Origin of the sequence: Paraburkholderia acidisoli, from assembly GCF_009789675.1 — a bacterium.
Lineage (GTDB): Bacteria > Pseudomonadota > Gammaproteobacteria > Burkholderiales > Burkholderiaceae > Paraburkholderia > Paraburkholderia acidisoli.
Genome location: NZ_CP046914.1, coordinates 1,092,588 through 1,207,468, shown reverse-complemented (window position 1 = coordinate 1,207,468; position 114,881 = coordinate 1,092,588). Strand labels below are relative to the sequence as shown.

The following is a 114,881-nucleotide window of genomic DNA, read 5'->3' as shown; positions in this document are numbered from 1 at the left end:
GGGATGGCGCGCGCGACGCACGAACGCCGTGCGGCCGCGATGCGGTAAGTCATCGAGTGTATTTTCAAACCGAGGCACTGCGCAATGCCGGACGAATTAACCGGTTGGCCGGGGCCGCGCGGTGGGCGTGCGTGAAGGCGCGAAGAGGCATGGAAACACCGGGCAACGCGCGTAAACGCGATGAGGCGCGCGAGCGGATCGCGCGCCTCATCGGCAAGACAGCTCAGCTAGAAGGATAGGCAGCGGGGATCAGCGCGGCAGCAGCGGCAGCGGATCGACGGGTTTGCCGTCGCTGCGCACTTCGAACTGCACGCCGCTGTCGCCCATTTCGGCGATGGGCTGGCCTTGCGACACGGCGTCGTCTTCCTGCACGAGCAGCCTGCCGTTATGGCCATAGGCCGTCACGGTCTGGTCGTTGTGCTTGATGATGACGAGCGGACCGTAAGCGGCAATGCCCGTGCCCGCGTACACGACGCGGCCCGCGGCGGCGGCCTTCACCGGCTCGCCGGCCGGACCGCCGATCACGATGCCCGTGGACTTGCCCGCCTGGAAGCGCTGCAGGATCGGACCGCGCACGGGCCACGCGAGCGCGACGGACGTGGCGACCGGCGCGGGCATGGCGACGCCGTTGGCCGCGGGCGCCGAAGACGAAGGCGGCTGCAGCGGCGGCGTGGCCGCGCCGTAGCTCGGCGGCGGCGCGACGCGCAGCACCTGGCCGGGCAGCACCTGGGCATTGGCGCCCGGCAGCTGGTTCCAGCTCGCGATGTCCTGCGGACGTTGACCGTACGCCGAAGCGATACGCGAAAGCGTGTCGCCGGGGTTGACGCGGTAATAGCCCGCGGGCACGCCGGTCGTGGACATGGCAGGCGGCTGCGGCGTGGTTTCCCACGGCGTGTAAGTGCTGGTACAGGCGCTGCAAACGAGCGTGAGCGCGGCCACTGCCGCGTATGCGCCCGGGATTCGCCGTTGTCGATTCATATTGCTGTTCCTCGCTTGGTCCTCGCTGCGTAACTCGAAGTACGCATGTTGGAAGCGCGGCGGGCCGCAGGCGTTCGCTTGCGCCACTCTCCGCAGGAAGCCGGAATTGGCGAACGTCCCCCATTATATCGTCCACACCGCGATGGCCTTTTTTCGACGTCACCGCCGCCCCGCCAACGCTCGCACGGGGCCTCGCCTATACTGAATTTCACGTACTCTGATAATTAAACCGAAAGCCTCTCGCTGCAGTCCACGCCCCTGAGGAACCCGAGGATGAACAAAGCTACCTTCCTTTCCCTGCAACTCAGTGTCGAAGACGTTGCGGCATCGCCTGGCCTCGTCGAATTGTTGAACAACCATCTCGTCTTCGCCGCCGACGTGGCCGAGGCGGCCGATGAGCTGATCCAGCACGCCAGCGTCGCCCGGCTGTCGGGCGGTGTGCGGGCGACCGTGGAAATTCCCGCCGTGGTGATCGAGCGTTTGCGCGATGCGCTCGATACCTTGAGCGGCTATGACGAAACCTGGCTCTTCGCGCTCGAACCCGGACGTGCACTGTTCGACGACATCGCACGCCGCCCTCGCTTGCTCCACTAGGCGAGCCCGGAGCGGACGGCGCGTCGCGCGCCGCGCCCGCCCCGCATTACCCGCCGCCACGACCCCGGCCCGGCGCTTGCGCATACGGGCCGTGTTCATTCTGGCGCGCCATTCTGGGGGAAACGCCGTGAAAACCTTTTTGAACCGCCGTCCCGCCGCGCAAATGAGCGGCACCTCGCGTCTCGTCGCCGTCGTTCGCGGCGCCACCGCCGCGCATGAAGCGCAATCGCAGGACAGCCGCGAACCGCGCGCCGCCGAAGCGCCGGAATCCATCGCCGATTTCGAAGCCCGCGCCGACCATGGCGCGTCTGGCGCGACGGCGGAACCGCGTCCGGCCGCCAGCCCCGTTTCCACGCTGCACGCCGTGCCGGTCATGCCCGCGCATCTCAACGGCCGCCCCGTGCAGATCGCCGAAGGCGCAGCCTTCGAGGCGCTCGACGCCGAAAAGGAACTGGCCACCTTCCGCACCTACCGAAGTTTTGGCTACACCGTGACGATGTACTTCCACGCGCACTCGCTCGGCTTTTTCGTGGCGCTCCATCAGGATGGCGCGCTATGGCGAGCGCTCAAGGCCAACGACATCGACGCGGCCGGTTCGGCGTTTCATCTGCTGCAAGAGCAAGCGACGCGCCTGGCCGACAGCGAGGCGCGCCGCATCCAGCTCGTTGCGCAAAACGCCGAGCTGGCTCGCATGATCGAGGAATCGGAAGCGCAGGCCGAACGGCTGCGCGTGGACCTGCAACGGCACGCACACCAGGAAAACGTGGTTTCGGGTCGACAGCATCAGGTGCGCAAGGAGGTTGCGCAACTGGAGGCGCAGCGCATTGCGGCGCAGGCCCAGCTGAATAAGGCGCATCGCTCGATCCACCAGCTGAAGGTGGCGAGCAACGAAGGCGTCCCGCGTATGTCCGGCCGCTGACGCGGCGCGGATCGCCCGCATCAGCTCACGCAGGCGGCGCAGAAAAAAGTTCGGGCCGGTGAGAACCGGCCCGCACTTGTACTGCCTGCTGCTTGTTGCTGCTTTTTACTGCGTTGCTTCTGCTTCGGTACTGCTGTACTGCAACTGCATGCTGCGGTGACTTCGTGCTGCTTACTACAGACTGCAACTACCAGGGCTGCACCTCTCACTGCGACAGCCAACTGCAACAACTTGCTGCAACTACCTACTGCACCTGCCAACTACACTAACCTGCTGCTTAACTCACTGCGGATTCACTGCTGATACTGCAACTGCCGGTACTTCGACTGCGTGCTGCAACTGCCACTACGAGACTGCGGTACTGCGCACTGCAACTTCGACTACACCAACCACTGCTCTCTGTTCTCTACCACCACTACACGGCACTGCGTGATGCCGCTTCCTCAACTGCCACTGCAACTGCCACAACAACTTCCACTACCTCTCGCTGCAACAACCACTACTACGACAACTGAACTACAGGGGGTTCTTTCGCGAGCGCCCCGCTCGAGCGGCTGGCGCCCGCCATCGGCTTAGTGGCCGAAATACACGGCTTGTTGCGCCGCGGTGTGCGCGGGCTGAACCGCCGCGCCCGACTGCGACGAACCCGTTGCCGGCGAGCCGTAGCCGCTGGTGTTGCCGGCGGCGAGCTGTTCCTGGCTGACGCGCGCTTGCGCGGCTTGCAGTTCTTGCGGGTAGTTCACGTGGTCGGCGCCCGGGTTGTAGCCAGCGGCTTCGAGCTGCACGAGCTGGGCGCGAACCTGCGCGCGGGTCAGGCCCTGGTCGTTCGACTGGGCGAACGAGATTGCCGGAACGGCAAGGGCGGCGGCAACAGCAACGGCGGAAATGAGCTTGTTCATGATCGGACCTCCATCTGTTTTTGTTTCGCCTGGAACACGATGTTCGTCAGCGATTGATGACAAGTGTAGGACGCGAACTCGCCTAGGGAAAACCCTAATTTGAAAAAAGTCTGTTGCAGATTTGGCAATAAAAAAGGCGAACCGTGATGGTTCGCCATTTTTGTCCACAAAGACCGCAATGACGCTGCGGTCTTTTACCTTTCGATTTTCTTACGCGCTTGCGCTCACGCCCATTCGGCGTGGAAGCTGCCCGGCTTGTCGATGCGCTCGAACGTATGCGCGCCGAAGAAGTCGCGCTGTGCCTGCACGAGATTGGCCGGCAGACGCTCGGAGCGATAAGCGTCGAAGTACGCGATCGCCGAAGAGAACGCCGGCACCGGCACGCCCAGGGCCACGGCCTGGATCACCACATCGCGCAGCGCGGCCTGGTAGTTCGCGGCGATGTCGCGGAAATACGGGTCGAGCAGCAGGTTGTCGATCTGCGGGTCCTTCGCGTACGCGTCGGTGATCTTCTGGAGGAAGCGCGCGCGGATGATGCAGCCCGCGCGGAAGATCTTGGCGATCGTGCCGTACTGCAGGTCCCACTTGTACTCGTCGGAGGCGGCGCGCAGTTGCGCGAAACCCTGCGCGTACGAAATCACCTTGCTCAGATACAGCGCGCGACGCACCGACTCGATGAACGCTTCGCGGTCGCCCGAGAACGGCTTGGCGTCCGGACCCGCGAGCACCTTGCTGGCCGCCACGCGCTGCGTCTTGAGCGACGACAGCACGCGCGCGAACACGGCTTCGGTGATGAGCGGCAGCGGCGCGCCGAGATCGAGCGCGTTCTGGCTCGTCCACTTGCCGGTGCCCTTTTGCGCGGCGCGGTCGAGAATCACGTCGACGAGATCCTTGCCGCTTTCCTCGTCTTTCTTGCCGAAGATCTTCGAGGTGATTTCGATCAGGTAGCTGTCCAGCTCGCCCTGATTCCATTCCGTGTAGACCTTGCCGAGCTCTTCGTTCGACAGGCCGAGCACCTGCTTGAGCACCGCGTAGCTTTCGGCGATCAGCTGCATGTCGCCGTACTCGATGCCGTTGTGCACCATCTTCACGTAATGGCCCGCGCCGTCCGGGCCCATGTACGCGACGCACGGCTCGCCGTCCGGCGCTTTCGCGGCGATTTCGGTGAGGATCGGCGCGACCAGATCGTAAGCGTCCTTCTGGCCGCCCGGCATGATCGACGGACCTTTCAGCGCGCCTTCTTCGCCACCCGAAACGCCGGTGCCGATGAAATGCAGACCCGACTTCGCGAGATCCTGGTTACGGCGGATCGTGTCGGTGAAATGCGTGTTGCCGCCGTCGATCAGAATGTCGCCCTTTTCCAGCAGTGGCTTGAGCTGGTTGATGGTGGCGTCGGTGCCTTCGCCGGCCTTCACCATCAGCAAAATGCGGCGCGGCTTTTCGAGCGACTCGACGAATTCTTCGAGCGTGTAAGACGGCACGAGCTTGCGATCGGGGAACTCAGCGATCAGCTCGTCCGTTTTCTCACGGCTGCGGTTGAACACCGAGACCGCATGGCCGCGGCTTTCGATGTTGAGCGCGAGGTTGCGCCCCATCACGGCCAGACCCACCACGCCGATTGCCTGTTTGCTCATGTTGTTTCTCCACTTCAATCAATGACGGCGCCGCGAGGGCGCCAACCGTGCAAGCATAAGGGAAACGCCCGGGCGCTGCGCTTTCGCGCGCACGCGGCGCGCGTCAATCCGCGCGTTCGTCCGCGTTCATCCGCGTTCCTCAGCCGCTCGCGCGCTTTCGAAACACCAGCATGAAATTGTTCGCCGGCATCGCCACGCGCGCCTCGCACGCGAAGCCTTGCGCCGCGGCCAGCGCCTCCACCGCTTCCATGTCGCGCACGCCCCACGACGGGTCGCGCGCGCGCAGATCGGCGTCGAAGGCCGCGTTGCTCGGCGCCGTGTGCGCGCCATCGCGCCGGTACGGGCCGTAGAGCACGAGCGCGCCGCCTTCCGCGACATGCGTGCCCGCGCCCTGCATCAGCGCAATGGCCGCTTCCCACGGTGCGATGTGAATCATGTTGATGCAGACGATCGCCTGAATTTCGCCGATCGGCCAGGGCGTGGCGCGGACGTCGAGATCGAGCGGTTCGCGCAGATTCGGCAATGCGGCATGCTCGCGCCACGCGGCGATCGAGGCGCGGGCGCGCGCGTCGGTGTCGCTGGGTTGCCAGTCGATGCCCGGCAACGCGGCCGCGAAGTGTACGGCATGCTGGCCCGTGCCGCTGGCGATTTCGAGCACGGTGCCGCGCGCGGGCAAGGCCTCGCGCAACACGTCGAGAATGGGCGTGGCGTTGCGCCCGGCGGCGGGCGCGTTCAGACGTTGGGCAAGAGGTTCGGTCATGCGTGAAGGTTCGTGGATATCGTGATGGCGCGCGTCATGCGGGCGATGCCACTGACGCGCGTCATGCCGATGAGGTTTGCGAAGATCAGTACAGCGTGGCCTTGATGCGCTCGGGCAGGTTGGCCTCGTAGCTTTCGGCGTCGAAGGCCTCGCCGTAGTGCTCGGCGTTCACGCGCCGCAGCATCTCGCCCGCGCTCGGCAGCGACTTGCGTTCGACCTGCGCAGCGGCGTCCCAGAGCTTCGAGCGCACGATCGCCTTCGAGCAATGGAAGTACACGCTTTCCACGTCGATCACAAGCACCGAGCGCGGCGGTTTGCCATCGACGGCGAAACTCGCGAGCAGATCGGCTTCCGTGCTCACGCGCGCGCGGCCGTTCACGCGCAGCATTTCGCCCACGCCGGGCACCATGAACAGCAAGCCCACCTGCGGCGCGGCCACCACGTTGCGCAAGCTGTCCACGCGATTGTTGCCGGGCCGGTCGGGCAGCGCGAGCGTGCGCTCGTCGACGATACGCACGAAGCCCGGCGCGTCGCCGCGCGGCGAGCAGTCGAGACCTTCCGGGCCGCCGGTCGCGAGCACCACGAACGGCGAGCTTTCGATGAAGCGCCGGTAGTCGGCGTTCACGTAGTCGATTTCCTTGCGCAGCGCGCGCTCGTGCGGCGTGCCGTAATGCGCTTCGAGGTCGGTCAGCGTGGTCAGCATGGCTTCGGTTCCGGTTGGGTCGAATGTCGATCGAGTCGTGCAACAGTGCGCGCGCTTCGCGACGAAGCGCATGGGCCGGCGCCGTTTCGTGCCGTTTCGTGCCGTTTTGCTCCGCGCCCGCGCGACGTCAGGCGGCGAGCCTTGCGTCGAGCGCGTCGAGGACGGTCGCGCACGGCGCCTCGACCTTGAGCGCGAGCAAGGGGTCGGCGCGGGTCTTGCCCATGTTGATGGCGGCCACGGGTTTGCCGCGCTGCTGCGCCCACGCGCAGAAGCGGTAGCCCGAATAGACCATCAGCGACGACCCGACGACGAGCACGGCATCCGCCTCGTCGAGCGCGTTCGATGCAGCCTCGACACGCGCCTTCGGCACGTTTTCGCCGAAAAACACCACCGACGGCTTGAGCATGCCGCCGCACGCCGCGCACGCGGGAATGTGAAAGGCGTTGGCGCCGTCGAAGTCGAGATGCGCGTCGCCGTCGGCGGCCGGTTCGGCGATGGCATCGGCGAGCGCCGGATTGCGCGCGACGAGTTCGGGCTGGATCGATTCGCGCGAAAACTGCGCGCCGCAATCGAGGCAATGCACGTGCGAGATGCTGCCGTGCAGTTCGATCACGTCGCGGCTGCCCGCGCGCTGATGCAGGCCATCGACATTCTGCGTGACCAGCGTGCGCGCGTAGCCCGCCGCGCCGAGCCGCGCGAGCGCACGATGCGCGGCGTTGGGCTGCGCGAGCCCCACGGTCGGCCAGCCAATCAGGCTGCGCGCCCAATAGCGGCGGCGCGAGGCTTCCGAACCGAGAAATTCCTGCAGCGTGATGGGCGGCGAGCGCTTCCAGGCGCCGTTTTCGTCGCGATAGCCGGGAATGCCCGAGTCCGTGCTGATGCCCGCGCCCGTGAGCACGAACAGACGCGGATGGCGCTCAACGAAGTCTTGCAGCGCGTCGATCGTGGTCGCCGCGCCCAGCGGGATGGCGGCGAGATCGGCGGATGGCGGAACGAAAATGGAATGGGTCATGGCGGCGATAGCGGGCGAAGCGAGACGCGGTGGCTGCGTGGCTGCTGCGTTGCGTGAGACGAATTCCGACAGATGCGGGCGGCGAGGCGAGAACGCAAGTTACGCGGGGCTGCTGGCTGCGCGCGCGGTCGGCGTCGGCGTCGGCGTAATGCTTGATCAACGCATCGATCGTCGGCGGATTAAACCGGCAGTTAGTAGCAAAACTCCGCGCGACGCTTCACTGTGCCGTTGCGCGCGCCTTCGTCACTGCGCCCGCTGCCGCTCTGCCTCGCGCGCTTCCCACGCGGCCAGCGCGGCGCGATACCGATCCATTTCTTCCTGATAGAGATCGAAAATGCACGGATCGCAGCCGCTGCGACAGCAGTCGTCTTCACCCGGACGTTCGGGCGGTTCGGGGCGAGGGTCGGTTGGGGTCAGCGTGGACAAAGACATGGGCGCTCGGGCGTCCTGATGAACAACGCTCAGTATACGGGAGGCGGCTGAAGCGCGTTGGCGGGAGGCGTCTGAGGCGCGCTGGCGGGAGGCGGCTGAGGCGCGCTGGCGGGAGGCGGCTGAGGCGGGCTGGCGCGCCCGCAGCTGGCCTAAAACGCTGCCGTAATCTGGAACCCGACTGTCCATCGCGCGGTCGGGAATCCTTCAGGCTTGTAGATCGGCGTCCCGGCAAACAGGTCATACGAGACGCCGACATATTTCGCCGGCACGCCGCCGCGAATGCCAACTACCGCGCCTGCCAGTTGCGTCCCCGCCAGTGCTGCCGTGTTCGGCCCGAACACGCGCCCGTAGTCGATCCCCGCATACAACGTCTGTCCGGTCTGGAACACCGGCCATTGCAGTTCGTTGCGCCAGTAAAACCCTTTCTCTGCTGCGAGCATCGTTTCGCCGTCGAAGCCGCGCACGGTGTAGCGACTGCCGATGGTCAGGTCGTCGATATAGAAAAGCGTGTCGTTGGTGAACTGGCCGTGGAACGTCGTGACGTACCGGAATGACTGGCTCGCGATGGCGAACGGCACCGACAGGTTCGCGTCGAGCACGGCCATATGGAAGCGGTACGTCGGGCCGTCGATATACGGGTCCGGCGTCGCGCCGAGTCCGCCGATACCCTGACGGTAGGCGAGTGTGCCGTCGAACTGCGCCGTGCCGAAGTAATGCCGGTCGGTCGCGCCGAGTTCCAGAAACGTGTTGTTGCGCGCCTGGGTCGGTATTGTCGTGTCGTCGATGAAACTGTCGCCGAAACGCTTCGATAGCTGAATGTAGCCGCCGAGCACGTCGTTCTGGCCGCGCGAGAGCACGCGCGCGATGCGCAGCGCGGCCGTCTGTGAGTTGCCGCTCGATACGAACGTGTCGTTCACGCCCGCGATGTTCTGGTAGTACGTGCTCGTGTTGCCCGAGAGGGTCGCCGTCCAGTAGCCGAATGGAACGGAGTACGAACCATTGAACCCGTGCGAGCCGAGCGCCTTGTTGCCGAACGATAAATCCTGATTTGCGCCGACCGTGAATACGTCGTTCAGGCCAAGCGGGTTGCCGCCGCTGTTGTTGACGGTATCGCCTTGCACCGTGACACTTGCGCCGCTGATCTGGCCGCTCTGCGTATTGAGGAGCACAGACGTGTCGACGGCAACGTTGCCGTTGCCTGTGATAACGCCGCCGCTGTTCACGGTCTGGCTGCCGCCCTGCACGGTCATGTCGCCCGTGCCGAGATTGCTGACGAGGCCGTTCGTGTTGTCGAGCGCTGCAGCCTGAACGTCGAGCGTGCTGGTGTCGCCAGCCGAGCCCGTGCCCGACTGGATCTGTCCGTTCGTGTTCGTCAGCGTGCCGCCGCTCGCGAGAGCCAGCGACGAGAGCGAGCGAACCGAGCCCTGCGTGTTGTTCAGCTCGCCCGCGATGTTCGCCGCGATCCGGCCTTGCGCGGCGAGCACGCCGTTCGCGTTGTTCAGGCTCACAGCCTGGGCCGCGATCTGGCCCGCCGAAATGATCCGGCCGCCGACGTTCGAGAAGTAGCCCGCGCCATTGCCCGGTGCAATGGTGAGCGTGCCCGTTCCAGCGTCGATGATGGAACCGCCGTCGTTGATGAGCGCGCCGGGTGCGAGCGTCAGGTCGGTGCTGTTGGTCTGGAATGTGCCGCCGTTCGAGTTGTCGAACGTGCCGCTCACATCGAAGCCCGTCGCCAACGCGCCATATTGCGTGATGTTTCCGCCGTGATTCACCAGGTCGATGGCGTTCAGCGCAAGCTGGTTTGCTTCGATATCGCCGCCGCTGTTGTCGAGCGTCGTCGTGGTCGTCAGCGTGAGGTCCGGCGCGACGATTGAGCCACCGCTGTTGGTCAGCGAACCTGTGCGGATGCTCGCGTTCGTACCTGCACCGATCTGGCCGCCGTTGTTGTTGAGCGCGCCGCTGGTGAGGGTGCTGTCCGTGTTCGACAGCAGTTTGCCGTTCGCATTGTTCAGCGCGCCGCCGACCGTCGCCGTCAGGCCGTTCTGCCCGATGATCGAACCCGCCGCGTTATTCAGCGTGCCGCCCTGGATCGAAGCCTGGCCGTTCGTGGCGATCCTGCCGCCGAAGTTCGATACCGAACCCGCGCCGTTGCCCGCATTGATCGACAGCCTGCCGGTCCCGGCGTGCGTGATCGTGCCGCCGTCGTTGTCGAGCGAGGCGGGGGCAATCGTCAGGTCCGTGCTGTTCGTTTGCAGCGTGCCGCCCGCGGAGTTGTCGAGCGTGCCGGTCACGTCGAGCGTCATCGCGCCGGCTCCGGTCTGCGTGATCGTGCCGCCGTGGTTCACGAGATTTGCGGCGTGCAGCGTGAACTGGTTCGCGCTCGCCGCGCCGCCGCTGTTATCGAACGTCGCCGCAGAAAGCACGAGCGAATGCGCCGCACCAAACTGGCCCGCGTTCGTAAGCGTCGACCCGGCCGAAAGCGTCATGTCCGCGTTGGTCGCGAACGTGCCGCCGTTGAAGAGCGTCTGCACGGCGCGCGCAATCAGCGACTGCACCGCCGTAATCGAGCCCGCGTTCGCGATCTGCGCACCTTGCAGCATAAGCGCGCCATTACCGCCAATGGACCCGCCCGCGCCGTTGTTCAGCAGGCCGGTCGTCGTGATGGAAACGCCATCCGCGTTCAGCGACGCAACGTGACCGCCCGAGTTGTCGAGCGATCCACCGGACAAGCCGAGCGCGCCCGCCGCCTGCATCGTGCCGCCCTGGTTGTCCGTCGCGCCGGTAATGTTCGCGGTCAGCGTGTTACCCGAAACGATCTGCCCGCCACGATTGGAGAGCGCACCCGCGGTGATGGTCTGCGCACCGCCCGACGACATCGCGCCGTTGTCGTTCGTGAGCGTGCCCGCCGCCCGTGCGCCGAGCGCGCCACCCGCCGTCGTGGTCGCGCCCGACAGGTTCAGGTCGCCGTTGTTCGCCGCGAGTATGAGCGCGCCGTTCGCGGAATTCGTCGCGCCCGCGAGATTGACCGCCGCGCCGCTCACGCTCGCGTTGCCGCCCGCGACATTGCGGCCGGTCGCAACCACATTGCCGGATGCGTTCACGTTCAGGTCGCCCGTCTGCGCAAGCGAGCCGTCGCCGTTCACGCCCGCCGCGAGCGTGCCAGTCGAATTCACCGAACCGGCGCTTGCGGTTGTGTTCTGCTGCGCGGCAATCATGCCGCTGTTGGCCAGCGCGCCAGACGCGGAAAGGTTGGCGTTCTGCTGCGCGTAGGTCGTGCCGCTGTTGTCGATATCCTGCGCGTTCGCAACGATGTTGCCGCTTGCGTTCGCCTGACCCGCCAGTACCAGCCTGCCCGCCGAGGTCAACACGAGGTCGCCGGATTGTGCGGCTGTGATGCCCTTAAGCGAAATGCCGACGCCGGCTTCCGTGCCAACAAGCACAATGCGGTTCGCGTACATGCCGCCGAGATTGCTGACGTCGATCGAGACACCCGGCGCGGGGCCGTCGCCCGCTATCGGCGTGGCATTGAGCGTGTCGTAGTCGACGCTGTTCGCGCCAGTCACGACGTTCAGGTTCGTCTTCGCGTAGACCGCGGCATTGGCCTGCACGGCGCGCGCGAGCAGATCGACCTGATCCACGCCCGACGCGTTCAAACCCGCACCGCTGATCGCGATATTGCCGCCCGTGACATTGAAGCCCGCGAGCGAGCCGTCTGCCGCATAGTTCGGCGTGCCGGTCGTGAGCGTTGCGCGGCTCGTGTTGATGAACGTGCCGCCGTTGACGGAAATGCCCGAAGGATTCGCCAGGATCACGTTCGCGCGCTGGCCCGCGACTTCGAGCGCGCCGTTGAACTGCGACGCGCTCGAACTGTTGACCTGATTGACGATGACCCGCGCGGCCTGTCCCGGCGCGAAGTTCGGGTTACCGTTGATCATGCCGCCGAGCTGCGACTGCACCATCGTCGGCGAGTTGTTCAGGATCGCGCCGCGCTGCGGCACGTCGAACCGGTTATAGGTGTTGACCGATACGCCCGCGCCGGACGGACGGTTGATGTTCACCTGATCGAGGCCGTTCGGCGTCTGGATGACCGAAGGCGCGTGTGCGCCGCCTGCCACGATCTGCGCAAACGCGAGCATCGGCGCGAGCGCCAGCAATGCAGCAGGGACAAGACACCGCAATGAGCGCCTGACGCCCGACCGTCGCGCCCCGCGTGCCTCCCCGGATTGGCCCGATGCCGTCGCCGTTTCCCCGACAGCCATGAGCATGTTGCGCGAACGGCTATAGACCAGCCGGTAACCCCGATTCATCGAACCCACCCCGCAAGAATTTAGCTCGCGATTCTTGCGGGGGGCCCGAAAAATAGGTGTGGAGGATCGTTAAAGCACGATGCTTTTCGGAAACGTCCGAATAAGGTTATGCGCTATGAATCAAAACGTTGCGTTCAGCCCACGGGGAAGCTTCACGAGTGCGCCTGCGGCGCGATCCAGAAAAACGGCGCGAGTCAACGAGAACCCGGACCGCCTTATCCCCGCCCCACGAACGGCATCTTCGTCGCCATCACCGTCATGAACTGCACGTTCGCGGAAAGCGGCAGTTGCGCCATGTGCAGCAGCGAATCGGCGACCACCTCCACGTCCATCAACGGTTCCGCGGCAATCTCGCCGTTGGCCTGCGGCACGCCGCGCGCCATGCGCTCGGCCATTTCCGTCGCCGCATTGCCGATGTCGATCTGGCCGCACGCGATGTCGTAACGCCGCCCGTCGAGCGACACCGACTTCGTGAGGCCGGTGATCGCGTGCTTGGTCGCCGTGTACGCGATGCTGAACGGCCGCGGCGCGTGCGCCGAAATCGAGCCGTTGTTGACGATGCGGCCACCGCGCGGCGTCTGCTGCTTCATCAGCCCAAATGCAGCGCGCGTGCACAGAAACACGCCGCTGAGATTGGTGTCGACCACGGCACGCCAGTCGTCGACGGAAAGCTCGTCGATATCCACGGCCGGCGCGTTGCGGCCCGCGTTGTTGAACAGCAGATCGAGCCGGCCGTAACGCGTGCGAATGGTATCGAACAGCGCATCGACGGCGGCCGCGTCGGTCACGTCGCACGGCACGGCCAGCGCTTCTTCGCTACGCTCGTGCGCTTCCTGCACGAGCGCTTCGAGCGGCGCCGCGCGGCGCCCCGCGAGCACCACCGTAAAGCCGTTCGCCAGCAGGCGGCGTGCGCACGCGCGGCCGATGCCGCTGCCCGCGCCCGTAACGAGCGCCACCTTGCGTTGAATCGTTTCACTCATCGTTGTCGGTTCCGTTGGGTTGGCGCGCTCAGTCGAGCGGCCGGTCGTTGGGGTTCGCGAACAGCGCTTTCATCTGCGGCGAAAGCGGGTAGTCGAGATTCACGCCCGCGGGCGGAATCGGCGATTCGAACCAGCGATGATAGAGCGCGAGCGCCTCGCCCGAGCGCTGCATGTTCGCGATGGTGGTGTCGGCGAGACGCTTGAACGCCGCGTCGCCGCGCCGGAACATGCAGCCGTAGACCTCGTACGTGGCCGGCGTGCCGACGATCTCGAACTCGCGCGCGTCGCTCACCGCGCGGGCACTCCGTGCGACCGGCTGGCCCGGCGCGTCGCCGGCCACGTAGCCGGTGGCGAGCGCCGCGTGCAGCAGCGGCGCGTCCATCACAAAGGCCACGGCGCGGTCCGCACGCACGGCTTCGAACGAATCGGCGTGCGACCTCGCGGCGAGAATGCGCATGTCCATGCCGCGCTCGACGTTCCAGCGGCGTAATCGACGCTCCTCCGACGTGCCCGCCGTGGTGACCACGGTACGCCCGGCCAGATCGGCGAAATCCTTCACGGGCGAGCCGCGCCGCACGAGCATGCGCACACCGTACTCGAAGATGCTGTCCGAAAACGCGACGTCGTTCTCGCGCTCGCGCGTGTGGCTCGCCGTGCTGCATTCGAGGTCGACCGTGCCGTTCTGCACGAGCGTGATGCGGTTCTGCGCCGTGACGCTGAGTTCGCGCACGCGCAAGGCGGGCAGCTTGAGCGCGTCGCGCACGGTGGCGGCGATGCGTTGCGCAATCTCGTACGAATAGCCCGTGGCGTGCTCGCCGTCCGCGCGATACGAGAACGGCACCGCCGCCTCGCGCACGCCGATCACGATCGTGCCCGTGTCGCGAATCTTGCGCAGCGTAGGGCTGTCGAGTTCGTCGGCATGCGCGCATGCGAGCGCGCCAGCCGACAGAATCGCCGCGACGAGCGCCCGCACGACCGTGGCCGCGCGACCAGCGCATGCATGATTGATTCGACGATGCCCCCGCACCGCGATGCTCAACCGCTTCACTCCGCCCCCTTCGAACGTTTGCTCTCGTACGATTGTACCGGCGAGGCGAAGCGGGCATGCGCAGGTCAAAATTCCGCGTCACGCGCGCCGCGAGCGCGAGAAGCCGCACGAAAAGCGGAACGTGCCGAAGTCGGGCGTCCGTCGAACACCCACGTCGAACGCTTGTTCTGGACGCGGCGATCAAACCCGGAAGTCGGCGGCCATGTCCTCGTCGCCGCGCGCCACGATCTCGCCCTTGCGCGCGGCTTTCACGAATGCTTCGTAGTCGCGCTCGACCTGATCGGCATAGGCGAACGCATAGCTCACGAGCGCTTCGGCGAACTGGTCGCTCTTGCCGATATACGCGCCGATCTCGATCGACGCGTTGCCCGACTTCGCATGCGCGCGCGCCATCGCCCATCCGCACAAGCGCGCATACCCCGCGAGCAGCGTGCTGTCGAGCAATTCGAGTTCGACCGAGAGCTTCATGTCGCGCAACTGGCGCACGTAGAAATGACGTCCCGAAGGTCCCGTGGTCCAGCCGAGAAAGATGTCGCTCGCCGCCTGCAACAGGCGTTGGCCTTGCACGACGCGCGCGCCTTCGTGCTTGCACTTCTGCGACTTGTAGTACTGCGCAACGACCGACGCCCTCGCTTCTTTCACCTGCAGGAACAGCGGCTTCTCGTGATGGTCGGTGAGCAGCATCACGAGGCAGCGCGTACCCACGCTGCCCACACCCACGACCTTGAAGACGAGATCCTGCATCGCAAAGTGTTCGAGCAGTTCGCGCCGGTCCGCCGCCAGCGTCTTCAGGTAGTCCGCGTACATCGGCTCGATCAGCTTCTTCCAGTCGCCGAGCGCGAACCAGTCGTCCTCGGGTTCGAACAGCGTGTTCGCGCCGTGCATGTGAAAGAGCGCGGGCGGCGCGTCGCGTATGGTCCAACGCTCGCCGTCGCGCGCCGCGAGCTTTTCCAGCATGCTCTCGTGCGTGCGGCCCGCGGCCTTGTCCATGCCACGCCGCAGCAAGCGCCGCCCTTCCGGCGTAAGCGCCGTTTCGATCATGCGGTCGAACGTGATGCGGTCGTACCAGAGATCGAGCGCACCATATTCGGCGTATTCGCGCGTGCGATCGCGATAGCTGTTCACGGCCGTCATCACGAGTTCCTCGGCCACGCCGCGCGAGTAGCGCATGTTGCGCGCGGCCACGACGAGACTCGCCACCAGCCGCTTCAAGTCCCATTCCCACGGGCCGGGCGCCACTTCGTCGAAGTCGTTGAGGTCGAATACGAGTTGACGCTCGGGCGTGGCGAACGCGCCAAAGTTGAGCAGATGCGCGTCGCCGCAAATCTGCATGGCCATGCCGGTGTTCGGCACGTGCGCGAGGTCGTGCGCCTGCAAGACCGCGCTGCCGCGAAAGAACGTGAACGGCGAAACGATCATGCGCCCGTAACGCAGCGGCACGAGATTCGGCACGCGGCCTTCGCTGTTCTTCTGCAGCAATTCGAGCGGATCGCGCTTGAGGTCGCCGGTTTCCTTGTGACTCGAACGCCTGGCGCGCTCGCGCGCGGCGCGCCCCGCCGCTTCACGTTCCGCGATGCTTTTCCCGTTCATGACTTTCTCCGCGTGGTGTCTGTTGTCGTGGGATATTGGCATTGGTTCTGCATGAGCGCGGGCCGCCGCGACCGACCGCTGCCGGTTTCGAGGCGCCGGTCGCGGCACGGTCAGCGTATTTAAGCGCGTGGCTTCCTTTCACGCAAGCGCGCGCCGGTGGCATGCATGCCGCGTGCATCGACGGGTGAAGCCAGCGTGATCGTCGCGCTTGCACGCGAGCCTTCCGCAATTCGTCGATGTCGCGAGGCGAGCCGCGGCGGCGCAGGTCGGCGGGCGCGTTTGGCTTGCCATCGCGCATAAACTCACACGCTTTATCCATAAGCTTCCCTGCATGATTTTGGCCAGAAACTTTAACTGTCGTTAATCATCGGCAGACCCTATGCTCGAATCATCGTCCATCGACTCGGCGAACGGGCTGCCTTTCCCCTATGCCCGCGAACACGCCGCACGGGACACGCGGTTTTCAACGTCATTGGGGTATCAACATGAAGATCTGCATCTTTGGAGCGGGCGCGATCGGCGGCATGATGGGCGTGCAGCTCGCGCGCGCCGGCGCCGACGTGAGTTTCATCGCGCGCGGCCCTCATCTCGCCGCCATGCGCGAAAACGGCGCGCGCCTGCTGATGGATGGTGAGGAATACGTAGCGAACGTGCGCTGCACGTCGGACCCGCGCGAGCTGGGCGTGCAGGACGTGGTGATCGTCACGCTCAAGGCGCATTCGGTGGCGGCCGTGATCGACGCGATGCAGCCGCTCATCGGCAAGCACACTGCCATCGTCACGGGCACGAACGGCATTCCCTACTGGTACTTCCATCAGCATGGCGGCAAGTTCGCGGGCACGCGGCTCGAGAGTATCGACCCGGACGGCTCGCAATGGACACGCCTCACACCCGAGCGCGCGATTGGCTGCGTGCTGTACCCCGCCGCGGAAATCGATGCGCCGGGCGTGATCCGTCATGTCTACGGCAAGAAGTTTCCTATTGGCGAACCCTCGGGCGAACGCACGCCGCGCATCGTGCAGTTGCACGACGTCATGCAGGCAGCGGGTTTCGAAGCGCCGATCCGCGACAACATTCGCGACGAGATCTGGCTCAAGCTCTGGGGCAATCTCTGCTTCAACCCGATCAGCGCGCTCACGCACGGCACGCTCGACGTCATCACCTCGGACCCGGCCACGCGCGCCGTCGCTCGCACGATGATGCTCGAAGGCCAGCGCATTGCCGAACGCTTCGGCGTGAACTTCCGCGTCGACCTCGAACGCCGTATCGACGGCGCCGGTGCCGTGGGCGCGCACAAGACCTCGATGCTCGTCGACCTGGAACATCGGCGGCCGATGGAGATCGATCCGCTGCTCACCGTCGTGCAGGAAATGGGCTTGCTGATCGGCGAACCCACACCCACCATCGACACGGTGCTCGCGCTCGTGAAGCAGCGCGAACGCATGGCATTGCAAGCCGCCTGAGCGTGGCGAGGTTGCAGTCGGGCGGCCGTGGGGCCGCTCTTCTTTTTGCTCCCCTCAAATGAAAAACGGATCGCGAGAATGAGCGATCCGTTTTTCATTGGGCGACGACTCAACGCTATTCCACGCGCGCGTGCGAACTCGTATCGACGATACGCGAGCGGCGCGACCCGCTCAACCCTTCGCACGATGCTTCGGCATCCGAATGATTGGCCTGCGCGCCGTCGTTGACGAACTGCGACCATGCCGCTTGCGCCGAAGGCCGCAACGAGCGGTGGCGGCGGCGCACCAGCATCGTCGTCACGCTGACAACCGGATGCAGCACGCGCGTGACAAGCGCGCCGCCGGGCGCCGGCCAGTGACACGCCGCGCGCGAGCCTTCGCTGCACACCGGCAACACGCCGATACCCATGCCCAGCTGCGCCATGCGCGTCACGCCTTCCACGTGCGCGAACTCCTGCAACGGACGCCCTTCGGGCCGCAGGCCCTCGAGCGCGCGCTGCACGGCCTGACGGCAGCCCGCGTCGCGATTGAGCGTGACGAGCGGCTCGCGCGCGAGATCGTCCCAGCGCAACGCGCCTTGCAACGCGAGCGGATGTTGCGTGGGCAGCAGCGCGCACAAGGGCGTGGCCGAGAGCGGCTGCACGTCCAGATTGCCGCTCGCGAACGGCACGCTTTCGGCAATCACGCCGAAGTCGGCTTCGCCCTGCTCGACGGCCTGCAATACCGCGGCTTGCGGCAAATCCTGCAACTGCAGCGTGAGCGAAGGAAACGCGGCGGCGCAGCGCGCGAGCGCGGCGGGCACCCACGTGGAGGACAGCACGGGATTGCTCGCCACCAGCACGACGCCGCTATGCGCCTGATGCGCGTCGCGGCCTTCGCTGAGCGCCATGTCGATCTCGTCGAGCAGGCGCCCGATGCGCCGCTCGAAACCGCTGCCCGCGAGCGTGAGTTCCACCTGGCGCGTGGTGCGATCGAACAGTTTCAGTTCGACCGCTTCTTCGAGTTCGCGCACGCAGCGGCTGACGGCCGACTGCGTGAGCCCGAATTCGCGGGCGGCGCGCGTGAAGCTGCGTGCGCGCGCCACCGCGACGAACACCTTGAGCTGCTGAAGCGATACGTTCATCGACATGGCAAACTCGCGCGCCTCACTCGCCGCTTTGATTGGTCCAGTGATGCAGGCCCGCGCCCGTATTCGCCGCCAGCGTGACCGACGGTTCGCTGTTCTGCTGCGCGCTGTTTTGCTCCATGAGACGCTGCCGCATGGGCGCAATAATGAACTTGGCGCTGATGCCCGCCGCGATCGTGATGACTGCCGCCGCGATGAACACGGCGCTCCAGCCGCCCGTGGCCGAAAGCACGGATGCCACCGGTACGAGCAGTGCGGCCGTGCCCTTCGCCGTATAGAGCGTGCCCGCATTCGACGCCGCATACTTGCTGCCGAACGTGTCCGCGCAAATCGCCGGGAAGATCGAGAAGATTTCGCCCCAGAACAGGAAGATCAGCGCGGCGAACGTCATGAACGCATAGGGATTCGTGCCGAACTGCATCATGCCGAGCAGCGCGAGCCCTTCGCCCACGAAGATGATGAACATGGTGTTTTCACGGCCGATCTTGTCGGAGATAAAGCCGCACAGCGGACGCGTGAAGCCGTTGCAGATGTTGTCGATGGAGAGCGTCAGCGTGAGCAGCGGCAGCGTGGCGCCGAACACCGTCATCGGCAGACGGGCGAGGCCCCAGTCCTTCGCGATCGGCCCGATCTGCGCCGTGGCCATCAAGCCGCCCGCCGCCACCGCCACGAACGCCGCATAGATCACCCAGAACACGGGTTGCTTGACCATTTGGCCCGGCGTGTAGTCGACCCGCGTGACCATGCGGCGGCCCGCGACAGGACGCGCCACCGGCTTCACGAGCAGGAACGCGAGCACCAGAATGGCCGCGCCCTGCAAGATGCCGAAGAAGAAGAACGTGTGCTCGTAACCCGAACGCGTGATCATGTTCGCGATGGGAATCACGGTCACGGCCGCGCCCGCGCCGAAGCCCGCGGCCGTGAGACCGGCGGCGAGACCGCGACGGTCCGGGAACCACTTGAGCGCATTACCGACGCAGGTGCCGTACACGCCGCCCGCGCCAATGCCCGCGATCACCGAGGCCGCGTACAGCATCGGCAGCGTAGTCGCATACGAGTTGAGCACCCAGGCGAGACCCGCGCACACGGCGCCGCCCGCCACGACCGGGCGCGGGCCGAATTTGTCGACGAGCCAGCCTTCGATCGGTACGAGCCAGGTTTCGGTCAGAATGAAAATCGAGAACGCCAGTTGAATCGATGCTTCGCCCCAGTGATGCCGTGCATTCATGGGCGCGACGAACAACGTCCACGCGTACTGCAAATTGGCAACGAGCGCCATGCATAGCATGCCCACCACCAGTTGAAACCAGCGGTTCGTCCAGAACGGACCGCCTTCGCTCCTCTGACTGATTGCATTCATCTCGCTTGTCTCCGCTATCCATTCATTGCGACTGGCGTTATTGCCCGTCTGCATAAATTTCGGCTTATGGTTTTAATCGTCCGATCGCTGCAATCCGTTTTTTAATCGCCCGATGATTCAAAACTTTCTGGAAATTCGAATTGAAATTCGTCGATCCGTACTCGCCCGGCTGAAACGGAAGATCCCTGAAAACTGCTTGAAACAAGGGCTGTCATGCGTGTTTGCCCTTATGAAATCGCACTTCCAAAGCGTTAACCCGAAGTTGCCGTAAAACGTGGCAGGGCATGCTTCCGCCTTTCAACTCATGCTAGGGTGATTGCTGAATTACTCACAATTAAAGTTTGTTATTATGAGGATTCACGTTCCTTTATGGATCGCTCATGACAATGCGAAACGCCACGCTACGACAGCTGAAAGTCTTCGAAACCGTAGCGCGCCATCTCAGCTTTTCGCGCGCGGCGGAGGAGCTTCATCTCACGCAGCCGGCCGTTTCCACGCAGGTGCGCCAGCTCGAAGAGCACGCGGGCCTGCCGCTCTTCGAGCAACTCGGCAAGAAGATCTATCTCACGCCCGCCGGCACGGAAATGCTGCACTACAGCCGGGCCATCATTCAGCAGTTCCATGAAGTCGACGAGGCGATGAGCCAGCTCAAAGGCGTCTCGGGCGGCAAGCTCAACGTGGCCGTCATTAGCGCGGGCGACTACTTTTTCCCGCGTCTGCTCGCCGAATTCACGCGCCGCTACAAGGGCGTCGAACTCAATCTTTCCGTTCATAACCGCGAACAATTGCTGCACCAGCTCGCGACCAATCAGACCGATCTCGCGGTGATGGTGCGCCCGCCGCACGCCACGGACGCCATCAACGAACCGTTCGCGCCGCACCCTTACGTGATCGTCGCGGCGCCCTCGCATCCGCTTGCGCACAAGCGCGGCATCAAGCTCAGCACGCTCGCCAACGAAGCGTTCATCGTGCGCGAACGGGGCTCCGACACGTGGAATTCGATGGAGGAAGGCTTCGCGGGCAAGATCACGAACCTCAAGATCGCAATGGAGATCCAGAGCACGGAAACGATCAAGCAAGCCGTGATCGCGGGCATGGGTATCGCCTTTCTCTCAGCGCATACGATCAGCCTCGAGTTGCAGGTCGGGCACCTTGCGGTGCTTGACGTGGAAGGCTTTCCCGTCATGCTCAACTGGTACGTGGTGCACCGCAAGAACAAGCGGCTGCCGCCGGTCGCGCTGGCGTTCAAGCGCTTTCTCATGGAAGAAGGCGCGCCGCTCATCGAACACATCACGCGCGTGTCTCAAGCGAGCTTGCATAAATAGATCGTTATGTAAGGTAGCGTATCAATTCAGGATGCCTGATCATTGGCGGCGAGCGGCCGCGAAAGCCGCTCAATCCGGCGCCTGGCGCTGACGCGGTGCGCCGCGACGGCTGCTGCTACGGCGTCGCCGGCGGGGCGTTTCCTGAGCCGTATGGAGATGCGCGCGCCGCGCGCCGCCATTCGAATCGTCGATATCGGGGAGCCATGCGGGCGCGAACGTCCCGCCGCCGCACGCCGCGACGAGCCATTCGTCGGACACATCGGCAAAACTCGCCTGAAAGGCGGTGCGCCAACGTTCCTGCAGCGGCTTCGCTTTCATCCGCAATCGCAAGCGGCGCGAATGGTGCGTGCCGCTCATCAATCGCGCGCCGAGTGCCGCGCCCAATACGCTTGCGCCAATCAACACCGACACACCGAATTCCGGCCGCGCCTGCGCGCTCACGAACGCGCATCCAAGCGCAATGCCGAGCGAGAGTGCAATGCCATACATCGCCGCGTCGCCGCGATGGAAAGCGATGCGCGCGCCCCGATGCGGTATTCGCCTTGACCCGGCGAACACGCCGAATGCGCCGCCAGCGAGCACCGCGCTCGAGGCCACGGCGGCGAAGAGCGCGACGCGCGCGCCCGCGGCGAGCTCCGGGCGTAGAAAGAACAGCACGAACGCGCCCGCGATCACGCTGCTACTCAACGCACCGGCGCAGCGCGCGACGGCGCGCACGCGCCGGGTGAAATCGAATCGGCTCGCGTAGATCAACCCCGCCATCGCGCCCGCTTCCACCGCAATCGACGCCTGGATCGCATGCGCGCTGCACCCCGCGATCACGCCGGGGGGCGCCGTCAACAGCAACGCGAAGAACAGGGCGAGAACGAGGCGCCGCCTGCGCGATGCGTCACGCTCGTCGGCGGCACTCGCGCAGCGTGGCGCGATCCGCGCACGGGCCCAGGGCAACGGCGCGCACGCCGCTAATTGTGCAAATGCACAGATCAGCCATGCGAAGGTCGCGCCGCCGCCCAGCCACGCCAGGTCGACAGCCAGTTGCTCCGGCATCTCTCCTCCTCGTGCGCGACGCGTCGTTGCCGACGGCCTTCGCGCGCGGTTTGCGTTTTTATCCGCTCGACTTCAGGCTCACCACCTTCTGACTGCGTGACGACGCACTCGCGCCGCTAGCCGTTGGCGCTTTCTTCCGCCGCCATCGACGCACGTTCTTCGCGCGCGGCGGCCAACGTGTTGATGAGCGTGCCGATGCCCTGGATCGTTACGTCGACGGTCGCGCCATTGCCGATCGAGCCCACGCCCAGCGATGTACCGCACGCGATCACGTCGCCGGGTTCGAGCGTGAGATCCTGCGAAATCAGGCTCACCTGCTGCGCGGGCGTGAAGACCATGTCGTCGAGCGGATAATTCTGCCGCTCCACGCCGTCGAGCCGCGTCACGACGCGCGCATGCTCCCACTCGAAACCCGACACGATCGCCGGGCCGAGACAACAGAACGTATCGAACCCTTTGGCGCGGCACCATTGCGGGAAGTGCGGATTCTCGGTGATGAGACCGGCCGCCGTGACGTCGTTGACGATGGTGTAGCCGAAGATCGCGGCCTCGGCTTCTTCGAGACTCGCGTCGCGGCAACGCTTGCCGATCACGATGCCCAGCTCGCCTTCGAACACGATCTTTCCCGCATAGTGAGCAGGACGCCGGATCGGCTCCGACGAACCGATCACCGAAGCCGCCGGCTTGATGAGAAAGAGCGGATGCTCGGGCACGGGCTTTTCGAGCTTCGCGGCCAGCGCGTGAAAGTTGTTCCAGAGCGCAACGACCTTGCCGGGCGCGCACGGCGCGAGCGGCGTGAGCGCACGCAGCGAGAGCACCGCGCCGGTCGGTATTGGTTGATCGAGTCCTTCGTACTCGTGCAGATAGCCACTCTCGACGCGACCGAACACGATGCTGCCGTCGCTCGCCATCAAACGCATCCACGTCTCCATGTTTCGCTCCTTCGTTGCCGCGCGGCGCGTAGGTTCGCGCTCTCGCGGCCTCGTGATTCGTTAGTTTTCCGTCGCGTATCGCGCGCTTCGTTGCCGTGTTGTCGCTTCGTTGCCAATGCCCCGGCGAAACGAATACGCGCCGCTCACACCGCGCCTGCCGAATGCAACGCGACGATTTCGTCGTGCGTGTAGCCGAATTCGGCGAGCACTTCGTCGGTGTGCTCGCCGAGCAGCGGCGAGCGCGTGACATCGGTCGGGCTGTCCGAAAGCTTGATCGGATTACCGACGGTGAGATACGAGCCGCGCACCGGATGCTCGACTTCGACAATCGTGCCGCTCGCGCGCAGCGACTCGTCGCCGGCGATTTCCTTCATCGAGAGAATCGGGCCGCACGGAATGTCGTAGCGATTGAGCACGGCCATCGCCTCGAATTTCGTGCGATGCATGGTCCAGTGCTCGATCTCGGCAAAGATCTCCTTGAGCCGCGGCAGACGTGCGTTCGGCGTGGCGTAATCGGCGTGTTCGATCCACTCCTCGCGGCCGATCAGCTTGCAGATGCGGTCCCACACCGGCGCCTGCGCGATGAAATAGATGTACGCGTTCGGGTCCGTCTCCCAGCCCTTGCACTTGAGGATCCAGCCGGGCTGACCGCCGCCCGAGGCGTTGCCCGCGCGCGGCACGGCCTCGCCGAAGCCATCGTTCGGGAATTGCGGATACTCCTTCATGACGCCGGTGCGATCGAGACGTTGCTGATCGCGCAGCTTCACGCGACAAAGATTGAGCACGCCGTCCTGCATGGCCGCGAGCACCTTCTGGCCGCGCCCCGTGTGCGTGCGCTGATACAGCGCCGTGACAATGCCGAGCGCGAGATGCAGACCCGTGCCGCTGTCGCCGATCTGCGCGCCGGAAACGACGGGCGGGCCGTCGTCGAAACCCGTGGTCGAAGCCGCGCCGCCCACGCATTGCGCAACGTTCTCGTAGACCTTGCAGTCCTCGTACGGGCCGGGGCCGAAGCCCTTCACCGAAGCGACGATCATGCGCGGATTGAGCGACTGGATATGCTCCCAGCTGAAACCCATGCGTTCGAGCGCGCCGGGCGCGAAGTTCTCCACGAGCACGTCGCAATCGCGAATCATGCGCTCGAGCACGCGCTTGCCTTCGGCGTTCTTCGTGTCGAGCGTCAGCGAGCGCTTGTTGCCGTTGAGCATCGTGAAGTACAGGCTGTCCGCGTCGGGCAGATCGCGCAGTTGCTCGCGCGTGATGTCGCCACCGCCTACACGTTCGACCTTGATCACATCCGCGCCGAACCAGGCGAGCAACTGCGTGCAGGTGGGTCCCGACTGCACATGCGTGAAGTCGAGGATGCGCACGCCATTCAATGCCTTGCCCATGTCATGTCTCCTTATCTAAATCGTGGCCGGGCGAGTTTTCGAAAATCGGTGGGGTTGCGTGGGCAGCGGCTGTCGCGCGATAGCGCGGGATCTGCGTCCTTGAGCAATACGGTATGTGATATATCACAACGAGGCAAGAGGGGATTTGCCCATCGATTGCGGCGTAAAAATCGGGGGCGCGGCTTATTGCGTATAGGTTTGCGGCGCACTGGAATGTTTTGACGCGACGCACACGAGGGAAAACACCGAGCGCTTTGACCCGCTGATATGCCAGATGTGGTGTGAAAGATTGCCGGTTTGGAGTCGGCGAGAGGTGGGAACGCGATTTCTCTGACGGAAATTGATGCGCATAAAGTTTTTGGGGCGCCAGCGGGCTTAGGCGGAAACGCGCCTTGGCACGACGGTGGTCGACGTCGTTGGGGCGATCGGGGGACCAACGAGGCCGCCGAAGCCACCGAAGCCACCGAAGCCACCGAAGCCACCGAAGCCACCGAAGCCACCGCCAATGATGACGCCGTAAACGCAAAACGGGAGACCTCATCGGTCTCCCGTCTTCGCATTCGAACGTAGCGCTGACTCCGTCGCCGAGCCCGTTTTCTCGGACGATTGCCATGCAATGCCCGCCCTGCCGCCAATGCCCTCGCCACGCTATTCCCAACTTCAACGCTTAACGCGCGGACGTTCGCAACGTCACGCTCACACGCTCGTCAGTCGAGAAAATCGCAGTTCTTCTCGACGAACACGGCCAGATCGAGCGAATGCTGGCGCACCAGCCGCTCCGCCAGCTCGGTGTCGCGCTGTTCCAGCGCCTCGATGATGCGCAGATGATCGACGATCGAACGCGAGGCGCGATCGCTCTGCGAAATCGTCATGCGGCGAATGGCTCGCACGTGCACGAAGATGTTCTTGATGGTGTCCAGGATGATCTGCGACTTCGACAGCTCGACGATCGCCTGATGGAACGCGATGTTGGCGTCCGAGTATTCGGCAATATGCTCGGCCGGCGTGCTGTCGCGGAAATCGTCGAACATGTGGCGCAGACGCGCGATTTCGTCGTCCGTTGCGTGGATCGTCGCGAGGCGCGCGGCCATGCTTTCGAGCGCGGCCCACATCTGGATCATCTCGACGATCTCGCGCTTGTTCTTGCGCACGATATAGATGCCGCGGCGCGGCACCATGCGCAGGAAGCCTTCCTGTTCGAGCAGCGTCATCGCCTCGCGCACCGGCGTGCGACTCACGCCCAGCGACTCGCTGAGCACGCGCTCGTCCAGGCGAATTTCCTCGCGCGACTGATAGATGTCGGCGTCGGCGATAGCCTGACGCAACATCGCATAAGCCTGATCGCGCAAGCTCAGCGTGGCGTTGATGGGTTGCAGCGCCAGCTTGAGCGGCGCGGCTTCCCGTGTGGCGACTGCTTCAGTGTGTTCTGACGACATTCATTGCCTCTTTTCCGACCTGCGGACCGAATTGCGCGCGATACGCCGGCCGCAAGCGCGGCGCTTCGCCCAACCCGACAAACCGGCCGTGCTGCGCCGCTTCAATCGCCTGAAGCGGCAGCCACCTGGCGATGATGGCGGTGGCGGCAGCGCCCAAACCCACGACAGCTGCCCCGAAGAGTGCGAGAGAAACGAAATCCATTTGAAGCTCCGCATGATTGAGTCATCGAATGACTCAATCCTATGCTGCGTCGCCACAAAAAGCAATATTCTGTATGTGATATATCACAAGCAGTCGTTTCTCTACAACACTCCACGCCACGATCGCATTGGATCCCGTCAGTTTCCCAATATATGGAAAGCGCGAGCCGGTTTGCCTGAAAACAATCAATGCTAGATAGAAACGGGGGTTGTCGGCAAGCGCGCGGCGTTCCGTCTGACGCTTCAGCGAACGAAACATGGCGATATCACCAATCCACCGACCGTTTCCGTCGATGCGATTTTCTCGCCGCTTCGATTGACAGCGCCCGCGCGCTGCCCGCACACTCGACAACATGCACACCGCCTCCACCCTCCCCGTCGTCGTCAACACGACAAAACATACGTGGCATAACCACATGGGTTATCCACGGGGATGGTGTGCGTACTAGCCGTTAGCAGTCTGTCGTCACGCAAACCACAGCCCCGCCGGCATCGCGGGGCTTTGTGTTTTTTGGGTGGCAGCGCTCCGTTCGTCGGCTCCTATCATGGAGAAAACGATGGATGACGCCTCACAAGCTTCCCCTCAGCCCGAGTCTTGTCGCGCCGCGCCCGCGACCGGCTTCGATCGCGCGCCGCCCGCGCGCCCGAGCCTCGAAAGCGATCGCTTCGATCACCCTTTGCCCGCGCAATCGGTGCATTTCGCCGTGCCGCCCATGCGCACGCTCACGTTGCGCGTCAAGGCGCCCGCCGCCGTGCGCGTGCATGGCGCCATCGTCTGGATCACGCGTGCGCGTTCGCCCTACGACCATTGGCTGCGTCCCGGCGACACGCTGCGGCTCGAACGCAACGAGCGCATCTGGCTGAGCACGGAAGCCGCGACGCCGGCGCGCGTGACGATCACGACCGCCTGGCAGCCGCCGTTTGCGAAGTTGCGTCGATGGGGCGAGCGCGTGGCCGTGCGCGTCGCGAAGCTGGCACTGCGAAGCTCGCAGGAAGCGTGAAGCGGCGCGGGCACGCGATGTCGATAGCGGTATCGACATCGGCGCAATAGAAAACGCCGGATGGGCCCGCTTGCAACGGCGAGCCATCCGGCGTTTTTCATCGCGATACTGCAACGCGCCAGACCCGGCGCGCGCTCAGAACTTGTGCCGCAGCCCGAGATTCACCATCGTCTGGTTCGACGTGCCCGAGTAGCCGTACGAGCCGATCGACGCTTCGGCCGGCATCGCGCCGCCCGCGCCGTCGCCGGTCTCGCCGCTCGCGTGCTGCCAGCCGGCGGTCATGTAGAGATCGGTGCGCTTCGAGAGGTTGTAGTCCGCGCCGATCGACACCTGATGGTAGTTCGCGGAAGTGTCGCCGTTCGCATGCGTGTAGCTGTAGCCGAGTCCGAGCAGCAGCGCCGGGCTCAGCTGGTAGTTCATGAAGCCCTGGCCGGTGTTGTAGCGCTGCGTGTCGCGGAACACGGAGCTGGCGTCGGGGGCGTACTGCGCGTTGCTGTAGCCGAGCCCGAACGTGAATTGGCCAAGCTGATACTGCGCCGCCGCGCGCGCGATTGACAGCGAATGCGCCGAGGCATAGCCGCTGTTGACCGGGCCGTCGAAGGTGCCGTCCGAGGTGCTCGCCCAGCCGTCGGTGCGCAGCGCGCCCAGCGCCTGGCTGTTCGCCGCGTAGAAGTAGCCGCCCGCGAGCGCGAACGGTCCGCTGGTGTAGGCGACGGCCGCCGAGTACGACTGCTCGGAACCGGTCGAGCCCGCGATGCCGCCGAACGAGTACATTGCCGAGGCCTGCAGACCGTTCCAGTTCGACGTGGTGTACTTGACCGCGTTGTTCACGCGAAAACTGTTGTCGTAATTGTCGACGTCGCCAGCCGTCGCGAAGACCGAGCCGAAATAGTTGTCGGCGGTGATGCCCTGCACGAGGTCGATGAGCGGATCGTACTGGCGCCCCAGCGTGAGCGAACCGTATTGTTCGGCGGTCAAGCCGACGTACGCCTGGCGGCCGAACAACCGTCCGCCCTGCGCCAGCGCGCCATTCGACGGATTGAAACCGTTTTCCAGCTGGAAGATCGCCTTGAGACCGCCGCCCAGATCTTCGGCGCCCTTCACGCCCCATCGCGAACCCGAGAGATTGCCATAGCTCGAATTGCCGAGCGTCCAGAGATTGCTGCCGCCCGAGGCGTGATTCACATAGGTGATGGACGTGTCGATGGTGCCGTACAGCGTCACGCTGGTCTGGGCATGGGCCGCGCCGGCTACCCCGAGCGCGGCGAGCGAGAAGGAAGTCAAGGCGAGTCTTTTCACGTCGTTCTCCTGGCGCAGTAAAACAACTCTTGACTCCAAGGAGACTAAACCTCCGATCGGGCGTTGTAAAAGAATTAAATCGGCTGTCTCGGAATAGTGACAATCGTGTTTCAAATAAGGGCCGATCCGCAATGGGGCATTCACGCGACAGCTGGAACAATGCCCGTTGCCGCTGGCGGAATCCCCCGCCCAGCAAGGCTTGCGGCGCCCGCATGAGTTAGCGCTTCCCTTAATTGTCGCGTAATGCACGCATCATCATTTCGCACGCCCGGTCGATTAAATCGTCGAAAAGAAATTAGCTAACGTCATGGATCGACCACGCGTGAAAGCGCTGAATTCGGCAATTTTTCCCGCTTTTTCGCGGCTTCATTCGTATGAGTGCTGAACCGTATCAAGCTTTATTGCATACGGCCGTCAACCAGCAGGTAGGACCGTGCGTTTTTTAACAAGTCCTTTACCAAACGATTACGTTCCGCCCGATTGCCGAACGAACGTAGCGAAAAAAACGCGTTGTCGCCGCCGGGGAGAATCCAGGCTGGCGAAACGGCGACATCGCAGAGTCACCAGGCCAGATCCATGTCTCAATCGCACCCTTCGCGCGCAGCGCGCGCCCTCGCGGCGCTGCGCCGTCGCGCCGACGCCTTGCCCTTGCAGCGCTGCGTCGCGCCTGCGTTAGCCATCGGCATCTGCGGACTGCTGCTGCTCGTGTTCCAGCACCTGTCGCGCGCGGTCAACTACAAATCGGTCATTCACCAACTCTGGCTGCTCGCCCCCGCCCAATGGAGCGGCGCGCTCGCGGCCACGGCCATCAGCTTCGTCGCGCTCGCGGGCCGCGACGCCGTCGGCCTGCGCTACCTCGGCATGCGCGTCTCGCGCGGCGCGCTGTGGACGGGCGCCATCGCCGGATCGGCACTCGGCAACGTCACGGGCTTCGGCGCGCTGACGGGCGGTGCGGTGCGCTGCCGCGTCTACGGCGGCGCGGGCGTCACCGCCGCGCAAGTGGGCCGCATGACCGCCTTCACGAGCGTGACGCTCGCCGCCGCCACCGCGCTGATGACGGCGCTCGGCATGGTCGGCGCGGCCGATACGCTCTCCGGCCTGCTGCATCTCTCGCCGCTCGCGCTGCGCTGCATCGGCGGCGCGCTGCTCGCCGGCGGCGCCTTGCTGATCGCGCTGTGCCCGGCCAAGGCGCGTGAAATCGCGCCGTTCAACCGTGCATGGCTGCGCTTCGACGTGCCCGCGCGCCGCGACCTCGTCGCGCAATTGCTGCTGGCCGCCGTCGACGTGGTCGGCGCGGGCCTCGCGCTCTGGGCCGTGATGCCGCACGGCGAGATCGGCTTCACCGACTTCCTGACCGTGTATTCCGCGGCCATGCTGCTCGGCCTGATCGGCCATACGCCCGGCGGGATCGGCGTGTTCGAAGCGGCCATGATCTACGCGCTCGGGCCGCACGTGCCCACCTCGGACGTGTTCGCCGCGCTGCTCGCCTATCGCGCGATCTACTTCGGCGCGCCGCTGCTGGTGGCCGCCGCCGTGCTCGCCGTGTTCGAGGGCCGCGCGCTCAAGTCGCCGCTGGGTGCACGCTTCGCGCGCCGCGCCGACGGCGTCTCGCAACTCGCGCCGCTGTTTCTTGCGATCGTCACCTTCGTCACCGGCAGCATGCTCGTGATCTCGGGCGCGACGCCCGCATTCTCGAAGCGCATCGCGCTGCTGCAAACCTTCCTGCCGCTGTGGGTGCTCGAAAGCTCGCAGTTGATGGGCAGCCTGCTCGGCGTGCTGCTGCTGTTCGTCGCGCGCGGTCTGCTGCGCCGGCTCGACGCCGCGTGGTGGCTGGCGCTCGCCATCGCCGTGACCAACCTCGCGCTGTCGCTGGCGAAAGGTCTGGCGTTCGTCGAAGCGGGCGTGCTGTGCGTGCTGATCGTGCTGCTCCTCGCCACGCGCAAGCGCTTCAATCGCCATTCGTCGCTGTTCGCCGAGCGCTTCACGCCCGCGTGGCTCGCCTCGGTCGGCTGCGTGATCGCGCTGGCCGTCTGGGTGATGCTGTTCGCGTTCCGCGACGTGCAGTATTCGCAGCACCTCTGGTGGCAGTTCGCGTTCCATAGCCGCGCGCCGCGTGCGCTGCGCGCGACGCTCGGCGCGGGCGTGTTCGCCGCCGCGCTGGCGTTGTGGCAGTTGCTGCGTCCGGCCGCGGGCCGTTTCGTGATGCCCCCGAGCGAAGACCTCGCGGAAGCCGCGCGCATCGTGCGTGCGCAGGAACGCAGCGACGCCGGCCTCGCGCTGATGGGCGACAAGAGCTTCCTGTTCTCGGCCTCGCGCAGCGCGTTCCTCATGTACGCGAAGCGCGGCCGCACGTGGGCGGCACTGCACGATCCGGTCGGGCCGCGCGAAGAATGGCCCGCGCTGATCCGCGAATTCGTCACGCTCGCGCACGCGCACGGCGGCCGCGCCGCGTTCTACCAGGTGCGCGCCGACGCCCTGCCGCTCTACCTCGACGCCGGTCTCACGCTGATGAAGCTCGGCGAGGAAGCGCGCGTGATGCTCAAGGAATTCGACCTGAAAGGCCCGCAGCGCGCGCATCTGCGTTATGCGCTCAAACGCGGCGAACGCGACGGTTTCTCGATCGAGCACATCGTGCCCGCGCAGATGAGCGCAAGCCTGCCGGTGTTGCGCACGATTTCCGACGCCTGGCTCGAAGACCGCGAAGCGCGCGAAAAGAGCTTCTCCGTAGCCGCGTTCGACGACGACTACCTCGCCCCGCAATCCGTGCTGCTGGTGCGCCAGAACGGCGAGCCACTCGCCTTCGTCACCTTCATGACCACGGACCTGAACACCGACGCGACCGTGGGCGTCATGCGCCATCTGCCGTCGGCCTCGCCGTATGCGATGGAGTATCTGTTCACGCAGCTCGCGCTGCATCTCAAGGACGCCGGCTACCATTCGCTCTCGCTCGGCATGGCGCCGCTCTCGGGCATGGGGCCGTCGCCGCTCGCGTCGTCGTGGCATCGGCTCGCGGGCTTCATCTGGCGCTTCGGCGGCCGTTTCTACAATTTCCGGGGACTGCGCGGCTTCAAGAACAAGTTCGCGCCGCGCTGGGAACCGCGCTATCTGGCCGCTTCGGGCTCGATCAGCGTGTTCATCACCCTCGCCGATCTATCGTTGCTGGCAGGAGGCTGGCGCTCATGACTCACCGTAATTTCACGCTGCCGCGCGCTGCTTGCGCGGCAGTTGGCGCCGCTTTGCTCGCGATTTGCGCAATCCCGCCGGCCAACGCCGCTTCCACGTTCCCATCGGCTTCGAACTCGAACGCGGCTTCGGCTGCCGTCGCGACTTCGACTTCGGCGTCGACATCAGCCAAACCCATGCTCGTGCCCGGCGGCCGTTATGGCGAGGTTGCCGTGACCAAACCCACGGGCGAGATGCGCGGCTTCGCCGTGCTGTTTTCCGCCGATAAACACTGGAGCGCCGCCGATCAAACGCGCGCCACGGCGCTCGCGCACCACGGCGCGCTGGTCGTGGGCGTGGACACCGAGCAATACGCGACCAAACTCGCGGCCGATAAAACCGAGAAGTGCCACAACCTCTATAGCGATGCCGAAGCGCTGAGCCACCAGCTCGAGCGCCAGCAGGGATCGAGCGCCTACTATGCGCCGATCGCGATCGGCAGCGGCGAAGGCGCGCTGATCGCGCAACGCATGCTCGCGCAGGCGCCCGCGAACACGATGGCGGGCTCGGTATCGCTCGATCCCACCGAGAAGCTCGACGCACGCTTCGCGCCGTGCGCCGCCGACCCCACGCTCTCACGCGGCCACGGCCTGCCCGGCTTCTTCGAGCAAGGCGTGACGACGAAGGACGCGCACGTGGCCGCGCCGCTGCAGGCGTTCGCGCCCGGCACGCCGGACGCCGACAAGCTCGTGGCGCTCACCGCGAACCATCTGCGCGTCCAGACCGAAAGCGAAGACGACGTCTCGGATCTGCCGCTCGTGGAACTGCCCGCCGCGCATCCGAGCGACATGCTCGCCGTGGTGATCTCCGGCGACGGCGGCTGGCGCGATCTCGACAAGACCATCGCCGAAGCGCTGCAAAAGCAAGGCGTTTCGGTGGTCGGCTGGGACGCGCTGCGTTATTTCTGGAGCGAAAAGACGCCCGCGCAAACGAGCCACGACCTCGCGCGCGTGCTGAAGACCTATAGCGCGCGCTGGCACACGCAGCACATCGCGCTGGTCGGCTACTCGTTTGGCGCCGACGTCATGCCATTCGCCTACAACCGTCTGCCCGACGCGTTGCGCGCGAAAGTCTCGTACATGTCGCTGCTCGGCTTCGCACCCGACGCCGACTTTCAGATTCGCGTGACGGGCTGGCTCGGCATGCCCGCGAGCGACCAGGCGCTCAAGGCGCGCCCGGAAATCGCGAAGGTGCCGCCTTCGATCGTGCAGTGCATCTACGGCGCGGAAGAAACGGAAACGCTGTGCCCGTCGCTCGCGAACACCGGCATCAACGTGGTCAAGACCAAGGGCGAGCATCACTTCGACGGCGACTACAACGCGCTGGCCGGGAAGATCATCGAAGGGTGGAAGAAGGAGATTGCGGCGCGGGGGTGATTGATCTTCAGCTCACGCCGTTCTGTAAAAAAGCCATGTGTCGAGCAACACATGGCTTTTTCTTTTGGCCCGATCAAACTCGCGCCAGAAGGTATGGCGCGGCTCGAATTACCCCTTCCGTCCCGCCAGATACTGCACGCCCTCCGCACCATAACGCTCGAAGTGCGGCGTGTTGGCGGGCAGATGAAACACGTCGCCCGGGCGATACACGGTCTCGGCGCCATTCACGCTGATGCCAATCTCGCCGCTGAGAATCAGCGCCTTCGCCTCGAACGGGTGTGTATGTTCGTCCATCGTGCCCGCCTCGCGCTTCACGAGCACCGGTTCCGGAAAACCCTCGCTGGCGAGGGTGCGAATGAAAGTCTCGCGGTCCATGGTCGTCTCCCTTTTCTGCTCGAATCTGGTTCGAACGATAAGCCCACACTACGCCAATTCTAAAAGGCGAAAAAAACGCCGGCTCGAAGGCCGGCGTTTTTGTCATCGGCAATCTGCCCGATGGATCAGGCCACCGCGGTGGCGGCCTTCGCGTCTTCTTCCTGCTCCACCGACGAGCGAATCAGGTAATCGAACGCGCCGAGCGATGCCTTCGCGCCTTCACCCACGGCGATCACGATCTGCTTGAACGGCACGGTCGTCACGTCGCCCGCGGCGAACACGCCCGGCACCGACGTTTGCCCCTTCGCGTCCACTTCGATCTCGCCGTGCTTCGAAAGCGCCACCGTGCCCTTCAGGAACTCGGTGTTCGGCACGAGACCGATCTGCACGAACACGCCTTCGAGTTCGAGGTGATGCTTCTCGCCCGAGGAGCGGTCGAGGTAGGCGAGACCCGTGACTTTCTGGCCGTCGCCGGTGATTTCCGTGGTCTGCGCGTTCACGTGCACCGCGACGTTCGGCAGGCTGCGCAGCTTGCGTTGCAGCACTTCGTCCGCACGCAGTTGCGCGCCGAATTCGAGCAGCGTGACGTGGCTCACGATACCGGCGAGGTCGATCGCCGCTTCCACGCCCGAATTGCCGCCGCCGATCACGGCCACGCGCTTGCCCTTGAACAGCGGGCCGTCACAGTGCGGGCAGTACGCCACGCCCTTGTTCTTGTACTCCTGCTCGCCCGGCACATCCACGTTGCGCCAGCGCGCGCCGGTGGCCAGCACCACGCTCTTCGCGCGCAGCGTCGCGCCGCTTTGCGTACGCACTTCGAAGCCGTTGCCCACCGGCACCAGCGCTTCGGCGCGTTGCACGTTCATGATGTCGACTTCGTAAGTGCGCACGTGCTGCTCGAGCGCCGTCGCGAACTTCGGTCCTTCGGTTTCCGTCACGGAGACGAAATTCTCGATCGACATCGTGTCGAGCACCTGACCGCCGAAACGCTCGGCGAGCACGCCGGTCTTGATGCCCTTGCGCGCCGCGTAGATCGCAGCCGCCGCGCCAGCGGGGCCACCGCCGACGATCAGCATGTCGAAAATGTCCTTCTGGTTCAGCTTTTCCGCCGCGCGCGCCGAAGCGCCCGTGTCGAGCTTGGCGAGAATTTCTTCCACGCCCATGCGGCCCTGGCCGAACACTTCGCCGTTCAGGTAGATCGTGGGCACGGCCATGATCTTGCGCTTCTCGACTTCGTCCTGATTGAGCGCGCCGTCGATGGTGACGACTTGCACGTTCGGATTGAGCGTCGCCATCGCGTTGATCGACTGCACGACTTCCGGGCAGTTCTGGCACGTGAGCGACATGTAGATTTCGAACGCGAAGACGCCCTCGAGCGACTTGACCTGCTCGATCGTGTCTTGTTCGAGTTTCACCGGGTGACCGCCCACTTGCAGCAGCGCGAGCACCAGCGACGTGAATTCGTGGCCCATCGGGATACCCGCGAACGTCACCTGGACGTCGGAGTTGGCGCGCTTGATGTCGAACGAAGGGAAACGCGCGTCGCCGGCAGCGGCGCCACGGCGTTCTTCGTACGAGATGCGGCCCGAGAGCGAAGTAATGTCTTGCAGCAATTGCTGCAGTTCCTGCGACTTCTCACCGTCGTCCAGATACGCAACGATCTCGATCGACTGCGTGACTTTTTCCAGGTAGCTTTTGAGTTGATCTTTGAGGTTAGCGTCGAGCATGGCTTTTTTTTCCGGCTAGAGAAGAAGCGGGGAATACGGGGTACGGCACGGGGTCATACGAGAGGCGTTGCGTCCGGGCCGCACGCCGCGTGGGCGCGGCCCGGATTTCCTGCTTATCTACCGCGTTGTGCGATCAGGGCGATCGCACTGATCCTGCAACGCTTAGATCTTGCCGACGAGGTCGAGCGACGGCTTCAGCGTTTCTGCGCCCGGCGTCCACTTGGCGGGGCACACTTCGCCCGGGTGCGATGCCACGTACTGAGCGGCTTGCACCTTGCGCAGCAGTTCCTTCGCGTCACGGCCGATGCCGTTGTCGTGGATTTCGCACAGCTTGATCTCGCCTTCCGGGTTGATCACGAACGTGCCGCGCAGTGCCAGACCTTCTTCTTCGATCATGACGTCGAAGTTACGCGTGATCGCGCCCGTCGGGTCGCCGACCAGCGGGTACTGGATCTTGGCGATCGTGTCCGACGTGTCGTGCCATGCCTTGTGCGTGAAGTGCGTGTCGGTCGACACGCCGTAGATCTCAACGCCCAGCTTCTGGAATTCTGCGTACTGGTCGGCCAGGTCGCCGAGTTCCGTCGGGCACACGAACGTGAAGTCAGCCGGGTAGAACACGACAACCGACCACTTGCCCTTCAGATCTTCATTCGAGACCGGAACGAACTTGCCGTTGTGGTAAGCGGTGGCGTTGAACGGCTTGACTTGCGTGTTGATGAGAGACATGCGTTGATTCCTCGCTCTGGGTTGAAAGGGTATGGACGAAGGTTACGGGAACCGCGTCCGTTTGAAAAATTGGTTGCTTTGATCGCCGGTATAAACCCTGCCTATCAGGCCCCATAGCTTTCTTCGAAGCCCGCCAGACAAGGCTTTGGCGCCGCATCGAGCGGCCCGAGCAACCTTCGGGGCGGTGAGCATACAACGAAACTGCGACATCGCGCCCCATGTTCCGCCCGTTTTTATGCTGCGGTGCGCAAGGCTCGGCAACGCCGCATGGGCTGAGATCGCCGTATTGTCCGGCGGTTCCGTCACCCTGACCCTAACCGCCGTGCATGTCCGTTAGATGATGGCGCCATGCGCACAACGCAAGGTGCGAGCGGCCGTTTGAGGGTGCGTCAAAGCGCGCCACCGCGCGCCCTGGCCACGCGCGCCGCCAGTTGCTCGCGCAAATAGTGCGTGAGCGCGCGAATGGTCACGGACGCCTCGCGATGCTGCGGATACACCGCGTGCAGCGCGTTCGGCGGCGGCATGAAGGGCTCCAGCACCTCCACGAGCAAGCCGGCATCCACCGATCCGGCCACGATGAAGTCGGGCAGATAGCAGATGCCGAGACCCGCCACGGCCGCGTCGCGCAGCACTTCGCCGTTGTTCGCCCGCATCGGCCCATTGATTTCGAGCGACGTGCGCTGGCCATCGACCATGAATTCCCACGGCGCGCGCCCCTGCTGCCCGTAAGGCAGGCACGCGTGCTGGGCCAGATCGGCGGGCGTCTGGGGCGCGCCGCGCCGGCGCTTGTAACCGGGGCTGCAGCACGCCAGCATGCGCACGTCGATGAGTTTTTGCGCCACCAGCGAAGAATCCGCCAGCCGCCCGATGCGCAGTGCCATGTCGAAACCCTCGCCGATCACGTCCACGGTGCGGTCGCTCAGGTCCATGTCGAAGCGCACGTCCGGGTGCTCGCGCAGAAACTCCGCGACGAGCGGCGACAGATGCGCCATGCCGAACGACATTGGCGCACTCACCTTGAGCAGGCCGCGCGGCTCGCTGCGCCGGTCCGACATGGCCTGCCCGGCCTCGGCCACGTCGGCGAGGATGCGCTTCGCGCGCTCGTAGAACTCCTGGCCGAGATCGGTCACGGCGAGCTTGCGCGTGTTGCGCACCAGCAGCCGCGCGCCGAGATCCGCCTCCAGCGCGGCCACGCGGCGGCTCACGAACTGCTTGGAAAGCCGCAGGCGATGCCCGGCGGCCGTGAAATTGCCCGCATCCACGGTGTTGACGTAAATGCGCATGTCGTCGAGCTGCATGTTGATTGTCCACTTATACGTGACGGTGAGTCGTATTTTAGTGCGATTCAACGCGAAATGATTGACCTAGAATTCAATCCATCGCAGCACTGAACGAAACAACGAACCCACCGGAGAGAAAACATGATCGAACTTCGCAAAGCAGACCAACGCGGCCGCGGCGAACACGGCTGGCTCAGCTCGCGTCACACCTTCTCGTTCGCGAACTATTACGACCCGAAGCAAACCGGTTTTTCGGACCTGCTGGTGATCAACGACGACCGCGTCGCTCCGGCGCGCGGCTTCGGCAAGCACCCGCACCGCGACATGGAAATCTTCTCGTACGTGCTGGAAGGCGCGCTCGAGCACAAGGACTCGATGGGCACGGGCTCTGTCATCGTTCCTGGCGACGTGCAACTGATGAGCGCCGGCACGGGGGTGGCACACAGCGAGTTCAACCATTCGGCCGATAACCCGGTGCACTTCCTGCAAATCTGGATCGCACCGAACGAGAAAGGCGCGCAGCCGCGTTATCAGCAGAAGAACATTGCGGACGCGGAAAAGCGCGGCAAGCTGCGCCTGATCCTCTCGCCGGACGGCGCGAACGACTCGCTGCTGCTGCGTCAGGACGCCCGCGTCTACGCCGGCCGCTTCGACGGCGCGGAAACCGCGAAGCTCGAAGTGGCCGCCGACCGTTACGTCTATGTGCACGTGGCGCGCGGCAGCGTGACGATCAACGGCGTCGAATTCGGCGAAGGCGACGGCGCACGCCTGCGTTCGGAACGCGAGCTGACCGTCGCGAACGGCCACGACGCGGAAGTCCTCGTGTTCGATCTGCGTAATATCGAAGTGTCGGAACTGTTCTCGTAATCGATCACGACAGACGACCCATCACAGACGGACCGCGCACCCAACGGCGCGCGGTCCGTCTGCAAACAATCAAGAAAGCATTTCGGAGAATCACCATGCGATACAACCTGTTCGGGCAAGGCAACGACGTCGTCCTGCTGGTCTCGCGCGTCCTGCTCGCGGCGCTGTTCGTGCTGTTCGGCTGGGCCAAGATCACGGGCTTTTCCGGCACCGTCGACTACATGGCGCACGTGGGCGCGCCCGCGCCCATGCTCTCGGCCGTGATCGCCGTGGTCATGGAATTCGTGGTTGGCATTCTGATCATCGTGGGCTTCTACACGCGGCCGCTCGCCGTGCTGCTCGCGCTCTACACGATCGCCACCGCGATCATCGGCCATCACTTCTGGAACATGACGGGCGCCGACCAGATGGCCAACATGATCAACTTCTACAAGAACGTGAGCATCGCGGGCGGTTTGCTGGCGCTCGCCGTGACGGGCCCGGGACGCTTCTCGATCGACAGGAAGTAAGCGCTGATCCGGAGCATTCGGCAGGATTTCGCGGATAACACGCGGCGCGATGCGGCAACGGCATCGCGCCGCTTTCGCGCAGGGTTTGCCGTGTGCGAGCGCAACCACGCGCGATTCGAAAGCGGCGCTTGTTATGCTTGGCGGCGCGACCTTCCCTTCACGCCCGACGCCCCGCTCCGCAATGTCCGACCCGCAAGACAATCTATACACGTATCTCACCTCGCTCCAGCAAGCGGCGCTCGGCGCGCTCAAGCGTCTGCCGCTCAAGAGCCGCGCGGCGCAAGGCACGTTGATGGCGCTGCGCGCGGTGTGCGGCGCGGGCCTCGCCTACGCCATCGGTCACGCCATGCACACGCAGCAGGCGTTCTGGGCAGCGATCACGGCAATTGCCGTCACCCAGCACGATTACGCCGATACCGTGGCGCAATCGCGCGACCAGATCATCGGCGCGGTGGCGGGCGGCGTGGTGGGCTTCGCGGCCGCCACGCTCGGGCCGGAAAACCTCGCGGCGTATCTGGTGGCGGTGAGCGTCGTCATCATCGGTTGCTGGTGTTTGCGCCTGAGCACGGCGGCGCGGCTCGGCGCGATCACGACGACCATCGTGATGCTCGTGCCCGCGCAGGGGCCGGTGTGGGACGTGGCGCTGTTTCGCGTGGCCGAAGTCGCTATCGGCATGGCGTGCGCGGTGCCCGTGTGCTGGATCTTCTCGTTGATCGAGCGGCGCCTTCTGAGTACCTGACGGTATTCGAATACCCACCGGTTTCTCAACTGCACCGAAATAAATCATCTCCGCCTGATGCGCAATCCGGGGCGCGAGCGCTGCGATAATAGGGACGTTGTCGCGATGCGGCGCGTGGGCGCAGCCCCGTGCCGAAATGCCCCCGCGAGCGCGAAATCGTGCGACACTCGCGAGCCGCGCCGGTTTGCCGTCTGCAAAACCATCGGCAGATTTTTCCGGGCGCAGCCGATTTCCATCGCTTAACCGCATTACGTCAACCGCTTCGCGCGCGCAACGAACCCTATGAACACCACCACCCGTCCCGACGCTTCGGCCAACCCGCCTGCCCGCAAGTCCATCACGCTGCTGCAGATGCTCACGATCATCGGCCTCGCCGGTGTGGCCGGCTCGCTGCTGTTCCGCTACTTCCTGTAAGCAGGGCGCGTTCGGGACGCTCGCTATTTCGTTTTTTTGCTTATGTACAAGAAAGGCGTCGCCCTCGAAATCCAGTTCTCCCCCGACCGCCTGAACGACGGCGCCGGCGATCCGTTCTGGATCGACCTCACTGCCGACGAAGCCGCCGCGCTGCTCGACACGCTGCAAACGAAGCTCGCCGCGCGCGACTCGACGGCCCCGCCGCTCGTGGTCGCGCTGGATACCCCGCCGCGCGGCACCGAAGCCGCGCCTGCCGGAACCATCGCGGCATCAGCGCCCGCCGGCACCGGCACCGGCTTCAAAAGCTGGGTCTGCGTGATTTGCGGCTGGGTCTACGACGAAGAAGCCGGCGCGCCCGACGACGGCCTCGCGCCCGGCACGCGCTGGGCCGACGTGCCCGACGACTGGCGCTGCCCGCTCTGCGACGTGGGCAAGGAAGACTTCGCGCTGGTCGAGTTCTGACACCGCGTGGTGCGCGGCGCGGGCCTTACCCGCCCGCGTGCCCGATGGAACCGATAGACCCGACGGCGCCCATCGGCTCGTAAAACAGCGCGAACAATTCCGACTGCGAACTCACGCCGAGCTTCGCGTAAATGTGCTTCTTGTGCGCACGCACGGTCTCGAACGAAATGTCGAGCCGCTCCGCGATCGCGCGCGTGGAAAAGCCGCTCAGGCTCAGCCGCACCACCTCGATCTCGCGCGCCGTAAGCGGCGTGCGCCCGCTCTGCTGCGTGACCGCTTCGAACCGGCTCGCGAATCCCGCCTCGCTCAACGCTTCCTGTTCCGGCGTTGCGTCACGCCCGGCCAGGGCGCTGTCGATGGCGCTCTGCGCGAGGCTTTCGTACGCGAGCCGCTGCCGCATGAGCGCGACCACCCACGGCGCGAACAGCGCGAATTGCGCGATGTCGCGTTCGGCGTAATGGCGCCGCGCGCCCAGCGAAAAAATCAGCGTGCGGCCAATCTCGAACGGCAGGTTGAACTGCACTTCGTCGCCGATGATGTTGCTCTTGAAATAGCGCTGGTAGTAGTCGGTGATACGAAAGTTGTCGGGCGCGACTTCGGCGAGCGTGACGAGGCCCGCGCGCGGCCGCTCGCACGCGTTGATGTAGAACGGATCGAGCTGATACATGCCGTCGAGGTACGCGCGGAACAACAGGTCCACGGCGCCGTCGGGCGTGGGCGATTCGGCGCAGACGAGCGGCGCGCGATCGCGCACGAACACGAGCGCGACCCAGTTGTCGAACGCGACGAAGCGCTCGATCACGCGCGTGAGGCGAGTCCAGAAGTCGGGGCCGTCGAGCGCGTCGATCAGCGTGGCGATGTGATGATGGAACGCGCGATCTTGCCAGTCGCCTTCCATGGGTCCTCCGATCAGGGTAACCCTGCTGGGTAATTCCTGGACAAAAATAACGTGGTGATAATAGCCGCTCCTGAAGCCCGCGCGGCGCTTTCTCGCAGGAAGCGGCGTTTAATCGTGGCAGATGGCGCCGCGATCCGCGCCGATCGATCCGTTATCGACCCGCATTCGCCGCGCACGAGCCTCACGCATCACACGAATCACACTGCATCGCAGGCCATACTGGAGACACGCATGCAACTCGAACTCGCGCAGATTCCCGTCGTGGACGGCGCCGTCGCGCCCAACCTCGCCCGCGTGCTGGACACGATCGGCCAACGCCGCGCCGGCACCGATCTCGTCGTCTTCCCGGAAGCCACGCTCACCGGCTTTCCCACGCGCGACAACGTGCGCGATCTCGCGCAAACGCTCGACGGTCCTTCGCTCGGCGCGGTGCGCGACGCCGCGCGCGCCCACCGCGTGGGCGTGGCCGTGGGCCTCTCCGAGCGCGAAGGCGAGCGCTTCTACAACACCACGGTGCTGATCGACGAACAGGGCGAGATCGCGCTGCGTTACCGCAAGACGCACCTGTGGGCCTCCGACGTGGGCGTGTTCACGCCCGGCGACCGCTTCGAAGTGTGCGAATTCAAGGGCATGACGGTCGGCATGCTGATCTGCTACGACATCGAATTTCCCGAATCCGGGCGCGCCGTGGCGTCGCTCGGCGCGGAAATGCTGATCGTGACGAACGGCAACATGGACCCGTTCGGCCCCGTGCACCGTCGCGCGATCGTGGCCCGCGCGATGGAGAACCAGATGTTCGCGGCACTCGTGAACCGCGTGGGCGACGGCGACGACAACCTTACGTTCCCCGGCGAGTCGGCGCTCATCAGCCCGTTCGGCGACGTGCTCTGCGAACTGCAACAGGAAGACGCCGTGCTGCACGCGAGCGCCGACCGCGCGCTGCTCGCGCAAAGCCGCGAGCACTACAGCTATCTGCACGACGCGCGCGTCGCGCTCGATCTCGTGGACGAGAACGACGCGCAGGGGCGCCGCTCGCTCAACCTGCGCCCGCGCGCGCCGCAAGCGCGCTGATCCACGCGCCGGACGCGCCGCCCATCATGCTCCAGCGACCGCCTCCGGCCACCCGCCCCAAGCCGCACGAGCCGTAGAAGCCACGGCGGCCGCGGCAAACGCCCGCCCCGCCGCACGAGCCGCACGAGCCTTACAAGCAGCACACGCCGCAGCCTTCGCCGCGATCCAGCCCGCCGCCCGCATGGACGGCGCGGCTCGCTCACGCCCGCTCAAACCGCCGCACCCAGGAGACACCCGCACCATGACTTCCGCCTCGACGCCGCCCGCCAGCGGCGCACACGAACCGCATCTCAAGCGCACGCTCGGCTTGCCCTCCGTGCTTCTGTTCGGCCTTGCCTACATGGCGCCGCTGATCGTCTACGGCACCTACGGCGTGCTCGCCGGCGCGAGCCAGGACACCGCGGCGCTCGCGTACCTCGTCGCGCTCATCGCCATCGTGTTCACGGCGCTCAGCTACGGCAAGCTCGCGCGCCTCTTTCCCGTGGCCGGATCGGCGTACACGTACACACGCAAGAGCTTCAGCGCGCACCTCGGTTTCATGATCGGCTGGGCCACGCTGCTCGACTACTTCTTCCTGCCGATGGTGATCTGGCTGATCGGCGCGGCGTATCTGACGGCCGCGTTCCCGAGCATTCCGTCGTGGGTGTGGATCGTCGCGTTCATCGTGCTGACGAGCGGCCTGAACGTGCTCGGCATCGAACTCGCCGCGCGCTTCAACATCGTGCTGATGATCGTGCAACTCGGCATTGCCGCGATGTTCGTCGTGCTGTGCTGCCACTATGCTTCGGCCGCGGCCGGTGCCGGCGGCCTGCTCACCGCGCAGCCGTTTTTCCAGCCGCACGTGCCGCTTTCGGCGACGATGGCGGGCGCCGCGATCGCCGCGTATTCGTACCTCGGCTTCGACGCCGTCTCCACGTTGACGGAAGAAACCATCGAGCCGGAAAAGACCATTCCGCGCGCCATCGTGCTGATCGCGCTGATTGGCGGCGCGATCTTCGTGATCGCCGCCTACACGCTGCAACTCGCGCATCCCGGCGCCGTGTTCAAGGACCCGGATTCGGCCGCGTTCGAAATCGCGCGCAAAGTGGGCGGCGACGTGTTCGTGACGATCTTCCTCGCGGGCCTGATCCTCGCGCAGTTCGCCTCGGGCATCTCGGCGCAGGCGAGCGTCGGCCGTCTGCTCTACGCAATGGGCCGCGACGAAGTGCTGCCCAAGTCGATCTTCGGCTACATTCATCCGCGTTTCCGCACGCCCGCGATCAACATCGTGATCGCCGGCATCGTGGGCCTCATCGCGCTCAAGCTCGACGTGGCGACCTCGACCTCGTTCATCAACTTCGGCGCGTTCCTCGCGTTCACGTCCGTGAACCTGTGCGTGATCCGCCAGTACTTCAGCGGCGCGCCGGGCACCCGCGGCTTCGGCGTGATGGGCGGCCTCGTGTTCCCGCTGCTCGGCGCGATCACCGACATCTGGCTGCTGTGCAGCCTCGAAAAGACGGCCATCGTGCTCGGCGTGGTGTGGTTCGTGCTCGGCCTCGCCTACCTCGGCTGGATCACGCGTTGCTTCCGCCGCGCGCCGCCCGAAATGGCGGTGTGAGTTTCGCGCTTCATTCGGCATCCTGACGATTTTTCCGTCGATGCCGGAAAGCGAAACGGCGGGCGTTCCTCTCGGGCGCCCGCCGTTTTTTATCGGCATTCATGGGTGCCGATCGCTTCGATTACGTCTCCCGCCCCGCGTGACGCGCGGCGGCCATCACTTCGCGCTTCGTATCGAGAATATGCCGCTCGATCAGCGCCACCACCTCGTTCACGTCGCGACGCTTGCAGGCCTCGACGATCGCGTAATGGTCGTCCTGCACCTCGGTCTTTTCCGTGTCGAGCGACATGCGCAGATGCGGGTAACGGTTCGTCGTGCTCAGGCAGTACGCCTCGATCATCTTGCGCAGCCGCGCGTTGTTCGCGGGCGCGCAGAGCGCGAGATGGAACTGGCGATTGCACTCGGCCCACTCGGCGGGCGAACCGGCGGCGTCGTACGCGGCGAGGATGCGCTTCATCGCGTTAATGTCGGCGGCGGCCATGTTCGGCACCGCGAGCCTGGCGGCATACGTTTCCAGCGCCGCGCGTATGTCGAGCAATTCGCAGATCTCGCCCGTGGACATGGCGATGACCACGGCGCCGCGATTGAGCTGATAGCTCACGAGCCCTTCCGCCTCCAGTTGCCGCAGCGCCTCGCGCACCGGAATGCGGCTCGCGCCGAAGCGTTCCGCGAGGCTTTCCTGGCGCAGTTGCGCGCCCGGCGCGAGCACGCCGCGCAGGATCTCGTCGCGCAACTGGTCGCGGATCGTTTGAGGCAGCGAACGCTGACCTTCCTTGGCCTGCACTGTGGTCATGAGCTTGATGAGCGCCGGACGCGCGTGCGTCATCCGACGAAAAAGATTGTCGTCAATATTTTTGCCCGGCGGAATTGGATGCGATCCGCTTCAAAGTGGATATCCAAAATCCACAAACGGATACTCAATTCGGCATCGGAGACCGCATGGAGCGATGTAAACATCTGAAAAACAAGCAATTTTAGCGTATCCGCCAGGCCGCTCCGGTCGTGCTCGAGCAGGTTTCGCCGCGCGCGGCCGGTTTCGCCACGTTTCGCTGTACCGCCGTACCTCTCAACGCGTCCCGGCACGCCGCGCCTCCCCGCGCGGCGCGGGCCCGGTTTCTCCGCCCACACGACGGCGCGTCGAATTGACAAGGGCTTTCGCGTGCGCGCGAAAGCCCGTTTTTTTGTGGCGGCTTTTGGCTGAGCTAATCTAGACGAACGCGGCTCCCGCGCGGCGCCGCCCTCCGAAAGCTTTCGAAATACCTCGAAAAAACGAGCGTTCGGTTGTGCGACACGGAATCAAATTACAATGCATGCCGTCCGATGCATTGCCGTCTAGCCTGCCCCGAACATGTCCCGTATTTCAAAGGTTGTCCCTCATTTGTCCGCTCCGCTCCGTTTTGCCGCCCTCGCCGCCGTTGCCGTGGCGCTCGCAGCCTGCTCGTCGGCCAAGCCCAAGTTCCAGGAAGACCAGCTGCTGAGCAATGGTCCGAACCAGTTTTCGCGCAGCTTCGCGTACGGCAGCGCCGACGCCTGCGAGGCCTCGCGCCGCGCGTTGCTGAGCCAGGGTTACATGACGACGATGACGCACAACGACACCGTCGACGCCAACAAGAACTTCCAGCCCACGGTGGATCAGCACATCGTCGTGGAAGTGCACGTGGTGTGTACGGCCGGCGACGCGACGAATTCGAGCATGGTGTACGTCAACGCGATCCAGAACGGTTACGCGCTCAAGAAGAGCGACACCTCGGCGAGCGTCGGCCTCTCGATTCTGGGGTCGGTTTCGCTGCCGATCCGCTCGAATAGCGACGAAATGGTCAAGATTTCGAGCGAAACGATCCAGTCTGGCTCGTTTTACACGCGTTTCTTCGAACTGGTCGGGCGCTATCTGAGCACGGTTGCGCGCAGCGAGCCCGTGCCGGGCGCTGGCGCGATCAAGGTCGTGCCGCTGCCGCCGCCGGTTGCGCCCATTACGCCGGTCGCCGCCGCCGTGGCCGAACCGCCCGCGCCGACCGTCGGCTCGGCCGCGCCCGCCGTGGCCGCTGCCGCCGCCGCGACGGGTGCCGCCGCGCTGCATGGCACGCCCGCACCCGTGGTGGTGACGACCCAGCCGGCCTCGGGCGCCGCCGCGACCATGCTCGTGCCGCCCGCGATGATGCCGCAACCGGCCGCCGCGGCTTCCGCTGCCGCACCGGCTTCCGCGCCTGCAGCGGCTTCGGCGAGTGTGAGCACTAACACTCAAAGCGCCGCCGCGGCGCAAACGGTCGCGTCCGCGCCTGTCGCGGGCAGCAGCGCCACGGCGAATGCCGGTCACCCGGGCACGGGCGGGGCGTCCGCCGCTCCCGCGGCGTCGTCGCCGGCCAACGCGACCGCGCCTTGAACGGCCCAGACTCCCGCCATCGCGCTCCAGCGCAAAACGGCGTCGCACGGGAATCCGCGCGACGCCGTTTTTCTTTGCGCCATCGACATAGCCGCCCTTAAGGGGCGTTTAGCGCAATCCCGCCATCATCGCGCCCATGCCGACGAGCAGGCCGCCCATCAGCCGGTTGACCGCCCGCAGGCGGCTCGGCCGCTGCAACACGTGACGCAGCCGGTGCGAGCAGAGCGCCATGGACGCCACGCCGCCCGCGAACAGCAACGCGAAGGTCGCCGCCAGCAGCAAGTATTGGCGATTGGCGCTCCACGCGGCATCGGCGCTCATGAACTGCGGAAAGAACGAGGGGAAGAACAGCAGTGTCTTGGGATTGAGCCCCGAAGTCGCGAAACCGCGCCAGAACAACGCGCGACGGTTCGTGTCGTCGTTGCCGCTGTGAGTCGCGTTTTCGAGCGGGACATCCGCGCCCGCCAGGGAGCGGCTGCGCCACTGCTTGCAGCCGAGCCACACGAGATACGCCGCGCCCAGCCAGCGCAGCAGCACAAGTGAGTGCTCACTAATAAGCAGGAGCGAATTGAGGCACAGCGCCGTGAGCACGAGTTGCAGCAGCACGGCGAGCGTGCCGCCCCACACACATGGCAGTGCGCGCCGCCAGCCCGCGTGCAACGCCTGGCTCATGGTGAGGACATTGACGGGCCCCGGCGTATAGACGAGCACGAGCGCGGCGACGAGAAACGAGCAATACAGCTGGAGCGACATCTTGTTGTTCTGGAGGCGAGCGGAAGAATCGACGGTCTGACGGGTGGCCGTTGAAATGGATCGAAGAGTTGCCTCCGTGCCCGGCGGCCGCCACGATTGGCGGAAGTCGGCCTGACGGTCCACCGCGGCTCGTGGCTGCGGCGGCGCGCCCCGCGCCGGTTAGGTGGCCGGGCGGGTCGTGCCGGGCATGGAAGGCATGTCGGAAAATATACCGGGCGCAACGCTGGATTTGCTTCCTGTTTTCAGGCGCTCAGCGCGAAAATTCAGAACGTTCTTCCGCTAAAATGCGCTATCGCTTAACAGGATTCTTTTCGACGATGGCCAGCCGCGAACGCCCCGCCCGCACGCTCGACAATCAGGACCGCAAGATCCTCGGTGCGCTGCAAAAAAATGCCCGTCTCTCGAACGCCGAACTCGCCGAACAGGTGGGCATGTCGACCACGGCATGCTGGAACCGCACGCGCCAGCTCGAAACCGACGGCTATATCGACGGTTACGTGGCGCTCGTGAACCAGCAAAAGCTCGGTTACGCCGACATCGTGATTCTCGAAGTCACGCTCGACCGCCACGAAGACGACGCGCTCGCGCGCTTCGGCGCCGCGCTCGCCGCGTTGCCCGAAGTGCTGGAGGCGTATCTCGTCTCCGGCGAATACGATTACTGGATCAAGGTGGCCGTGGACGGCACGGCCGGTTACGAGCGCTTCCTGCGCGAGAAGCTGTATCGCATCGCGGGCATCCGGCACAGCCGTTCGATGTTCGCGCTGCGCTGCATGAAAGACGTGCCGTCGATGCAAGTTTGATTCGGCATCCAGATTAATTTCGCCGATAAGAAACGGTAGGCGTCGCGCGACGCCCCGTTTTTCAACGCCTCGAAGCGGTCAAGCCGCCAGCTTCGTGCCGTGACTTTGCGCAGCGATCACGCCCGCGCGCGCGTAGCGAATCGCTTCCAGGAGCGCTTCGTGATCGCCCACATGATTCGCGAGCAGCAGAATCAGTTGCGCGTTGGCCGACTGGCTTTGCGCCTCGTCGAGATCGCGATGCATGTCGATCAGCGCCTCGTAGAAGTCGTCGGGACGCGTGAAGTTGGGTTGAGTGTTCAGCATGATGTCCTCGCTTTCTGCATTCGTTCAGGCCGTGCCGGCCACGCACAGCGCGCGCTTCAACGCCGCTTCCACGCGCGCCGGGTCCGCACGCCGCCAGCGCGCGCACACGTGCTGGTCCGGGCGAACCAGATAGAACGCGCCGTCCTGCGCGCCGTAACGCTGCGTGGCGAGCCCTTGGGCGTCGCGCAGCACCACGGTCGACGCGGGCAAGCCCGCGGGCACGGCCGCGTCGCCTTCGAGCATCAACACGAACTTGAGCGGCACGGGCCCACGCGAGAGCGCTTGCAGCATGTCCAGCGTCGCCGTGTCGAAGGCCGCGCCCGCGCGGCCGAACACGAGACCCGCGAACTGGTCGCCGAGATGCGGCAGCAGCCAGCCGGACGTGCCCGAATGGGCGTCGATGATTGGCGCGTCCGCGCAAGACGCGCCCGGTTCCATCGCGCCCAGAAACGCGTCTTCGTCGGGCGTGTTGAGCGTGGATTCGCGTAGCACCGCCGGCACCGAAAGCCGCCCGCTGTTGACCAATTGGCGCGCGAACGGATGCTCGCGCGCCAGCGTGAGCACGGCGTCGCGGAACACGCGGCTCACGGCGCTCTTGGGCGTGATGAAGTCGGTCGAGCGCGTGGAATTGCGGATGTTTTCGTCGGCGGCGTACTCGCGTTCGCTCGCGTAAGTGTCGAGCAGCGTGTCGGGCGCGCGCTGCGCCAGCACCATCGCGAGCTTCCATGCGAGGTTCTCGCTGTCCTGGAAGCCGCTGTTCGCGCCGCGCGCGCCGAACGGCGAAACCAGGTGCGCCGAGTCGCCCGCGAACAGCACGTTGCCGTGCCGGAAGCGGTCCATGCGCAAGCACGAAAACGTGTAGATGCTCACCCACTCCAGTTCAAATTTGACGTCGGGGCCGAGCAGCGCGCGCACGCGCGGGATCACGCGCTCGGGCGTTTTTTCGAGCACGGGATCGGCGTCCCAGCCCAACTGGAAGTCGATGCGCCAGACGTTGTCGGGCTGACGATGCAGCAGCACCGACTGATTCGGATGAAACGGCGGATCGAACCAGAACCAGCGTTCGGTGGGGAATTCGGCTTCCATTTTCACGTCGGCGATCAGGAAGCGGTCCTTGAACGTGCGGCCGTGGCTGTCGAGGCCGAGCAGCTTGCGCAGCGGGCTGCGCGAACCGTCGGCGGCGACCACATAGCGTGCGCGCAGCGTGTAGGGACCATCGGGCGTGTCGATTTCGAGCGCGACATGCGCGTCCGCTTCGCCGGGCGCGCATTGCGTCACGCCCGTCACCTTGCTCTTCCAGCGAATCTCGAGATTTGGCAGGGCCTGCGCGCGTTCGAGCAGAAACCCTTCGACGTAATACTGCTGAAGATTGACGAAGGCCGGCCGGTGATGCCCGCTTTCGGGCAACAGATTGAACGTGTAGACGAGTTCGTCTTTGCGGAACACCTTGCCCACGTTCCAGCTCACGCCTTTTTCGACCATGCGCTCGCCGCAGCCGAGCCGGTCGAAGATGTCGAGCGAGCGCTTCGAAAAGCAGATGGCGCGCGAGCCTGTGGAGAGCGTGCAGTCGTCGTCGACGAGCACGACCGGCAGGTTCTGCTGCGCGAGGTCGATGGCCGTGGCGAGCCCCACGGGCCCCGCGCCGACAACCACTACCGGATGCACGCGCGCTTCGCCATCGCCCTGTTCGTGACAGCGCGCGTATTCGAAGGTCAGCGTTTGATAATCGATCATTGTGTGTGTCTCCTGTCGACCCGAGTTAGCACTTCAGTGCTTACTCGGGTCCCATGCCGCTGTCGATCGCAGTTAGCGTGTCTCACGCTTACTGCGATCCCAGGCAAAGGCGGTCGACCCGAGTTGGCGTGTCGACCGGAGTTGGCGCTTTAGCGCTTACTCCGGTCCCATGCCGCTGTCGATCGCTAGCACGGACGTCTCCGTTTTCCGCTTTCCCGCGATCAATCCTGCAGCGCGTCCCACATTTCCTTGTCGCGCTGCGCGGTCCAGATACGCGGATGCGTGAGGCCGCTCGCTTCGTCGTACGCGCGCGTCACGTCGAACGGCAGGCAATGCTCGTAGATGAACACGTGGCCGAACTTCGGGTCCATCGCCTCGCGCGTGAGCGCCATCGCCCCTTTGAGGTCGAGCTTTTTCTCGACGGCCGCGCGGCCTTGCGCGAGCAGCGTCGTGACGAAGTCCTTCGTATAGTCGAGGCCCTTGTTCACTTCGGCGGGATTGAGCAGCGCGGGGCCGCGACCCGGCACGAGCTTTTCGGCTTGCAGCGCGCGCAGGGCTTCGAGCGTCGCGGGCCACTCGGCGAGCTGGGCGTCGCCGCAATAACAGGCCGCGTCGTATTCCACGAGATCGCCCGAGAACAGCACCTTCTGCGACGGCAGCCACACGACCGTGTCGCCCTTGGTGTGACCCGAGCCGAGATGCGCGATCTTCACTTCGAGCTTGCCGAGGAACAGCGTGATTTCCTTCTCGAACACGAGCGTGGGCCACGTGAGGCCCGGCACCGTTTCGACACCGGCGAACAGGCGCGGGAAGCGCTCGATTTCCGACTTCATGTCCTGCTCGCCGCGCTCGACGATCATCTCGTAGGTGCCGCGGCTCGCGATGATCTGCTGCGCGCCTTCCTCGAAATACGCCGAAGCGCCCAGCACGCGCACCGCGTGATAGTGCGAGAGCACGACATATTTGATGGGTTTGTCGGTGACGCTGCGAATCTTCGCGATGAGATCCTTCGCCATGGCGGGCGTGGCCGTGGTGTCGACGATCAGCACGCCGTCGTCGCCGATGATGACGCCCGAGTTCGGGTCGCCTTCGGTCGTGTACGCGTAGGCGTTATCGGAAAGTTGCGTGAACGTGACCTTCTTTTCTTCGAGGTCGGCCTGGGAAGCGAACGCCTTTGCCATGGTGAGTCTCCGTATCGAGGGGCTCGAAAAGCCGGGGCGGGGCGAACGCGGGCGGCCGGACGCGGGCGCGCCAATCGCAGTGTCTCGCCCCGTTTATATAGTGAATCGAACGGCGGTTGTGCCGGGGTGAGGCCATGATCGCGCTCGTCGTTTTATTTGTCAATAGCGAATTACATCGCTCTTGGTTAATTTCTCACGCACGCCGCATCATGTCGATGTCGACATCGCGGCGTGCCATAGCGCGCCGTCCATCAGTTAACATGGACCTTTTTTAGCCGGAGCAAAGCGCGAATGAGACGTCGCAACGAGAGCGCCGGATCCGAGCCGACCGCCGCGCCCGCGTCCGGGACCGAGACCGGCGCGGAAACCGCCGCCGCGCCGGGTCGCACGCAACGCGGCATTCAGAGCGTGGAAGTGGGCGGCCGCCTGCTGCGCGCGCTCGCCGACGCGCGCGCGCCGCTCGCGCCCAGCGATCTCGCGGCCAGCGGCGAGATCCCGTCGAGCCAGGCGCACGCGTATCTCGTGAGCCTCACGCGCCTCGGTCTGATCAAACGCGACGCGCTGTCGGGCCGCTACGAGCCGGGTCCGCTCGCGCTGCGTCTCGGTTTGCTGCATCTCGCGCAACAGCCTGCGCTGCGCGAAGCCGTGCCGCGCGCGGCCGCGCTCGCGCAGGCGCTCAATTGCAGCGTGGCGCTGTGCATCGCCGGGCCGCAGGGACCGACGATCGTGCGCTACGAGCACGCGAGCCTGCCGCTGCACGTGAATCTGCACGTAGGTACGGTGATGTCGCTGCCGGCCACGTCCACGGGCCGCGTGTTCTGCGCGTTCCTCGCCCCCGAGGCGTTGCGGGCGATGTGGGCGACCCAGACGGCGCAGCCGGTCTGGCGCGGCATGCCGCACGCCGCCCACAACGCGCAGGCCACGCCCACGGTGCCAGCGGCGCCCGACGCCGCGTTCGCCGCAACGCTCGAGTCGATCCGCGCACGCGGCTACGAACGCGGCATCGACGCGCCCAGCCCCGGCGTGAGCAGCGTCTGCGTGCCGGTGCTCGGCGCGCGGCGCGAACTGAGCCTGACGCTCACGGCGATCGGCGCGAGCGGCGCGCTCGACGTGCGCCCGAACGGCGCGGTCGTGCGCGCGCTGTGCGACGCCGCCGCCGAGATCGCCGCAGCCGCTTTTCCATCGACATCGACATGACCCGAGTGAGCACTCACCAGGCGCCCGAGGCCGCAGCAATCGCCGACACCACGGAACCCGCCGACGCCGCCGAAAAGCCTCAGCGCGGCATTCAGTCGCTCGACGTGACCGGCGACCTGCTCGCGGCGCTGGTCGCGGCCGGCGCGCCGCTCTCGCTGCGCGACCTCGCGGCGGCGGCAGGCATGGCGCCCGCGAAGGCGTTCCCGCATCTCGTGAGCTTGCAGAAGATCGGCCTGCTCGCGCGCGACGCGGCCGGCCGTTACGAAGCCGGACCGCTCAGCCTCGAACTCGGGCTGATCGGGCTCGCGCGCCTCTCGCCGGTGCGCGAAGCCGACGCCGAACTCGTCGGCCTCGCGGCCGTCACGGCGATGAGCGTCGCGCTCGCGGTGCCGGGACCGCTCGGGCCGACCGTCGTGCGGCTCGAAGAATCGGCATTGCCGCTGCACGTGAGCCTGCGCCCCGGCACGGTGATGTCGCTCGTCAATACGGCGATCGGCCGGGTGCTCGCCGCGTGGCTCGACGACGACGTGCGCGCGGCGCTGCTCGCGCAGGACGCGCTGCGCCTCGCGGGCGCGAATCCCGGCGACGGCGCGACGCCCGATTACCTCGCGCGGCTCGCGACGATCCGCACGCTCGGCCTCGACACCGCGCTCGACAAGCCCATTCCCGGCATCAGCACGGTGGCGGCGCCGGTGTTCGACCACACGGGCAGCGTGTGCCTCGTGCTCGCGGTGATGGGACCGTCGGGCAGCCTCGACATCGCGCGCGAAGGCTCGGCGGCGCAGGCGCTCGTGGCCGCGGCGGAACGCCTGTCGCGCCGGTTCGGGTATATGGCGGACGCTGCTATCATCGCCTGACAGAACGCCACCCCCGCACGCGTCGTCGTGCACGCAAGCCCATGCCAGGCGTCGGCAACGGCGCCCTTCGATGCCGTCACTCGCTGCGCCGGCAGCCGGCCATGCCACACCTCGAGGACCGCCGATGAGTACCGCTTCCCCCGCCCGCGCGACGCGCCAGGTCGCCGATCTGCCCTGCCCGCGCGGACTGCCCGTCATCGGCAATCTCTTGCAGCTTGCGCCGCCGCGCCTGCACCAGATTCTCGAACAGTGGGCCGCGGAACTCGGCACGCCGTATCGCTTCCAGATCGGCAATATTCCCATCACCATCTGGACCGACACCGAGCTGATCCAGCAGATCATGCGCGAGCGGCCGCATCGCTACCGGCGTTATCAACCGGTCGAAGCCGTGTTCGACGAAATGGGTTTCAACGGGCTCTTCTCGGCCGAAGGCGCGGCGTGGGAACCGCAGCGCAAGCTCGTGATGCAGGCGCTCTCGATTCCCAACATCAAGGCGTTCTACCCGACCCTCGCCGAGATCACGCAGCGCCTGCACGCGCGCTGGCTGCGCGCGGCGCAACGCGGCGAGATCGTGGAGATGACCGAAGACCTCAAGCGCTTTACCGTCGACGTGACGAGCGCGCTGGCGTTCGGCGAAGACCCGCGCACGCTCGAGCGCGATCACGGCGTGATCCAGGAGCATCTCGAACGCATCCTGCCGGGCGTGATGGGCCGCATCAACGCGCTGTTTCCGTACTGGCGCTACGTGAAGCTGCCGCGCGACCGCGCGCTCGATCGCTCGCTCGAGGAGGTGCATCGCTACGTGCGCGCGATGCTCGAACGCGCGCGCGAACGCCTGCGCGACGATCCGCCCGAAACGCCGCCGGATGCCCCGGCCATGCCGCGCAATCTGCTCGAGGCGATGCTGATGCAGCAGGCCGCGGGCGCGCCCGTCACCGACGCGCAGATCTGCGCGAACGCGCTCACGCTGCTGCTCGCGGGCGAGGACACGACCGCCGATTCGATCGCGTGGACGCTGCCGTATCTCGCCGCCGACGCTGGTTTGCAGCGGCATCTGGGCGAGCAAGCGCAGCGCGTGCTGGGCGCGGCGACCGTGTGCCCCGACTACGCGACGCTGAAGGACCTCGACATGTTCGAGGCGATCTGCATTGAAGCGACGCGCTTGCGGCCGGTGGCGTCCGTGCATTCGTTCGAGCCGCTCGAAGACGTTGTGCTCGACGGGGTGGCCCTGCCGAAGGGCACGCGGATGTTCTTCGTCGCGCGGCCCGCGATGCTCGACGCGAAGCATTTCGCCGATCCGCTGCGCTACGATCCGTGGCGCTGGATGAAGCGCGAAGCGGGCACCGGCGCCGAAGAAAAGGCGCATGACGTGCGCGCGTATCTGCAGTTTGGCGCGGGCGCGCGCGTGTGTCCGGGGAGGCATCTCGCGACGGTGGAAATGCGGCTCGCGCTTTCGATGCTGATGAAGTCGTTTAGTGTGGAACTGGCGATCGACGAAGCGCAGATTCGTGAGGTGCAGGCGTTTACGATGGTGCCGGAGCGGATGCCGGTGAGGTTGAGGTTGCGGGACAACACGCCGGCTGCCCCGCTTTAAGACTTCGCGCTAACGGCGCGGCGCGCTCACCAGACGCCCGGCGAGCGCGCTCAATGCCTGGCTGTGGTACAGATCGAGACACTTCAGCAAGTCGAAGCGAACGCCTGCGATTTCCGCGTCGGCCAATGGGTTGTGATAGTCGAGCGATAGATAATGATTGACCAGCGCGTTGATTGCATCTGGCGCGGCGTTCAAGTCGTATTCGGTCCAGTCGCGCAACGCGCTTGCGCTGCTGCCGGCGTCTTTGGCGCTGTTGCTATCGTTCTTGTAGGCCGTCGCGATACACGTGGCGAGCACCATGTCCTTGAAATTCTGCGTGGTGCTTCGCGATGGCGCTTTGGGCGAAACGCCGTTTGCCCAGGCAGCCCCTGAACCCAGCGCGAACAGCGCAGCGATCAACGCCACGACGGAACGCTTTGTCACATCAAGCTCCAAAAGTTCGCGCGATCGGTGCGATATTTCACTTCCGGCTCGTTGAAATAACAGTGGTCGTAGCAAGATTTTCCGTCGAATAAGGTCGCGTGTCCGGCCGCATCGGACCAGCCAGAAACCTCGAACAAAATCACACCCTTCTTTTCCGCGAGCGTTCCACCACCCGAAGGGGGATACGCCACGACTTCCGCTTGCCCCCAACGATGCTTGAGAAACACGATCAGATCTTTGACGCGAAAAAAATATTGCCGCTTGTCCGCACCCGATACTGTTTTTCCCGTCATGGCCGGAATTGCCAGCCCTGCTTCGTTCAGGATATAACTCATGCGGACCGCACAAGTATTGCTCCAGCGAGTGGCGACTTCGGGGCTATTTATGTTTTTTGCCACATTGCCGCCAATGACTTCGGCTACTTTTTTGCCGGGATCAGCAGGATCGTAAATACGCATGGAGGCTGCCCACGCAGCCGAAAAGGACGGTCGACTCACTTTTCACCTCGTTTTTCATCGCGGCGCGCGACGAAGTGAGTAAAAAAAGCGAGCCTAAGCGGGAATCGAACAGACCGACTCAGCCAACTCCCTATCGATTGATTCAGCTCTCGTAAAGAGTGCGAATAAGACTCAACCGATTTATTCGCGTCGTATTTCAGCCCTATTCACCGTCCCCCCTCCGGCACCCCCACCGCCGCCCCGTCGTCCGCGACGCCATCGCTTCTTGCCTGCGCGTCGCGCATTTTCGCCAGCGCCTTCGGCCCCAAACCGAGCGACACGCCCAGCGCCAGCGCGTCGAGCACCGCCAGATGCGCGATGCGCACCACGGCGGGCGCATGCGGATCCGCCGCGGCGGGTACGCGCAACAGCAGCGGAATGTCGACGACCCACGCGAGGCGCGAGCCCGCGCTCGTGAGCGCGATGGTGGTCGCGCCACGCTCCTTCGCGATCTGGATGCTCTCGTTCACTTCCACGCTGCGCCCCGACTGCGAGATCGCGAACGCCACGTCGCCGGGTTCCAGCAGGCCTGCGTAAAGACGCTGCAAATGCGCGTCGGTGAAGGCGCTCGCGGCAATGTCGAGCCGCAGCATGCGCAGCGCCGCGTCCTGCACCACGAGCCCCGAGCCCGCGCCCACGCCGAAGAAATACACGCGCCGCGCGCTGCCCAGCGCGGCCACGGCCGCCTCGAACACCGCCGGATCGAGCGACGCGCGCGCGTGCGTCACGCCTTGCACGACCGACTCGGTGACCTTGTCCAGCAGCGTGCCGATCTCGCCGCCCCAGTTCGCGCCGCCGCTTTCGGCCGCCATCTCCGTGGCGAGCGCGAACGGCACGTTGCCCGCCGCGCTCTGCGCGAGCCGCATCTTGAAGTCGCGCAGGCCGTGCGCGCCCACCGCGCGGCAAAAGCGCGTGACCGAGGGCTCGGACACTTCCGCGCGCAACGCGAGTTCGGTGATGCTCGCGCGCATCGCGAAGTCGATGTCGGCGAGCACCATGTCCGCGACCTTGCGCTCGGCGGGGCGCAGCGACTCCGCGACATTGCGGATGTGATGGATCAGGTTGGAGACCGGCAAGCTGTTTTTCCCGTGGAAGAGACGAGGCGCCCGCAATCCTTCGACGCGAGCCGTTGCTTCAATCGAGCCGCTTGCCGCTTTCGGTATCGAACAGATGCAGGTGCGCGAGAGGCAATCCGAGCGTCATGCGCTGGCCCGGCGCAATGTCCGGACGCGCGCGCGTCGTGACGCACCAGGTCGAACCGCCTATTTTCCCGTACAAGTGGGTCTCGGCGCCAGTCGGCTCGATCACTTCGACATTGAACGGCACGTCGCCGCCCGCTTCGACATGCTCGGGCCGCACGCCGAGCGTCACGCGCGCGTTGGCCGGCACGCGGCCTTCGGGCAACGGAATGCGCGCGCCGTCGTCGAGCACGAGCGCCGTGCCGCGCGCGTCGCTCATCACCGCGCCGGAGGCGAAGTTCATCGAGGGCGAGCCGAGAAAGCTCGCGACGAACAGGTTCGCCGGCTTGTCGTACAGATCGAGCGGCCGGCCGATCTGCTCGATACGCCCGGCATTCATCACGACGATGCGGTCCGCCATCGTCATCGCTTCGATCTGGTCGTGCGTGACGTACACCACGGTATTGCGCAAGCGTTGATGCAGCGCCTTGATTTCGGTGCGCATCTGCACGCGCAATTTGGCGTCGAGATTCGACAGCGGCTCGTCGAAGAGAAACAGCGAAGGCTCGCGCACGACCGCGCGCCCCATGGCCACACGCTGACGCTGGCCACCCGACAACGCGCGCGGCAAACGCTCCAGATAGCCCGAGAGATTGAGCATTTTCGCGGCCGCCTCGATACGCGGCTTGAAGCCGTCCTCGCGCTCCTTGCGAATGCGCGGGCCGAACGCGATGTTGTCGTACACCGAGAGATGCGGGTACAGCGCATAGCTCTGGAACACCATCGAGATATTGCGCTGCTGCGGCGGCAAGGCGTTCGCGCGCGTGCCGCCGATCGTCAGGTCGCCGCCGCTGATGTCCTCGAGGCCCGCGATCATGCGCATCAGCGTGGTCTTGCCGCAGCCCGAAGGGCCGACGAGCACGACGAACTCGCCGTCGGCGATGTCGAGATCGATACCGTGCACGACCTGATTGTCGCCGTAACGCTTGTAGATGCCGTTCAGTTGTACCGCTGCCATGCTGTCCTCGTGCGTGTGTGCGTGCGTGCGTGCGTGCGTGTGTGCGTACGACGTGTTTTAGTTCGGATGTCTAATGACTCATGCGATACGCGCGACCCGGGCGGATCAATACGGGTCGAGCGTGAGTTCGTTCGCCATCAACCGGTTGCCGGCCATGAGGCCCGCGTCCACGGGCAGCGCCACGCCCGTGATCACGCGCGCTTGCGGCGAGGCGAGAAAGTACGCGGCATCGGCGATATCTTCCGGTTCGGCCACGTCGCCGAGCGGATACCACTTGCTCAGTTCCTCGAAAATCTGCGGATGCTGCGCCACGCGCGCGCGCCATGCCGGCGTCTTCACGGTGCCGGGGCACACGATGTTGGCGCGAATGCCGTGCGGCCCCAGCTCCATCGCGAGCGCCTTCGTGTAACTCACGAGGCCCGCCTTTGCCGCGCTGTACGCGGGGTGACCGAGCGACGTCAAACCGTTCACGGAGCCGATCAGCACGATCGCGCCACGCTTGCGCTCGATCATCGCCTCGCGCACGGCCTCGATCGTGTAGTACGTACCGTTGAGATTGAGGTCGATGTCGCGCCGCCACGCGGCCGCGTCGGTGTGCGCGAGCGTGGTGCCGAGCGCGCCGCCCGCGTTCGCCACCACCACGTCGATAGCGCCGCGCGCCGCCACGCCCTGCGCCAGCGCCTTGAGGACCGATTCCTGATTGCCGATGTCGGCTTCGAGCGCCGTGAGTTTCCCCGCGTCGAATCCGGCTGCGAGCGACGCCACGCCCTCCGCGTTGCGATCGAGCGCGATCACGGCGTCGCCCGCTTCGACAAATCGCTTGCACAGCGCGCGGCCGATGCCGCCGCTCGCGCCTGTCACCAGCACAACCCGGCTCATGTGAACTCTCCGTGCGGTCCGCCGGATCGCGCCGGCAAACCTGAAAATTTCCTACATACGAATGACGTTAGAGGAGGCAAACGCGGGTTAACACGGATCCTACCGCGCTGTTGCGCCGCATGAATTTCCCCTTTTTTACAGCATGTTAGGCAAATTCCGTGACGGAAAACAATATCGAGATTACCAGGTGACATTGTTTTTTTCATCCTGTAGGATTTTTTCAAACAACGCAACCCAGCGCCGGGAAGTCAGCAAACAGGCGGCGGCATAAGCAGGAAAAACCACCCAGCAAGGAGAGAGAGATGTCGTTTCAGGCACGTGCAACCACCACGCTCGGCAAGCTCGCCGTCGCGCTCGCGTTCGCGGGCATCACCGTCGCGGCGCACGCCGACACGGTCCGCGTGACCGTCGCGCACTACAGCGACGCCACCGCCCCGTACTTCGAGAAAATGGCCAAGCAGTTCGAGGCGGCCAACCCCGGCACCACGATCAAGATCGAAGACGTCAACTGGGACTCGCTGCAACAGAAGCTGCAAACGGACATCTCCGGCGGCGCCAACGCCGACCTCGCGATCATCGGTACGCGCTGGCTGCTCGACTTCGTGAAGGACGACATCGCCGAACCGCTCGACCCGTACATGGACGCGAACTTCAAGGCGCGTTTTATCGGGCCGTTCCTCGCGCCGGGTGAAATCAACGGCAAGATCTACGGCCTGCCGATCGCCGCCTCCGCTCGCGCGCTCTACTACAACAAGGACATGCTGGCATCCGTCGGCTATCCCAACGGTCCGAAAACCTGGAACGACGTGATCGAAGCGTCGAAAAAGCTCAAGGCCAAGGGCATTGCCGGCTTCGGTCTGCAAGGCAAGGAGATCGAAACGGACGTCTACTACTACTACGCGCTCTGGACCAACGGCGGCGACGTGGTAGGCAAGGACGGCAAGGCCGCGTTCAACTCGCCGGCCGGCATCAAGGCCGCCACGCTCTACAAGTCGATGATCGACCAGGGCCTCACGGAGCCGGGCGTCACGGGCTATAGCCGCGAAGACGTGCAGAACCTCTTCAAGCAAGGCCGCGTGGCGATGATGATCTCGGCGCCGTTCCTTGCGAAGCAGTTGAAGAAGGAAGCCCCGAACATCAAGTACGGCATCGACCCGATCCCGGTTGGCACGACGGAAGCGACCTACGCGGTCACCGACTCGATCATGATGTTCAAGAACTCGAAGGTGAAGAAGAGCGCCTGGAAGTTCCTCGACTTCCTGTTCACGAAGGGTCCGCGCGTGGAGTTCACGAGCACGGAAGGCTTCCTGCCCACCACCAAGGCCGAAGCCACCGACCCGGCATTCAACGACCCGGACACGAAGGCGTTCGTCGCCCTGCTGCCGCACGCGCACTTCGCACCCACGGTCACCGGCTGGGAAGACACCGCGAAGGCCGTGAGCAACGCGATGCAGTCGATCTACCTCGGCAAGGCCAAGCCCGCCGACGCGCTGAACCAGGCGGCCACGGAAGCCAACAAGTCGCTCAACAAGTAAGTTCGCTTTTACGCAGCACCTGAACAACCGGCGCGCGCCTCGCAACGGCGCGCGCCGGTTTGTCCGCTAACCGCCGTAACGACGTTTCGAAGCCTCGACGATTCGACATGACTACGGGTCCCCTCAAGCCGTCGCCGGCCGAAGCCGCTCCGGGCGACGCCGCCGAACGAACACGCGCCCCTACCCGCATGAGCCGCTCACCCCGTGCCGTTTCCACGCCTCGCGCGCCCTGGCTCCTGATCGTGCCGAGTCTCGTGCTCGCGCTGTTCATCATCAGCTATCCCATCTTCAACATCGTGTGGCAGTCCGTGCACGATGTTTCGCGTTTCGGGCAGATCCGCGATTTCAGCGGGCTGCAAAACTTCTACAACGTGTTCGGCGACCCGGTGTTTTTGACGGCGTTGAAGAACACCGTGATCTGGACGTTCTTCGTGGTGGTGGGCACCGTGGGGATTTCCGTGCCCGTCGCGCTCGTGCTCAATCAGGACTTTTACGGCCGCGGCGTGGCGCGCACGATCATCATGCTGCCGTGGTCGGTGTCGCTCACCATGACGGCCGTGGTCTGGCGCTGGGCCTTCAACGACGACTACGGCATGGTCAACGTCACGCTGCAAAAACTCGGGCTCGTGGCCGGGCCGATTCACTGGCTCGCCACGCCCGAATACGCGTTTCCGGTGGAAATCGCCGTGGGTATTCTCGTGTCGATTCCGTTCACGACCACGATTCTGATCGGCGGTTTGTCTTCAGTACCGGGCGATATCTACGAAGCCGCCCGCATCGACGGCGCAAGCGCCTGGCAACAATTTCGCCAGCTCACGCTGCCGCTCCTGAAGCCGTTCATCAACATGGCGATACTGCTCAACGTGATCTACGTGTTCAACTCGTTTCCGATCATCTGGGTGATGACGCAAGGCGGCCCCGACGACAGCACGCACATTCTCGTCACGTATCTCTACGAACTCGGTTTCAGATTGGGGCGGCCGGGCGAAGCCGCGGCGGTCTCGCTCGTCATGCTCGTCATTCTGTTCGCTTTCTCGGTGGCCTATTTGCGCGTGCAAGGCAAGCGCGGCGACGCACAAGGAGACCTCGCATGAACCGCAAGCTCAAACGTTCCATCTGGTGCTGGCTTGCGCTTTCGCCACTCGTGGTGGCCGTGCTGTTCCCCTTTGCCGTGATGTTCTTCACGTCGTTCAAGCCGGCTTCGGAAGTGTTTGTGTATCCGGCGCGCTGGTTGCCGGTGCAATGGCGCTGGCAAAACTACGTGGATATGTGGCAAGCCGCGAATTTCGGCGTGGCGCTGCGCAATAGCATCGTAGTGAGTTGTCTTTCGACGGCGCTCGCGCTGGCAGTGAGTTTGCCCGCCGCCTATGCGCTCGCGCGCTTCCCGTTTCGCGGGCGCGGCCTGTACCGGCAATTCCTGCTCGTCACGCAAATGCTCTCGCCCATTCTGCTGGTGGTGGGTCTGTTCCGCCTCGCCGCGATGATTCCGTATGGCGACGGCAATCTCGTCGATTCGAAAATCGGCGTGATCGTGTCGTATGCGGCGTTCAATATCGCGTTCGCGGTGTGGATGCTCTCGTCGTATTTCCAGACGGTGCCGCGCGACCTGGAAGAGTCGGCGTGGCTCGAAGGATGCAGCCGCACGGGCGCGGTATTTCGCGTGTTTTTGCCGCTCGCGGTGCCAGCGGTGGTGGTCACGGCCATCTTCACGTTCATTAGCGCGTGGAATGAGTTTGCCGTGGTGTACACGCTCATTCGTTCGCCCGAAAACAAAACGCTCACCGTACAAGTCACCGACATGGTGGCTGGTAAATATACGGTGGAATGGCAATTGGTGATGGCGGCCACGCTCGCGGCCACCCTGCCCGTTTCCGTGGTGTTCGCGTGGCTCCAGCGCTACATGGTGAAAGGTCTGGCGCTGGGCGCAGTGAAATAAGCAGTCGAATAAGCAACGCAAGGCGCGCGCATCGAAACACGATGCGCGCGCTTTTTTTACGCCGCTTCCATCTTTGGCGAATACGGTCGAATGGCGAACTTACTGGTTACTTGCCGAGTTCGTGACCAATCACACCGCCTGCCACCGCGCCGCCCACGGTGCCGACCGCGCTGCCGTTGGTCGCCCGATTGCCGACATAACCGCCCGCGGCCGCGCCGCCGAGCGTGCAGGCGCCGGTGCCCAGCGCGGTAAAGATTACGGTGATGGCGAGAAAAGAGCGCTTGGCGCTGCGGAGCCGGTTCATCGTCGATTCTCCTGATCGATAGGGTTGGCTACACCTCAGCAAACATCGTGCCGCACGCGTGGTGCAGCGTTCGCGCCCTGAAAGCGCTCAATCCATGGCGGCGTGGCTCGTATCGGCGGAAGACGCGCTCGCCGAAGGACGGATCAGCACGAGCAGCGGAATCACCAGCAAGGTCGCGACGAACATCATCTTGAAGTCGTTGAGATACGCGATCATTTCCGCCTGCTGCGTGATTGACTGATTCAGCACGGCCAGGTCGTAACGCGAGCCGTTTTCGAGCATCGGCTGCACGGCCGGATTGAACGGCGTGATATGCGCGGCGAGATCGGAATGGGCGATTTGCGTGCCACGCGTGACAAAGGTCTGCACGATCGAAATGCCGATACTGCTGCCGATATTGCGCATGAGGCTGTACGTGGCGGTACCGTCGGCGCGCAATTGCGGCGTGAGCGTGGAGAACGTGAGCGCCGAAAGCGGCACGAACACGAAGCCCAGGCCGAAGCCCTGCACGACGCCCGGCCACACGATATCCGAAGCGGAAAGCACGATCGTGTACTGCATCATCTGCCACAGCGCATACGCGGAAACGGCAAAGCCGAACAGCAGCATCGCGCGCGCATCCACGTGCTTGAGCATGCGTCCCGCGATCAGCATGGCAATCATGGTGCCCGCGCCGCTCGGCGCCGTCACCAGTCCCGTGGTCGCGACGGGATAGCCCATGAGGTTTTGCAGCATCGGCGGCAACAGCGCTCGCGTGGCGTACAGCACGGCGCCGATTACGAAGATGAAGAACGTGCCGGTCGCGAAGTTGCGATCCTTGAGTAGCTGATAGCGGAAGAAGGTGTTCGGCCCGGACGTGGCCGTATGCACGATGAAGAACGCGAACGAGAGCGCCGCGAGCAGCGCCTCGATGCGAATCTCCAGCGAGCCGAACCAGTCGAGTTGCTCGCCGCGATCGAGCATGGCCTGCAATGCGCCAATAGCGAGCGCGAGCGTGGCGAAGCCGAATACGTCGAAGCGCTGCTCGCGCGCGGGCGTGCGCGAAGGCAGAAACGTGGAAACGCCGAAGAACGCGAACAGCCCCACTGGCACGTTGATGAAGAACACCCAGCGCCAGTTGTAGCTGTCGGTGAGCCAGCCGCCGAGCGTGGGGCCGAGCACGGGGCCGACCATCACGCCCATGCCCCACACGGCCATGGCCTGGCCTTGTTTTTCGCGTGGATTGATGTCGAGAAGAATCGACTGCGAGAGCGGCACCAGCGAGGCGCCGAACACGCCCTGCAACAGCCGCGCAACCACGATCTCGCCCAGCGTTTCCGAAAGCCCGCATAGCGCCGAAGCGATGGTGAAACCCACCACGGCCACGTTCAGCAGCGTCTTCACGCCGTAGCGATCCGCGAGCCAGCCCGTGAGCGGCGTGGCAATGGCCGCCGCGACGATATACGAGGTGAGCACCCACGTGATCTCGTCCTGCGAAGCCGAGAGCGTGCCTTGCATGTGCGGCAGCGCGACGTTGGCGATCGTGCTGTCGAGCGTTTGCATCAAGGTGGCGAGCATGATCGAGAGCGTGATCATGCCGCGATTGAGCGGTGCCTCCGGGTGTGGCGCTGCTTGCGAGACTGCTGTCATCGTGCCGTCATGGTGGTGAGAGCGAAGCGTCGAATAATAATAAGCGTGCTTATTATACGAATCGGCGCCGCCCGCGCAATTGGTATCGATGGGGAGTTGGCGGCCGACATCGCGGGCGCGCGCGCCCGTATAATCGCGCGATGACTACCGACCTCGAAAAGCGCTTCGGCTTCCTGGTGATCGAAGTGGGGCGCCTGTACGGCAAACGTTACGACGAGCTGGCCAAGTCGTCGATCGAACTCACGCGCGCGCAATGCCGCATGATCGCGTACCTCGCCCACTACGGCGACATGAACCAGGCGAGCCTCGCCGAACTGCTTGAAGTCGCGCCGATCTCCGCGGGGCGGCTGCTCGAACGCATGGAGGAAGGCGGCTGGGTCGAGCGCACGCCCAACCCCAACGATCGCCGCGAACTGATGGTGAGCCTCACGCCAAAGGCCGAGGCTGTGCTCACGGGCGCGCGCCGCGTGGGCGACGAGGTGCAGTCGGAAGCGCTCGCGGGCTTCACGCCCGAGGAGGCGGAGCAGTTCAGCAGCATGCTTCAACGCGTGCGCAAAAATCTCGGCGTGCTGGTGGAGCGCTGAAGGCATTGCGCCTTCAGCGCGGCTTCTGCTTCTCCGGCTCCGCGTTTAACGCAGACGCACGAGCGTCGACTTCAACTCCGTGTACTTCTCCAGCGCGTGCAGCGACTTGTCGCGGCCGTTGCCCGACTCCTTGAAGCCGCCGAACGGGAAGTTCATGTCGCCGCCTTCGTCGTAGCAATTCACCCACACCGTGCCCGCGCGCAAGCGTCGCGAGATCTCGTGCGCGTGCGTAAGATTCGCGGTCCACACCGCCGCCGCCAACCCGTAAGCGCTTTCGTTGGCGATGCGCACCGCTTCGTCGATGGTACTGAACGTGATGACCGACAGCACCGGCCCGAAAATTTCCTCGCGCGCGATCTTCGTGTCGTGATGCGTGTCGAACACCGTGGGCTCGACATAGAAGCCGCCGCTTTCCGCATTCACGCGCTCGCCGCCCACCAGTAGTTTCGAGTCCTTGCGGCCCGCATCAATATAGTGCAGCACGCGATCGAGCTGGACCTTGTCGACGATCGCTCCCATCGACACCTTCGGATCCAGAGGATTCCCAGGGATATACGCTTTGGCTGCCTCCACGAGCTTGGCCAGAAAGACTTCCTTGATCTCGCGATGCACGAGCAGACGCGAACCCGCCGTGCACATTTCGCCCATGTTGTAGAAGATCGCGCTGGCCGCGGCACTGGCTGCACGGTCGAGGTCGGGGCAATCGGGCAGTACGATATTGGGCGACTTGCCGCCCAGTTCGAGCCACACGCGCTTGAGGTTCGACTGGCCCGCGTACTGCATGATCTGCTTGCCCACGTTGGTCGATCCCGTGAACGCGATGCAATCGACATCGCTATGCAAGCCCAGCAATTTGCCCGGTTCGCCGCCGCCCGGCAACACGTTGAAGACGCCCGCCGGAATGCCCGCTTCGTGCGCGAGTTGCGCCACGCGAATGGCCGTGAGCGGCGACTTTTCAGAAGGTTTGAGCACGACGCTATTGCCGGCCGCGAGCGCGGGACCGAACTTCCACGACGCCATCAGGATGGGGAAATTCCACGGCACCACGGCGGCCACCACGCCGATGGGTTCGCGCGTGACGAGGCCCACGAGATGATGATCGGCGGGCACGACCTCGCCGCCCACCTTGTCGATGGCTTCCGCGAACCACTCCACGCAATACGCCGCGCCCGGCACGTCCACCGTGGTGGTGTCGCCGATGGGCTTGCCCGCGTCGAGGGTTTCGAGCAACGCGAGTTCGTCGAGATGCTCACGCATGAGCGCGGCCCAGCGCTGCAGCACGGCCTTGCGGGCGCGCGGATTGAGGCCGGCCCACACGCCCGCCTCGAATGCGCGACGCGCGGCGCCCACGGCCGCATCCACGTCGGCCGCGCCACAGTCCGCCACGTTGGCCAGCACGCGCGAATCGATCGGACTCACGCACTCGAACGTGCGGCCCGAATATGCGTCGCGATACGCGCCGTCGATGAATGCGCGACCTTCGATCGATAGCGTCGCGGCCTTGTCCTGCCAGTAAGCGAATGTTTTCTTTTCCATCAGGATGCCTCAATGATTGACGATTCGCGGCGCGCACCGCTGCCTGCGCGGCGTACACCGGCGACTCGAATACGCGCGTTCGGAACGATCAGAAAGTGGGCGGCGAATTCGCCGAGACCACTTCGCAGATGTCGTCCGCGCTGGGATTGCGGAAACGGTGCGGGAAGCGACTTTCGAAGTAATAGCTGTCGCCGGGGTCCAGCAGCCACGTGGTGCTGTCCACGGTCAGTTCGAGTTGGCCCGATACGACCACGCCGCCTTCATGACCGGCGTGGGTGAGCATCTCGGGACCAGTATCGGCAAGCGGCTGATACACCTCGCGAAGAATGCCCATGTTGCGGTCCCTCACGTTCGCGCCCGCCAGATAGAACTGGATCGACTCGTTGCCGAGGTTGGGCATCTCGCCGCGCCGCGACACGATGCTCGCGCCCTCATCCAGATCGAACGTGAAGAATTCCGCGAGACTCATGGGAATGCATTCGAGCAACTTCTTCAACGAACCCACCGAGGGACTGACTCGACTTTGTTCGATGAGTGAGATCGCACCATTCGTCACGCCCGCGCGTTTGGCCAGCTCGCGTTGCGAGAGACCGTATCGTTTGCGAACATGCCGCAAACGCGTGGCGACTTCGGTGGAGACGGAGGCGGACTCGGACACGTGGAAGACCGTTGGCAGAAAGCGCGCGTGGGCACGACGCGGCGGACGTGTTGAATATTCTAATCAGTTTGCCGTTTTTTGCGTCAGTACAAACCCCTGTAAGTTATTCGAAATATCACGAAGCGTCACTTCTTGTAGGCGTCTATTCCGCATAGAGAGTGAGTTCTCTAATAAGAGTCATCTCTCGATTGAACCCATCGGGAAAGTGCTGACATAAAAAACGTAAAAAAATAATTGACGCCCTTTTTGGCTCGTATATGCTGGACTACAGATCGAACAGCCCTTGTTTAAGGCACGTTGCGGCGCAAAACGCGGCGTGCAAGGCAAAGAACCTGAGAGTCGATCGCATTCGGTGCGCAATACATTGATCGCTCAATATGTGAATGATTCAATGCATTGAACATATCGAATGTTTTAAATCGAACGTCTAAATTAACGTAATCAGCGAGTGTTATTGTGAGAGTCCGTGGCCCTCTGGTGAGATGGGATCGTAGTCATGCGAGGTGTCTTCGCAGTGACTGCACCGCCATCGCCGACGGCACTAGCGGCAGGCTTGCCTCTCGCCTGTTCCTGTCCGTCTTCACAATCCTTTCCCGTCGCTCGGTGCGTCGTCACAACGCCGTCTCCGCACGCGCGTTCATCGCCGTCCATACGGACGAAGTCGCGTCGCTCCTGCCCTAGCGCCTTTCCTTCCCGCGCCGTTCGTTACTGCCGTCTGTCTGTTTTTCGTCGTCTTTTCGCGGCCTGCTGGCTCGCGCGAAAGCGTCGCGGCTGCGCTCGTCTGAACACAGTCGCACCGCATACCGGCAAGAAACGAACCGCCTACCTGATCTCCACGCGCAGCGCCATGCGTTAGCGTCGCTACGCGCATAGCATTCCGGGTTTGCCGCTTTGCCTGCACCGCAAAGCCAGCAAGGTCATGTCACGCCCGCCGATATCATCAAGATCTCGCGGGCCTGGAAGTGAAACGTTAGTTATGCGAACCAGACCATTGATAGGCATTACCGCCGACCGCACGATGATGGGCCCGCATGCCTCGCATGTCAGCGGCGAGAAGTACCTCCTTGCCGCCGTGGACGGCGCGGGCGCTCTCGCGTTCGTGCTGCCCGCGCTCGGCGAACGCCAACGCGCCAGCGACATTCTCGAAGCCGTGGACGGCCTGCTCTTCACGGGCAGCTATTCGAACGTGGAGCCGCATCGTTATGGCAGCCAGGCGAGCGAGACGGACACGCTTCACGATCCGCATCGCGATGCCACCACGCTGCCGCTCATGCGTGCCGCGATCGACGCAGGCGTGCCCGTACTTGCGATTTGCCGCGGCTTTCAGGAGATGAACGTGGTGTTCGGCGGCACGCTGCATCAACAGGTGCACGCGGTGGCGGGCTACACCGATCATCGCGAGAACAAGGCCGACGCGCTCGATCGGCAATACGGACCCGCGCATACCGTGAAGCTTGCTGAAGGCGGCCTGCTGCAACAACTCGCCGGGAATGCGCGCGACGTGCAAGTCAATTCGCTGCACGGCCAGGGCATTGAACGGCTCGGCGCGGGACTGGTAGCAGAAGCTTACGCACCCGATGGCCTGATCGAAGCCGTGATCGTTGCGCGCGCAGCGACTTTCGCGCTTGGCGTGCAATGGCACCCGGAATGGAAACACGCTGAAAACGCCCTTTCCACCGCGATTTTCGGCGCCTTTGGCGACGCCTGCCGCAACCGCATGCTGGCGCGAACACCGCGCGCCAAACACGCTTGATGCCGGCCCCTACAGAACAGAGAGAACGATCATGCACGACATCGACGAATTCCTGAAGAAACACCGCATCACTGAAATCGAAGCCATCATTCCCGACATGGCGGGCATCGCGCGCGGCAAGATCATTCCGCGCAGCAAGTTCGAGTCGGGCGAATCCATGCGGCTGCCGCAAGCGGTGATGATCCAGACCGTTACCGGCGACTACCCCGAAGACGGCAGCCTCACGGGCGTCACCGACCCCGACATGGTGTGCGTGCCCGACGCTTCCACTATCCGCATCATTCCGTGGGCGGTCGATCCCACGGCGCAGGTGATTCACGACTGCGTGCACTTCGACGGCTCGCCCGTGGAAATCTCGCCGCGCCGGGTGCTGCGCCGCGTGCTCGAACTCTACGAAGCGAAGGGCTGGAAGCCCGTGATCGCGCCGGAACTGGAGTTCTATCTCGTCGACATGAACAAGGACCCGGACATTCCGCTCGCGCCGCCGATCGGCCGCACAGGGCGCCCGGAAACCGGCCGCCAGGCGTATTCGATCGAAGCGGTGAACGAGTTCGATCCGCTCTTCGAAGACATCTACGAGTACTGCGATATTCAGGAGCTGGAAGTCGACACGCTCATTCACGAAGTGGGCGCGGCGCAGATGGAAATCAACTTCCTGCACGGCGATCCGCTCAATCTCGCCGACCGCGTGTTCCTCTTCAAACGCACGGTGCGCGAAGCGGCATTGCGTCATCACATGTACGCCACGTTCATGGCGAAGCCCATGGAGAACGAGCCGGGTTCGGCCATGCACGTGCATCAGAGTCTCGTGAGCTCGGAAAGCGGCCAGAACCTCTTCACGGGCCCGGACGGCAAGCCCACCGACATGTTCCATGCGTATATCGCGGGTTTGCAAAAGTACACGCCCGCGCTCATGCCGATCTTCGCGCCGTACATCAATTCGTATCGCCGTCTCTCGCGCTTCATGGCCGCGCCCATCAACGTGGCCTGGGGTTACGACAACCGCACCGTGGGCTTTCGCGTGCCGTATTCGTCGCCGGCCGCGCGCCGTGTGGAAAACCGCATTCCGGGCGTGGACTGCAACCCGTACCTCGCCATCGCGGCCACGCTCGCGGCGGGCTATCTCGGCATGACGCAGCACCTCAAGCCGACCGAACCGCTCGTGAGCGACGGCTATTCCCTGCCCTACCAGCTGCCGCGCAATCTGGAAGAAGGCATCACGCTGATGGCCGGTTGCGAGCCGCTCAACGGCATTCTCGGCGAGAAGTTCGTGCGCGCGTACCTCGCGCTCAAGGAAACCGAATACGAAGCGTATTTCCGCGTCATCAGTTCGTGGGAACGCAAGCACTTGCTGCTGCACGTGTGAAACGACAAGGAGACAAGACATGAGCTATCGAATCGACGCCCCGGCCAGCGCAATCGAGGACATTCCCACTACGTTGCGCGCGCAACCATCCCGTTCGACCGGCGAATACCGCGCGCTCGACGCCGCGCATCACATTCATCCGTTCTCAGACATGGGCTCGCTCAACAAGGCGGGCAGCCGCGTGATCGTGAAGGCGAAAGGCGTGTACCTGTGGGACTCGGAAGGCAACAAGATCATCGACGGCATGGCGGGCCTGTGGTGCGTGAACGTGGGTTACGGCCGGAAGGAACTCGCCGAGGCCGGTTATCGGCAAATGCAGGAACTGCCGTTCTACAACACGTTCTTCAAGACCACGCACCCGCCCGTGATCGAGCTTTCCACGCTGCTCGCGCAAATCACGCCCGCGCCGTTCAATCACTTCTTCTATTGCAACAGCGGCTCCGAAGGCAACGACACGGTGCTGCGCATCGTGCATCAGTTCTGGCTCACGCAAGGCAAGCCTTCGAAGAAGGTTGTCATCTCGCGCCGCAACGCGTATCACGGCTCGACCATCGCGGGCGGCACGCTCGGCGGCATGGGCTACATGCACGAGCAGATGCCGTCGAAGGTCGAGAACATCGTGCATATCGACCAGCCGTATTTTTACGGCGAAGCCGAAGGCAACCTGACGCCCGAGGAATTCGGCCTCGCGCGCGCGCAGCAACTCGAAGCGAAGATACTCGAAGTGGGCGCGCAGAACGTGGCCGCCTTTATCGGCGAGCCGTTCCAGGGCGCGGGCGGCGTGATCTTCCCGCCTTCCACGTACTGGCCGGAAATTCAACGCATTTGCCGCAAATACGACGTGCTGCTGTGCGCCGACGAGGTGATCGGCGGCTTCGGCCGCACCGGCGAATGGTTCGCGCATGAGCACTTCGGCTTCGAGCCCGACCTCATCACCATGGCGAAGGGCCTCACCAGCGGTTATGTGCCGATGGGCGCCGTGGGCCTTCATGACCGCATCGCGAAAGCACTCATCGAGAACGGCGAGTTCAATCACGGCCTCACGTACTCGGGGCATCCCGTGGCGGCCGCCGTGGCCATCGCCAATCTCAAGCTGTTGCGCGACGAAGGCATCGTGGCGCGCGTGAAGTCGGATACCGGTCCCTATTTCCAGCAGCGGTTGCGCGAAACCTTCGCCAATCATCCGATTGTTGGCGACATCGCGGGCACGGGTCTCGTGGCCGGCTTGCAACTCGCCGAAGATCCGGCCACGCGCAAGCGCTTCGCGAATGGCGGCGACGTGGGCACGATCTGCCGCGACTTCTGCTTCAACGGCAATCTCATCATGCGCGCCACCGGCGACCGCATGCTGCTCTCGCCGCCGCTCGTGGTCACGCACGGCGAGATCGACGAAATCGTGTCGAAGGCGAAGCACGCCGTCGACGCCACCGCGCAACAACTGGGTCTTTCCTAACGCCACTTGTCCAACGGCGCGCGGCACACGACGGGGTGCCGGCGCATGCGGGCGGGTGAAACGCCGCGCGCCGAACTTGACCTTCTGGGGAAATCAACATGAGTGTGAGTCATCTTCGTCATGCAGTCGCGATCGCTGCCCTCGCCACGTGCGCGGGTCTCACGGCCACATCGAGCCACGCCGCCGACACGGAACTGAACGTCTACAACTGGTCCGACTACATTGCGAAGGACACGATCCCGAACTTCGAAAAGCAAACGGGCATTCACGTCAAGTACGACAACTACGATAGCGACGACACGCTGCAAGCGAAGCTACTCGCGGGTAGCTCGGGCTACGACATCGTCGTGCCCACTTCGAACTACATGGCCAAGCAGATTCAGGCCGGTGTGTACCAGAAGCTCGACAAGTCGAAGATTCCGAATCTCGCGAACCTCGATCCCGTGCTCATGCACATGATCGCCGACGCCGACCCGGGCAATCAGTACGGGGTGCCCTGGGCCTATGGCACGGACGGCATTGGCTACAACGACGAAGCGGTGCAGAAGGCGTTCGGCGGCAACGCGCCGACCGACACGTGGGCGCTCGTGTTCGACCCCGCGAATCTCTCGAAGCTCAAGGGCTGCGGCGTCTCGTTCCTCGATCAGGCCGCCGACGTGTTCGCCGCCACGCTGCAGTATCTGCACAAGGACCCGAACAGCACGAACCCCGCCGACTACCAGGCCGCGTATGAAACGCTCAAGAAGGTGCGCCCGTACATCACGCAGTTCAACTCGTCGGGCTATATCAACGACCTCGTGAACAACGACATCTGCGTGGCCGTGGGCTGGTCGGGCGACGTGGGCATCGCGCATCGCCGTGCGGAAGAGGCCAAGCGCTCGTATCACATCAAGTTCTCGAACGTGAAGGAAGGCGGCCTGCTGTGGTTCGACGTGATGGTCGTGCCGAAGGACGCGCCGCATCCCGAAGCCGCCATGAAGTGGATCAACTACATCTCGGACCCGAAGGTCAACGCCGCCATCACCAACGAGGTGTTCTATCCCACCGCGAACAAGGCGGCCCGCCAGTTCGTGACGCCGGCCGTCGCGCAGGATCAGACCGTGTATCCGTCCGACGACGTGCTCAAGAAGATGACGCTGATGAAGCCGATGCCGGCCGAAATCCTGCGCCTCGAAAACCGTCTCTGGTCGCAGCTGAAAACGGGCCACTGACGCACCGATCCCGAAGGAGAAGGAAGGAGACAACGCGCGGAGGAGGGATCGCTCGACCCCTCGCCGCCTGAAGTTCGCATGCCGTAGTCCGCTCGCGCGACGCCGCCCATTGAAGAAACGACGCGCGCGAGCCTCCTCAGCTCCGTTCGCAGTACTGATTTCCGCGAGCCGCTCACGCGCCCCGTGCGGGCCGGCTTGCGCCTGAAAAACGTACTGCGATCAGAAAGGAACCCTGCTTACATCATGAATTCGACGTCTCAAGTCACTGCATCGGAAGCCGCGCGCGCCAGCGCCAGGGCGTCCAGTCACGACGCCTTCGTGCGCATCGAAAACGTCGTCAAGAAGTTCGGCGAAAGCATCGCCGTCAACAACGTGAGCCTGAACATCGCGAAGAACGAACTGTTCGCACTGCTCGGCAGTTCGGGCTGCGGCAAGTCCACGCTGCTGCGCATGCTGGCCGGGCTGGAAACAGCGACCTCCGGCAAGATCTTCGTGGATGGCGAAGACCTCGCGGCACTGCCGCCGTATCGCCGCCCCGTCAACATGATGTTCCAGTCCTACGCGCTGTTTCCGCACATGACGGTGGAGTCGAACGTCGCGTTCGGTCTGAAGCAGGAGGGCGTGCCGAAGAACGAGATTCGCGAGCGTGTGGCGGATGCGCTCCATCTCGTGCAGATGAGCCGCTATGCGAAGCGCAAACCGCATCAACTCTCCGGCGGCCAGCAACAGCGCGTCGCGCTCGCGCGTTCGCTCGTCAAGCGTCCGAAGCTGCTGCTGCTCGACGAGCCCATGTCGGCGCTCGACAAGAAGATCCGCCAGAAGACGCAGCTCGAACTCGTGAACATCATCGAGAAAGTGGATGTCACCTGTGTGATGGTCACGCACGACCAGGAAGAGGCGATGACGATGGCGAACCGTCTCGCAGTGATGAGCGAAGGCCGCATCGTGCAGATCGGTTCGCCAGGCGAAGTCTACGAGTTCCCCAATAGCCGCTTCTCCGCCGAATTCATCGGCTCGACCAATCTGTTCGAAGGCAAGGTCGTGGAGGACGAGCCCGATCACATCTACGTGGAAAGCGAAGACCTCGAGGCGCGCATGTACGTGAGCCACGGCGTAACAGGTCCGCTCGGCATGCCGGTGGGCATTTCCGTACGTCCCGAGCGCGTGCGCGTGACGCGCGACAAGCCCGGCGCCGCACACAACTGGGCGCGCGGCGTGGTCACCGACGTGGCCTACATGGGCAGCTACTCGCTCTATCACGTGCGCTTGCCGGGCGGCAAGGTCGTGGTCTCGAATCTTTCCAGCTCGCATCTCATGAACGAAGGCGCGCCCGCCTGGAACGACGACGTGTACGTCTCGTGGTCGCCGGCGAGCGGCGTCGTGCTCACGCAATGAGGAGGACACGTCAATGAGTACCTCGCTTACCCCTTCGCCGCGCGCCACCACGGCGCCGAATACCGCGCGCGCCACTGTCCTCACGCGCTTCGCCCGACGCTTCGTACCTTCAGGCCGCACGACCGTGATCGGCGTGCCGTTCCTGTGGCTCGCCGTGTTCTTCGCGCTGCCGTTCGTGCTTGTGCTGAAAATCAGTTTCGCCGATCAGGTGATGGGCATTCCGCCCTACTCCAACCTCGTCGAAATGAAAGACGGCATGGTGCATTTCGCACTGCAACTCGGCCACTACGCGTTCCTGCTGCAAGACAGCCTCTATATCGCCACCTATATCAGCTCGCTGAAGATGGCGGCGGTCTCCACGTTCTTCTGCTTGTTGATCGGCTATCCCATCGCTTACTACATCGCGCGTTCGAATCCGGCCACGCGCAACTTGCTGATGATGGGCGTGATGCTGCCGTTCTGGACGTCGTTTCTTATTCGCGTATATGCGTGGATCGGCATTCTCAAGGACGACGGCCTGCTCAATCACGCGCTCATGGCCATTGGCCTGATTCACTCGCCGCTGCGCCTCTATCACAGCGACGCGGGCGTCTATATCGGCATGGTCTATTCGTATCTGCCGTTCATGGTAATGCCGCTCTACGCGCATCTCGTGAAGATGGATCTCACGCTGCTCGAAGCCGCGTACGACCTCGGCGCGAAGCCATGGGTCGCATTCACGCAGATCACCTTGCCGCTCTCGAAGAACGGAATCATCGCGGGCAGCCTGCTCGTGTTCATTCCCGCCGTGGGCGAGTACGTGATTCCCGAACTGCTGGGCGGCGCGGACACGCTCATGATCGGCCGCGTGATGTGGGACGAGTTCTTCAACAACATGGACTGGCCGATGGCCTCCGCCGTGACCGTGGCGATGGTGTTGCTGCTGCTCGTGCCGATGGCGGTCTTTCAGTACTACCAGGTCAAGGAACTGGAGGAAGCGAAATGATCAAGCCCAATCGAACCCTGCAATCCGGCGTGCTCACGTTCGGCTTTCTGTTTCTCTATATCCCCATCGTCAGTCTCGTCGTGTACTCGTTCAACGAGTCGAAGCTCGTGACGGTATGGTCGGGCTTCTCGCTCAAATGGTATGCGGCGCTTCTTCAGGATGACGAACTGCTTTCCGCCGCGTGGCTCTCGCTGAAGATCGGCTTGATGACGGCGTTCGCCTCGGTGGTGATCGGCACGTGGGCGGGCTTCGTGCTCGCGCGCATGGGTCGCTTTCGCGGCTTCACGCTTTACACGGGCATGATCAACGCGCCGCTCGTGATTCCCGAAGTCATTCAGGGCATTTCGCTGCTGCTGCTGTTCGTCGCGCTCGAACAGATGCTCGGCTGGCCGAAGGGGCGCGGCATCGTCACGATCTGGATCGGTCACGTCATGCTGTGCGTGTCGTATGTGGCGATCATCGTGCAGTCGCGCGTGAAGGAGATGAACCAGTCGCTCGAAGAAGCGGCGCTCGATCTCGGCGCAACGCCGCTCAAGGTGTTCTTCGTCGTCACCTTGCCGCTCATCTCGCAGGCGCTGCTCTCGGGCTGGCTGCTCTCGTTCACGCTCTCGATCGACGACCTCGTGCTCTCCGCGTTCCTCTCGGGCCCGGGCTCGACCACGCTGCCGCTCGTGGTGTTCTCGCGCGTGCGTCTGGGCCTCAATCCGGAGATGAACGCGCTCGCCACGCTCTTCATCACCGCCGTCACGATCGGCGTGATTGCCGTGAACCAGTTGATGAGCGCACGCGAAAAGAAGCGCATGCGCGACATGCAACTCGCCTTCGTCCAACCCGACCCCGCCGAAAGCCTGACGCCGCCCGCAACCGCCGTGGGCGCGCCGATCGGGCGACGCGCTGCCTGACCCACTCGAACGACTCTGCCATAACGACAAGGAGAATTCCCAATGAAGAAGAAGCTAATCTGTTTGCTGGTGGCCGGGGCACTGCCTGGGCTCGCATTGGCGGACTCGACCAGCGAACAGATCAAAGCCCTGCAGGCGCAGCTCAATGCGCTGCAAAAGGAGGTGAAGTCGCTCAAGACCGAGATCGCACAATCGAAAACAGGCGGGAAGAATGCGCCAATCGTGGCGAGTAGCGCGGGCACGGCGGCGGCACCCGCGCCCGCCATCGACATTAGTTCGCCCGATTACGGCAAGGCGCCCGCGCGCCTGACCAACGACGACGTCGACTCGATGAAGCAGCAGATCGCGAGCCAGCAACTCAAGGTGGATTCGCTCACCGACGCGGCCACGACCGGCCCGCTCGCGGGTCTGTCGATCACCGGCTATCTCGACCCCACCTACTTGTATAACCGCGCGGGCAGCAGTTCGTCGTTCCTGTTCGCGAATCACGAAAGCGTCTACAACTACTTCAACAGCACGTTCGGCGATCTCTATCTCGACATCAAGAAGACGTTCGGCGTGGGCCCGATGGCGCCTTCGGCCGAAATCACGCTCATGCCCAATCGCGGCAACGGCATCACGCTGCTGCAGGACTCGCACGGCAATATCGGCAACAACATCCTGAACACGGCGGTCATCACGATTCCGATGACGTCGACGAGCACGTTCGTCGCCGGTTTGATGCCGAGCTTTGGCGGCTACGAAGTGCAGCAGTCGAACCAGATGCTCACGCTCACGCACAACCTGCTCTACGACTTCTCGGACCCGGGCAGCTACGTGGGCGTGGGCTGGAACTACACGCCCGACGGCAGCAAGTGGGCCTTCAAGTTCATGGTGGGCAACGAGCAGTACCGCACCTATGGCGCGACCACGCAAACCGGCCAGAACGCGCTGGGCGACCCGATCACCGCGAGCAACAAGATCCCGACCTTCACGGCACGCGCGGACTACACGATGTCGAGCGCGCTCGATATCGGCGGCTCGGTCAACGTCGGGCGTCAAACGCTGCCAAGCGCGTTCGACGCCACCTCGGGCACGACGACCTATGGCGTGGGCGGCCAGGCGGCGAGCTCGGGCGGCTACTTCCTGTTCGGCGAACTCGACGCGACCTACACGCTCGCCGACATTCAATACAACGCCGAACTCGATTACGGCCAGCAGCAGCGCGCCGCATTCAACGGCGGCAACGCGCAGTGGTACGGCTTCTCGCTGCTCGCGCATCGCAAGTTCAACGCGCCGGTGGTCGGCCGCATGGGCGCGACGCTGCGTTACGACCTGCTCGCCGACACGAAGAACGGCGGCGGTGGCGGCGGCGTCGCGTTGAATTCGAACGGCATGGACCCGTACAACGGTTTCGGCATTGGCGCGGATTGCCTCGCGAATTCGCAGGCGGGCGGCGGTTACGGCTTCGAGTGCAAGGGCGCGGTGCGTCAGGACGTGGCGCTCGATCTGCTGTTCTACCCCACGCAGGCGATCACAGTGAAGGTCGAATATCGCCACGACTGGTCCTCGCAGCGCGTATTCCTGCGCAACGACGGCTCGTACAGCAAGAGCAACGATCTGCTCGGCGCGCAGTTCATCTACTCGTTCTAACAGCGCGACGGCGGGCGACCCGCGTCGTTCAGTGGCCACCCGCCGCGCTTTCTCTATGCTCAAATTCGCGAATCAACCGCACGCGCCTTCGTGGTACGCGGCCACCGTCAACGACACCACGCCGCATTCCGCGCTCGAAGGCTCGCAGCACGCCGATGTCTGCGTGATCGGCGCGGGGCTAACCGGCGTATCGGCCGCGCTCAATCTCGCCGAGCGCGGTTATTCCGTTGTCCTGATCGAAGCATCGCGCGTGGGATGGGCCGCGAGCGGGCGCAACGGCGGGCAATTGATCGGTGGCTTTGCCTGCGGCATGGACACGTTCGCGCAATACATGCCGGAAGCCGACGTGCGTCTGATGTGGGGCATGGGCCAGGAAACGCTCGAGATCGTGAAGCGCCGCGTGGCACAGCATCGGATCGACTGCGCCTTGACCGAAGGCTATTTCACCGCCGCGAACAAGCCACGCGACACGCATGCGTTACAGCAATGGCGCGACGAGGCCGCGCGACGCTTCGGCTATCACGGCTTCCGTTATGTCGATGGCGAAGGCGTGCGCGAGTTCGTGCAATCCGCGCGCTATCCCGGCGGCCTCTACGATCCCGATAGCGGCCACCTGCATCCGCTCAACTACACGCTCGGGCTCGCGCGTGCCGCGAGCGCTGCGGGCGTGTGCATCTACGAGAACTCGCCGGTCACGCGCTTGCGCGAGGCGCGTGGCGCGCACGTCGTCGAAACCGCGCGCGGCAACGTGCGTGCGAAGTTCGTCGTGCTCGCGTGCAACACCTTCGTAGGCGATCTCGCGCCCGCGCTCGCCCGCAAGATCATGCCCGTGGGCACCTACGTGATCGCCACGAAACCGCTCGGCGCGCAACGCATGAGCGAACTCATGCCCGCGCAGGCGGCCGTGTGCGACAGCCGCTTCGTGCTCGACTACTTCCGGCCTGCACCCGACACGCGTTTGCTGTGGGGCGGCAAAGTGAGTTATTCCACTTTCGCGCCGCCCGACCTCGGCGCGGCCATGCGCCGCGACATGCTGAAGACGTTTCCGCAACTCGCCGACGTCCAGATCGATTACGCATGGGGCGGCTACGTCGACATCACCATGAATCGCGCGCCGCATTTCGGCCGCCTCTCGCCCAACGTGTATTTCGCGCAAGGCTTCTCCGGCCACGGCGTGAACACCACGGGGCTCGCGGGCCAGTTGATCGCCGAAGCCATCCACGGCCAGGCCGCGCGCTTCGATCTGTTCGGCAAGATCCGTCACCGCGATTTCCCCGGCGGCGCTACACTGCGTACCCCTGCGCTCGTCCTCGCGATGGCGTGGTATCGAATGAAGGATCTGCTTTGATGACACTCGACCTCGACGCCCAGGCGGACGCCCTCGCCCGCCACTCGTACTACGAAGCCACCGCCACGCGCCCCGCCGCCGACGACCCCGTGCTCGAAGGCACGCTCGACGCCGACGTGTGCGTGATCGGCGCGGGCTTCGCCGGGCTCTCGGTCGCGCTGGAATGCCGCGCGCGCGGCATGTCGGTGGTCGTGCTCGACGCGCATCGGCCGGGCTGGGGCGCCTCGGGCCGCAACGGCGGCCAGACGCTGGTGGGTTTCGCGAAAGACGACGTGCTCGAACAGCAGCTCGGCGCGCGCGGCATTCGTGCGGCCTGGGCGTTGTCGGTCGAAGGCGTGAACCTCGTGCGCGAGCGCATTGCGCGTTACGGCATCGACTGCGATTTCACGCCGGGCTACGTGACCGTGGCAACCAGACCGAAACGCGTGCCCGACCTGCGCGCGTGGATGGATGCCGCGCACAAGCGTTGGGGCTACGACCGCCTCGAGTGGCTCGACACCGACGCCACGCGTGCGCACGTGGCCTCGCAGCGCTACATCGCGGGCGTGTTCGATCCTGTCTCCGGACACCTGCATCCGCTCAAATACTGCCTGGGTCTCGCCGATGCCGCACGCCGCGAAGGCGCCCGCCTGTTCGCGCATTCCCGCGCCACCGAAGTCGTGCGCGGCGCGCAACCCGTCGTGAAGACGGCGCACGGCGAAGTGCGCTGCCGCTTCGTGGTGTCGTGTTGCAACGCCGCGCCCGGCGGCGTGCTGCCCGAAGCCGTGGCCGCGCGCATCGCGCCCATCGCCTCGTACATCATCGCCACGGAACCGCTCGGCCGGGACCTGGCCAACTCGTTGATCGCGCAACGTTCTGCCGTGTGCGACAACAACTTCTTTCTCGACTACTTCCGCGTTTCCGCCGACGACCGCATGCTGTTCGGCGGCCGCGCCGACTCCACCAGCGCGGCGCCCGACCAACTCGCCGCCGCGATGCAGGCGCGCATGACCGGCGTGTTCCCGCAACTCGGGCACGCACGCGTGGAATACGCGTGGGGCGGTTTCGTCGACGTCACGCGCAATCGCGCCCCCGACTTCGGCGCCGTCGATCCGAACTACTTCTACGTGCAGGGCTTTTCCGGTCACGGCGTGGCGCTCACGGGCATTGCCGGGCGCGTGGTGGCGCAGGCCATCGCCGGCGAACACGCCGCGTTCGACCTGTTCGCGAAGCTGCGTCACGCGCGCTTTCCGTTCGGCCCGGCATGGCGGCGGCCCGCGCTCGAGATCGGCATGCTGTATCACCGCGTGATGGAGATGTTCTGAGCGGCGCGCGGCAAGCGATGGCGGCCTGCACGAAAGGCCGCGCTGTTATACCCTTGCGAAAGTTCGCGGCGCGCGCCATGCGCGCCGCGTTGCTTTCAATCGGCTAAACACTTGGCCAACCGCAAGGAGCAACAGCAATGGACTACGTCAGGTTCGGCTCGACAGGGCTGGAAGTTTCGCGCCTTTGTCTCGGCTGCATGACCTACGGCGTGCCCGAGCGCGGCACGCACCCGTGGACGCTCAATGAAGACGCGAGCCGTCCGCTGATCCGCCAGGCGCTCGATGCCGGCATCAACTTCTTCGACACCGCGAACACGTATTCGGACGGCACCTCCGAAGAAATCGTGGGCCGCGCGCTGCGCGACTTCGTGAAGCGCGACGACGTCGTGCTCGCCACCAAGGTCTTCAACCGCATGCGTCCGGGCCCGAACGGTCAGGGCTTGTCGCGCAAGGCCATTTTTGCCGAAATCGACAACAGCCTGAAGCGCCTCGGCACCGACTACGTCGACCTCTACCAGATTCACCGCTGGGACTACAACGTGCCCATCGAGGAAACGCTGGAAGCGCTGAACGATGTCGTGAAGGCGGGTAAGGCGCGCTATATCGGCGCTTCGTCCATGTACGCGTGGCAGTTCAGCAAGGCGCTCTACACGTCGCGCGAACATGGCTGGACCGAGTTCGTCAGCATGCAGGATCACGTGAACCTGCTGTATCGCGAGGAAGAACGCGAAATGCTGCCGCTGTGCGCGGATCAAGGCGTGGCCGTGATGCCGTGGAGCCCGCTCGCGCGCGGCCGTCTCACGCGTGACTACAACGCCACCAGCGAGCGCGAGGAAAGCGACACGTTCGGCAAGACGCTCTATGGCGCCGACGCCGACCGCGCGATTATCGAGGCCGTGGCGAACATTGCGAACGCACGCGGCGTCTCACGCGCGCAAATCGCGCTCGCGTGGCTGCTGAACAAGCCCGTGATCACCTCGCCGATCATCGGTGCTTCGAAGCCCAAGCATCTCGAAGACGCCGTGGCCGCGCTCTCGATCAAGCTCACCGAAGAAGAGATCAAGGCGCTCGAGTCGCCGTATCTGCCGCACGCCGTCGCGGGACACAAGTAAGTCACTGCGCCCGCAGACACTCGTGCACCACGCGCGCGAGTGTCTGCATCAGCGTGTCGGCGGCGGCGGGCGAGGTTTCCGCATAGCCGAGCAAAAAGCCGTTGTAATGCGCGGCGGCGGCATCCATGCAAAACGCGCTCAGCGGTGAAAGAAACAGACCGTGCGCGCGCGCGGCGTGGCTCACGTCGACATCGGCCAGCGGCGCGTCGAGGCGCACGCTCAAATGCATGCCGCCCGCGTCGGCGGAAATAGTCAGGATTCCTTGTAGATGTTTGCCGATGGCGGCCACGAGGCCGTCGCGACGTTCTTCGTAGAGCTTGCGCATGCGCCGCAAATGGCGCGCGTAACGGCCGCTTTCGATGAAGTCCGCCAGCGCGAGCTGTTCGGTCACGCGCCCCTGGCGCGCGAGTGTGCGATGCGCGGTCGCGATCTGCGCGGCCACGCCGGGCGGCACGATCATGAAGCCGAGCCGCAACGCGGGAAACAGCGTCTTGCTGAAGGTGCCGAGATAGATCACGGGGGCGTCGTCGGCGAGACCCTGGATCGAGGGCAGCGGCGGGCCGTCGTGGCGCAACTCGCTGTCGTAGTCGTCTTCCACGATCCACGCGCCGCATGCACGCGCCGCGTCGAGCATGGCAAGCCGCCGCTCGAGGCTCAATACGCAACCGAGCGGATACTGATGCGACGGCGTGAGATAGACGAGGCGCGGCGGCTGCGTTTGCCAGTCTTGCGCGCTCGCGGCCATGCCCGCGGCATCCACGGCAATGGGCACGAGTTGCAGCGCCGCCGCCGCGAACGCCACCCGCGCGCCCAGGTAACCGGGGTTCTCGATCCACACGCGTTCGCCCGCGTCCGCGAACAAACGCGCACAAAGGTCGAGGCTCGTTTGCGTGCCGTCGGTGACGAACACCTGCTCAGGCTGGCAGCGCACGCCGCGCGAGACGCGCACGTACTGCGCGATGGCCTGGCGCAATTCCGGCAGGCCCGCGCTGTCGCCGTAGCCGAGATCGCTTGCGCGCACGTCGCGCGACGCCCGCTCGACGGCACTGCGCCACTGCGCGAGCGGGAACGCATCGAGCGCGGGCGTGCCGGGACGCAGCGCCGTGGGGCCCGCGTGACTCGGGCGGCGCGGCGGCAGCGCGCGAGCGCGACGCGAAAGCAAGGGCGCCTCGGCCTCGTGCGGCGGGGGCTTCGGTTCGCGCGACGACGCACCATTGGCCGGGTCCGCGCCAACCGTGCGAATCCTGTGCATCGTGCCGTTCGTGCCGGTCGCGCCGGTCGCCAACTTGACGGCATTGACAACGGAGCCATGCCGCGTTGCGCTCACGAAACCCTCTTCCACCAGACGCTCGTACGCATAGAGCACCGAATTGCGCGCAATGCCCAGTTGCTCCGCGAGCGCACGGCTCGAAGCGAGCCGCGTGCCGCAACCGATATCGCCGTCGAGAATCGCGCGGCGCAGGCTCTCGTACAGCAAATCCTGCTGCGTGAGCTTGCGCACGGCGCGCTCCGCGTAGGCGGCCATCATCAACGCGTAGTCCAAGCTCGTGGCTCCATGTTTCGTGGTTTTGGTGGGGCTAACAATGGTGCCACAGATCCCTTACGCTTCGACACCGTTATGCGTTACCGCATCCTCTTCATCAACACCGCCAGGAGACTGCCATGACCGAAGCGCTCACCGTACGCGCCGTCACCCCCGCCGACTACGACGCATGGCGTCCGCTCTGGGACGGCTACAACCGCTTCTACGGACGCTTCGACGCCACCGCGTTGCCCGAACCCATCACGCGGATCACGTGGTCGCGTTTCTTCGACGGCTACGAACCCATGCATGCGCAGGTCGCGGAACGCGGCGGCCGCCTGCTCGGTCTCGTGCATTTCATTTATCACCGCCACACGCTGCTCGACGGGCCGATCTGCTATTTGCAGGATCTCTTCACCGCTGAGGACGCGCGCGGCCAGGGCGTCGGGCGCGCGTTGATCGAGGCCGTCTATGCGCACGCCAAAGCGTCGAACTCGGCGCGCGTGTACTGGCACACGCACGAAAGCAATCACACGGCCATGCGTCTTTACGACGACGTGGCGGTGAAGCCGGGCTTCGTGATGTATCGGCAGGACGTGTGAGGCGCATTCGCGGAAGCGATTCGAGCCGCATGAAAAACAGGCAACGTTCGCGACCCATCACCGGAATCGCGTGAATGATCGGCTCCAAAAATCAAATGGAGTCCGAACGTTCATGCCGAACTTTCGCGCCACGACAATGCCTCATGAATGCGCGATGCGAGCGCGACAATTCGCCGTACACGTGCGTGTCACGAGGAGCTTGCTTGTCGGCGTACACATCCTAGACTGTGGAATTGCCAGCGCGAAAAAGCCCAACTTCCGGAGATGCCATGCGACTTACGATCTTGATCAACGGTTCCGATCCGACCGTCAATCATGACTATGCGGTGCTCTGGCTCGACACCGACCAGCGCCGCTGGTCGCGCGAGTCTCACGAAGGGATCGACCTGCCCGAATGGGGTGAAGTACGCGACGTGGACGGCATCACGTCGCTGTGCGCGCCGCTCGAAAGCGAGCCGCTGTGCACGCTGCGCGGCCTGCACGTGAATCGCCGCCAGGAAATCAGTTCCGCGCACGGCGACGCCACCTGGGCGTGCGAACGTTCGCGCGCGCAAATGGCAGGCCAGTGGCGCCTGCAAGCGGTGGATCGCCAGGTGGTACGCGCGGAGAATGCGCTGTTCGCCGGTTGATTTGCCGTTGATCTGCCGAAACGTTTGTCGATCTGACTGATTGCTGTACGCCCACGTCGCCATGCGACGTCGCGGCTTCCGAACATCCGCACGAACGCCCGCTCTGGCAGCGGGCGTTTTTTCGTCCCCGATCGCTTTCGCCGATGCCCATTGCGTGACGCCGCGCAGCGTTGCGGTCTGCACGCGCCCGATGGCGCCCGCTATACTTGCAGCCCGCCTGATTCCTCCCCATCAGTCTTTCGATGAAGAAGCTGTTCGCCTCGTTCGTATCCACCGCGAAATTCGCGTTGTTTGCCGCTTCGTTCGCCGCCGCGAGCCACGCCCACGCCGCGCCGGCCTGCTCGAGTTTCGTGCCCGATGGTCAGTTCCCGACGCTCACGAACGCGCGCATGGCGCCGAAAACGCGTCTGCTCTGCTATTCCGATTTCGTCGTGCTGCACTCGGGCATCACGCACGGCCCGCTGTGGTCGGCGGAACATCTCACGCGCGATCATCTGGAAGATGCGAAAGACATGACGCGCACGAATCGGTTCTTCGAGGACGACCGCCTGCCCGCTGGCGAAGGCGCGACGCTGGCCGACTACAAGCGCAGCGGTTTCGATCGCGGCCACATGAGCCCGGCGGGCAATCGCTGGAATCCGCAGGCCATGGCGGAATCGTTCTCGCTGGCGAATATCGTGCCGCAGAATCGCGAGAACAATCAGCGCTTGTGGGCGCGCATCGAAACGGCCGTGCGCAAGCTCGCGAGCCAGTACGGCGAGGCGTATGTCGTGACCGGCCCGTTGTTCACGGGCGCGCAATTGCAAACGATTGGGGCGACGCGCGTGCTGGTGCCCACGCAGATCTTCAAGGTCGTGTACGTGCCGTCGCGGCAACTGGCGTTTGCGATCGTCGCCGATAACACCGCCGAAAACCGCTATGCCGTGCGCCCCGTGCGCGACCTGGAAACGCAGAGCGGCATGGCGTTCCCCGGCATTCCCGCGAACGTGGCGGCCAAGACCAACGTGTCCTTCAACGGCAACCGTTTTACCGTGAGCCGCTGGGGCTTTTGAGCGCTCGCCGCGCGCCTGGCTAGAGATCGAGCCGCGACACCTTCGAGCCTTCGAGCGACACGCCAGCCATGAGGCCCGCGTTGGTGAGCACGAAGGCTTCGATCGGGTTGATCGCCGTATTGGTGTCCACGCTGCCGTTGGCGCCCATCTTCACCACGGCGACGGTCGCGTCGGCGCCCACTTTCCAGCCGCTGCTGCGCTTGAAGCGGTCGAGCGCGGTGCGCGTCATGAACGCATAAACGATGGTGCGCGACTGCGCGCCGATCTGCGCGCCGAACGAGCCGCCCATCGTCGAGAAATAGCCGAGCGTGCTGCCTTCCGCGCGCAACGCGCCGCGCCCGTACTCCGCGCCGATCACGAAGCCCGCGCCCACCACGTCGGGAAACACGAGCACGCCGCGCGCCTTGGCGATGAGTTCGTACGAGCCCGGCACCGTGCGATAGAGACGCGAGAGCGCTTCGTCCACGCCTGCGTCGATTTCGCGACGCGCGGCGGTGTTGTTGGCGGACGACGACGGACCCGTGGTCGTGCAGCCCGCGGCGGCGGCGAGCCACGCTGCGCCCAGCGAGCCGGTGAGAAAGGTTCTTCTGTTCATGCGGTTTCGTCTTCCTGAAACGACTGTTCCGACGCTGGCCGGTGATTGCCCATCCGGGCGGTAACGCGTGCCGCCCTTACCGCGGCAACTGCGAAAGCGGGTCCACGGGCTTGCCGTCTTCGCGCATCTCGAACACGAGCGTGGCTTTGCCTGCGCTGTCCGTCGCGCTCGCGGCGATGACCTCGCCTTGCTTCACGGCGTCGCCCTGCTTCACCAGCAGTTTGCCATTGCGGCCGTAGGCGGTGATCAAATGCGCGTCGTGTTTCACGATGACGAGCCGGCCATACGACTTGATGCCGCTGCCCGCATAGACCACGCGACCGGGCGCGACGGCCCTGACGTCCTGTCCCGCCGGCCCGGCGATCACCACGCCCTTCGACTTTGCCGTGAACGGCTGCGCGACGCTGCCTTCGATCGGCCAGACGAAGCGCGGGCTGCGGGCCTCGGTGCGGGCTTTCACCTCGGCTTTGACTTCGGCCCTGGGTTCCGCTTTGGGCTCGGCTTTGGCGCTGTTCACAGCGACCTTCGGCGCGACAGAAGCCGCATTCGACGGCGCCGATGTCGCCGCCGCTTTGGCCACGGGCGCAACCGCTGCCGCACTCGCTGCACCGGCCACGACCGGCGGCGCCACGCGCAGCAGTTGTCCGGTCTGGATCTTCGCGTCGGTGGGCAGCTTGTTCCAGCTTGCGACGTCGGCGGGACGCTGGTTGTGCGCCTTGGCCACGCGATACAACGTGTCGCCGGGTTTCACGCGATACAGGCCGGACGTCCCCGCCGCGCGCTCCGCACCCGCGTTCGCGCCACCGATCGGCGCGACGACGACGGGCGAAGCCACCGGCACCGGCGACGTTTCCACGCTGAGCGGCGTGCCCTTCGCGCCCGCGCCGGGCGATGCCTGCGAGGTGTCGCCGCCCGACGTGCGCCAGGGCGTGATCGTGCAGGCGCTCAATGCCAACGTGACGCCCAGCAACGCCGCGACCCCGGCGAAGCTCGTGGCGGCAACGCGCATGTGAAGCTCCGCGCGCACCGTCACGCCCGCGCTTCCACGTGTTGCGCGGCGCAACCCGCGTCGCCGGCGCGCGCTAATTGATCCAGCATTCCCATCGATGACTCCCTGCCCTGCGGGCGCGATTCGCGCCGGTCGGCGCAAGTGCGTCATCATCACTGGTTTGCCCGTTCACGCTGCGGTTTAGCGCGCGCGGTTTGATGTGCATCAGCACGTCGAAAGCCATGTCATCTTGCGCTGACCTTGACGTAACAAAGTTCGCCAATCGACGTAGGAAATGAGGAAGCGCGGACGGGTATTCGACGCGCCCACGCGCGGCTTCCTATAATGCGGGCCGCACCATCGCGCACGGCACAAGGAGAATCGACGATGTTCGACGCATACGCAAACGACGCAGACGTCCTCAACGTTCAAGGCGACGCGCTCACGCTCAGCAACGGCAGCACGCGCGTGACGCTCGAAGGCACGCTGGCGATCACGCGCGACAAGCGCGGGCTCGCGGCCGCGCTCGCGCTCAAGGCCGCCATCGACGACATCGTGAAGAAGTTGCAGGCCGACCCGCACTTGCCCGCCAGGGTCGCCGACGAGCCGGACGCGAAACCCGGCGTCGTCGATAACCCGTTCAACTGAGCGGCGCGCCAGGCGCGCGCGCCGCGTGCGTCAAAACGGCTTGCCTTCGCTCTCGCTCCACGCGCGCGCCATCAGCGTGTTCGACGGCAGCGTTTCGTCGAGCAGTTTCTTCGCGGCTTGCGCGCCCGCGATCGGCAGGCCGGTGGGATCGATCGCCCCGATCTGCGCCAGCACCGAAGCCTGATCCCAGTAGATGTGCTCGTTGTAGAGCTTGTTGCCGCGGAAGCAGATCACGGCCAGCATGGGCACTTCGAAGTAACGGCCCGTGGGTTTCAGGCCCGGCAGCAGCCAGTCGATCTCGCGGTCGTGCGTGCAGCAGAAGATGAATTCGTCGACCACGCGATCCGAGCCGATCGTGCGCGAGATCGGGATCAGGCGCGTGTCCGCGGGATTCGAGTGCACGAAATGATGCGTGTAGAAGCGCTTGAGTTCGTCGTGACCCACGCCGCCCGTCATCGTCGGGATATGGTTGACGTAGGGCTCGGCGACCATCGTCGGCATCACGTCGTCGGGATTGCGCGCGACGAACTCGTGATAGCAATGCTCTTCCCAGAGCGCGTTGAAGTCGTAGATCGGGCCAAGCACGCGGCGCAACATGGCGAGCGTGCGCGAGTACGCCATCATCGTCGCGGCCTTGTCGAAGCTCGGGCGCGCGGGTGAAGCGAACGCGTGATCGCAGCCCGGATACGTGTACAGCTCCACGCCCGGTTGGTCCGCCAGCGCCTGGGCGATGCGCTCGCGCGTGGCGGCGTCGCAATGGGCGTCTTCCGCGCCGAAGTGCAGCATGAGCGGGCACTGAATGCGCGCGGCTTCGTCGAGATAATTTTCCAGGCCGACAGCGTAATAACCGATCGCGCAGTCCACGTCCGTGCGCGTGGCGGCCAGATAGGCGAGCCGTCCGCCCAGGCAGAAGCCCACCGTGCCCACCTTGCCGCGATGCTGCGGATGCGCGCGCAGCGCAGCGATCGTCTGCGCGACGTCCTGCATCGCGAGATCGACGTCGAACCGTTCGTAGAGCGAGTACGCCTTCTGCGCGTCGGCGCCTTCGTAGCCGAGGTCGACGTTCGGCTCCAGGCGCCAGAACAGGTCGGGCACCATCACCACGTAGCCTTCCTCGGCGTAGCGGTCGGCGAGCGCGCGCATCGTGCCGTTCACGCCGAAAATCTCCTGCAACAACACGAGGCCGGGACCGCTGCCCTCGGGCGGCAGCGCCGTGTAGGCGCGAAACTCGCCGCCGTCGCGCGACTTCACCTGGGTCCATTGTCCGCTCATGGGTGTCTCCTTGTTGGGGTGTGGGGCGCTGGTTGGCGCGATGGCTTCGATACTTCAGTGATTCGGTGATTCGGCGCTGCGGCGCTTCCAGCCGCCTCCGCCAGGCGTTGGCGACGCACCGGCAGTGAGTGGCAATCAGGCCCGGCCGAATCCGCCGTTCGGCAGCAGCGCGGGCAACGGCGCCTGGCCGCGTATCCACGCGTGCTGCGCGAGTTCGGCCATTTCACGGTCGCCGCGGCTGTCGCCGTAAGCGTACAGCGTGGCGGGAGCGTTCGCGCCCCACCACGCGCGCAGCCGCGCGACTTTCTCCGGGCCCCAGCAGTTTTGCCCGGCGAGGTGCCCGGCATACACGCCGTCGCGCCAGGCCAGTTCGCTCGCCAGCACCGTGTCGATACCCACAGTGAGCGCCCACTTACGCAGATAAATCGACGGCGACGCGCTCACGAGCACGACCTCGTGGCCGAGCGCGCGATGTTCCTGCACGCGCGCGAGCATCTCCGGGCGCAGCAGCGCGGGCAGTTTTTCGTCGACGAAACGCTGCGCCGCCGCTTCGAGCGTCTCGCGGCGCACGGCGCCCAGCGCGGCGTAGAGAAAGCGCGCCTTGGTGGGCCCGCGCTGCGACCAGCCCGGTTTGATGCCGATGAGCCACGGCAGGCAGCGCAGCGCGGCCATCACGAAGCGCGCCGGTCCGGCGGTGTCGAGCATGAAGGCGCGGAAGCTGTCGGTGGTGGTGATGGTGCCGTCAAAGTCGAAGGCGGCGACGACGCGGTCGGTCATGTGTCGTGTCAAGAAAGAGAAAGAAGAAAGTCGGTCTGGCGTCAGTCGCCAACGGGATTGGGGGCGCAAATCGCGGGGACATTGTCGGCGCAAACGCGAAGCGTCCGCAATGCGCGACGCGATGTGAGCGCTCGCTCACTGCGCATGCCGCGCCAGGCCGTCCGCATCGACGATCTCGATTTCGCCGTAGCGCAGCGCGAGCAGCCCTTCCCGCTCGAACTGGCGCAGGATCTGGTTCACCGTCTGGCGCGACAGCGCGAGCATGAGCGCGAGTTGCTCCTGCGGCACGTTCACGACGCGGCGCGCGGCGGCTTCGCCGTATTCGTCGGCGAGCAGCAGCAAGCGGCGCGCGACGCGGGCGGCGGCGGGCAGCAGCGCGGTCTCCTCGATGGCGTCGAACGCGAGGCGCAGCTTCTGCGCCAGCAACACGCCGAACGCGTGCCAATAGGCGGGCGTCGCGTCGAGCAAGGCGGCCAGCGCCGCGCGCGGCACGTGGAAGAGCGTCGCGTCGCGCTCGGCGTAGGCGTCGTGGGTGCGCACACCGCCGTCGAACAGCGCGATCTCGCCGAACCAGTGCGCCGGGCCGACCACGGCCAGCAGCGCCTCGCGTCCGCCGATCCCCGCCGCGCCCACGCGCACCGCGCCGTCGAGCACGCAGTAGAGGCCGTCGTCGGGGTCGCCGCGCATGAAAAGGCGCTCGCCCGCCTTGAGCGCGCGCACGCGGCCCGCGTGGCGCAACGCGTCGCGCAACGGCGCGGGCGCGGCGCGAAACCACGCGCTACGGTCGAGCGCCTGGGCGAGCTGGGCGTCTCGCGCGGCGTCGGACGAGATGGAACGTTCGGCGGAAGGTTCGGGCGGAGAATCGGCGGGAACGGTCATCGGGTCGGAAGCCAGCGCGCAATGCGTCGAGAGTGGAGGGTCGGGAAACGTCGGCGGCGAATGTTGGTGGCGGATGTTGGTGGCGAATAACGTTGGCGAAGACCGGTGGCGAATGAGCGGCGAAAATCGGCGGCCATACGCGATTCAGGCCTGTATCGGCGAAACAACCCGCGCAGCCCGGGTGAAAACCCGCAATTGTCGGGCAGGCGAAGGTCTGCGCCCGGCCGCCCGTCGATCATAATGATTTTGGAGACAGAGAGGCACCCATGCGAAACCTGACCGAGCAACTGACGCAATACGCCGCCTATCATCGCGATACGCGCAATATCGGTACGCATTTCGTCGGCATTCCGCTGATCGTGCTGGCGCTCGCGGTGCTGCTTTCGCGTCCCGCGTTCGCCGTAGGCGCGGCGGGCAGTGCCGTGAGCGTCTCGCCCGTGTGGCTCCTGTTCGGCGCGGCCACGCTCTATTATCTCGTGCTCGACGTGCCGCTCGGGCTGATGATGGCCGTGGTGTCGGCGCTGTGCGTGGCGTTCGGCGGCTGGGTCGCGCCGATGAGCACGGCGGCGTGGCTCGGCACGGGCGTGGGCCTGTTCGTGATTGGCTGGATCTTCCAGTTCGTCGGCCACATTGCGTGGGAGCACCGCAAGCCCGCGTTCGTCGACGACGTGATCGGCCTCATGATCGGGCCGCTGTTCGTGCTCGCCGAGGCGCTGTTCAGCGTGGGCTGGCGCCCCGCGCTGCGCGAGGCGATCGAGGCGAAGGTCGGCCCCACCCGCATCAATCCGCCGCGCGAACAGGCCGCGCGGTCGTGAGGCCGCAGGCGTGGGCGCGCGCCACCGACGCTCGCTGAAAGCCGCCGCACGCCACCGGCGTGCGCCATCGACATCGATTGTCGTGGCCGCAACGCACGCCCGGCACGCCGCGAGCCGCGTGTCGAAAGCGCGTCAGCGCGACAAGCGCACGAGCCGCGCGCCGTGCAGCGCCGTGAGCGCCACCGCCAGCCAGATCGGCACATAGGTCGCGAGCTGGCGCGCGCTCAGGTGCTCGCCGAGCATCGTCACCGAAACGACCACGAGCAACACCGGCTCGACGTAGCCGAGAATGCCGAACAACGCCATCGGCAGCAGGCGGCTCGCCTTCAGATACGACGCGAGCGCGACCGTGCTCAGCACGCCCAGGCCCGGCAGCAGCACGAACGCGAGAAAGCGATGCGCGTCGAGCTGCGCGAGCGAACCGCCCGCGCGCACTTCGATCACGGCCACCGGCACGAGCAGCAGCATTTCCACGGCGAAAACGACGAGCGAATCGGCCTGAATCCTGCGGCGCAGCACGAAATACGGCGGATAGCCGAAGGCGACCAGCAGCGTCGGCCACGAAAACGCATGCGTCGCCCACAGTTCGTGCGCGCAGCCCACGGCCGCGCACGCGACCGCCATCCATTGCAGCGGTTCGAGCCGTTCGTGATAGTAGAAGCGCCCGACCAGCACCATGATCAGCGGCAGCAGGAAGTAGCCGAGCGAGACCTCGAGCAGGCGCCCGTGCAGCGGCGCCCACAGGAACACCCACAGTTGCGAGCCGAGCAGCGCCGCGCCCACCACGAGCGCGAGCAGCGTGCGCGGCTCCGTGACCATGCGCGCGAGCAGCGCGCGCAGTTGCGGCCCGCGCCGGCGCAGCAGCAGCAGCGCGAATGCGCCGGGCACGGTCCAGAGCACGCGCCACGCGAAGATGTCGAGACCGTCGAGCGGCGCGAGCAGCAGCGTATAGGCCGACATCAGCGCGAACAACGCCGAAGCGCCCGCGGAAAGCGCAATGCCGCGCCCAGGCTCATAGGTGTTCATGGGCGCGCTTCACGGCAAAGGAAACGGGAACGGCGAACGGTGCGCGCGGTGAAAGTGCGCACGGGTAAAAGCGTTGTCATTTGAATCGTTTATTGAATAAGACGCGCGGACGTGTCGTCCGTGGCGAGACCGCATTCTAGTCGGGTTCGCGCCGCGCGCGGGGACCGCCGCGCCTTGAATGGCCGGCGTGAGCGCGGCGGGCATGGACCATGCGGCACTTCGCGATTCGCAGCGCAACCGCCGATTTAGTCCGTGCAGATGCCGTGACGATGGACTAGAACGTAAGTCTCGCTGCGCCCGCGCGCCGCTGCCGGCCTTGTTGCCGCCCGGACGACGCCTTCGCCATTCGCTCGCGCGCCGCCTCGCAGCGGTCGACATCGTGTTCGACGCAACGAGGCAGGCCGCCGCGAATATGACGCCTCAAGACGCTTTCCGCATGTCCAACGCCCCCTGGAGCCCGCATGACCCTTCCTGCGCCCCGCCCCGCCGTTGCCGACCCCGCCCGTTCCAGCGCCAGCGAATTCGCCGCCGATGTGCGCGCGGGCCTCGCGCGCGCGCCGCAAAAGGAACTGCCCTCGAAGTATTTGTATGACGAAGTGGGCTCGGCACTTTTCGAAGTGATCACCGTGCTGCCCGAATACGGCGTCACGCGCAGCGAGGAAAAGCTGCTCACGCGCTACGCGAGCGAGATTGTCGAAGCGCTGCCCGCCGACGTGAAGGTGGCCGAACTCGGCAGCGGCAGCGGCCGCAAGACGCGCCGCATTCTCGAAGCGCTGTGCCGCAAGCGCCCGACCTCGTATTACCCCATCGAAATTTCGCGCGCCGCGTTGCAGCTTTGCCAACGCGAACTCGCCGACATCGAGCGCATTTCCATCGTCGGTTACGAGCGCGATTACCTCGCGGGTCTCGCCGAGGTGAGCCGCCAGCGCAAGCCCGGCGAACAGCTGTGCGTGCTGTTTCTCGGCAGCACGATCGGCAATTTCGTGCGCCTCGCGGCCACCCGCTTCCTGCGTGACATTCGCGCGATGCTGCGCCCCGGCGACACGCTGCTGCTCGGCACCGACCTCGTGAAACCCGTGGATACGCTGGTGGCCGCGTACGACGACGCGATCGGCGCGACGGCCGCGTTCAATCTGAACATCCTCTCGCGTATCAATCGCGAACTCGACGCCGACTTCGACCTGCACGACTTCGAGCATGTGGCGCGTTTCAATCCCGACGTGCGCAGCATCGAGATGCATTTGCGCGCCAAACGCGACGTGCATGTGCACGTGGGCGCGGCGCGTCTGGACATCGACCTGCAGGAAGGCGAGACGATCTGGACCGAAAGCAGCCACAAGTATCACGCCGACGAAATCCCCGCGATCGCCGCCGACGCGGGCTTCACCTGCGAGCATCAGTGGGTGGAGAAGGATTGGGGTTTCGCGGAGAGCCTGCTCGCCGTGCACTGAACGCGGAGTGGTTGATACGCGCATGCGCCAGAAAAAAAACGGTGCGCCACCTGGCTGGCGCACCGTTTTTTTACGTGCTTTTTTCGTCGATACCGCGCGCGACCTCAGTGCTGCTCGAAGCGCTCGTAGCGTTTTTCCGTGCGCTGCTCTTCGCTTTCCACCGAACTCACGCGCGCGGCGGGCGGCCCGTGACGCAGCCACGACAGCATGCGGTCGACCTGGTTCGCCGAGCCCTGGATCACGGCTTCGACCGAGCCGTCTTCGAGGTTCGCGACATAGCCGCGAATGCGCAGCGCGTGCGCCTGGCGCACCGTCGCGTGACGAAAACCCACGCCCTGCACCGTTCCACGCACGCGCACGTAGTACGTTTCGAGGCGCGCGTCCAGATCCGGTTCACTCATCGTTCGTTACTCCTGCTAGCTCTGCCGATACGGCGGCATTGTAGACGTCATCGCTCGCGCGCGCAGGCGGGCAGGATCGCGCGCGCCGCGTACAATCCGGTGCCACGCCATGACCCCACGGCGTTCTGAACCGCCGTTGATCACACCCGAAAGCGAATCTGCAATGACCGACACCTCCCGCGCCAACAAGGACCTCGTGCTGATCACCGGGGCGTCCGGCTTCGTCGGCTCGGCCGTCGCCCGCATCGCGCTGGACAAAGGCTACGCGGTACGCCTGCTCGTGCGCGCGACCAGCCCGCGCAAGAACTTCGAAGCGCTCGACGTGGAGATCGTCACGGGCGACATGCGCGACGCCGCCTCCATGCGCAAAGCCCTCGACGGCGTGCGCTATCTCTTCCACGTGGCCGCCGACTATCGCCTGTGGGCGCCCGACCCGCACGAGATCGAGCGCGCCAATCTCGAAGGCGCCGAGGCCACCATGCGCGCGGCGCTCGCGGCGGGCGTGGAGCGCATCGTCTACACGAGCAGCGTGGCCACGCTCAAGGTCACGAACTCGGGCAACTCCACGGACGAAACCTCGCCGCTCACGGCCGAACAGGCGATTGGCGTGTACAAGCGCAGCAAGGTGCTCGCCGAGCGCGCCGTGGAACGCATGATCGCGAACGACGGGCTGCCCGCCGTGATCGTCAATCCGTCCACGCCCATCGGGCCGCGCGACGTGAAGCCCACGCCCACGGGCCGCATCATCGTGGAAGCCGCCACCGGCAAGATTCCCGCTTTCGTCGATACGGGCCTGAACCTCGTGCATGTCGACGACGTCGCGAACGGCCACTTTCTCGCGCTCGAACGCGGCAAGATCGGCGAGCGCTACATCCTGGGCGGCGAGAATCTGCCGCTGCAGCAAATGCTCGCCGACATCGCGGGCATGGTGGGCCGCAAACCGCCGACAATCACGCTGCCGCGCTGGCCGCTGTACCCGCTCGCCATGGGCGCCGAAGCCGTGGCACGGTTCACGAAGCGCGAACCGTTCGTGACCGTCGACGCGCTGAAGATGTCGAAAAACAAGATGTATTTCACGTCGGCGAAAGCGGAGCGCGAACTCGGCTATCGCGCACGGCCGTATCGCGAAGGCTTGAAGGACGCGCTCGCGTGGTTCCGCGAGGCGGGGTATCTGAACGCCCGATAAGCGCCGCCAGGGCGCAAGATCGAGCGGTCGATAACGCGAAGGCGGCACGCAAGCAAGGCGCACTTTTAAGTCACTTTTATTGATCGCACGTCAACCCTACGTAATTTGTTACAACTTTTGTTTCAACATGCCTGCAACGGCAGGAAGGCATTGCGCGCGCGCTGCGGGTAAAATCGCCGGTCTTATTTGAGAAGCCACGCATGAATCTTCAAGACCAGATCGGCGTGCTCGAAGCGGGCGTCGATCAGCTCCTTCAGGCCGCCGCTGCCGCGCACAGCCCGCGCGCGGGCGTCCAAGCCGCCGCGGAACCGATCTCCGCACCGACCGAAACCGCCGCCGCCGCAGTGGGTAACGCCGTCGGAAATGCAGCCGGAAATGCAGCCGCGAACGACGCCGGGAATGGCGCTGCCCACGCCGCCAGCGCCACGGTCGATAGCGCCGACGCCGCCCCGGCGCCCGCCGCCGCACCGAACCACGAAGCCAACGCGCCGGGCCACGACACCGCGATCCCGCCAGCGCTCGAAGCCACCGCAACGGAAACCCCCGAAGTGACCGCAGAACCCGCCGCCCCCGCCGCCGAAGCCAACGCCGCCGCGGAACCCGAACTGCGCGTGGCGCGTCCTTCGCAGAACGAAATCACGCTCACGATCGGCGACCAGACGGTCACGCTCAATGCGCTGCAAGTGGGTCAGATGGTCGAGGAACTCGCCAACGCGCGCGCTTCGATGCAGCCCGAACCGCCGCCCGGCATTCCGCCCGGCTGGCGTTTCGTCTCGACGAAAAACCCCGTCATGGCCGTGCAGAAGCAGTCGAACGGCGACCGCCTGCTGGTGATGCGCCACACGGGTCACGGCTGGGTGCCGTTCACGTTCTCGCCCGACATGGTCGTGCAGATGTACATGATGCTCACGCAACGCTGAGCGCACGCATCGGCAGAATGCGCCGATAAAAAAAGCCGTCGGAAACGACGGCTTTTTTATTCTGGCGCGTAGCCAAGGGACAACGCGAATCTCAGCGTTGCACCGGCGCCTGCACGCGCGCCTTCCACTGGCCGCCCTTGCCGCGCCAGAAGCGCCACGCCGAGGCGAATGTCGCGCCCACGTAGAACAGCGCCACGAGCGGCAGGAACGGCGCCCACAGCGGCGAGCGGCGGTAGTACGCGAGCATGGGCGCGTAGGCGCAGCACATCAGCGCCCAGGCGAGCCACGCGGGCCAGCCCTGCGGCCCGAGCGCGAGCGCGATCACGGGCGGCGCGAGATAGATCACGGCCATGCCGAGCAGCGTGCCCGCGAGCTGCCATGCCGAGTAATGCAGCTGCGTGAACGCCGTGCGGGCGATCATGTTCCAGATGTCCTTCCACGAATCGTAGGGCCGCAGCGAAACGCTGTTCGCCGCCACGTCGAGCCGGATCGGATGACGCCCTTCGCCGCGATGCTTGATGCGCGCGGCGAGGCTGCAATCGTCGATGAGTTCGGCGCGAATCGACTCGATCCCGCCCGCCTCTTCGAGCGCCTTGCGCCGCACGAGCATCGTGCCGCCCGCCGCCGCCGCCGTCTTGTTGCGCGGATTGTTGACCCACGCGAACGGATACAGCTTCGCGAAGAAGAACACGAACGCGGGAATCAGCGCCTTTTCCCAGAACGAGTCGCAGCGCAGGCGCACCATCAGCGAGACGAGATCGCGGCCTTCCGCGAGCGCGCGCACCACGAGTTGCGCGACGGCCTCCGGCGGATGGCCGATGTCGGCGTCGGTGAGCAGGAAGAAGTCGGCGGGCAGGCCGAGCGTGCGCACGGCCTCGATGCCTTGCGACTGCGCCCACACCTTGCCCGACCAGCCGGCCGGCAGCGGCTTCGCGCCGATCACGCTGAGCTTTTCCGGGCATTGCAGCGCGAGCGCGGCGGCGCGCGCGGCTTCGGCGGTGCCGTCGGTGCTGTGATCGTCGATCACGACCACGTGGAACTCGCCGCCGTAGCGCTGCTCCAGCAACGAGGTCACCGCTTCGCCGATGGCGTCGGCTTCGTTGCGCGCGGGCACCACGGCGCAGACCGCGGGCCAGCCGCTGGCGGGTTCGACGAGCGGCAGCGGCGCGGCCGGGCGAGCGCGCCAGAAGCCGCCGCGCGCGAACACGAGCACGAGCCAGATCAGCAGCGAAAGACAGGAAACCGCGAACAGAATCAGCGTTGTCATGCGTTGTTACTCTCGATCGAAGGCGCGCGCACGCCCACCCGGCGCGACAGCCACATGGTGGCCGTGCGCATCAGCACCACGGCCCAGTCGGTGAAACGCAGCGCCGGGCGCGCGCGGAAAACGTCGTAGCCGTTGCGCTCGATCACTTCGAGCAGGCGCAGGCCGCCGTGCACGACGCTGCACAACTCCAGCCCGAAGCGGCCCGGCACGCGCAGCGCGAGCGGCGCGCCGCTCAGCATGAGCGCGCGCGCACGCGCGACCTCGTTGGCCATCAACGCGCGCCAGCTCTTGTCGACGACGCCCGCCGCGATCTGCGCTTCGGTCACGTTGAAGCGTTCGCGGTCGGCGAGCGGCAGGTACACGCGGCCGCGATGCCAGTCGGCGCTCACGTCCTGCAAAAAGGTGATGAGCTGCAACGCGGTGCAGATCGCGTCGGAGTCGGCGAGATTCTCGGGCGTGGCGGCATCGATCAGATGCAGCATGAGATGGCCGACCGGGTTCGCCGAGCGATGGCAGAAGTCGAGCAGCTCGAAATGGTCCGCGTAGCGCGTGGTATCCACGTCTTGATCGAACGCGGCGACCAGGTCGTAGAACGGCTCGAGCGGCAGCCGGCGCGTGCGCACCACACCCGCGAGCTTCGCGAACAGCGTGGGGTGCACGGGCGCCGGGCGCCCTTGGGCCACGGCGTCGAGGCCGTCGCGAAAATCGGCGAGGCGCCGGTGGCGTTCCTCGGGCAGCCAGTCGCCTTCGTCCGCGATGTCGTCGAGCGTGCGCGCGACGTGGTAGATCACGCCGACAGGCGCGCGCAGCGCCTTCGGCAGCAATACGCTCGCTACCGGAAAATCGTCGTAGTGGTCGGGTTCCATCGGGCGTCCAGAATGGGGTCGTATCCTCGCGTGCCATCCCGGCGCCGCGCAGGACGCGATAGTTTAAGGGCTTACGCGCTATGTTGCACCGCGCAAAGCAATCGCGTCCGCCGGATGCGCGTGCCGGTTCGCCATCGACCGGAATCGTGAAAACGCGCAAAAAGTCGGGCTTGACGAACAGTGCGGCGAGCTTGCGCAGCCTATATAAGGAGTATCGGCAGCAAATGTGGCAGGTTTAACCGCGATTGTTCTGACTTAATCGTCTTAATGGCGTGTGCCAAGGCGTAAGAATCCGTGTGAAATTCGTGTCGAATCAACGGAAAACGGCACACCCGGGCGGGCGGAACACCACGGCCGTCGCGTGGGCGCCGCACCCTGCCGCGCGCTAGTCAGCAAAGGCGCGGCGATGGAGTTAAAATGCGCCCTTGGTTTTTACTCCGTCACCGCTTTCGACGGATTTTTGCACCTTACTAAATAGACGTTGCGGCGATCGCGAGCCTGTTCCGGCTCGCTTCCAGACCGCAGCGGTCGGAGTTCTTCACCCTATGCGAGTGATCCTTGCCCAACCCCGCGGCTTTTGTGCGGGGGTTGTCCGCGCCATCGAAATCGTCGATCGCGCATTGCAGAAGCACGGCGCGCCCGTCTACGTGCGCCATGAGATCGTCCACAATCGTCACGTGGTCGAGAACCTGCGTAACAAGGGCGCCCGTTTCGTGGAAGAGCTGGACGAAGTGCCGGAAGGCGCCGTGGCGATCTTCAGCGCCCACGGCGTGGCGAAAACGGTGGAACGCGCCGCCGAGGAACGCGACCTCGACGTGCTCGACGCCACCTGCCCGCTCGTCACCAAGGTGCACGTGCAGGGCCGCCAGTACGTCGGGGCGGGCCGCACGCTGATCCTGATCGGCCACGCCGGTCACCCGGAAGTGGAAGGCACGATCGGGCAGATTCCCGGCAAGGTGCTGCTCGTGCAGAGCGAAGCCGACGTCGCGAAGCTCGATCTGCCGCTCGATGCGCCGCTCGCGTACGTGACGCAAACCACGCTGTCGGTGGACGACACGCGCGGCATCATCGACGCGCTGCTCGCGCGGTTCACCGACATCGTCGGTCCGGACACGCGCGACATTTGCTACGCCACGCAGAATCGCCAGGCGGCGGTGCGCGAGTTGTCGGATCGAGTGGAAGTCTTGCTCGTGGTGGGCGCAACGAATAGCTCGAACTCGAATCGCCTGCGCGAAATCGGCAGCGAAACGGGCGTGCCGAGCTACCTCGTCGCCGACGGTTCGGAAGTGAAGTCCGAGTGGTTCGCGGGCGTGCAGACCGTGGGTATCACGGCCGGCGCGTCGGCACCGGAAGAGATGGTCGAGAACGTGATCGACGCGCTGCGCGCGTTAGGGCCTGTCGAGGTGTCGACGATGGCGGGCCGTGAAGAAAAAGTCGAATTCAAGCTGCCGTCGAAGCTGTTGCAACCGCTCGTCGCACGCGAAGTTTAAGGAGGACACTCTTGTCTATTCCGCTGCTCCAGAAAGTCCGCGTTGGCGCCTACATCTTTCGCCAACATTTCGGCGGCAACAAACGCTACCCGCTCGCGCTCATGCTCGAGCCGCTGTTCCGCTGCAACCTCGCCTGTAACGGCTGCGGCAAGATCGACTATCCCGATCCCATCCTGAACCAGCGCCTGTCGCTGGCGGAATGCCTCGAAGCCGTCGACGAGTGCGGCGCGCCGGTCGTTTCCATCGCGGGCGGCGAGCCGCTGCTGCACAAGGAAATGCCGCAGATCGTGAAGGGCATCATGGCGCGCAAGAAGTTCGTGTATCTCTGCACGAACGCGCTGCTCATGGAAAAGAAGATGGACGACTACGAGCCGAGCCCGTACTTCGTCTGGTCGGTCCACCTGGACGGCGACCGCGAAGCGCACGACCACTCGGTCTCGCAGGAAGGCGTGTACGACAAGGCCGTCGCGGCCATCAAGGAAGCCAAGCGCCGCGGCTTCCGCGTGAACATCAACTGCACGTTGTTCAACGACGCGCAGCCGGAGCGTGTGGCGAAGTTCTTCGACACGGCGCACGCTATCGGCGTGGACGGCATCACGGTGTCGCCGGGCTATGCGTACGAGCGCGCGCCGGACCAGCAGCACTTCCTGAACCGCGACAAGACCAAGAACCTGTTCCGCGAAATCTTCAAGCGCGGCAACAACGGCAAGAAGTGGTCGTTCAGCCAGTCGAGCCTGTTCCTCGACTTCCTCGCGGGCAACCAGACCTACGAATGCACGCCCTGGGGCAACCCGGCGCGCACGGTGTTCGGCTGGCAAAAGCCCTGCTATCTGGTCGGCGAAGGTTATGTGAAGACCTTCAAGGAACTGATGGAAACCACCGAGTGGGACAAGTACGGCACGGGCAAGTACGAGAAGTGCGCGGACTGCATGGTCCACTGCGGCTTCGAGGCCACCGCCGTGATGGACACCGTGGCGCATCCGCTCAAGGCGCTGAAGGTCGCGATGACCGGCCCGAAGACCGAAGGCGCATTCGTGAAGGACATCCCGCTCGAAGGCGCGCGTCCGGCCGAATACGTGTTCTCGCGTCACGTCGAGATCAAGCTCGAAGAGATCAAGCACTCGGCCAAGACGAAGAAGCCGGTCACGGTCGCGGCAAGCTAAAACCCGCTTCCATACCGGTTTAAAAAAGGGCGCAACGGTTTATCCGCTGCGCCCTTTTTATTTGGCGAATGCGCTTCGCATAAGGCAGTTATAATCGGCGTATTCAAAGCATTAATGCGCAATAACCCGTAGCGCAAAAATTACATGCGAGCCGCCGCACTCAAAAAATAAACGCACGCGGTAAAACTTGCTGTATCCTCATTTTCACTGAGTCTCGCGCGCAATCACCCGCGCGCGTCATCCGGCTCTTTCCCGCCTTACGCGGCCCGCGCCGCCAGCCTTTCCCAGCCGCCCCCGCAAGCCTGCACGGCACTTTATTTTTTCGGCCAGCCCTCAAGTTCCAAATTCTTACGCCGATTACGCGTGCGTGTAACACCGCTCTGGATTTTCATCTGCCAATTAAAAGCCACATATGCCATCAAATCCACGTTGCTGGCCAATGTAATCTAACTGAAAATCTTTGAGCCGTATTAAGCACCAGCCAGTCATGGATTAACCGACCTCAACTGGAGCCATACCGCAAGTCCCGCCGTTAATCATTGATTAGCGCCGGTTCTCTTCCAGTTCTGGTCTGACACATGACTGCTTCGATTCCCCACGAAATCCTTGCCGTGCCCGCGGCAGGCGATCACGCGTCCACGGGCGCAAACGCTGTCGTTCCCGCCTTCGTACCGGCTGTACCCATCGCCGGTCCGGTTTCCGCCAGCGCGCCGGCCAAACCGCCGTTCCCGCGACCCGCGCCCGTGCCCACGCAGGAAGCGCTGCAAGGCGTGCGTTTCGATTTCAACGACGGCTGCCGCGTGGTGCTGCCCGAAGGCGAATGGCACGTCGTGCTGCGCGACTACGAAACCGACAACGTGCTGTTCGAAACCGATATCGGCGCGGGCACCGTGGCGAGCGCGAAAAAATACTTCGTGCCGTTCGAAGTGCAGATCCAGCAGCGCGGCAAGCACGCCGACGCCGCCTTCATCCATCGCTACGACGCGAAGGACCGCGAGGTGCTGATCCAGTTTCCGGTGGGCACGCTCGGCGACCTGATGGGCTGGTTCCCGTACGCGGTGAAATTCCAGCGCCAGCACGGCTGCAAGCTGACCTGCGCGATGGGCGCGCTGATCGCGCCGCTGTTCCGCCGCGCGTATCCCGAGATCGAGTTCGTCACGCACGAAGACGTGCAGCCCGAGCGCTATTACGCGACCTACAACGTGGGTCTCTTCTTCGACGACGTGAACCACGTGTTCCAGCCCGCCGACTTCCGTCACGTGGGATTGCATCGCACGGCCGGCCACATTCTGGGCGTCGATCCCGAAGAGATGCGCCCGGAACTCGTGCTGAAGGACGAGAGCCGCCCGATCGAGGAGCGCTACGTCTGCATCGCCGTGCAAAGCTCGACGCAGTGCAAGTACTGGAACCACCCCACGGGCTGGCGCGAGATCGTCGCCTTCCTCAAGGCGCAAGGCTATCGCGTGATCTGCATCGACCAGAAGGCCACGCACGGTTCGGGCCTCGTCTGGAATCACATTCCCCACGGCGCCGAAGATCAGACCGGCGACATGCCGCTCGAAGAACGCGCGCGCTGGCTGCGTCACGCCGACTTCTTTGTCGGGCTTTCCAGCGGCCTCGCGTGGCTCGCGTGGGCGTGCGCGACGCCGGTCGTGATGATCAGCGGCTTCACGATGGAGAACAACGAATTCCATACGCCGTTCCGCGTGATCAATTACCACGCGTGCAACGGCTGCTGGAACGACGCGAGCCAGCGCTTCGATCATCAGGACTTCTTCTGGTGTCCGCGCCACAAGGACACGCCGCGCCAGTTCGAATGCACGCGGCTCATCACGCCCGAGCAGGTGAAGCGCACGTTGCGGCGCATTCCCGGCTTCGGCGTGAATGCGGCGGCGGACGACGCGGCAAACGAAACGGCGATCGCGGAAGCGAACGCCTGACGCCAACGCAGCGAGCCCACGCTTCCCGCCAGCAGGACACCACCCAGACACGAGCGACATCGCATGCCGATGGCCGCGGCCGCATCGACGCTCGTCGCCTGAATACACCGGAATGCCGTCCACCGAGAGACGGTTTGCACGAGAGACCAACGCCTCGTCGGGCGCGCACGCGCCTCGGGGCGATACACCGTAGTCAACAACAATGAAGCCGATTACCTTCCGCCGTAAATTCTGCCAACACGTCTTCGGCAATCGCCGTCGTCGCGTGTCTCGCCTGCTCGCGGGCCTGTTTTCGCTGCTCGGGCTGCATGCGGTCATCGCCACGCCCGCGCTCGCGCAAACCTCGAATCCGCCGAGTTTCACCGCCGACGTCACGAGCGGCCACACCGTCATCGGCGAAACGGTGACGAGCGGCACGCAAGCCATCGAGAACGCCGGGTCCGCGATCAGCGTCAGCGTCGGCGACAGCGGCCTGCAGTTTGTTTCCGCCGGCGGCAGCACGAACGCCACGAGCGTGAACAGCGGCGGCACGCAAACCGTGCGCGGCACCGCCACGGCAACCACGGTCTACGCGGGCGGCACGCAGAACGTGTCGAGCGGCGTGGCCTCCTCGACCACGGTCAACTCGGGCGGCACGCAAAACCTCTCGGGCGGCACGGCCACCTCGACCACGATCAACGCGGGCGGCGCGCAAAACCTCTGGGCCGCCACCGTGACCTCGTCGACGGTGAATGGCTCCGAAGACGTGTATTCGGCCGGCCACGCCAACTCGTCGACGATCAACGGCGGCGGCATGCAGACCGTGCACAGCGCGGGCAGCGCGGCCACCACCGTCGTCAACTACGGCGGCGCCCAGGTCGTGCTGGGCGGCGGCACCGCCACGGGCGTGACGGTCTCGGGCGGCGGCCACGAAGTCGTTTCCGCCGGCGCCTACGTGAGCGGCCTCACGCTCTCGTCGGGGTCGACGCTGGCCGCGACCACCTCGGGCACGATCTACGGCACCAACGCCAACGGCACCAGCTTCAGCACGACGGGCGGCGCGGCCACCGGTTACGTGCTCACCGACGGCAGCAAACTCGACGTGCTTTTGGGGCAACGCTCCAGCGGCACCGTCGTGAGCGCGGGCGGCAACGAAAACGTGTTCGTCGGCGGCTCGGCCGCGAACACGCAGATTCTGGGCGGCACGCAAAACGTGAGCGGCGGCACCGCGACCTCGTCGACGGTCACGAGCAACGGCACACAGAACATCACGGGCGGCTTCGCGACTTACTCGAACGTGCGCAGCGGCGGCACGCAAACGGTCTCGGGCGCGGGCACCGCGGTCTCGGCCACGGTCAGCTCGGGCGGCAGCCAGGTCGTATCGAATGGCGGATCGGCGTCGTTCACCACGGTCGGCTACGGCGGCAGCCAGAGCGTCGCGGGCGGCACGGCCACCTCGACCACGGTCAACTCGGGCGGCAGCGTGGGCGTCTCGAGCGGCGGCACGCTCAACACGGTGCGCGTGAACTCGGGCGCTTCGGTGAACGTGCAGGCGGGCGGCTATGTGAGCGGCTCGGTGCTGAGCGGCACCAACACGTACTACGCCACGCAGTCGGTGGCGGGCGTGGAAAGCGGCACCACGGTCGGCCCGGCTTCGGTCGACACGGTGCAGGCGGGCGGCGTCGCGAACGCCACGCTCGTGAGCGGCACGTACGCCACGCAATACGTCAACTCGGGCGGCGCGACCAACTTCGCGGTCGTCTCGAGCGGCGGCAACGTGGACGTGCGTTCGGGCGCGAGCGCGACCTCGGGCACCGTGAATTCGGGCGGCACCTTCACGGTCGAGTCGGGCGGCACGGCCACCGGCATCGTGCAGAACGCGGGCGGCGGCCTCGTGGCCACGACCTCCTCAACGGTGCTCAACGGCACCAACACGCGCGCGGACAACGGCAACGCCTTCACGATCCAGGACAACGTCGCGTCGCACACGCAGATCGTCGGCACCGGTCATCTCACGGCGCTTTCGGGCGGCACCGCGCAAGACACCATGTACTCGGCGGGCGGCATTCTCCAGGTGGACGCGGCCGGTACCGCCGATGTCGTGAGCCAGGGCTCCGGCGGCCAGATCATCACCAATACCTCCGCGACGATCACGAACGCGTCGACCACGGCGAGCGGCAGCTTCTACGTTTCGAACAACGTGGCGTCGAACGTGGTGCTCGACGGCGGCGCGGCCAAGCTGACCGTGAACAGCGGCGGCTTCGCGAGCCAGACCACGCTGATCGCCGGCACGCTCCAGGTGGACGCGGGCGGCTCGGCCGACGTGGTGTCGCAAGGCGCCGGCGGCGGCCTCATCACCAACACCTCGGCGGTCATCACCAACGGCACGAACCGCAACGGCAACTTCACGGTGTCGGGCAACGTGGCGAGCAACGCGGTGATCGAATACACCGGCGTACTCACCGTGCTGTCGGGCGGCAGCGCGACGGTCACGGAGGTGGGCAGCGGCGGCAACACCATCGTCAACAGCGGCGGCATCGCCACGACCACGCGGGTCGACAACAACGGCCGCTTCGAAGTGGATGCGGGCGGTCTCGCGGACGGCGTGGTGGTCTCGGCGGGCGGCGCGCTCGTCACCAACACCAACGCGACCATCGTCAACGCGAGCAACAAGAGCAGCACCTTCACGGTAAGCGGCAACGTCGCCACCAACGTGATCCTCGAAAACGGCGGCCAGCTGACCGTGCTGTCGAGCGGCACCGCGTCGAACACGCTCGTCAGCAGCGGCGGCAATCTCACGGTGTCGGGCGGCGTGGCCAACAACGCCACGATCACGTCCTACGGCACGGCCGTCGTGAGCGGCGGCACGCTCAACAGCGCGGTGGTGAGCAGCCTCGGCACGCTCACCGCGGCGGGCGGCGTGACCAACGACACGGTTGCATCGACGGGCGGCACGGTCTACGTGCGCGGCGGCGTGACCAACAACACGACCATCGGCAGCGGCGCGGTCGAATACGTCTCGGGCGGCGTGGCGAGCGGCACGACCGTCCAGACGGGCGGCGTCGAAAACGTGACCGGCGGCACGACCAGCGGCACGCTCATTTCGGGCGGCACCCAGAACATTTCGGGCGGCACGACCTACGACACGAACTTCCGTAGCGGCGCGCTCAACGTGTCGGGCGGCGTGGCGAGCAACACCAGCGCGGCCACCGGCACGACCGTCAACGTGGTGGGCGGCACGACCGTGGGCACGCAACTGGCCTCGGGCTCGACCGAAGCCGTGACGAGCGGCACGGCGAACAGCACCGTTGTCAACAGCGGCGCGACCCAGACGATCGCGCAGTACGCGCGCGCCTCGGGCACGCAAATCCAGGGCGGCGGCACGGAAACCGTGAGCGGTTCGAGCTATGGCGCGGTGGTGTCGTCGGGCGGTCACCAGAACGTCAACGGCAGCGCCGCCAGCACGACGGGGGCCACGGTGCTCGCGGGCGGCACGATCGCGCTCGCCAACAGCGCTTCGGCGAACAGCGCGCAAATCCAGGGCGGCACGCTCTCGGTTGCCACGGGCACGCGCGCGTCGTACAGCAATGTCACCTCGGGCGGCACGCTGTCGATCCTGAACGGCGGCTCGGGCAGCTACAACACGGTCGGCTCGGGCGGCACCGAAGTCGTCTCCAACGGCGGCGTCGCGACCGGCGACAGCCTCGTGGGGGGCACCCAAACCATCCAGTCGGGCGGCGTCGCCAAGTCGACCACCATCGGCCTGAACGGCGAACAGGACGTACTCGCGGGCGCGGTGGCGAGCGGCACGACCGTTTCGTCAGGCGGCCTGCAAGACGTGAGCGGCGGCGTGGCGAGCGGCACGACCGTGCAAGGCGGCACGCAGTCGGTGGAAGCTGGCGGCGTGGTGTCGTCGACCACGATCTACAGCGGCTCGCAAACCGTCAGCTCGGGCGGCACCGCGAGCGGCACGGCCGTGTACGGCGGTATCGAACAAGTGCTCGCGGGCGGCCACGCCTCGGGCGGCACGGTCAATGGCGGCGGCACGGTCGCGGTGGCGTCGGGCGGCGCGGTATCGGGCCTGACGATGAATTCCGGCGGCGCGCTCACGCTCACGGGCGGCGGCACGGCGCTCGGCGTGACCGAAAATTCCGGCGCGATTCTCACCGCCGATACGGCGGGCCTGCTCTCGGGCACCGGCCCGAACGGCTCGTCGTTCCGTATCAGCGCCAATGTGGCCTCGGGCGTGCAGATCATGAACGGCGGCAGCCTCACGGTGCTGTCGGGCGGTTCGTCGCTCAACACCGTGGTCGGCAGCGCCGGCCAGGAAAACGTGCAGTCGGGCGGCGTGACGAGCGGCGCGAGCGTGCAGGCGCACGGCACCCAGCAGGTTCAGGCGGGCGCGCGAGCCGTTTCGGCAACGGTCGCGGGCACCCAGACCGTGGATGGCACCGCCAGCGGCACCATCGTGACGGCGGGCGGCAACCAGAACGTCGACGACAACGCGAGCGCCTCCGGCACCGTGATCAAGACGGGCGGCACGATGACGATTTCGGCGGGCGGCGCATCGACCAATGCCGTGATCTCGGGCGGCACGCAAAACGTGCAGAACGGCGCCACGGCGTCCGGCACCACCATCAGCGCGGGCACGCAGACCGTGGACGGCATGGCGACCGGCACGGTCGTGAGCGGCGGCACGCAGAACGTGAGCGCGGACGGCGAGGCCGACGGCACGCAGCTCTACGCGAACGGCTCGCAAAGCGTGCTCGGCACGGCCAACTCGACCTCGGTGCATTCGGGCGGCACGCAAACCGTGAGCGGCGACGGCTATGCCGACAGCACGCAGGTGCTGGCGGGCGGCGTGGCGAGCGCGGTGTCGGGCGGTTCGCTCGGCGGCACGGTGGTTTCCAGCGGCGGCCGGGCGATCCTCGGCGACGGCGGCTCGTCGTTCGCGACCACGGTGCTGTCCGGCGGCGCGCAGAGCGTGCTCGCGGGCGGCGAAGCCGACTTCACCACCGTCTCGGGCGGCGGCCGTCTGAACGTGACGGCCAACGGCAGCGCGGGCGCGGCTTCGGTGCTGAGCGGCGGCACGCTGGCGGTTTCGGCGGGCGCCACGGCAACGGATGTCGATCAACGAGCGGGCGCGGCACTGATCACCGACACGGGCGCGAACGTCGACGGCCAGAACGCCAACGGCGCGTTCTCGATCATCAGCGGCGTGGCGAGCAACGTGCTCGCCGAAAACGGCGGCTCGCTCAACGTGGCCTCGGGCGGCAGCGCGCAAGCCACCACGGTGGGCTCGGGCGGCACGCAGAACGTCGCTTCGGGCGGCGCGGCCAGCGGCACGCTGGTGTCGAGCGGCGGCACGGAAACGGTCGCCAACGGCGGCAGCACGAGCGCCACGACGGTGTTCTCGGGCGGCACGCAAGCAGTCGCCTCGGGCGGCGCGGCCAGCGGCTCGGTGCTCTCGGGCGGCGCGCAAAACGTGGCGGGCAGCGCGACGGATACGGTCGTCGCGGGCGGCGGCACGCAAACGCTCCTGAGCGGCGCCAGCGCCGACAACACGAGCGTCGGTTCGGGCGGCGCGCAGGTGCTGAGCGGCGGCGTCGCGAACGGCACGACGGTCACGACGGGCGGCATGCAGATGGTCTCGGCGGGCAGCGCGGTCGGCACCGTGCTCTCGGGCGGCAGCCAGGGCGTGGGTTACCTCGGCTCCGCCAGCGACACGACGGTGGGCAGCGGCGGCACGCAAACGGTCGCGCTCGGCGGCACGGCCACCGGCACCGACGTGCAGTCGGGCGGCGCGCAAACCGTCTTCATGGGCGGCACGGTCGCGTCGGCGCATATCGAAAGCGGCGCGCAGCAGAACGTCGGCGCCGGTGGCGTGGCGTCGGGCAGCACGGTCGATGCGGGCGCGACGCAGGTCGTCTCGGGCACGGTGGTCGACACCGTGCTGTCCGGCACGCAAACGCTCTACGGCAATGCTTCGGGCACGACCGTGGCGGGTTCGGGCGCGCAACAGAACGTGATGTCGGGCGGCTCGGCCACGGGTGGCAGCGTCGACGACGGCGGCACGCAAACGGTCGCTTCCGGCGGCACGGCCGACGGCGCGGCGATCGGCGCGAGCGGCACGCAGAACGTCTCGGGCACGGCCACCAACACGGTCGTCTCGGGCGGCGCGCAGAACGTCGCAACGGGCGGCGTCGCGATCGGCGCGACCTTCGACGGCGGCACGCAAACCGTCTCGGGCACCGCCAGCGGCACCACGCTCAACGGCGCGACGCAAACCGTCGCGGCGGGCGGCACGGCCGCGGGCACGAGCGTCAACAGCGATTCCGTGCAGACGGTCGCGAGCCTCGGCTCGGCAACCGGCACGACCGTCAGCTCGGGCGGCGCGCAGAACGTGCTCGCGGGCGGTGTCGCGAGCGGCACGTCGCTGGAAGCGGGCGCGCAACTCACGCTCACGGGCGGCGGTCTCGTCGACGGTCTCGATCAGCAGGCGGGCGCCACGCTCGTCGCCGATACCTCGGGCACGATCCTGCACGGCAGCAACACCTCGGGCGCCTTCTCGGTGCAGAACAACGTCGCCTCGGGCGTACTCGTCGAAAACGGCGGCGGCTTCACGGTGCTCGCGGGCGGCAGCGCCTTCGGCGACTACGTGGGCAGCGGCGGCACGGAAACGGTCGCCTCGGGCGGCATGGCGAGCGGCACGACGGTCTCGGGCGGCACGCAAAGCGTGGCGGGCACGGCCAGCGGCACGGTCGTGGGCGCGGGCGGCACGGTCGACGTGGCCTCGGGCGGCGTCGCCAACGACACGCTCGTCGCGAGCGGCGGCGCGATGCACGTTTCGGGCGTGGCGAGCGGCACGCAGATCGGCGCGAGCGGTACCGTCGACGTCGCTTCCGGCGGCCACGCGAACGCCACGCAGATCACGAGCGGCGGCACGCTCACGGTGTCGTCGGGCGGCGCGGTCAGCGCCACGCAGATCGGCGCGGGCGCGCTGGAAACGATCGCCTCGGGCGGTCTCTCGCAGGACGCCACGGTGTCGAGCGGCGGCACGCAGTCGGTCGCGGCCGGCGGCACGGCGAGCGGCACGACGGTGTCGGGCGGCGGCTTGCAAGACGTGCAATCGGGCGGCGTCGCGGCGGGCACGCAAGTGCAGTCGGGCGGCTTGCAGAACGTGCAGGCGGGCGGCAGCGCGGTGCTCACGCTGGTCGGCAGCGGCGGCACCCAATACGTGCAGACGAGCGGCACCGCGCTGAACACGACGGTGGCGAGCGGCGGCACGCAGAACGTGGCCTCGGGCGGCATCGCCTCGGGCACGCTGGTGAGCGCGGGCGGCACGCAGAACGTCTCGGCGGGCGGCAGCGCGGGCGCGGTCACGGTCGCGAGCGGCGGCACGCAGTACGTGTCGTCGGGCGGCGTGGCAAGCGGCGTGGCGGTCACCGACGGCGGCACGCAGTCGGTCGTCTCGGGCGGCGCGGCGAGCGGCACGAACGTGTCGAGCGGCGGCACCCAGGCGATCTCGTCGGGCGGCAGCGCCACCAGCTCGGTGGTGTCGAGCGGCGGTTCGCAAACCGTGGTCTCGGGCGGCGCGGCCAGCGGCACGCTGGTGCTCTCGGGCGGCCAGATCACGGTCTCGAGCGGCGGCACGGGTGGCAGCATCACCGTGCTCGGCGGCGGCTCCGCCACGGTCACGGACGCGGGCAGCGCCACCATCGCGCAAAGCGCGGGCGCGGCCTTCACCGGCAACACCTCGGCCAGCGTGAGCGGCAGCAACGCGAGCGGCGCGTTCCAGGTGGCGGCCAATTCGGCCAGCAACGTGCTGGTCGAAAACGGCGGCACCTTCACGGTGCTCTCGGGCGGCGTCGCGCACGGCACGAACGTCGGCTCGGGCGGCACGGAAGTCGTCTCGGCGGGCGGCCTCGCGCAAGGCTCGCTGATCTCGGGCGGCACGCAAACCGTCTCGTCGGGCGGCGGCGCGGTGAGCGCCACGGTCAGCGGCGGCGGCACCCAGCAGATCGCGGCGGGCGCGAGCGCGCAAGGCACGCTGGTTTCGGCGGGCGGCACGCAAACCGTGGCGGGCGTGGCGAGCAGCACCACGGTCGCGGGCGGCGCGCAGAACGTCTCCTCGGGCGGCGTCGCGCAAACCACCGTGGTGTCGAGCGGCGGCACGCAAACCGTCTCGTCGGGCGGCGTGGCCAACCAGACGACGCTCGCCACGAGCGGCACGCAAACGCTGCTCGAAGGCGCGGTCGCGAGCACCACGGTCGTCAACAGCGGCGGCACGCAGAACGTGCTGGCGGGCGGCGTGGCGAACGACACGACCATCAACGCGGGCGGCTTGCAGTATGTCGACGGCGTAGTCATGGGCTACGCGAACAACGCCGTGGTCAACAGCGGCGGCGTGCAGCAGGTGGCGTTCGGCGGCACGGCCACGGGCACGCTCGTGAACAGCGGCGGCTTGCAGGAAGTGCAGGCCGACGCCATCGCCAACCAGACGACGCTCGCGGGCGGCACGCAGGTGGTCAGCTCGGGCGGCACGGCCACCGACACGACCGTCGACGCGGGCGGCACGCAGCTCGTGCACTCGGGCAGCACGGTGTCGAACACCGTGGTGAACAGCGGCGGCACGCTCACCGGCGACGGCGACGTGGCCGGCGTCACGGTCACGAGCGGCGGCCTCGTGCAGAACCTCGCGAGCGCGAGCCAGGGCATTGTCGCGAACGGCGGCACCGTGCAGGTCGATACCAGCACGGCGGCGAACGTGGCGGTGAACGCGGGCGCCACGCTCTACGGCAGCGGCACGCTCACGGGCAACGCCACGATCAACGCGGGCGGCACGCTCGCCGCGAAGACGCCGGGCAGCCAGTTCCATATCGCCGGCAATCTGGCGATGAACGACGGCGCGCAGTTCGTGGTGAGCGCGACGGCGGCGGGTCAGGCGGGCAGCGTGGCTGTCAACGGCGACGTCACGCTGGCGGCGAGCGGCACGAACGGCGGCGCGAAGGTCGTCGTCAGCGCGGGTCCGGACAACTGGAAACCGAACACGACGGTCGCGATCCTGACGTACACGGGCACGCGCACCGGCGAGTTCGCGGGCGTCACGACCGACTACGCGTACCTCGCGCCCACGCTGAGCTACGCGGGCCAGGAAGTGGATCTCACGCTGAACATCGCGTCGATCTTCTGGCAGACGGGCCTGTTCGCGGGCTTCGGCATGGTCGGCCAGAACCAGAACCAGTTGCAGGTGGCGAGCGCGCTCAACCGCATCTACGCAAAGGGCGCGGGCGGCAACGACGTCACGGCGGCCTTGCTGATGCAATCGACGGCGGGCGCGCGCAGCGCGCTCACGCAGATGGCCGGCGACGAAGGCGCGAACCTGCTGCGCGTGGCGCGTCAGAACACCGAGGCGCTGCAGAACACCGTGGGCGATCGCCTGACGGCGGCTTCGATGGCGCGTCCGTCGAACGATCTGTGGGCGCAGGTGCGCTACGGCCAGTCGCACAATTCGGGCGATTCGTCGGTCGGCAGTTCGGCGCTCGACGTGCGCACGAGTTCGCTCACGATCGGCTACGACCGCGTGGTGTTGCGCGACGTGCGGGTGGGCGTGGCCGTGGATGCGGACTACAGCGATCTCGGCTTCAACGAGCCGGGCGCGAGCGGTCATGCGAACGGCTGGCAGGCACTCGTGTACGGCGCGTGGACGCCGGCGGAACAACCGTTCTTCGCCCGCGCCATGGTGGGCACGGGACGCTGGGCCGACTCGGTGAACCGCTCGGTCACGCTCGGCACGCTGAACGGCAACCCGCGCGGCAGCGTGCAGACGCAATCGACGACGGCTTATGCCGAAGGCGGTCTGAGCCTGCATCTGCGTGACGACATGACGCTGCAACCTTACGTGGGCGTGCGCTTCGGCCACTACGGCCAGGCGGGCTACACGGAAAGCGGCGGCGGTCTGTTCGATCTCGCCTACCAGGGCACCGGTCAGGCGGCCACGACGGGCGTGGCGGGCGTGCGCTACCTGTTCACGCAGCAGCGCAGCGGCGGCGGCACGAACACGTGGGAAGTGGACGCGAACGTGCAGCAGCGCTTCGGCAGCACGAGCCAGACGGTCAACGCGTCGTTCGCGAGCGCGCCCGACTATGTCTACCAGGCGGGCGGCACGCCGCTGGCGCGCACGATCGCTCACGTGGGCACGGGCGGCGAGTGGACGGTGGGCAAGCACGCCTCGGTGTTCGCGCGCGTTTCGGCGGACCTCGGCAACCACGAGCAGAACTACAGCGGCGTGGCGGGCTTGAACTGGAAGTGGTAAGCGGCTGGCTGATCTGAAGTCGCGTTAAAAAAGGCGCAACGGTTTCACGACCGTTGCGCCTTTTTCTTTGTGTCGATGTCGACAGATAACGCGCGCCTTATCGACGCTAATTCAGCGACACGAATCTTCACGAAATGTGTCGCGCGCCCGCGTCATGCGACGCGGCGAATCGGCGAGCACGGCATCCACGCCCGCGCATGCGGCCGCGCGATAGTCGGCCTCGTCGTTCACGCCGATCGCGACGATATGCACGTCGGGCCGGGTGCGAAAGCACTGCACGGCGCGCGCGCTCCAGAGTTGCGCGTCGGGGACTTTCGAATGCGCTTCGCCCAGCGTGTAGTGCTCGGCAACGTCGAGTTCGCGCCGCCATTCGAACGCGGTCCATGCGCCCGCGGGCGGCGGCGCTTCGCAACGCCGCGCGAGCGCGAGCGTCACGAGCCGCGTGCGCGTGGCGTCGCGCGCCTCGAACACGCGCGCCTGCGGCCACGCGGCGAACGCGCGCTGATAGTCCGCTTCGGTCGAATAGAGGAGCACGCGCGGCCACGCGTTCGCCGCGTCGAGCACCTGCGCCACGGCACGCGCTTGCGGCGCGGCGGGCAGCGCCTTCATGTCGAGGATCACGGGCACGTTGGGCGGTATCGCGGCGAGCGCGGCGGCGAGCGTGGGAATGGGCGCGGGCGTCCGGCGCCAGGGGTCGTTGGCGTTGCCGTTGGCATCGGCGGATTGAAACCGCCAGCCCGCGTTCACGCGCGCGAGTTCGGCGGCCGTTTTCGCGGCCACGGGACCGCGCGCGTCGGTGAGCGCGGCGAGATCGGCGGGGCGATACAGCACGGGCACGCCGTCGCGGCTCAGCTGCACGGTGAGCCAGATCGCGTCGGCGTGATGGGCGAGCGCGAGGCGGATCGCGGCGAGCGTGTTCTCGGGCGCGTCGCCGGTGCCGCCGCGATGCGCGATCACGAGCGGCGCGCGCGTGGGATGGCTCGACGGATCCGTCGACGAAACGACCGGCGAAGTCTCACGATGCGCCGGGCCGCTCGTGCAGGCGGTGACGCAAACGCTCGCGCCGATCGCCATCGACATGACAAAACACGCGGACACCACGCGAGCGCGCATGAAAAAAATCCTGTGTGGAAGCCGGAAGCCCCGCTGCAAACGAGACGGGCGGCTCGCATTGCGAAGCCGCCCGTTATGACACCGACACGTGCGCAGACGTGTTGAAGTACGGTACTTAACTGCGCGCGTTGTGATCGATGAGGAACTTGATGAGCCCGTCGATACCGCCCTTCGCGATCTGGTCGGCGAACTGCGTTTGATACACCTGGATGAGCCACGCGCCCATCATGTTGATGTCGTAAATCTTCCAGCCGTTGCCGCTCTTTTCCATGCGGTAGTCGATGGCGTCGTCGCCGCCGTTGCTGATGACGTGCGATTGCACCACGGTGTCTTTCGCGTTCGCGCCCGTGTTGGACGGCACGAACTTGAAGGTGACCTGCGTGTCGCGAAGCTGCGCGAGCGACGAGGCGTAGGTCTTCACGAGCAGGAGTTGAAATTGCTCATAGAGCTTCTGCTGTTGTTCGGGCGTGGCGGTGGTCCACGCCTTGCCGATGGCGATACGCGTGGTGCGCTGAAAATCCGTGGCCGGTACGAAATGGGTCTCGACCACTTGCGTGATCTTGTTCATGTCGCCGCCCTTCGCTTGCGGATCGGCTTGCATTGCCTTCACGGTGCCTTCCACGGCAGCTTTCACGACGGCGTCCGGCGAGGACTGCGCGAAAGCGGCGGTCGATGCGCCCGTGAGACAGGCTGCGGCGAGAAATGCGGTCAAGTAACGTTTCATACGCTCTTCAGGAACAGTGAGAATCAGGCGCCGGCCCGGCGCGGCAGTCCCGCGCGACCGGCTGGGCCAGTATAACGGCTTTGACGCATGCGCTCTTTGGGCGCCGCCGCGCCCCTGCATGCGC

At 65.5% G+C, this 114,881-nt stretch carries 99 protein-coding genes; 47 read left to right on the top strand and 52 right to left on the bottom strand.

Annotated elements, in window-relative coordinates:
* Positions 1 to 249: 249 nt before the first annotated feature.
* Complete coding sequence (locus tag FAZ98_RS19495; RefSeq protein ID WP_158952982.1) at positions 250 to 978, bottom strand: peptidoglycan DD-metalloendopeptidase family protein; 729 nt, start codon at positions 976 to 978, stop codon at positions 250 to 252.
* A 273-nt stretch (positions 979 to 1,251) separates the two neighbouring features.
* Here FAZ98_RS19495 and FAZ98_RS19490 point away from each other — a divergent pair, with 273 nt between their 5' ends.
* A complete protein-coding gene (locus FAZ98_RS19490; RefSeq protein ID WP_158952981.1) occupies positions 1,252 to 1,572 on the top strand; it encodes a hypothetical protein in 321 nt (106 codons plus the stop codon).
* A complete protein-coding gene (locus tag FAZ98_RS19485) occupies positions 1,490 to 2,491 on the top strand; it encodes a DUF2968 domain-containing protein (RefSeq protein ID WP_233272745.1) in 1,002 nt (333 codons plus the stop codon). Before FAZ98_RS19490 ends, FAZ98_RS19485 begins: the two co-directional genes overlap by 83 nt.
* Before the next feature lie 572 nt (positions 2,492 to 3,063).
* On the opposite strand, the gene FAZ98_RS19480 is transcribed toward FAZ98_RS19485, so the two are convergent.
* The 10 genes from FAZ98_RS19480 to FAZ98_RS19435 form a co-directional block, all read right to left on the bottom strand.
* Positions 3,064 to 3,390 (bottom strand): DUF4148 domain-containing protein, encoded by a 327-nt coding sequence (locus FAZ98_RS19480; protein WP_158952980.1) that lies wholly within the window; start codon positions 3,388 to 3,390, stop codon positions 3,064 to 3,066.
* A 224-nt stretch (positions 3,391 to 3,614) separates the two neighbouring features.
* Positions 3,615 to 5,024, bottom strand: a complete 1,410-nt coding sequence (gene gndA, locus FAZ98_RS19475; protein WP_158952978.1) for an NADP-dependent phosphogluconate dehydrogenase — start codon at positions 5,022 to 5,024, stop codon at positions 3,615 to 3,617.
* A gap of 139 nt (positions 5,025 to 5,163) precedes the next feature.
* On the bottom strand, positions 5,164 to 5,784 hold the full coding sequence (locus FAZ98_RS19470; protein ID WP_158952976.1) for a DUF938 domain-containing protein: 621 nt from the start codon (positions 5,782 to 5,784) through the stop codon (positions 5,164 to 5,166).
* Between the two features lie 85 nt (positions 5,785 to 5,869).
* Positions 5,870 to 6,487: a pyridoxamine 5'-phosphate oxidase family protein gene (locus FAZ98_RS19465; protein ID WP_158952975.1), complete on the bottom strand. Its 618-nt coding sequence runs from the start codon at positions 6,485 to 6,487 to the stop codon at positions 5,870 to 5,872.
* A 127-nt stretch (positions 6,488 to 6,614) separates the two neighbouring features.
* Positions 6,615 to 7,499 carry an NAD-dependent protein deacetylase gene (locus FAZ98_RS19460; protein ID WP_158952973.1) on the bottom strand — a complete coding sequence of 295 codons (885 nt, stop codon included), beginning with the start codon at positions 7,497 to 7,499 and terminating at the stop codon, positions 6,615 to 6,617.
* Positions 7,500 to 7,742: 243 nt separating this feature from the next.
* A complete protein-coding gene (locus FAZ98_RS19455; protein WP_158952971.1) occupies positions 7,743 to 7,931 on the bottom strand; it encodes an oxidoreductase-like domain-containing protein in 189 nt (62 codons plus the stop codon).
* Positions 7,932 to 8,080: 149 nt separating this feature from the next.
* Positions 8,081 to 12,238, bottom strand: a complete 4,158-nt coding sequence (locus tag FAZ98_RS19450; RefSeq protein ID WP_407672081.1) for a ShlB/FhaC/HecB family hemolysin secretion/activation protein — start codon at positions 12,236 to 12,238, stop codon at positions 8,081 to 8,083.
* A 215-nt stretch (positions 12,239 to 12,453) separates the two neighbouring features.
* Positions 12,454 to 13,218, bottom strand: a complete 765-nt coding sequence (locus FAZ98_RS19445; protein ID WP_158952969.1) for an SDR family oxidoreductase — start codon at positions 13,216 to 13,218, stop codon at positions 12,454 to 12,456.
* 28 nt (positions 13,219 to 13,246) lie between these two features.
* Positions 13,247 to 14,191, bottom strand: a complete 945-nt coding sequence (locus tag FAZ98_RS19440) for a transporter substrate-binding domain-containing protein (protein ID WP_158952968.1) — start codon at positions 14,189 to 14,191, stop codon at positions 13,247 to 13,249.
* 255 nt (positions 14,192 to 14,446) lie between these two features.
* On the bottom strand, positions 14,447 to 15,856 hold the full coding sequence (locus FAZ98_RS19435) for a DUF2252 domain-containing protein (protein ID WP_158952967.1): 1,410 nt from the start codon (positions 15,854 to 15,856) through the stop codon (positions 14,447 to 14,449).
* A gap of 485 nt (positions 15,857 to 16,341) precedes the next feature.
* Between FAZ98_RS19435 and FAZ98_RS19430 the strand changes: the two genes are divergently transcribed.
* Complete coding sequence (locus FAZ98_RS19430) at positions 16,342 to 17,319, top strand: 2-dehydropantoate 2-reductase (protein WP_158952965.1); 978 nt, start codon at positions 16,342 to 16,344, stop codon at positions 17,317 to 17,319.
* Between the two features lie 115 nt (positions 17,320 to 17,434).
* Here the strand turns inward: FAZ98_RS19430 and FAZ98_RS19425 are convergent, their stop codons facing one another.
* On the bottom strand, positions 17,435 to 18,448 hold the full coding sequence (locus tag FAZ98_RS19425; RefSeq protein ID WP_407672080.1) for a LysR family transcriptional regulator: 1,014 nt from the start codon (positions 18,446 to 18,448) through the stop codon (positions 17,435 to 17,437).
* 16 nt (positions 18,449 to 18,464) lie between these two features.
* The gene (gene oxlT / locus FAZ98_RS19420; protein ID WP_158952963.1) at positions 18,465 to 19,805 is read right to left on the bottom strand and encodes an oxalate/formate MFS antiporter; all 1,341 of its coding nucleotides are present in this window, start codon (positions 19,803 to 19,805) and stop codon (positions 18,465 to 18,467) included.
* Positions 19,806 to 20,185: 380 nt separating this feature from the next.
* Between oxlT and FAZ98_RS19415 the strand changes: the two genes are divergently transcribed.
* Entirely contained in the window at positions 20,186 to 21,130 is a 945-nt protein-coding gene (locus FAZ98_RS19415; RefSeq protein ID WP_158952961.1) for a LysR family transcriptional regulator, read from the top strand.
* Positions 21,131 to 21,199: 69 nt separating this feature from the next.
* On the opposite strand, the gene FAZ98_RS19410 is transcribed toward FAZ98_RS19415, so the two are convergent.
* From FAZ98_RS19410 to FAZ98_RS19385, 6 genes are all read right to left on the bottom strand, one after another.
* Positions 21,200 to 22,177: a hypothetical protein gene (locus tag FAZ98_RS19410; protein ID WP_158952959.1), complete on the bottom strand. Its 978-nt coding sequence runs from the start codon at positions 22,175 to 22,177 to the stop codon at positions 21,200 to 21,202.
* Positions 22,178 to 22,293: 116 nt separating this feature from the next.
* A complete protein-coding gene (locus FAZ98_RS19405) occupies positions 22,294 to 23,109 on the bottom strand; it encodes a fumarylacetoacetate hydrolase family protein (RefSeq protein ID WP_158952957.1) in 816 nt (271 codons plus the stop codon).
* Positions 23,110 to 23,252: 143 nt separating this feature from the next.
* A complete protein-coding gene (frc, locus tag FAZ98_RS19400) occupies positions 23,253 to 24,500 on the bottom strand; it encodes a formyl-CoA transferase (RefSeq protein WP_158952955.1) in 1,248 nt (415 codons plus the stop codon).
* Between the two features lie 707 nt (positions 24,501 to 25,207).
* Positions 25,208 to 25,936, bottom strand: a complete 729-nt coding sequence (locus FAZ98_RS19395) for a GntR family transcriptional regulator (protein WP_158952953.1) — start codon at positions 25,934 to 25,936, stop codon at positions 25,208 to 25,210.
* Positions 25,917 to 26,138 (bottom strand): hypothetical protein, encoded by a 222-nt coding sequence (locus tag FAZ98_RS19390; protein WP_158952951.1) that lies wholly within the window; start codon positions 26,136 to 26,138, stop codon positions 25,917 to 25,919. The genes FAZ98_RS19395 and FAZ98_RS19390 overlap by 20 nt, the downstream gene beginning before the upstream one ends.
* A 39-nt stretch (positions 26,139 to 26,177) precedes the next feature.
* Complete coding sequence (locus tag FAZ98_RS19385; protein ID WP_158952949.1) at positions 26,178 to 26,492, bottom strand: hypothetical protein; 315 nt, start codon at positions 26,490 to 26,492, stop codon at positions 26,178 to 26,180.
* Positions 26,493 to 26,694: 202 nt separating this feature from the next.
* Here FAZ98_RS19385 and FAZ98_RS19380 point away from each other — a divergent pair, with 202 nt between their 5' ends.
* Complete coding sequence (locus FAZ98_RS19380) at positions 26,695 to 27,138, top strand: DUF2917 domain-containing protein (protein WP_158952947.1); 444 nt, start codon at positions 26,695 to 26,697, stop codon at positions 27,136 to 27,138.
* 135 nt (positions 27,139 to 27,273) lie between these two features.
* Here FAZ98_RS19380 and FAZ98_RS19375 read toward each other — a convergent pair whose 3' ends face one another.
* Positions 27,274 to 28,437, bottom strand: a complete 1,164-nt coding sequence (locus FAZ98_RS19375) for a porin (protein ID WP_158952946.1) — start codon at positions 28,435 to 28,437, stop codon at positions 27,274 to 27,276.
* Positions 28,438 to 29,013: 576 nt separating this feature from the next.
* On the opposite strand from FAZ98_RS19375, the gene mprF reads away from it, so the two are divergent.
* Both mprF and FAZ98_RS19365 read left to right on the top strand, forming a co-directional pair.
* The gene (mprF, locus tag FAZ98_RS19370; RefSeq protein ID WP_158952944.1) at positions 29,014 to 31,620 is read left to right on the top strand and encodes a bifunctional lysylphosphatidylglycerol flippase/synthetase MprF; all 2,607 of its coding nucleotides are present in this window, start codon (positions 29,014 to 29,016) and stop codon (positions 31,618 to 31,620) included.
* The gene (locus FAZ98_RS19365) at positions 31,617 to 33,035 is read left to right on the top strand and encodes a virulence factor family protein (RefSeq protein ID WP_233272744.1); all 1,419 of its coding nucleotides are present in this window, start codon (positions 31,617 to 31,619) and stop codon (positions 33,033 to 33,035) included. Before mprF ends, FAZ98_RS19365 begins: the two co-directional genes overlap by 4 nt.
* 108 nt (positions 33,036 to 33,143) lie before the next feature.
* Here FAZ98_RS19365 and FAZ98_RS19360 read toward each other — a convergent pair whose 3' ends face one another.
* The 4 genes from FAZ98_RS19360 to FAZ98_RS19345 form a co-directional block, all read right to left on the bottom strand.
* Positions 33,144 to 33,410: a cupin domain-containing protein gene (locus tag FAZ98_RS19360; RefSeq protein WP_158952943.1), complete on the bottom strand. Its 267-nt coding sequence runs from the start codon at positions 33,408 to 33,410 to the stop codon at positions 33,144 to 33,146.
* Positions 33,411 to 33,535: 125 nt separating this feature from the next.
* On the bottom strand, positions 33,536 to 35,137 hold the full coding sequence (ahpF, locus tag FAZ98_RS19355) for an alkyl hydroperoxide reductase subunit F (protein ID WP_158952941.1): 1,602 nt from the start codon (positions 35,135 to 35,137) through the stop codon (positions 33,536 to 33,538).
* A 162-nt stretch (positions 35,138 to 35,299) separates the two neighbouring features.
* Complete coding sequence (gene ahpC, locus FAZ98_RS19350) at positions 35,300 to 35,863, bottom strand: alkyl hydroperoxide reductase subunit C (RefSeq protein WP_158952940.1); 564 nt, start codon at positions 35,861 to 35,863, stop codon at positions 35,300 to 35,302.
* A gap of 389 nt (positions 35,864 to 36,252) precedes the next feature.
* Entirely contained in the window at positions 36,253 to 37,161 is a 909-nt protein-coding gene (locus FAZ98_RS19345) for a LysR family transcriptional regulator (RefSeq protein WP_158952938.1), read from the bottom strand.
* Positions 37,162 to 37,284: 123 nt separating this feature from the next.
* Between FAZ98_RS19345 and FAZ98_RS19340 the strand changes: the two genes are divergently transcribed.
* The 5 genes from FAZ98_RS19340 (at position 37,285) to FAZ98_RS36060 (ending at position 40,134) form a co-directional block, all read left to right on the top strand.
* The gene (locus tag FAZ98_RS19340) at positions 37,285 to 38,010 is read left to right on the top strand and encodes a pirin family protein (protein WP_158952936.1); all 726 of its coding nucleotides are present in this window, start codon (positions 37,285 to 37,287) and stop codon (positions 38,008 to 38,010) included.
* Between the two features lie 95 nt (positions 38,011 to 38,105).
* On the top strand, positions 38,106 to 38,519 hold the full coding sequence (locus FAZ98_RS19335; protein WP_158952934.1) for a DoxX family protein: 414 nt from the start codon (positions 38,106 to 38,108) through the stop codon (positions 38,517 to 38,519).
* A 181-nt stretch (positions 38,520 to 38,700) separates the two neighbouring features.
* On the top strand, positions 38,701 to 39,258 hold the full coding sequence (locus tag FAZ98_RS19330) for an FUSC family protein (protein WP_158952932.1): 558 nt from the start codon (positions 38,701 to 38,703) through the stop codon (positions 39,256 to 39,258).
* Positions 39,259 to 39,540: 282 nt separating this feature from the next.
* Entirely contained in the window at positions 39,541 to 39,672 is a 132-nt protein-coding gene (locus FAZ98_RS35955; RefSeq protein ID WP_267904839.1) for a hypothetical protein, read from the top strand.
* Between the two features lie 42 nt (positions 39,673 to 39,714).
* Complete coding sequence (locus tag FAZ98_RS36060) at positions 39,715 to 40,134, top strand: rubredoxin (protein ID WP_158952930.1); 420 nt, start codon at positions 39,715 to 39,717, stop codon at positions 40,132 to 40,134.
* A gap of 25 nt (positions 40,135 to 40,159) precedes the next feature.
* Here the strand turns inward: FAZ98_RS36060 and FAZ98_RS19320 are convergent, their stop codons facing one another.
* The gene (locus FAZ98_RS19320) at positions 40,160 to 41,032 is read right to left on the bottom strand and encodes a helix-turn-helix transcriptional regulator (RefSeq protein WP_158952928.1); all 873 of its coding nucleotides are present in this window, start codon (positions 41,030 to 41,032) and stop codon (positions 40,160 to 40,162) included.
* A gap of 231 nt (positions 41,033 to 41,263) precedes the next feature.
* On the opposite strand from FAZ98_RS19320, the gene FAZ98_RS19315 reads away from it, so the two are divergent.
* Entirely contained in the window at positions 41,264 to 42,103 is an 840-nt protein-coding gene (locus FAZ98_RS19315; RefSeq protein ID WP_158952927.1) for a carbon-nitrogen hydrolase family protein, read from the top strand.
* 241 nt (positions 42,104 to 42,344) lie between these two features.
* The gene (locus tag FAZ98_RS19310; RefSeq protein WP_158952925.1) at positions 42,345 to 43,700 is read left to right on the top strand and encodes an APC family permease; all 1,356 of its coding nucleotides are present in this window, start codon (positions 42,345 to 42,347) and stop codon (positions 43,698 to 43,700) included.
* 121 nt (positions 43,701 to 43,821) lie between these two features.
* Here the strand turns inward: FAZ98_RS19310 and FAZ98_RS19305 are convergent, their stop codons facing one another.
* Both FAZ98_RS19305 and FAZ98_RS19300 read right to left on the bottom strand, forming a co-directional pair.
* Positions 43,822 to 44,493 carry a GntR family transcriptional regulator gene (locus tag FAZ98_RS19305; RefSeq protein ID WP_158952923.1) on the bottom strand — a complete coding sequence of 224 codons (672 nt, stop codon included), beginning with the start codon at positions 44,491 to 44,493 and terminating at the stop codon, positions 43,822 to 43,824.
* A 29-nt stretch (positions 44,494 to 44,522) separates the two neighbouring features.
* On the bottom strand, positions 44,523 to 44,783 hold the full coding sequence (locus FAZ98_RS19300) for a hypothetical protein (RefSeq protein WP_158952922.1): 261 nt from the start codon (positions 44,781 to 44,783) through the stop codon (positions 44,523 to 44,525).
* Positions 44,784 to 45,078: 295 nt separating this feature from the next.
* Between FAZ98_RS19300 and FAZ98_RS19295 the strand changes: the two genes are divergently transcribed.
* On the top strand, positions 45,079 to 46,080 hold the full coding sequence (locus FAZ98_RS19295; protein WP_233272743.1) for a DUF2242 domain-containing protein: 1,002 nt from the start codon (positions 45,079 to 45,081) through the stop codon (positions 46,078 to 46,080).
* A 108-nt stretch (positions 46,081 to 46,188) separates the two neighbouring features.
* Here the strand turns inward: FAZ98_RS19295 and FAZ98_RS19290 are convergent, their stop codons facing one another.
* Positions 46,189 to 46,833: a LysE family translocator gene (locus FAZ98_RS19290; RefSeq protein ID WP_158952919.1), complete on the bottom strand. Its 645-nt coding sequence runs from the start codon at positions 46,831 to 46,833 to the stop codon at positions 46,189 to 46,191.
* Positions 46,834 to 47,150: 317 nt separating this feature from the next.
* On the opposite strand from FAZ98_RS19290, the gene FAZ98_RS19285 reads away from it, so the two are divergent.
* Positions 47,151 to 47,633 (top strand): Lrp/AsnC family transcriptional regulator, encoded by a 483-nt coding sequence (locus FAZ98_RS19285; protein WP_158952917.1) that lies wholly within the window; start codon positions 47,151 to 47,153, stop codon positions 47,631 to 47,633.
* A 78-nt stretch (positions 47,634 to 47,711) separates the two neighbouring features.
* Here the strand turns inward: FAZ98_RS19285 and FAZ98_RS19280 are convergent, their stop codons facing one another.
* The 3 genes from FAZ98_RS19280 to FAZ98_RS19270 all read right to left on the bottom strand — a co-directional run bounded on the left by FAZ98_RS19280 (position 47,712) and on the right by FAZ98_RS19270 (position 50,851).
* Positions 47,712 to 47,936, bottom strand: coding sequence for a DUF2783 domain-containing protein (locus tag FAZ98_RS19280; protein WP_407672079.1), 225 nt, complete (start codon positions 47,934 to 47,936; stop codon positions 47,712 to 47,714).
* A gap of 24 nt (positions 47,937 to 47,960) precedes the next feature.
* Complete coding sequence (locus FAZ98_RS19275) at positions 47,961 to 49,670, bottom strand: FAD-dependent oxidoreductase (protein ID WP_158952916.1); 1,710 nt, start codon at positions 49,668 to 49,670, stop codon at positions 47,961 to 47,963.
* 221 nt (positions 49,671 to 49,891) lie between these two features.
* Positions 49,892 to 50,851, bottom strand: a complete 960-nt coding sequence (locus tag FAZ98_RS19270) for an MBL fold metallo-hydrolase (RefSeq protein WP_158952915.1) — start codon at positions 50,849 to 50,851, stop codon at positions 49,892 to 49,894.
* A 291-nt stretch (positions 50,852 to 51,142) separates the two neighbouring features.
* On the opposite strand from FAZ98_RS19270, the gene FAZ98_RS19265 reads away from it, so the two are divergent.
* The 3 genes from FAZ98_RS19265 (at position 51,143) to FAZ98_RS19255 (ending at position 54,499) form a co-directional block, all read left to right on the top strand.
* Complete coding sequence (locus FAZ98_RS19265) at positions 51,143 to 52,048, top strand: IclR family transcriptional regulator (RefSeq protein WP_158952913.1); 906 nt, start codon at positions 51,143 to 51,145, stop codon at positions 52,046 to 52,048.
* The gene (locus FAZ98_RS19260) at positions 52,045 to 52,905 is read left to right on the top strand and encodes an IclR family transcriptional regulator (RefSeq protein ID WP_158952911.1); all 861 of its coding nucleotides are present in this window, start codon (positions 52,045 to 52,047) and stop codon (positions 52,903 to 52,905) included. Before FAZ98_RS19265 ends, FAZ98_RS19260 begins: the two co-directional genes overlap by 4 nt.
* Positions 52,906 to 53,029: 124 nt before the next feature.
* The gene (locus FAZ98_RS19255; protein WP_158952910.1) at positions 53,030 to 54,499 is read left to right on the top strand and encodes a cytochrome P450; all 1,470 of its coding nucleotides are present in this window, start codon (positions 53,030 to 53,032) and stop codon (positions 54,497 to 54,499) included.
* Between the two features lie 9 nt (positions 54,500 to 54,508).
* Here FAZ98_RS19255 and FAZ98_RS19250 read toward each other — a convergent pair whose 3' ends face one another.
* The 5 genes from FAZ98_RS19250 to FAZ98_RS19230 form a co-directional block, all read right to left on the bottom strand.
* Positions 54,509 to 54,904: a type VI secretion system amidase immunity protein Tai4 gene (locus tag FAZ98_RS19250; protein ID WP_233272742.1), complete on the bottom strand. Its 396-nt coding sequence runs from the start codon at positions 54,902 to 54,904 to the stop codon at positions 54,509 to 54,511.
* Positions 54,905 to 54,918: 14 nt separating this feature from the next.
* Entirely contained in the window at positions 54,919 to 55,380 is a 462-nt protein-coding gene (locus FAZ98_RS19245) for a type VI secretion system amidase effector protein Tae4 (RefSeq protein ID WP_199272351.1), read from the bottom strand.
* 206 nt (positions 55,381 to 55,586) lie between these two features.
* Positions 55,587 to 56,495: a MurR/RpiR family transcriptional regulator gene (locus FAZ98_RS19240; RefSeq protein WP_158952906.1), complete on the bottom strand. Its 909-nt coding sequence runs from the start codon at positions 56,493 to 56,495 to the stop codon at positions 55,587 to 55,589.
* A 58-nt stretch (positions 56,496 to 56,553) separates the two neighbouring features.
* Positions 56,554 to 57,615 (bottom strand): ABC transporter ATP-binding protein, encoded by a 1,062-nt coding sequence (locus FAZ98_RS19235; RefSeq protein WP_158952905.1) that lies wholly within the window; start codon positions 57,613 to 57,615, stop codon positions 56,554 to 56,556.
* Between the two features lie 105 nt (positions 57,616 to 57,720).
* Positions 57,721 to 58,494: an SDR family oxidoreductase gene (locus FAZ98_RS19230; RefSeq protein ID WP_158952903.1), complete on the bottom strand. Its 774-nt coding sequence runs from the start codon at positions 58,492 to 58,494 to the stop codon at positions 57,721 to 57,723.
* Positions 58,495 to 58,796: 302 nt separating this feature from the next.
* Between FAZ98_RS19230 and FAZ98_RS19225 the strand changes: the two genes are divergently transcribed.
* The 3 genes from FAZ98_RS19225 to FAZ98_RS19215 all read left to right on the top strand — a co-directional run bounded on the left by FAZ98_RS19225 (position 58,797) and on the right by FAZ98_RS19215 (position 61,965).
* On the top strand, positions 58,797 to 60,029 hold the full coding sequence (locus FAZ98_RS19225) for an ABC transporter substrate-binding protein (protein ID WP_158952901.1): 1,233 nt from the start codon (positions 58,797 to 58,799) through the stop codon (positions 60,027 to 60,029).
* Between the two features lie 188 nt (positions 60,030 to 60,217).
* A complete protein-coding gene (locus FAZ98_RS19220) occupies positions 60,218 to 61,123 on the top strand; it encodes a carbohydrate ABC transporter permease (protein WP_158954063.1) in 906 nt (301 codons plus the stop codon).
* Positions 61,120 to 61,965 carry a carbohydrate ABC transporter permease gene (locus tag FAZ98_RS19215; protein ID WP_158952899.1) on the top strand — a complete coding sequence of 282 codons (846 nt, stop codon included), beginning with the start codon at positions 61,120 to 61,122 and terminating at the stop codon, positions 61,963 to 61,965. The genes FAZ98_RS19220 and FAZ98_RS19215 overlap by 4 nt, the downstream gene beginning before the upstream one ends.
* 106 nt (positions 61,966 to 62,071) lie before the next feature.
* On the opposite strand, the gene FAZ98_RS19210 is transcribed toward FAZ98_RS19215, so the two are convergent.
* Positions 62,072 to 62,269: a glycine zipper 2TM domain-containing protein gene (locus FAZ98_RS19210; RefSeq protein WP_158952898.1), complete on the bottom strand. Its 198-nt coding sequence runs from the start codon at positions 62,267 to 62,269 to the stop codon at positions 62,072 to 62,074.
* 87 nt (positions 62,270 to 62,356) lie between these two features.
* Complete coding sequence (locus FAZ98_RS19205) at positions 62,357 to 63,898, bottom strand: DHA2 family efflux MFS transporter permease subunit (protein ID WP_158952896.1); 1,542 nt, start codon at positions 63,896 to 63,898, stop codon at positions 62,357 to 62,359.
* Between the two features lie 140 nt (positions 63,899 to 64,038).
* Between FAZ98_RS19205 and FAZ98_RS19200 the strand changes: the two genes are divergently transcribed.
* A complete protein-coding gene (locus FAZ98_RS19200; protein WP_158952895.1) occupies positions 64,039 to 64,482 on the top strand; it encodes a MarR family winged helix-turn-helix transcriptional regulator in 444 nt (147 codons plus the stop codon).
* Positions 64,483 to 64,527: 45 nt separating this feature from the next.
* Here FAZ98_RS19200 and FAZ98_RS19195 read toward each other — a convergent pair whose 3' ends face one another.
* A complete protein-coding gene (locus FAZ98_RS19195; protein ID WP_158952893.1) occupies positions 64,528 to 66,018 on the bottom strand; it encodes an aldehyde dehydrogenase in 1,491 nt (496 codons plus the stop codon).
* An 88-nt stretch (positions 66,019 to 66,106) separates the two neighbouring features.
* On the bottom strand, positions 66,107 to 66,676 hold the full coding sequence (locus tag FAZ98_RS19190; protein ID WP_158952891.1) for a cupin domain-containing protein: 570 nt from the start codon (positions 66,674 to 66,676) through the stop codon (positions 66,107 to 66,109).
* Between the two features lie 456 nt (positions 66,677 to 67,132).
* On the opposite strand from FAZ98_RS19190, the gene FAZ98_RS35655 reads away from it, so the two are divergent.
* The 12 genes from FAZ98_RS35655 to FAZ98_RS19135 all read left to right on the top strand — a co-directional run bounded on the left by FAZ98_RS35655 (position 67,133) and on the right by FAZ98_RS19135 (position 81,137).
* Positions 67,133 to 67,357 (top strand): hypothetical protein, encoded by a 225-nt coding sequence (locus tag FAZ98_RS35655; RefSeq protein ID WP_233272741.1) that lies wholly within the window; start codon positions 67,133 to 67,135, stop codon positions 67,355 to 67,357.
* 295 nt (positions 67,358 to 67,652) lie between these two features.
* Entirely contained in the window at positions 67,653 to 68,429 is a 777-nt protein-coding gene (locus FAZ98_RS19185; protein ID WP_158954061.1) for a gamma-glutamyl-gamma-aminobutyrate hydrolase family protein, read from the top strand.
* Positions 68,430 to 68,460: 31 nt separating this feature from the next.
* On the top strand, positions 68,461 to 69,795 hold the full coding sequence (locus tag FAZ98_RS19180; protein WP_158952889.1) for a glutamine synthetase family protein: 1,335 nt from the start codon (positions 68,461 to 68,463) through the stop codon (positions 69,793 to 69,795).
* A 19-nt stretch (positions 69,796 to 69,814) separates the two neighbouring features.
* Entirely contained in the window at positions 69,815 to 71,248 is a 1,434-nt protein-coding gene (locus FAZ98_RS19175) for an aspartate aminotransferase family protein (protein ID WP_158952887.1), read from the top strand.
* A 98-nt stretch (positions 71,249 to 71,346) separates the two neighbouring features.
* Positions 71,347 to 72,459 carry a polyamine ABC transporter substrate-binding protein gene (locus FAZ98_RS19170; RefSeq protein ID WP_158952885.1) on the top strand — a complete coding sequence of 371 codons (1,113 nt, stop codon included), beginning with the start codon at positions 71,347 to 71,349 and terminating at the stop codon, positions 72,457 to 72,459.
* Positions 72,460 to 72,702: 243 nt separating this feature from the next.
* Positions 72,703 to 73,854, top strand: coding sequence for an ABC transporter ATP-binding protein (locus FAZ98_RS19165; protein WP_158952883.1), 1,152 nt, complete (start codon positions 72,703 to 72,705; stop codon positions 73,852 to 73,854).
* 13 nt (positions 73,855 to 73,867) lie between these two features.
* Positions 73,868 to 74,839 (top strand): ABC transporter permease subunit, encoded by a 972-nt coding sequence (locus FAZ98_RS19160; protein WP_158952881.1) that lies wholly within the window; start codon positions 73,868 to 73,870, stop codon positions 74,837 to 74,839.
* Positions 74,836 to 75,741, top strand: coding sequence for an ABC transporter permease subunit (locus FAZ98_RS19155; RefSeq protein ID WP_158952879.1), 906 nt, complete (start codon positions 74,836 to 74,838; stop codon positions 75,739 to 75,741). The genes FAZ98_RS19160 and FAZ98_RS19155 overlap by 4 nt, the downstream gene beginning before the upstream one ends.
* 42 nt (positions 75,742 to 75,783) lie before the next feature.
* A complete protein-coding gene (locus tag FAZ98_RS19150; RefSeq protein ID WP_158952878.1) occupies positions 75,784 to 77,373 on the top strand; it encodes a DUF3138 family protein in 1,590 nt (529 codons plus the stop codon).
* 55 nt (positions 77,374 to 77,428) lie between these two features.
* Complete coding sequence (locus tag FAZ98_RS19145; protein WP_158952876.1) at positions 77,429 to 78,721, top strand: NAD(P)/FAD-dependent oxidoreductase; 1,293 nt, start codon at positions 77,429 to 77,431, stop codon at positions 78,719 to 78,721.
* The gene (locus FAZ98_RS19140) at positions 78,721 to 80,025 is read left to right on the top strand and encodes an NAD(P)/FAD-dependent oxidoreductase (protein WP_158952874.1); all 1,305 of its coding nucleotides are present in this window, start codon (positions 78,721 to 78,723) and stop codon (positions 80,023 to 80,025) included. Before FAZ98_RS19145 ends, FAZ98_RS19140 begins: the two co-directional genes overlap by 1 nt.
* Before the next feature lie 137 nt (positions 80,026 to 80,162).
* A complete protein-coding gene (locus FAZ98_RS19135) occupies positions 80,163 to 81,137 on the top strand; it encodes an aldo/keto reductase (protein ID WP_158952872.1) in 975 nt (324 codons plus the stop codon).
* Between the two features lies 1 nt (position 81,138).
* Here FAZ98_RS19135 and pdxR read toward each other — a convergent pair whose 3' ends face one another.
* Complete coding sequence (pdxR, locus tag FAZ98_RS19130; RefSeq protein WP_407672077.1) at positions 81,139 to 82,680, bottom strand: MocR-like pyridoxine biosynthesis transcription factor PdxR; 1,542 nt, start codon at positions 82,678 to 82,680, stop codon at positions 81,139 to 81,141.
* Between the two features lie 119 nt (positions 82,681 to 82,799).
* Here pdxR and FAZ98_RS19125 point away from each other — a divergent pair, with 119 nt between their 5' ends.
* From FAZ98_RS19125 to FAZ98_RS19115, 3 genes are all read left to right on the top strand, one after another.
* A complete protein-coding gene (locus tag FAZ98_RS19125) occupies positions 82,800 to 83,261 on the top strand; it encodes a GNAT family N-acetyltransferase (protein WP_158952870.1) in 462 nt (153 codons plus the stop codon).
* Between the two features lie 269 nt (positions 83,262 to 83,530).
* Complete coding sequence (locus tag FAZ98_RS19120) at positions 83,531 to 83,890, top strand: DUF3564 domain-containing protein (protein WP_158952869.1); 360 nt, start codon at positions 83,531 to 83,533, stop codon at positions 83,888 to 83,890.
* Between the two features lie 242 nt (positions 83,891 to 84,132).
* A complete protein-coding gene (locus tag FAZ98_RS19115) occupies positions 84,133 to 84,942 on the top strand; it encodes a DNA/RNA non-specific endonuclease (protein WP_158952867.1) in 810 nt (269 codons plus the stop codon).
* Between the two features lie 19 nt (positions 84,943 to 84,961).
* Here FAZ98_RS19115 and FAZ98_RS19110 read toward each other — a convergent pair whose 3' ends face one another.
* Together FAZ98_RS19110 and FAZ98_RS19105 are read right to left on the bottom strand one after the other, a co-directional pair.
* Positions 84,962 to 85,537 carry a BPSL1445 family SYLF domain-containing lipoprotein gene (locus FAZ98_RS19110; protein WP_158952866.1) on the bottom strand — a complete coding sequence of 192 codons (576 nt, stop codon included), beginning with the start codon at positions 85,535 to 85,537 and terminating at the stop codon, positions 84,962 to 84,964.
* Between the two features lie 76 nt (positions 85,538 to 85,613).
* Positions 85,614 to 86,546 carry a M23 family metallopeptidase gene (locus FAZ98_RS19105; protein ID WP_158952864.1) on the bottom strand — a complete coding sequence of 311 codons (933 nt, stop codon included), beginning with the start codon at positions 86,544 to 86,546 and terminating at the stop codon, positions 85,614 to 85,616.
* A gap of 366 nt (positions 86,547 to 86,912) precedes the next feature.
* Between FAZ98_RS19105 and FAZ98_RS19100 the strand changes: the two genes are divergently transcribed.
* Complete coding sequence (locus FAZ98_RS19100; RefSeq protein WP_158952863.1) at positions 86,913 to 87,173, top strand: hypothetical protein; 261 nt, start codon at positions 86,913 to 86,915, stop codon at positions 87,171 to 87,173.
* A 30-nt stretch (positions 87,174 to 87,203) separates the two neighbouring features.
* Here FAZ98_RS19100 and FAZ98_RS19095 read toward each other — a convergent pair whose 3' ends face one another.
* From FAZ98_RS19095 to FAZ98_RS19085, 3 genes are all read right to left on the bottom strand, one after another.
* Positions 87,204 to 88,445 (bottom strand): dienelactone hydrolase family protein, encoded by a 1,242-nt coding sequence (locus FAZ98_RS19095; protein ID WP_158952861.1) that lies wholly within the window; start codon positions 88,443 to 88,445, stop codon positions 87,204 to 87,206.
* A gap of 135 nt (positions 88,446 to 88,580) precedes the next feature.
* The gene (locus tag FAZ98_RS19090) at positions 88,581 to 89,222 is read right to left on the bottom strand and encodes an HAD family hydrolase (RefSeq protein WP_158952859.1); all 642 of its coding nucleotides are present in this window, start codon (positions 89,220 to 89,222) and stop codon (positions 88,581 to 88,583) included.
* A gap of 135 nt (positions 89,223 to 89,357) precedes the next feature.
* The gene (locus FAZ98_RS19085) at positions 89,358 to 90,101 is read right to left on the bottom strand and encodes a Crp/Fnr family transcriptional regulator (protein ID WP_158952857.1); all 744 of its coding nucleotides are present in this window, start codon (positions 90,099 to 90,101) and stop codon (positions 89,358 to 89,360) included.
* 266 nt (positions 90,102 to 90,367) lie between these two features.
* Between FAZ98_RS19085 and FAZ98_RS19080 the strand changes: the two genes are divergently transcribed.
* Positions 90,368 to 90,916, top strand: a complete 549-nt coding sequence (locus FAZ98_RS19080; RefSeq protein WP_158952855.1) for an Mpo1 family 2-hydroxy fatty acid dioxygenase — start codon at positions 90,368 to 90,370, stop codon at positions 90,914 to 90,916.
* 132 nt (positions 90,917 to 91,048) lie between these two features.
* On the opposite strand, the gene rarD is transcribed toward FAZ98_RS19080, so the two are convergent.
* Entirely contained in the window at positions 91,049 to 91,942 is an 894-nt protein-coding gene (gene rarD / locus FAZ98_RS19075; RefSeq protein ID WP_158952853.1) for an EamA family transporter RarD, read from the bottom strand.
* A gap of 461 nt (positions 91,943 to 92,403) precedes the next feature.
* On the opposite strand from rarD, the gene egtD reads away from it, so the two are divergent.
* A complete protein-coding gene (gene egtD, locus FAZ98_RS19070; protein WP_158952851.1) occupies positions 92,404 to 93,393 on the top strand; it encodes an L-histidine N(alpha)-methyltransferase in 990 nt (329 codons plus the stop codon).
* Positions 93,394 to 93,497: 104 nt separating this feature from the next.
* On the opposite strand, the gene FAZ98_RS19065 is transcribed toward egtD, so the two are convergent.
* On the bottom strand, positions 93,498 to 93,794 hold the full coding sequence (locus FAZ98_RS19065; protein ID WP_158952850.1) for an acylphosphatase: 297 nt from the start codon (positions 93,792 to 93,794) through the stop codon (positions 93,498 to 93,500).
* 163 nt (positions 93,795 to 93,957) lie between these two features.
* On the opposite strand from FAZ98_RS19065, the gene hpnA reads away from it, so the two are divergent.
* Positions 93,958 to 94,980, top strand: a complete 1,023-nt coding sequence (gene hpnA, locus FAZ98_RS19060) for a hopanoid-associated sugar epimerase (protein WP_158952848.1) — start codon at positions 93,958 to 93,960, stop codon at positions 94,978 to 94,980.
* A 200-nt stretch (positions 94,981 to 95,180) separates the two neighbouring features.
* Positions 95,181 to 95,900, top strand: a complete 720-nt coding sequence (locus FAZ98_RS35650; protein ID WP_233272740.1) for a hypothetical protein — start codon at positions 95,181 to 95,183, stop codon at positions 95,898 to 95,900.
* Between the two features lie 91 nt (positions 95,901 to 95,991).
* On the opposite strand, the gene FAZ98_RS19050 is transcribed toward FAZ98_RS35650, so the two are convergent.
* Together FAZ98_RS19050 and hpnC are read right to left on the bottom strand one after the other, a co-directional pair.
* Positions 95,992 to 97,167, bottom strand: coding sequence for a glycosyltransferase (locus FAZ98_RS19050; RefSeq protein WP_158952846.1), 1,176 nt, complete (start codon positions 97,165 to 97,167; stop codon positions 95,992 to 95,994).
* Positions 97,164 to 98,033 (bottom strand): squalene synthase HpnC, encoded by an 870-nt coding sequence (gene hpnC / locus FAZ98_RS19045; protein ID WP_158952844.1) that lies wholly within the window; start codon positions 98,031 to 98,033, stop codon positions 97,164 to 97,166. The genes FAZ98_RS19050 and hpnC overlap by 4 nt, the downstream gene beginning before the upstream one ends.
* 545 nt (positions 98,034 to 98,578) lie before the next feature.
* Here hpnC and ispH point away from each other — a divergent pair.
* The 4 genes from ispH (at position 98,579) to FAZ98_RS19025 (ending at position 112,920) form a co-directional block, all read left to right on the top strand.
* A complete protein-coding gene (ispH, locus tag FAZ98_RS19040; protein WP_158952842.1) occupies positions 98,579 to 99,523 on the top strand; it encodes a 4-hydroxy-3-methylbut-2-enyl diphosphate reductase in 945 nt (314 codons plus the stop codon).
* An 11-nt stretch (positions 99,524 to 99,534) separates the two neighbouring features.
* Complete coding sequence (gene hpnH / locus FAZ98_RS19035; RefSeq protein WP_158952840.1) at positions 99,535 to 100,686, top strand: adenosyl-hopene transferase HpnH; 1,152 nt, start codon at positions 99,535 to 99,537, stop codon at positions 100,684 to 100,686.
* A 578-nt stretch (positions 100,687 to 101,264) separates the two neighbouring features.
* Positions 101,265 to 102,626, top strand: coding sequence for an autotransporter strand-loop-strand O-heptosyltransferase (locus FAZ98_RS19030; RefSeq protein WP_158952838.1), 1,362 nt, complete (start codon positions 101,265 to 101,267; stop codon positions 102,624 to 102,626).
* Positions 102,627 to 102,891: 265 nt separating this feature from the next.
* Positions 102,892 to 112,920, top strand: coding sequence for an AIDA repeat-containing protein (locus FAZ98_RS19025; protein ID WP_158952837.1), 10,029 nt, complete (start codon positions 102,892 to 102,894; stop codon positions 112,918 to 112,920).
* 111 nt (positions 112,921 to 113,031) lie between these two features.
* On the opposite strand, the gene FAZ98_RS19020 is transcribed toward FAZ98_RS19025, so the two are convergent.
* Together FAZ98_RS19020 and FAZ98_RS19015 are read right to left on the bottom strand one after the other, a co-directional pair.
* Positions 113,032 to 114,033: a glycerophosphodiester phosphodiesterase family protein gene (locus FAZ98_RS19020; protein ID WP_233272739.1), complete on the bottom strand. Its 1,002-nt coding sequence runs from the start codon at positions 114,031 to 114,033 to the stop codon at positions 113,032 to 113,034.
* A 115-nt stretch (positions 114,034 to 114,148) separates the two neighbouring features.
* Positions 114,149 to 114,757: an MlaC/ttg2D family ABC transporter substrate-binding protein gene (locus FAZ98_RS19015; RefSeq protein WP_158952836.1), complete on the bottom strand. Its 609-nt coding sequence runs from the start codon at positions 114,755 to 114,757 to the stop codon at positions 114,149 to 114,151.
* Between the last annotated feature and the right edge of the window lie 124 nt (positions 114,758 to 114,881).

Coding starts and splice junctions, on each gene's coding strand:
- FAZ98_RS19185 (WP_158954061.1), top strand. CDS start 67,653: ATGCGAACCAGACCATTGATAGGCATTACCGCCGACCGCACGATGATG.
- FAZ98_RS19455 (WP_158952971.1), bottom strand. CDS start 7,931: ATGTCTTTGTCCACGCTGACCCCAACCGACCCTCGCCCCGAACCGCCC.
- hpnA (WP_158952848.1), top strand. CDS start 93,958: ATGACCGACACCTCCCGCGCCAACAAGGACCTCGTGCTGATCACCGGG.
- FAZ98_RS19290 (WP_158952919.1), bottom strand. CDS start 46,833: ATGTCGCTCCAGCTGTATTGCTCGTTTCTCGTCGCCGCGCTCGTGCTC.
- FAZ98_RS19120 (WP_158952869.1), top strand. CDS start 83,531: ATGCGACTTACGATCTTGATCAACGGTTCCGATCCGACCGTCAATCAT.
- FAZ98_RS19135 (WP_158952872.1), top strand. CDS start 80,163: ATGGACTACGTCAGGTTCGGCTCGACAGGGCTGGAAGTTTCGCGCCTT.
- FAZ98_RS19175 (WP_158952887.1), top strand. CDS start 69,815: ATGAGCTATCGAATCGACGCCCCGGCCAGCGCAATCGAGGACATTCCC.
- FAZ98_RS19465 (WP_158952975.1), bottom strand. CDS start 6,487: ATGCTGACCACGCTGACCGACCTCGAAGCGCATTACGGCACGCCGCAC.
- FAZ98_RS19105 (WP_158952864.1), bottom strand. CDS start 86,546: ATGCGCGTTGCCGCCACGAGCTTCGCCGGGGTCGCGGCGTTGCTGGGC.
- FAZ98_RS19320 (WP_158952928.1), bottom strand. CDS start 41,032: ATGGAAGGCGACTGGCAAGATCGCGCGTTCCATCATCACATCGCCACG.
- FAZ98_RS19470 (WP_158952976.1), bottom strand. CDS start 5,784: ATGACCGAACCTCTTGCCCAACGTCTGAACGCGCCCGCCGCCGGGCGC.
- FAZ98_RS19450 (WP_407672081.1), bottom strand. CDS start 12,238: ATGAATCGGGGTTACCGGCTGGTCTATAGCCGTTCGCGCAACATGCTC.
- FAZ98_RS19495 (WP_158952982.1), bottom strand. CDS start 978: ATGAATCGACAACGGCGAATCCCGGGCGCATACGCGGCAGTGGCCGCG.
- FAZ98_RS19150 (WP_158952878.1), top strand. CDS start 75,784: ATGAAGAAGAAGCTAATCTGTTTGCTGGTGGCCGGGGCACTGCCTGGG.
- FAZ98_RS19485 (WP_233272745.1), top strand. CDS start 1,490: ATGACGAAACCTGGCTCTTCGCGCTCGAACCCGGACGTGCACTGTTCG.
- FAZ98_RS19085 (WP_158952857.1), bottom strand. CDS start 90,101: ATGACCGTTCCCGCCGATTCTCCGCCCGAACCTTCCGCCGAACGTTCC.
- FAZ98_RS19080 (WP_158952855.1), top strand. CDS start 90,368: ATGCGAAACCTGACCGAGCAACTGACGCAATACGCCGCCTATCATCGC.
- FAZ98_RS19285 (WP_158952917.1), top strand. CDS start 47,151: ATGGCCAGCCGCGAACGCCCCGCCCGCACGCTCGACAATCAGGACCGC.
- FAZ98_RS19430 (WP_158952965.1), top strand. CDS start 16,342: ATGAAGATCTGCATCTTTGGAGCGGGCGCGATCGGCGGCATGATGGGC.
- FAZ98_RS19345 (WP_158952938.1), bottom strand. CDS start 37,161: ATGCAGCTCGACGACATGCGCATTTACGTCAACACCGTGGATGCGGGC.
- FAZ98_RS19220 (WP_158954063.1), top strand. CDS start 60,218: ATGAGCCGCTCACCCCGTGCCGTTTCCACGCCTCGCGCGCCCTGGCTC.
- FAZ98_RS19255 (WP_158952910.1), top strand. CDS start 53,030: ATGAGTACCGCTTCCCCCGCCCGCGCGACGCGCCAGGTCGCCGATCTG.
- FAZ98_RS19125 (WP_158952870.1), top strand. CDS start 82,800: ATGACCGAAGCGCTCACCGTACGCGCCGTCACCCCCGCCGACTACGAC.
- egtD (WP_158952851.1), top strand. CDS start 92,404: ATGACCCTTCCTGCGCCCCGCCCCGCCGTTGCCGACCCCGCCCGTTCC.
- FAZ98_RS19390 (WP_158952951.1), bottom strand. CDS start 26,138: ATGGATTTCGTTTCTCTCGCACTCTTCGGGGCAGCTGTCGTGGGTTTG.
- FAZ98_RS19415 (WP_158952961.1), top strand. CDS start 20,186: ATGACAATGCGAAACGCCACGCTACGACAGCTGAAAGTCTTCGAAACC.
- FAZ98_RS36060 (WP_158952930.1), top strand. CDS start 39,715: ATGTACAAGAAAGGCGTCGCCCTCGAAATCCAGTTCTCCCCCGACCGC.
- FAZ98_RS19020 (WP_233272739.1), bottom strand. CDS start 114,033: ATGCGCGCTCGCGTGGTGTCCGCGTGTTTTGTCATGTCGATGGCGATC.
- ispH (WP_158952842.1), top strand. CDS start 98,579: ATGCGAGTGATCCTTGCCCAACCCCGCGGCTTTTGTGCGGGGGTTGTC.
- FAZ98_RS19140 (WP_158952874.1), top strand. CDS start 78,721: ATGACACTCGACCTCGACGCCCAGGCGGACGCCCTCGCCCGCCACTCG.
- FAZ98_RS19270 (WP_158952915.1), bottom strand. CDS start 50,851: ATGGCAAAGGCGTTCGCTTCCCAGGCCGACCTCGAAGAAAAGAAGGTC.
- FAZ98_RS19180 (WP_158952889.1), top strand. CDS start 68,461: ATGCACGACATCGACGAATTCCTGAAGAAACACCGCATCACTGAAATC.
- FAZ98_RS19230 (WP_158952903.1), bottom strand. CDS start 58,494: ATGAGCCGGGTTGTGCTGGTGACAGGCGCGAGCGGCGGCATCGGCCGC.
- FAZ98_RS19145 (WP_158952876.1), top strand. CDS start 77,429: ATGCTCAAATTCGCGAATCAACCGCACGCGCCTTCGTGGTACGCGGCC.
- FAZ98_RS19315 (WP_158952927.1), top strand. CDS start 41,264: ATGCAACTCGAACTCGCGCAGATTCCCGTCGTGGACGGCGCCGTCGCG.
- FAZ98_RS19260 (WP_158952911.1), top strand. CDS start 52,045: ATGACCCGAGTGAGCACTCACCAGGCGCCCGAGGCCGCAGCAATCGCC.
- ahpC (WP_158952940.1), bottom strand. CDS start 35,863: ATGTCTCTCATCAACACGCAAGTCAAGCCGTTCAACGCCACCGCTTAC.
- FAZ98_RS19110 (WP_158952866.1), bottom strand. CDS start 85,537: ATGAACAGAAGAACCTTTCTCACCGGCTCGCTGGGCGCAGCGTGGCTC.
- FAZ98_RS19225 (WP_158952901.1), top strand. CDS start 58,797: ATGTCGTTTCAGGCACGTGCAACCACCACGCTCGGCAAGCTCGCCGTC.
- hpnC (WP_158952844.1), bottom strand. CDS start 98,033: ATGGAACCCGACCACTACGACGATTTTCCGGTAGCGAGCGTATTGCTG.
- FAZ98_RS19405 (WP_158952957.1), bottom strand. CDS start 23,109: ATGGAGACGTGGATGCGTTTGATGGCGAGCGACGGCAGCATCGTGTTC.
- FAZ98_RS19410 (WP_158952959.1), bottom strand. CDS start 22,177: ATGCCGGAGCAACTGGCTGTCGACCTGGCGTGGCTGGGCGGCGGCGCG.
- FAZ98_RS19280 (WP_407672079.1), bottom strand. CDS start 47,936: ATGCTGAACACTCAACCCAACTTCACGCGTCCCGACGACTTCTACGAG.
- FAZ98_RS19435 (WP_158952967.1), bottom strand. CDS start 15,856: ATGAACGGGAAAAGCATCGCGGAACGTGAAGCGGCGGGGCGCGCCGCG.
- FAZ98_RS19330 (WP_158952932.1), top strand. CDS start 38,701: ATGTCCGACCCGCAAGACAATCTATACACGTATCTCACCTCGCTCCAG.
- FAZ98_RS19065 (WP_158952850.1), bottom strand. CDS start 93,794: ATGAGTGAACCGGATCTGGACGCGCGCCTCGAAACGTACTACGTGCGC.
- FAZ98_RS19165 (WP_158952883.1), top strand. CDS start 72,703: ATGAATTCGACGTCTCAAGTCACTGCATCGGAAGCCGCGCGCGCCAGC.
- rarD (WP_158952853.1), bottom strand. CDS start 91,942: ATGAACACCTATGAGCCTGGGCGCGGCATTGCGCTTTCCGCGGGCGCT.
- gndA (WP_158952978.1), bottom strand. CDS start 5,024: ATGAGCAAACAGGCAATCGGCGTGGTGGGTCTGGCCGTGATGGGGCGC.
- FAZ98_RS19365 (WP_233272744.1), top strand. CDS start 31,617: ATGACTCACCGTAATTTCACGCTGCCGCGCGCTGCTTGCGCGGCAGTT.
- FAZ98_RS19385 (WP_158952949.1), bottom strand. CDS start 26,492: ATGTTGTCGAGTGTGCGGGCAGCGCGCGGGCGCTGTCAATCGAAGCGG.
- FAZ98_RS19115 (WP_158952867.1), top strand. CDS start 84,133: ATGAAGAAGCTGTTCGCCTCGTTCGTATCCACCGCGAAATTCGCGTTG.
- FAZ98_RS19480 (WP_158952980.1), bottom strand. CDS start 3,390: ATGAACAAGCTCATTTCCGCCGTTGCTGTTGCCGCCGCCCTTGCCGTT.
- FAZ98_RS19050 (WP_158952846.1), bottom strand. CDS start 97,167: ATGACAACGCTGATTCTGTTCGCGGTTTCCTGTCTTTCGCTGCTGATC.
- FAZ98_RS19030 (WP_158952838.1), top strand. CDS start 101,265: ATGACTGCTTCGATTCCCCACGAAATCCTTGCCGTGCCCGCGGCAGGC.
- FAZ98_RS35955 (WP_267904839.1), top strand. CDS start 39,541: ATGAACACCACCACCCGTCCCGACGCTTCGGCCAACCCGCCTGCCCGC.
- FAZ98_RS19340 (WP_158952936.1), top strand. CDS start 37,285: ATGATCGAACTTCGCAAAGCAGACCAACGCGGCCGCGGCGAACACGGC.
- FAZ98_RS19275 (WP_158952916.1), bottom strand. CDS start 49,670: ATGATCGATTATCAAACGCTGACCTTCGAATACGCGCGCTGTCACGAA.
- FAZ98_RS19195 (WP_158952893.1), bottom strand. CDS start 66,018: ATGGAAAAGAAAACATTCGCTTACTGGCAGGACAAGGCCGCGACGCTA.
- FAZ98_RS19460 (WP_158952973.1), bottom strand. CDS start 7,499: ATGACCCATTCCATTTTCGTTCCGCCATCCGCCGATCTCGCCGCCATC.
- FAZ98_RS19310 (WP_158952925.1), top strand. CDS start 42,345: ATGACTTCCGCCTCGACGCCGCCCGCCAGCGGCGCACACGAACCGCAT.
- FAZ98_RS19265 (WP_158952913.1), top strand. CDS start 51,143: ATGAGACGTCGCAACGAGAGCGCCGGATCCGAGCCGACCGCCGCGCCC.
- FAZ98_RS19215 (WP_158952899.1), top strand. CDS start 61,120: ATGAACCGCAAGCTCAAACGTTCCATCTGGTGCTGGCTTGCGCTTTCG.
- FAZ98_RS19015 (WP_158952836.1), bottom strand. CDS start 114,757: ATGAAACGTTACTTGACCGCATTTCTCGCCGCAGCCTGTCTCACGGGC.
- FAZ98_RS19380 (WP_158952947.1), top strand. CDS start 26,695: ATGGATGACGCCTCACAAGCTTCCCCTCAGCCCGAGTCTTGTCGCGCC.
- FAZ98_RS19210 (WP_158952898.1), bottom strand. CDS start 62,269: ATGAACCGGCTCCGCAGCGCCAAGCGCTCTTTTCTCGCCATCACCGTA.
- FAZ98_RS19245 (WP_199272351.1), bottom strand. CDS start 55,380: ATGCGTATTTACGATCCTGCTGATCCCGGCAAAAAAGTAGCCGAAGTC.
- FAZ98_RS19200 (WP_158952895.1), top strand. CDS start 64,039: ATGACTACCGACCTCGAAAAGCGCTTCGGCTTCCTGGTGATCGAAGTG.
- FAZ98_RS19445 (WP_158952969.1), bottom strand. CDS start 13,218: ATGAGTGAAACGATTCAACGCAAGGTGGCGCTCGTTACGGGCGCGGGC.
- FAZ98_RS19100 (WP_158952863.1), top strand. CDS start 86,913: ATGTTCGACGCATACGCAAACGACGCAGACGTCCTCAACGTTCAAGGC.
- FAZ98_RS35650 (WP_233272740.1), top strand. CDS start 95,181: ATGAATCTTCAAGACCAGATCGGCGTGCTCGAAGCGGGCGTCGATCAG.
- FAZ98_RS19425 (WP_407672080.1), bottom strand. CDS start 18,448: ATGTCGATGAACGTATCGCTTCAGCAGCTCAAGGTGTTCGTCGCGGTG.
- FAZ98_RS19490 (WP_158952981.1), top strand. CDS start 1,252: ATGAACAAAGCTACCTTCCTTTCCCTGCAACTCAGTGTCGAAGACGTT.
- mprF (WP_158952944.1), top strand. CDS start 29,014: ATGTCTCAATCGCACCCTTCGCGCGCAGCGCGCGCCCTCGCGGCGCTG.
- FAZ98_RS19155 (WP_158952879.1), top strand. CDS start 74,836: ATGATCAAGCCCAATCGAACCCTGCAATCCGGCGTGCTCACGTTCGGC.
- oxlT (WP_158952963.1), bottom strand. CDS start 19,805: ATGAATGCAATCAGTCAGAGGAGCGAAGGCGGTCCGTTCTGGACGAAC.
- FAZ98_RS19235 (WP_158952905.1), bottom strand. CDS start 57,615: ATGGCAGCGGTACAACTGAACGGCATCTACAAGCGTTACGGCGACAAT.
- FAZ98_RS19170 (WP_158952885.1), top strand. CDS start 71,347: ATGAGTGTGAGTCATCTTCGTCATGCAGTCGCGATCGCTGCCCTCGCC.
- ahpF (WP_158952941.1), bottom strand. CDS start 35,137: ATGCTCGACGCTAACCTCAAAGATCAACTCAAAAGCTACCTGGAAAAA.
- FAZ98_RS19335 (WP_158952934.1), top strand. CDS start 38,106: ATGCGATACAACCTGTTCGGGCAAGGCAACGACGTCGTCCTGCTGGTC.
- FAZ98_RS19360 (WP_158952943.1), bottom strand. CDS start 33,410: ATGGACCGCGAGACTTTCATTCGCACCCTCGCCAGCGAGGGTTTTCCG.
- FAZ98_RS19395 (WP_158952953.1), bottom strand. CDS start 25,936: ATGTCGTCAGAACACACTGAAGCAGTCGCCACACGGGAAGCCGCGCCG.
- FAZ98_RS19205 (WP_158952896.1), bottom strand. CDS start 63,898: ATGACAGCAGTCTCGCAAGCAGCGCCACACCCGGAGGCACCGCTCAAT.
- FAZ98_RS19305 (WP_158952923.1), bottom strand. CDS start 44,493: ATGACCACAGTGCAGGCCAAGGAAGGTCAGCGTTCGCTGCCTCAAACG.
- frc (WP_158952955.1), bottom strand. CDS start 24,500: ATGGGCAAGGCATTGAATGGCGTGCGCATCCTCGACTTCACGCATGTG.
- FAZ98_RS19090 (WP_158952859.1), bottom strand. CDS start 89,222: ATGACCGACCGCGTCGTCGCCGCCTTCGACTTTGACGGCACCATCACC.
- FAZ98_RS19160 (WP_158952881.1), top strand. CDS start 73,868: ATGAGTACCTCGCTTACCCCTTCGCCGCGCGCCACCACGGCGCCGAAT.
- FAZ98_RS19095 (WP_158952861.1), bottom strand. CDS start 88,445: ATGAGCGGACAATGGACCCAGGTGAAGTCGCGCGACGGCGGCGAGTTT.